Below are 88875 nucleotides of genomic sequence, written 5' to 3'. Positions count from 1 at the left end.
CGCCACCTCTCCCCCTCAAAAGGGGAGAGGAACCCAAGCTGGAAAAGCGCCGACGCCGACGAAGCGCATTTCCTCTCCCCCGGGCAGGGGGAGAGGTGGCCCGCGCAGCGGGACGGAGTGGGGGTGCTCGACGCGCTGTGCTGTCTTAAACCTTCCCCACCGCCTTCAGCGCGAAGGCGTAGACATAGGCGATCTCCTCGAGCCGCGAGAAGCGGCCCGAGGCGCCGGCGTGGCCGGCGTCCATGTTGATCTTGAAGAGGACTGGGTGGTCGTCGGTCTTCATCTCGCGCAGCCGCGCGACCCATTTGGCCGGCTCCCAATAGGTGACGCGCGGATCGGTGAGGCCGGCCAGCGCTAGGATGGGCGGGTAATCCTGCGCCGCGACGTTGTCGTAGGGCGACCAGGAGGCGATGCGACCGTAGTCGATGGGCGAGGCCAGCGGGTTGCCCCATTCGGGCCATTCGGGCGGGGTCAGCGGGAGCGAGGCGTCGAGCATGGTGTTGAGGACGTCGACGAAAGGGACTTCGGCGACGATCGCGCCGAAATCCTGCGGCGCCATGTTGGCGATCGCGCCCATCAGCATGCCGCCGGCCGAGCCGCCCTGCGCGACGATGCGGTCATGCGCGGTGATGTTTTCGGCCACGAGATGACGGGCGACCGCGATGAAGTCGCGGAAGGTCTTCGCTTTGTTCTCGCGGCGGCCCTGTTCGTACCAGGCAAAACCCTTGTCCTTGCCGCCGCGAATGTGGGCGATGGCGTAGACGAAGCCGCGACCGACCAGCGACAGGCAGTTGGTGTTGAACGAGGCGGGAATGGTGATGCCGTAGGAGCCGTAGCCGTAGAGAAGGCACGGCGCCGAGCCGTCGAGCTTCGTATCCTTGTGGTGGAGGATCGAGACAGGGACGAGTTCGCCATCCTCCGCCTTCGCCATCAGGCGCAGCGTGACATAGTTTTCCGGATCGTGGCCGGAGGGCACTTCCTGCGTTTTCAGCAAGGTGCGCTCGCGGGTCTTCATGTCATAGTCGAAGAGTTGCGAGGGTGTCGTCATCGACGAATAGGAAAAGCGGATGACGCTGGTGTCGTATTCGAGCGAGCCGACGAGGCCGAGCGAATAGGCCTCCTCGTCGAAGGCGATCATGTGCTCTTCGCCCGACGCGCGCTCGCGCACGACGATGCGCGGCAGGCCGTCCTTGCGCTCGAGGCGCACGAGATGATCGCGAAAGCCCATGATGGCGAGGATCAGCCGGCCCGGCTCGTGCGGGACGAGCTCGGTCCAGTTTTCCGGCCGCGGATCGGCGACCGGCGCGGACATGATGCGGAAGTCCTTGGCGCCGCCGGAATTGGTGAGGATGAAGAAGACGTCTCCGCCTTCCTCCAACTCGTATTCGATGCCGGTCTGGCGTGGGGCGACGATGATCGGTTTGGCGCTCGGATCGCTGGCGGGCAGGACGCGGTATTCGGTGGTCTCGTGGTCATTGATGCCGATGAAGATCCAGTCGTTCGTGCGCGTGCCGCCGACACTCATGAAGAAGCCGGGATCGGTTTCCTCGTAGATCAGGCGGTCGGCCGACTGCGGATCGCTGAGGCGGTGGTGGAAGATCTTCGACGGGCGGTGATTGTCGTCGAGCGCGGTATAGAAGATGCCGGTATTCGCTGCGTCCCAATCGCCTGAACCGCCGGTGTTGGCGATCAGGTCGGCAAGGTCAGTGCCGGATGCGATATCGCGGATCTTGAGCGTGTAGAACTCCGAGCCCTTGTCGTCATAGGACCAGACGAGACGGGAATGGTCGCTGGAATGGTCAACGCCGCCGAGCCGGAAATATGGCTTGCCCTCGGCCTCGCGGTCGCCATCGAGGACGATCTCCTCGGCGCCGCCCCCGCGCGGGGTGCGAAAGAAACGCGGCTGCTCACCGCCAAGGACGAAGGACGAGCCGTAGGCGAAGGGCCCGTCCGGCATGGGCACGGAGGAATCGTCCTCCTTGATACGGCCCTTCATCTCGGCAAAGAGCATTTTGCGCAGCTCTTCCTCGCCGGCGGTAAGCGCCGCCTGGTAGGCGTTCTCGGCTTCCAGATGGGCGCGGATTTCGGGCGAGAGCGTCGCCGGGTCCTTGAAGACCTCCTGCCAGTTTTCCGCGCGCAACCAGTGATAGGGGTCGGTGACGGTGACGCCGTGATGGCTGTGCGAATGGTCGTGCTTCGGCGCGACGGGAGCGGCGGGCAGGGAGGCGGTTTTGGCGAAATTCATGAATCCTCGGGGTCTTCAAATGGAAAAGGCGGCGCGGGCATTTCCCGGCGCCGCCCGTTCGAAACGGCAGCGGTCAGTCGCGGTCGAAATTCATCGCCACGCCGTTCATGCAGTAGCGCAGTCCGGTCGGTGTGGGGCCGTCGTTGAAGACGTGACCAAGATGGGCATCGCAATCGGCGCAGCGCACCTCGATGCGCGTCATGAAGAAGGAGCGGTCCTTGTGCTCGCTGACGGCATCGGCATCGACAGGCTGGTAGAAGCTGGGCCAGCCGGTGCCCGAATCGAACTTGGTCTCGGATCGGAACAGCGGCTTGTCGCAGCAAACGCAGCTATAGAGACCGGGTTCCTTGGTGTCCCAGTTCGGCCCGGTGAATGCGCGTTCGGTGCCGTGCTTGCGGGTTACGCGATACTGTTCAGGCGTCAATTGTTCGCGCCACTCGGCGTCTGACTTCTCAATCTTGAGCATGGTCTTTTCCATGGCATGATCCTTATCGAACTGGCTGCAATGTAGGTGCGCACTGGTCGAATGTCATCGGGCGGGCGGGACACGAAATCGTTGCGGACAGGGATGTCGCATCGTCATGAGTGGTCTTGTGAGGCACGATTTCAGTCTGTAAGGGATCGGCACTCGAACTTGAACCGGAAACCGAATTGGCGGGGCGATAATACGGGATGGAGACAGACGGCAACTCGCTGACGTTCATCGCGCTCTTTCTTCCGTTCGTCGCCGCCGCGCTCGCGCCGGCCCTGACCCGGCGCATGGGCCACAAGGCCGCCTGGGTGTTGGCGATCGTCCCGGCCTTCCTGTTCATCCACTTCGCAAGCCTCGTCGGGACCGTCGCATCGGGCGAGGCCGTGACCGGCTCGCGCAACTGGGTGCCGAGCCTCGGCGTCGAATTCTCGTGGTTCCTCGACGGTCTCTCGCTGACCTTCGCGCTTTTGATCACCGGCATCGGCACGTTCATCGTTCTCTATTCGGGCGGCTACCTGAAGGGCCACGCGCATCTGGGGCGGTTCTTCTCGTTCATCTTGATGTTCATGGGCGCGATGCAGGGGCTGGTGATCTCGGACTCGTTCCTGATGTTCTTCGTGTTCTGGGAACTGACCTCGATCACCTCCTTCCTGCTGATCGGCTTCGACCATTCGCGCGAGGCTTCGCGGCGTTCGGCGATGCAGGCGCTGATCGTGACGGGGATGGGCGGGCTGGCCTTGCTGGCGGGGCTTCTCGTCATCTGGAAAGCGACGGGCGCGACCAGCCTTTCGGCCCTTCTCGAGACCGAAAATGCGTTGCGCGAAAGCGCGCTCTACGGCCTTGCCTTCGTGCTGATCCTGGGTGGCGCGTTCACGAAATCGGCGCAGTTCCCGTTCCATTTCTGGCTGCCCAACGCGATGGAAGCACCGACCCCGGTGTCGGCCTATCTGCACTCGGCGACGATGGTGAAGGCCGGCGTCTATCTCCTGATGCGGCTCAACCCGGTGATGGGCGATACGGCCCTCTGGGAGACGGTGCTGCCGCTGTTCGGCGGAGTGACGCTGCTCGTCGGCGGGTTCCTGGCCGTGCGCCAGAGCGATTTGAAGCTGATGCTGGCCTATACGACGGTCGCTTCGCTCGGCCTTCTCGTCATGCTGACCGGCTTCGGCTCCGAGCACGCGATCGAGGCGGCGGTGCTCTACCTGATCGCCCATTCGCTGTTCAAGGGCGCGCTCTTCATGGTGGCCGGCATCATCGACCACGAGGCCGGCTCGCGCGACGTGACGCGGCTCGGCGGCCTGCGCAAGGCGATGCCGATCACATTCGGCGCGGCGCTGGTCGCGGCGGTGTCGATGGGCGGCCTGCCGCCGCTCTTCGGCTTCCTCGCCAAGGAGGAAATCTACTATGCGCTTGGCTTCGCCAACACCTGGTCGGCGCTGTTCACGCTCGTCGCGATTCTCGGCAACGCGTTGATGTTCGCGATCGGCTTCGCCGTGGCGCTGAAGCCGTTTCTCGGCGCGGCGGTGAAGACGCCGAACCATGCACATGAAGGACCGCCTCTGCTCTGGCTGGGGCCGGTGGTGCTGGCGGGCGCGAGCCTTCTGGCCGCGCTTGTTTCGCCGCTGACGCACCGGCTCTTCTCGATCCCGATGGCAAGCGCGGTCGCGGGCGAACCGCTCGACATCTATATTTCGCTGATTCCGTCCATAGGCATGCCGCTCCTGCTCTCGCTGGTCACCATCGCGCTCGGCTATGCGATCTACCGGACGCTCGGCGACGTACGGGCGCGAGTTGGCGCCGTTCTCAGCGCGATTGGCTGGGGCCCGGACCGCGGCTTCGACCAGGTGCTGCGCGGCATCGTGCGCGGCGCGCACCGGCTGACCGGCCTGATCCAGAACGGGCGGATGGAAACCTATATGACGCTGACCTTCGCCGTCATAGCAGCCGCGTTCCTCGTTCCGCTCGTCGGGGCAGACGAGATGCCGGCGTTCCCGCAGCTTCCGGTTCTGACGCTTTATGAGATCGTCGTGCTGGCGCTCGCCGTGATCGGCCTCGGCGCCGTTCTTTATGCCGACGACCGGCTGACCGCGATCGTCTCGCTCGGCATTCAGGGCTTTGCCGTGGCGCTGATCTTCCTGCTCTTTGGCGCCCCCGATCTCGGCTTCACCCAGTTCATGGTGGAAACGCTGTCGGTGGTCATTCTCGCGCTCGTCATGACGCGGCTGAAGCTGGCGAAATCGGATCATCGGCCGACGCGCGAAAAGGCGTTGGACGTCACCGTCGCGAGCCTGTGCGGCCTTGGCCTGATGCTGGCGCTGTTCAAGGTGACGTCGCTGACCTTCGACCCGGCGCTGAGCGTGTTCTTCACCGAATATTCGCGCGTGATCGCGCATGGCCGCAACATCGTCAACGTCATCCTCGTCGACTATCGCGGCGTGGATACGATGGGCGAGATCGCGGTGGTGATGGCCGCGGGGCTGGCGATCCTGGCGCTGGTGCGCGTGCGGCTCGGCCGCCGCGTCGAGCATGCCGAACCGCAGGTGGCGTCCGAAAGCAGGGAGACGGTGGCATGAAGACGCTGATCCTTCGCACCATCGCGCCTTATCTTTCGGCGCTGATGATGATCTTCTCGGTATTCGTGCTGCTGCGCGGCCATAACGATCCGGGCGGCGGCTTCATCGGCGGGCTGCTCGCCGCCTCGGCCTTCGCGATCTACGGCATTGCCAGCGGCGTCGCTTCGGCGCGGCGCGCGATGCGGTTTCACCCGATGGCGATCGCGGGGTCCGGCCTCGCAATGTCGGTGCTGGCCGGGCTCGCCTCGATCCTGTTCGGCGTGCCGTTCATGACCGGCCTTTGGGCGCCGCCGATCCCCGGCATCGAGTTCGAACTTTCCTCGGTGCTGTTCTTCGACATCGGGGTCTATCTGGTCGTCCTCGGCGCGATCACTTCCGTCGCGCTGGCGCTCGAGGAAAGGGACGACGAATGATCGAGACCGCGCTTTCCATCCTGGTCGGCATCTTCTTCGCCGTCGCCGTCTATCTGCTCCTGTCCAAGCATACGATCCGGATCATGCTGGGCGTCGTCGTGCTCGGCAATGCGGCCAATCTGTCGATCTTCACCGCCGGACGGCTGACGCGCGAAGTGCCGCCGGTGATCCCGCCCGACCTCTACGTGCCCGAGATCGCGACGGCCAATCCGCTGCCGCAGGCGCTGGTGCTCACCGCCATCGTGATCTCCTTCTCCCTCTTCGCCTTCCTTTTGGTCCTGGCATGGCGCGCCTACCAGGACCTCGACACCGACAACACCGAAGAGATGCGCATCGCCGAGCCGAAGGCCGATCCGCTGCCGCCATTGAGCTACTGAGGACAGATGGAATCCGCTTCGAACCCGTACGGCGTCGACATCTCGCAGGCCATGATCGTCGAGCGCGTGGCGCTGGCGGACTGGCTGCTGGTCTTCCCCGTGGCGCTTCCGCTTCTGGCCGCCGCCATTCTGGTGATGCTGCGCAGCCGGCCGAAACTCCACGCGCCGATCGCGCTGGCCGTGATCGGCGTCGTGCTTATCTCCAACGTCGTCCTCCTCTCCCGCGTCCTCGACGAGGGGCCGTTCGCGATGACGATGGGAAGATGGCTGCCACCCTTCGGCATCACCTTCGTGGCCGATACGCTGGGCCTTCTGCTGGCGACGACCGCGGCGCTGGTGGCGCTCGTCTGCGCGCTGTTCGGGTCCACCTCGATCGACGTGACCGGCAAGCGCTACGGCTTCTATCCGTTCCTGCTGCTCTTGATGACCGGCGTCGGCGGCTCGTTCCTGACGGGCGACATCTTCAACATGTATGTCTGGTTCGAGGTCTTCCTGATCTCGTCCTTCGGGCTCCTGATCCTCGGCTCGGAGCGCGCGCAGCTCGACGGGGCGTTCAAATATGCGATCCTGAACCTCGTCGCGACAACGCTGTTCCTGATCGCGACGGGCCTGCTCTACGGCGTGTTCGGCACCCTCAACATGGCCGACATCGCGCTCAAGGCCGACGGCCTGCGCGAAGAGGCGCCGCTGACGATGCTGGCGACGCTCTATCTCGTCGCCTTCGGCATGAAGGCGGCCGCGTTTCCGCTGCACTTCTGGCTCCCCGCCTCCTACCACACGCCGCGGCTGGTGGTGGGCGCGCTGTTCGGCGCGCTTTTGACCAAGGTCGGCATCTATGCGCTGCTGCGCACGCTCTTTCTGCTCTTTCCCGAAGAGGGCGGCGCGCTGTCGGGCGTCATCGCCGTCGTCGCGATCCTGACCATGATCTTCGGCGTGATCGGCGCGCTGGCGCAGACCGATATCCGTCGGATCATGGGTTACATCGTCATTTCGGGCATCGGCATCATGATGGCCGGGCTCGCGCTCGGCGACCGGATGGGGCTCGCCGGCACCGTGCTCTATGCAGTGCATTCCATGCTGGTGATGGCGGCGCTCTACCTGCTCGTCGCGCTGATGCGCAAGGCGGGAGGGACGTATTCGCTGAGCGAACTGGGCGGGCTCTACCGCTCGCATCCGCTGCTGGCGGCGATGGCGCTGCTGCTCGTTCTGTCCGCCGCGGGCTTGCCGCCCGGCTCGGGACTTTGGCCGAAGGTGATGCTGGTCAAGTCCGCGCTCGATGGCGAGGGCGGGTGGCTGGCGTTTGCGATCCTCCTGAGCGGCCTCATGACGACGCTGGCGCTGGGACGAGTCTTCGCGCTCGCCTTCTGGCGGCCGCGCGTGGATGGCACGGTGGTGCCCGCGACGCCGCTCGACCGTTCGGGCATGTTCGCACTAGTCCTGATCATGGTGCCGATCCTGTGGATCGGGCTCTATCCGGAGCCGGTGCTCGCAATGGCCGATGCTGCGGCCGCATCGCTGCTCGATCCGGCGAGCTATTCGCTGCTCGTCCTGCCTGCCGGAGGCGGCTCATGACCCTGCTTCTCGTCAATGTCCTGCTGGCGCTGGCCTGGGGCGGCGTGACCGGTTCGTTCACGCTGTTGAACCTCCTCTTCGGCTTCATCCTCGGTGCCGGCGCGCTCTATCTGATCCGCAAGGAGATCGGCTCGCTCGGCTACCTGGCGCGGATGCGCCGCGTCGTCTCGCTGACGTTCCTGTTCCTCGTCGAACTGGTGAAATCCTCCTGGACCGTCGCGATGACGGTTCTGTCGCCGAGGATGGACATCAAGCCGGGGATGTTCGTCTACCCGCTCAAGGTCGACAAGGATGCCGAGATCACCATGCTGGCGAATCTCATCACCCTGACGCCGGGCACGCTCTCCGTCGACGTGTCCGAGGACCGCCGCTTCCTGTTCATCCACGCGCTCGACTGTTCCGATCCGGACCAGTTGCGCCACGACATCGCGACCGGCTTCGAACGCAAGATCATGGAGGCGTTCCGATGAGCTTTCCGCAAGGGTTTCTGTCGGTCGCGGAATATATCGGGCTGATCCTGCTCAGTCTGTCGTTTCTCCTGACAACTTACCGGGTCATCGTCGGACCGACCTTGCCGGACCGGATCGTCGCGCTCGACATGCTGGTCGTCGTCGCGGTCGGCTTCATCGCGTTGATCGGCATCCGCACCAGTTTCACCCTTTACGTCGACGTGGCGATCTCGCTCGGCCTCGTCGGTTTCCTCGCGACGGTGGCATTCGCACGCTTCGTCATGGCGAAAGGCTCGCTTTGGGTGAAGCAGGAGGATGAGCGAAATCTGCGGGAGGTGAGCGATGATTGAGGCGGTTTTGAATGTCGTCGTCGGGCTGATGATCGTCGGCGGCGCCGCCTTCTCGCTGGTCGCCTCGATCGGCATCAACCGGTTTCCTGACGTCTATTGCCGGATGCACGCCGCCTCGAAGGCCGGCACGCTCGGCTCCGGCGTGATCCTGCTGGCACTTGCCGTCCACGCCGACGATACCGCTACGGTGATGCGCGCCATCGCCGGCTTCGTGTTTCTTCTGCTGACGGCGCCCGTCGCCGCACATCTTCTTGCCAAGGCTTCGTATGAGGCGGGCTACAAATTATGGGACAAGTCCGTCAAGGACGAGATGATCGTCAAAATTCGCGAGCAGAAGGCAACACGCCAGCATCGTGACGACGTCTGATCGTCGCATTTGCCGCAAGATGTTTGCAACTTCCGATTACAACTGGGCCGATGTTTCGGTATATCGAACTTTCGTATGGGTGCAAAGCATCGCGTAGTCCAATTTGCCCGGTAAATAATCCGCAAGATTAATTGACTTGCTCTATTATTCGTACCAATTGTTAATCAAGCACTGTGGATTCGTCGCTGGCGGTGAAACAGAACCGGCGAATCGAAAAAGACCGGCGCTCTACCGATTGACAATTATTGGGGCCGAAAATGGAACTCTCTGAAGACCTGCAGCGAAACAGCGACATGTTGATCGAACTGACGGCGGACGTCGTTGCCGCCTATGTCAGCAACAATCCCGTCCCGGTCGGCGAACTTCCGAACCTGATCGCCGACGTGCATATGGCGCTTGGACGCGTCGGAACGCCGCCCGAGGCTGTGCCTGCCGACAAGCAGAAGCCGGCGGTCAACCCGAAGAAGTCGGTGCATGACGACTACATCATCTGCCTGGAAGACGGGAAGAAGTTCAAGTCGCTCAAGCGCCACCTGATGACCCATTACGGGTTGACGCCCGAGCAGTATCGCGAGAAGTGGGGCCTCGACGCCACCTATCCGATGGTGGCGCCCAACTATGCCGCCGCACGCTCGCAGCTTGCCAAGAAAATGGGGCTGGGGCGCAAGCGCAAGGCGCGCTGAGCGCGCTGCCTCACGCATAGTCGACCAGTTTCCGCCGACGCCTTCCGGGCGTCGGCTTTTTCTTGGGGGCCACCCCGACGTCGATCTCGTCCAGCGCCTGCTTCAATGCGATGTGCCGATTGAGGTCGTAGCTCCAGTGGCGATTGCTGCCGCGGATGCGCTCGCGCTCGATCAACCGCTTCAGGCGCCTGGCAAGGTCCCCGCGCTTCGACGCGTCGGCCGTCTGAAGCCGGTCGATCTCGATGCCGCAAGTGCACAGGAGCGCCACGCGCTGCATCGCCTGGCGCCGGCGCGCTTCGTTCTCGACCACGAACATCCGTGCTTCGCTCTTCAGATCCACTTTGCTCTCTCCTCGGCTTGAGGCGACGATCCTGCGCGCAGGTTCGGAGCGGGGGGATAAGTTTCCTGTCGATGCTCTGGATCGATCCGGAAATCCGGATTGGATTCAATCATTTGGTGGAAATCGAAACTTTTGATGTTCGATATTTGTTCTCATGCTGCCAAATCCGGGATAGAAAGCATTTATTCCTATCTCGGAGGTGAACGGTGGCGGCGGCGAAACGAAGGACTGATCCCGAAATCCCCTCGGCGGAGCAACCGCCATCGCCTTATCCCGCTTCGAAGAAGACCGACGAGCGCTGGATGAGCGAATGCGAGGCGGTGATCGACATCGTCTCGGCGTTCTTCAACGTCTCGGGCAGGGAAATCCGCAATCCGACGCGCTCACCGGCGCCGGTCGCCAAGGTGCGGCAGATCGGCATGTATGCGGCTCATACGGTTCTGCAGATTCCGATGAAGAATGTCGGCTGCGGATTCGCCCGCGACCGCACGACGGTGCAGCACGCCGTCAACCTCGTCGAGGACTGGCGGGAGGATGGCGAGTTCGACGGAATCGTCGATCAGGTCGAGCGGTTGGTGCGCGTGCTCGTGCGCCGCGAACAGATATGAGGGCGGGCATGGACGACAGGCAATTGGTGCGGCTGATCGGTTTTCTTTCGAAGGGCGCGGCGCGGTGCGAGGCTGGCGGACGTCCCGGACGGATGCGGATCGACGCGGGCGAACGCGGCGCGATCGAGGTGCCGACCGCCACGCTGCGCAACGCGATGGAACGGGGGCTGGCCGCCCGTGCCGGTGCGGGCCTATCGGTCTCGCGTGAGGGATCGGCCTGGCTGGCGCGCGCCATGGCATCGCCCGAAGACCGTTTCCAGGTCCAGCATCAGGAGCGCGACCTGCGGACGGTCGAGATCGGCGGCGTGCGGGAACTCGCGACGGTCAATCTGCGCGAAAGCCCGCTCGCCGCGCTGGCGCAACGCAAGGATCGGGATGGTCGGGCCTTCCTGTCCGCCGGTGAGGTCGAGGCGGGCGAGCGTTTGCGGGCGGACTACGGTTTCGGCCAGATCGCGCCGCGTCTCAGCGCCAACTGGGAGGCCGGCGTCTGCGCCGGGCGGCGAGGGGGCGGCAATGCCAAAGCCGACCTGAGCGATGATGCGCTCGCCGCGCGCCAGCGGGTCGACCGTGCCATCGACGCCATCGGGCCGGAACTGAGCGGCATCCTCGTCGATATCTGCTGCTTCCTGAAGGGGCTCGAGCAGGTCGAGACGGAACGCGGCTGGCCGCGACGCTCGGCCAAGCTGATGCTCAAGACGGCGCTCGGCGCGCTTGCCCGCCACTATCACCCGCAGCGCCGCGAGCGACGGCGGGGCATGCTGCATTGGGGAACGGCCGATTACCGGCCGCAAATCTAGCTCGCCGGCGCGGCTTCGGCGACACTCGCCGCTTCCATGCGGATGCGCTTGATCATCGAGCGCAGGCCGTTGGCGCGTTGCGGGGTGAGGTGTTCGTCGAGCCCGAGGCGCTTGAGGACGCCGTCGGCGTCGATGGCGAGCATCTCGGAGGCGCGGCGGCCGGAATAAAGCGCGAGGACGATGGCGACCAGCCCCTTGACGATGTGCGAATCCGAATCGCCTTCATAGGAGATCGCCGGATCGGAGCCTTCGCCGATGGTGGAGTTGAGCCACACCTGGCTGACGCAGCCCTGCACCTTGTGCGCGGCGTCGCGCGCGTCCTGCGGATAGGCGGGCAGGCTCGCGCCGAGGTCGATGATGTAGCGGTATCGCTCTTCCCATTCGTCGAGGAAGGCGAAATCGTCGTAGATCTGGTCGATGCTGGTGCTCATGCAGCGGATATAGGCGTCGGCGCGCCGATCGTCACCTCAAAAGGTCGCGGCGGGCGTTGCCGGGACGCTGCCGGTCGTCATTTCGGCATCGAAGGCGGGCACGGTCTCGCTCGGGCCGGCGAGCATGCTCTCGCTTTCCTGCGTGCCGAACTGGCCGTCGAGCGCCTCATAGGCCATGCGTGCCCCCTCACGGGCCCGGACGCCCATCGAGCCGACGAGCGCGCCGCCGACCTCGCAAACTTCCGGCTTGCGCTCGCAGATGCCGGTGACGTCGCTGATCGCCTCGCGGGCGGCGAACAACGCATCGAAGGCGCCGACCTGCGGCTCTCCTGTCTCGCTCACCGGGGCGAGCGGGATGAAGAAGAGGGCTACCGACAGCCAGAACGCGCTTTTGAACAGAAATCCGATCATCATCTTTCCCCGTCGCCGGCGCTCCCCGTGCCGGCTTCGATGAGATCAAAGCATGAGGACGAAAAAGGCTGCTTGAGGACGGCAGGGTAATTTTCGGCAAATTCGATTCAAGTTTTAACGATCGTTCTGAAGTCCTTTGAAGAAGACCGGCGCGCGATGCCGGAAAGGGCGCAATCGTGCGGCCCGGCGCGGTGCGATCGGCAGCGACGGCGGGTCGAAAACGCCGGTTACGAACGCTTTACCATCCTCGCAAACGATGGCGGCAGGGGCCGCGCGAGCCCGTCTTTCGACCACGGATCGGGTCGCTTTATCCTTTCCTTAAACGCTGGATGCGAGGGTGATCGCAATGATGTCGACCCGCGAAAAGCGGGCTGTGTGCGAGTGCGTTGCGTTGAAATCTAGCCGAATCCGATCCTGCGACTGGATGGGCCAGTTCCTTGGCTCCTGCGAGCGGCTGGTTCATGCGCGCCTGTCGGATGCCGAGGCGCGCCAGCGCCAGGCACGGCTGATCGCGGTTCAGCTCGGCGTACCCTTCTTCCTGACCGCGATCGCCGCACCGCTGGCGCTTGGCGCCTGGGGCGCCAATGCTGCATTGGGCGTCGCGGCCGCGATCTTCGCTCTTTCGTGGACGCAGGTGGTGATCGCCGCCTCGGGCCGGCATTTCCGTCTCGTCGCCGGCTTCGGCCTCGGATCGGCGCTGGTGACAGGTGCCGTAGGCATATGGATGGGCGCACCTGCGCCGGCGCTCCTTCTTCTTGCCATCGCCATGATCGGCGAGACGGCCTGGGTTTCCGGCTCGCACGTCGCCGCCGGAAGGGCGGCCCTGATCGCGACCCCGCTCGGCGCAGCAACGTTCTTCGCAGGCGATGCGGCCGGGGCGACGGCGACGATGACTGCGGCGGCCGCCGCGCTCGGATACGTGATCGTCGCCCTGCCGCGTCTGGTCGCGCTGTTGACGGCGCGGCCGCAGATGCAGCCAGTGGAACCGAGCCTCGATGCACGCATGGACGCGGTGATCCTGACCTTGACGCGCGAAGGCGAGGTGGTCGGCGCATCCGCCCAGGCGCGCCGCATCCTGCATCTCGAACCCGACCTTTTGACGGGAACCGGCTTCTTCGAGCGCGTGCGGGTGAGCGACCGGGTCAAGCTTCTGTGTGCGCTCGGGTCGGACCGCACCGAACCCCAGCATCTCCATCTGACGCTGCGCGTGCCCGGCGCGTTGGCGGGCGACGTCGCACATGTCGATGTCGGCCTTGAACTCCTGCGCGGCGAAGGCGCATGGACGGCGATCCTGCGCGACGCGAGCGAAATCGCGGACCTGCGCGCCGCGCTCGACGATGCGGCGGACCAGGCGGCGGCGATCGAAGTGGCCAAGAGCCGCTTCCTTGCCGCCGTCAGCCACGAATTGCGCACGCCGCTGAATGCGATCATCGGCTTTTCTGATCTTTTGCTTCACGAGGCGGTTTCGGGCCCGTTGCCGGTAAAGCAGGCCGAGCATGTCGGCCTGATCCGGGAGGCGGGCAACCATCTTCTGGCGGTAGTCAATTCGATCCTCGACATCTCGAAGATCGAGGCAGGCGCCTACGCCATCCATCCCGAGCCGTTCGAACTCGTCAGCGCGATGGAACTGACCGTCTCGCTGATGGCAAGCCAGGCGGCCGAAAAGGGCGTGGCGCTCGAAATCGCGGGCCGCGACGACATGGGCGAACTCGATGCCGACCAGCGCGCGGTTCACCAGATCCTGCTCAATCTCGTCTCGAACGCGATCAAGTTCACACCGCATGGCGGGCGGGTGCGCTTGTCGGCGGCGCCGAGGGGCGAACGGATCGCGCTGATGGTTGCCGACAACGGCATCGGCATAGCCGCCAGCGATCTGGCAGGGCTCGGCCAGCCGTTCACGCAAGTTCAGAACGACTATACGCGCAAGTTCGAAGGCACCGGCCTTGGCCTTTCCCTCGTCAAAGGACTGGTGGCGCTCCACGATGGCGAGCTTGCCATCGAAAGCGCGCCGGGCGAGGGGACGACGGTCACGGTCAGCCTTCCCGCGCAGCGCACCGCTCCGGCGGTGACCGCATTGAACACGACAGCGAATGGAAATGGACAAAGGGCGAATGGCAGCACGTTCCGCAAAATCGCGTAAGCGCAAGCAGAGCCCCGGCCTTCTGGCCGCGGGCCTGGCGGCGACCGGACGCGCGATTGCCGAACGCCCGGTGGGCGTGGGCGGCGTGACGGCGTTCGCGATCACCTTCGCCTTCATCGCCGCCAACGCGATCTGGTATCAGCCGCACCAGCACAAGAGCGCGTTCTTCCAGACACGGCACCTGCCGCCGCGCGAGCCGGCAGAGCCCGTCGACGTGACGCGGCTCGAACTGGCGCCGTCGGTCGACCTGCCGCAACAGGCGATGCAGCCACCTATTGCGGCCCGGCCACAGGAAGCGCCGCAGCCGGCAGCGGCTCCGGCGGGGCCGGATGCGGCCGCCAGCCGGCCCGACGCCCGTCAGGCCGTCGTGGCCGAAGTGCAGCGCGTCCTCGCCGACCTGAAGCTCTATGGCGGCGCCATCGACGGATTGACGGGCCCGCAGACCGACCAGGCGGTGCAAGCCTATCGCGAGCGCCTCGGGCTGGCGCCGGATGGCGGCATCGATGGCGAACTGTTGCGCCATCTCGGCGCCAAGACCCGGGTCGACGGCGAGGCGGAGGCGGTGGAGCAGGCCGCGCGCGCGGCGACCGACCAGATGCAGACGGCCTCCGCGCCCGCATCGGGCGACCAGCGCGTCATCCGTATCCAGGCCGGACTGCGCGCCTTCGGCAATCAGGGCATCGACCTCGACGGACAGGTCGGCCCGCGGACCGTTGCGGCGATCAAGGAGTTCCAGAGCCTTTTTGGCCTGACGCAGACCGGTACGCCGGACGATGCGACCTATGCCAAGATGAAGGAAATCGGGCTCACCGACTGACGGGACCACGATGCGCGTTACTTCCGACCTATGGGTTTCCGCGACGATCAGAAGGGTGTTCGCGTCGGGCGGCTATGGAGCCGTCGTCAGGCGCGGCGCGACCGAGGCCGGCGCGATCTTCGTCGTCGTGCGTTCGCGCTTCGGCGAGGCGACGCTTTATGCTCCGCGCGCGCAGTCCGATTACGGCGAAGCGCGTCCCGACGAGCGGATGTTCTCGGCGGTGCTGGAGGGCGTCGACGACACGGCCATCGAGGCACGGCTCGAGAAGGAACGGCGGTTCGATCCGGATTTGTGGGTGGTGGAGATCGAGGCGGACCAGAGGCTGGTGGACGAGTTGCTGTAGCGTTCAGCAGAGCGGACTGACTGCGTCAGGAGTCTTTGTGGAGGGTCACCTTCGCAAAGACAGTGCCGGCCGTGTCGATCCTAGGATCGGTTGCCCAGCCGCGTCACCGATGCCGGCATTGCTGCCTCGGCCAGATAATCCTCGACGAAAGCCCGGATGGTGGCGGGGGTGGCGAAGCGGTGGGGGTGGGTGGCGGAGGCGATGAGGTAGGCTTCCTCGGCGGAGAGGCCGAGGCGCTTCAGTGCTGCGGCGAGCGTGGTCATCGCAGGATCGGCGAGGAGTGCGGCGGCCGCGTGCTCGTCGATATTTAGGAGGCTCGCGAGCGTTGCGCGCAACGTGACGGGATTGCCGCTGAGCGCTGCCGCTCGCAGCTTGAGATAGGGCGTCGGTGCCTCGGTCCAGCGGGCGGACCGAGCTTCGGTGGTCGGCACCATCATCGCGCGCAGTCTTTCGAGCGTGGCGGGAAGCATGGAGCTGGGCGCGGGGTTTGCGGCCTCAGTCGCGGAATGGGACTTCAACGACGCGATCAGCCTGGCGATGCGCGGATCGAGGTTGCGGCGGCGCTCGATGGCAAGCGCGTGGCCGAGACCGTGCCGGCCGATCAGGGCGAGGAGGTCGATGTCGCGCAGCGCGGACGAGCGGACCAGAAGCGGGGCGCAAACGTCGAGCGGCTCGGCGCAGAGGCGTCGGACGAGCGCGGGCGGCGGGTTGAGGCATTCCGACAGGGCAGCCGCGACATAGCGCAGGGTTTCGCGAGAGGCGTGGGTGAGTAGGGGCGTCGCCAGATCTTCGATCTGGGCGACTTCCTGACGCGAGGGGCGCAGGATGGAGCAGAATGCAGAGACCGCCGCGCGCAGGAGACGGTCGGACTTGGTGCTTTGTGCACTGGGGGCAAACTGCCGGAACTCGACGCTGGACACTGGTTACGCCCGATCTTGCGGATACTCGAACACGCGGGAGAGAAGCGTCGAACCGAACGCCTGCCACCCATCGTTCAACTTAGCGCAAATGCGTTATGTACTTATTAACCGTGGCCGCGGCATATCGGATTAGGAGGCGTTGCGTAGAGCTCCACAACCGTGACCGCGAGCAACGACCATGGCGACGATTGTCAGGCTTCGGCCGAATTCCTCGACACCTTCTTCACGTCCGGCACCGCCGGGCGGGGCGAGGATCATCATCTTCCCAGGTGTGCGCTATGAAAGACTGGCCGATGCGCCGGTGCGCAAGCCGCGCGCGCGCCGCAAGAAGGCCTGATCACCGCAGGCTGCAGGCCAGCCCGGCCAGATAGCGCGAGACGGTCGGCTCGAAGGTCGGGTCCGGCATGAAGGCGCGCACCACGACGATTCCTTCCTGAACCTCCGTTTCGACGAAGACGGCCGTGCCGAAATCTTCCGACTGGCTGTTGCGCAGTTCGGTCAACTGGGCCGAGGTCGCGACCAGGAAATCGAGCTCGCCATCGCTCGACGTGCGGTCGTTGATCGAGAAGATGTTCTGGCCCGTCCTGTCGTAGATCGACATCGACCAGTAGGGGACGTCGCCCTCGGCTTCCAGATGGACGATGCCCTCGGACAGATCGATGCGGCAGGCGGCCGCTTCGAAAAACGGATCGGGAAGATGCAGCATGTTGGCACCCGACGCGGGATCGATGCGCACCACTTCGTAGAAGGGCGCGCGCGCTTCCAGTCGCGCCCAGACGTCGGCTTCGGTCACATGGGGGATTAGCAGCAGAACCAGGCCGTGAACGATGCCGGCGCCGACGAGCCCGACCAGGATGGCGCGCAAGAACCTACCCATTGCAGCGCTCCCGAACGATGCGCGGCAAGGTGATCTCGGCGAAATCCGCGGTGCCGACGGTCGGCGTGTCGTAAACGGCAAGGACGAGGCGGTAGGGGCCTTCGGTGCCGATCTGCAGCCAGTTGCCCGGCGCGAGATGGCGCGAGAGAGCGATCGAGAACGAACCGGACGCATCGCGCAGCAATGCCAGCGACTGCAGCGCACGCGGTGTCTCCGCCGCGCCCGGCTGGACGGCGTGCATCGTCCAGAAACGCGAGGCCGGGACGTTGCCCGTCACGACATAGTCGCAGGCGCCGCGCAGCGGCTGGCCCGTCGTGTCGCGCGCGGCGACGAACTGCGCACCTTCGGCGGCGCCGAGCGAGAGCTTGCCCTCGCGCGCGAAGCGGGCCTTGGCATAGGGATCGGCCTGCGGCGTCCCCTCGGTCGGATTGACGCTCCACTCGCCGATCGTCAGCGCGCCGAAATCCTCGACCTCCTCCATCATCAGCCAGACGCTGCCCGCGCCGCCGCCAAGGGCGATCGCCAGCGCAAGCACGATGAGAAGGAGGGATTTCAGCATCAGGAACGTCGTTCAGCAGGGCCGGAATTCACGATGGCGGGCAAGTTCGCCGTCTGGCACTTACACGACGCGGCAGAAAAAATCATGCGAATGTCAAAGCGCCGACAGCGTTTCGGGCGTGTCCGGCAGCCGGACGACCGGTGCCTGCCGGAACGCGTCGGACATGTTGACGAGAAGGCGCGTGGTGCGGTTCGACAAGAGGGCGGGGCGCTCCTGCTGCTCCGTCGTGTCGGTCTCGGCTCCAGCGGCGCTCGTCTCGGCCTCGGCCACGAGCTTCTCGTCGACGAACGGGTTCTCGATGCCGGGGATCGGCTTCAGTTCGACGTTCTGATGCGCGTAGGTCATCAGGCGCTGCCAGGTCATGGCAGGCAGCGAGCCGCCGGTCATGTTGTTGGTGGTCGAGAAATCGTCGTTGCCCATCCAGACCGCGGCCGTGTAGTTGCCGGTGAAACCGACATACCAGGCGTCGCGATAGGCCTGCGTCGTGCCGGTCTTGCCGGCCGAGCGTATGCCTTCGAGGGCGGCGCGCCGGGCGGTGCCCCATTCGGGAATCTGGACGAGGATCGAGTTGAGCGAGGCGAGCGCCTCGGGCGACAGGGCAGGGACCGGCGGGGGCGCGTCGCGGCCGAAATCATAGACCACGTCGCCCGCATGGGTGAGCATCTGCGAAATGCCGTGCCGCGTGCCCGCGACGCCGCCGGCGGCAAGCGTGTTGTAGGCGGTGGCCTGGTCCATCACGGTCAGGCTCGACGTGCCGAGGACCATCGTCTTGTGCGTGCTGATCTCGGATTCGACGCCCATCGCCATGGCGATGTCACGGATCGGCGTGGTGGTCAGGTGATCGTGGGCGAGACGCACGGGAACGGTGTTGATCGAGCGCACCAGCGCCTCGGTCAGCGACATGCGGCCGGAAAACTTGCGTGCATAGTTCTGCGGCGACCAGCCGCCCCAATTGATCGGCGCGTCGGAAATGACGGAGTCCGGCTTGAAGCCGTGCTCCATCGCCGCCGCATAGACATAGGTCTTGAAGGACGAGCCGGTCTGGCGCAGCGCCCGCGTCGCACGGTTGAACTGGCTGCGGCCGTAATCGCGCCCGCCGACCATGGCGCGCACGGCGCCATTGTCCTCGATCAGCACGATCGCGCCTTCGGTGACGCGATACTCGGAGCCGTGCTGGCGAAGGTGGAATTCGAGCGACTCTTCCGCCGCGCGCTGCATGTCGAGATCGATCGTCGTTCGGGCGACGAGCGCGTGCGGGCCGTTCCTCGGCGCGTGCTTCTTGACCTCCTCGAAGGCCCAGTCGAGGAAATAGTCCGGGCTCTCCATATTGGCGCGGTCGACGGAGGTGGCTGGGCGCAGGCGCGCTGCGAGAACCTCGCCTTCCGACATCATGCGGCTGTCGACCAGATTGTTCAGGACGACGTTCGCACGGCCGCGCGCGGCGGGCAGGTTGATGTGGGGCGCGTAATTGCCCGGCGCCTTGAAGAGGCCGGCCAGCATCGCCGCCTCGGCGAGCGTCACGTCCTTGATGTGCTTGTCGAAATAGAAATCCGCCGCAGCCGTGATGCCGAACGTGCCGCCGCCCATATAGGCGCGGTCGAGATAGAGCTGGAGGATTTCCTTCTTCGACAGATTGGCCTCGAGCCAGAGGGCGAGGAAGGCTTCCTTGATCTTGCGCTCCATCGAGCGCTCATTGGTCAGGAACAGGTTCTTGGCGAGCTGCTGGGTGAGGGTGGAGCCGCCCTGGACGACCGAATTGGCGCGCACGTTCTGCGACATGGCGCGGGCAAGGCCGATGACGTCGATGCCGAAATGCTCGAAGAAGCGGCGGTCTTCGGTGGCCAGCACGGCCTTGATAACGTGGTCCGGCATCTCGTCGACGGGGACGGAATCGCGCTGGATGATGCCGCGCTGGCCGATCTCATTGCCGTAGCGATCGAGGAAGGTGACGGCGTATTCGCCCTGGCTGCGCCAGTCGCGCGCGGTTTCCTCGAAGGCGGGCATGGCGAGCGCCAGCATGACGATGGAGCCGGCGGTGCCCATGGTGAAGGCTTCGCTCGACATCTCGACGATGCCGCGCCGCCAGCCGGTGACCTTGAAGCGGCGGAAGAAGATGGTGACGTTTTCCCACCGCTCACGCGCGCGAAAGCCGGCCTCGTAGAGCGAGGTATCGATCCACGCGTCGAACGCGAGCAGACGGCCAGGCCGCGACGCCTTCCTCTTGCGAGCCGAAAACGGATTCTTCATTAGCCCACTGCGCCCAATGCCCGAACGCCCCCGCTCGACCTGCAACCAGGAAGCGAAGGCAGTACAACCCTTCAGGCACCAAGTGTCCTCCAAATGCCTGCCGGCCACAAGGGATGTGTCCGACTTTGGCACGGTATCGTGAATGGAAAAACTGCGGCGTCGCTAACGGGCAACAGTGGCCGTTGGGGCAAGGGATAAAAGAAAATAGGAAAATAATCCTTGACACCGTGACGGTGCTTCTGTAGGTTTCGGGCATGGTCGCACTATTGCGGCTGGGGCGGAGCGGATGGCTCGCCGAAGATCATCTCACATCGATGCCGAGAGGGGATAAATGGGGAGCGCTGAGGGCGTTTTCGCCGCGATGCGGCATGTGCATGAGGGCGGGGAGGCTTCGCTGGAAAACCTGGCGATGATCGCGGGGCGGTCGTTGCGGACGGTGCGGATGCGGGCCGAGGCGGAAGGCTGGAAGCCGGTCGCGGCGGGCAGCGTGGCGGAGCGGCGGCGGCGGATCGAAATCCAGTACGACCGGCTGATTGCGGAAATCGAGCGGCTGACGCTCGGAAGCGAAGACGGGGAGGGACTGACCTTCGACAAGGCCCGCGTCGACACCATCATGGCGATGGTGCGGGCGCTGGAAAAAATCGGCGAAACCATGCGCTCCGACGAGGACGCAAAGGACAAGCAGATCAAAGACGATGCCGAACTTGCAGCCGCTCTCAAGCGGATCGACGACCGAATTCGCGAACTCGCCCGATATCATGCAGGACGGATGGGCGGCGCAGAACCTGACGGCGCATGTTGAGGCGCTGACGCGCGGGGAATGGTTCGACCGCTCGCATGGTGCGCAGTATCCGATAGGAACCACGAAGCCGACCTGGCTGGTGCTGGGCGGGCGCGGCGCGGGGAAGACGCGGCTGGGGACCAAATGGGTGAACGCGCTTGTGCGCGGGCTGGTGCCCTTCAGTCGTGCCGGAAAGCATTGCCGGATTGCGCTGATCGGCGAGACGCTGGGCGATGTGCGCGAGGTGATGATCGAGGGCGCTTCGGGCATCATCACGCAGGCGCGCGGCAACCGGCCGCGCTACGAGGCGGGACGACGCCGGCTCGTCTGGGATTGCGGCGCTGTCGCCCATGCGTTTTCGTCTGAGGACCCCGAAAGCCTGCGCGGGCCGCAATTCGACGCGGCCTGGTGCGACGAACTGGCGAAATGGCGCCATCCGCAGGCCTGTTTCGACATGCTGCAATTCGGATTGCGGCTCGGCGAGCGGCCGGTGCAGATCATCACCACGACGCCACGGCCGATCCCGCTGGTGAAGGCGTTGATGGCCGATCCGGACGTGACGGTGACGCGGCTCAAGACGATGGACAATCGCGGCAATCTGGCGGCCGGCTTCATCGAGACGATCCGCAAGCGCTATGCCGGATCGCGGCTCGAGCGGCAGGAACTCGACGGCGAACTCATCGAGGATCGCGACGATGCGCTTTGGTCGCGCGCGCAGTTGGAGGCGGCGCGGATCGGGGGGCGGCCGGAGATGACGCGGATCGTGGTCGCGGTCGACCCGCCGGCGAGCTCGGGCAGCCGAGCGGATGCGTGCGGGATCGTGGTTGCCGGATTGTGCGACGACGGACGCGCGGTGGTGCTGGAGGACGCGACGGTGCAGGGCCTGAAGCCGCAGGGCTGGGCCGCGCGCATCGTCGAGGCCTATCACCGGCATGAGGCAGATTGCGTCGTCGCCGAGGTCAACCAGGGCGGCGACATGGTCGGCGCGGTGCTTGTCGCCGTCGATGCGAGCCTGCCGGTGAAGGCGGTGCGCGCCTCGCGCGGCAAGTGGCTGCGCGCCGAGCCGGTGGCGGCGCTCTATCACCAGGGCAAGGTTGTCCATGCGCGCCGCTTTGCCGAGCTTGAAGACGAGATGTGCGATTTCGGGCCGCAGGGCCTGTCGAACGGACGCTCGCCCGACCGGCTCGACGCGCTCGTCTGGGCGCTGAACGAACTTCTTCTGGGGCGCGGGCAGGAACCGCGCATCCGCAAACTCACCTGAAGGAATTGCCGATGGGATGGAAATGGCCTTGGGCGCGGCGCCCGGAGGACGATGGCGCGCGGCTGGAAACCCGGTCGGCGAGCCTGTCGCCGGGCTTCGTCGCGCTGCACATGAATGGCGAGGCGGTGTGGACGCGCGGCGACTATGCGGCGCTCGCCCGCGAAGGCTTCATGCGCAATCCGGTCGTGCATCGCTCGGTGCGGATGATCGCACAGGCGGCGGCGACCATTCCCTTCCTGCTTTATGAGGAAGGCGAAGAACTGACCGAGCATCCGCTGCTCGACCTCGTCGCGCGTCCGAATGCGCGCCAGTCGGGGCCGGCCTTTCTGGAAGGGCTCTACGGGCATTTGATGATGGCCGGGAATGCCTATGCGGAATTGGTCGAGACACCGTCCGGGGCGCGCGAGTTGCATTTGTTGCGGCCCGACCGGGTGACGGTTTCGGCCGACCGGGCGGGCTGGCCGGTGGCGCTGGAGGAGCGGCAGGGGGCTGCGACGCGTCGAGTGGGGCTGGGGCTGGGTGAGGGCGGCGGGGCGCATCATTTCGCGCTCTTCCATCCGCTCGACGACCATTACGGCTTTCCGCCCTTGCAGGCCGCTTTGATGGCGCTGGACGTGCACAATGCGACGGGGCGCTGGAACAAGGCCCTGCTCGACAATTCGGCACGGCCGTCGGGCGCGCTCGTCTACGCGCCGAAGGAAGGCGGGAACCTCACCGACGACCAGTATGAGCGGCTGAAGGCGGAGCTGGAAGAGGGCTATACGGGCGCGGTGCGCGCCGGACGGCCGCTTCTTCTCGAAGGCGGGCTCGACTGGAAGGCGATGGGGCTGACGCCCAAGGACATGGATTTCATCGAGGCGAAGAATGCGGCGAGCCGCGACATCGCACTCGCCTTCGGCATTCCGCCGATGATCCTCGGCATTCCCGGCGACAATACCTATGCGAACTACCAGGAGGCGAACCGCGCCTTCTACCGCCTGACCGTGCTGCCGCTGGTCGAGCGCATCGCGCAGGAACTGGGCGGCTGGCTGGCGCCGCGCTTCGGGGGGCGGCTGAGGCTGCACTACGACGCCGACCGGATCGAGGGGCTGGCTGCCGAGCGCGAGGCGCTGTGGGCGCGCGTTGGTGCGGCAGAATTCCTGACCGATGCGGAGAAACGCGAGGCGTTGGGCTATGGCCCGCGGCCCGTTGCCTGAAGGAGGACGCGATGAACCTTGCGATGGAAACGGCCTGGCTGTGGCTGGCCAAGTTCGCCGGTGCGATCGCCGGCTCGGCGATCTCGGTCGCCTATGTCCTGCCGCGCGGACGGCGCGAGGCGGCGCTGCGGTTCACCGTCGGCGTCGTCTCGGGCCTGATCTTCGGCGGCGCGGCGGGACTGAAGATCGCCTCGGAACTCGATGTCGGATCGGCGCTGGGCGCTTTCGAGATCATGCTGATGGGATCGGCCGCCGCCAGCCTCAGCGCCTGGTGGGCGCTCGGCCTCGTCATGCGGCTCTTCGACCGGGCGGATGGGAAGATGCAGCGGGGCGACAAGGAATGAGCACGGTGAAACTGGAGCGCAAGCTGGTCGACGTGGCGATCGACGGCGTCGACGAGACGGGCATGTTCGAGGGCTATGCGAGCCTGTTCGACCGGGTCGACATGAGCCGCGACATCGTCGAGCGCGGGGCGTTTGCGAGGGCGCTGGCGAAAAAGGGGCCGGGCGGCATCCGGATGCTCTTCCAGCACGATCCGGCGCAGCCGATCGGCGCGTGGACGGCGATTTCGGAGGATGCGTTCGGGCTGAAGGTGCGCGGGCGGCTGTCGGCGGGCTCGATCAGAGGGCGCGAGGTGCGCGAGCTGATCCGCGACGGCGCGCTGGACGGGCTGTCGATTGGCTTCAAGGTCGCGCGCGGCCATACCGATCCGAAAACCGGCATCCGGCATATCCGCGAGGCGGATTTGTGGGAAATCTCGGTCGTGACATTTCCGATGCAGGACGGGGCGCGGATCGCCAAGGGCGACGCGCTGCCGACGACACGCGAATTCGAGCGCTGGCTGACGCGGGACGCGCAGCTCACGCGCAAGGAGGCGAGGCATGTGGTTGCACATGGCTTTGCCAGTTTGAGGCGCGAGCGGGACGCCGCGCCGGACGCAGAGAAGAGCCTGGCGGAGCGCATTCGCCGGGCTGCACGATCCCTCAATCAAAGGACCAATCTTCGATGAACCATTCCATCGAGACCAAGGCGGCGACCGGCGAGATCGGTGATGCCTTCGACGATCTGATGACGACGTTCGGCACGTTTCGCGAGGCGAATGACAGCCGTCTGGCGCAGATCGAAAAGCGCATGAGCGCCGACGTCATCACCACCGACAAGGTGGATCGCATCTCGGCTGCGCTCGACCGCCAGCAGCGCGCGCTCGACGAGATGAGCCTGAAGCGGGCGCGTCCGCATCTGGGCGGCGAACGCGGGGCGGGCGTCGCGCTCGAACACAAGCACGCCTTCGACACCTATGTCCGTGCCGGCGAGGACCGCACGTTGCGCGACCTCGAACAGAAGGCGATGAGCTACGGCTCGGGCCAGGATGGTGGCTATCTCGTGCCCGACGAGATCGAGACGGCGATCGGCGCAAGGCTGCGTGACTTGTCGCCGATCCGCTCGATCGCGACGGTGCGGCAGGTTTCCGGCGCCGTCCTGAAGAAGCCCTTCGCGGTGAACGGCCCGGTGGTCGGCTGGGTCGGCGAAACGGCGGCGCGTCCGCAGACGGCCACGGCGGCGCTGCAGGAGATTCAGTTCCCGACCATGGAGCTCTACGCCATGCCGGCGGCGACGGCGGCACTTCTGGAAGATTCGATCGTCGATCTCGGCGACTGGATCACCGGCGAAGTGGAGGTCGCGTTTGCCGAACAGGAGGGCGCGGCCTTCGTCAATGGCGACGGGGTGAACAAGCCGCGCGGCTTCCTCGACTATGGGTCGGTGGCGGAAGGCGACTGGGCGTGGGGCAGCCTCGGACATGTCGCGACCGGCGTCGACGGCGCGCTGCCGGCGGAAGACGCCTCGGACGTGCTGATCGACACGGTCTATGCGTTGAAGAGCGGCTATCGCCAGAACGCCAACTGGGTGATGAACCGCAGGACGCAGGCCGCGATCCGCAAGCTGAAGGATGCCGATGGCAACTATCTGTGGCAGCCGCCGGCGACCGCGGGTGCGCGTGCCATGCTGATGGGCTTTTCGGTCGTCGAGGCCGAGGACATGCCCGACATCGGTGCGGATGCGACGCCGATCGCGTTCGGCGATTTCGGCCGCGGCTACTTGGTCGTCGACCGGGCGGGCGTGCGCGTGCTGCGCGACCCGTATTCCGCCAAGCCCTACGTGCTCTTCTATGTGACCAAGCGCGTCGGCGGCGGGGTGCAGGATTTCGACGCGATCAAGCTGCTGAAGTTCGCGGCGTAAGGCGTCGAACGAAGTATCGGCCCCGGCAAGCGATTGCCGGGGCCTTTTTGCATCCGACAACCGAGGTGGCGATGACCGCATTTCGAACGACCAGCCCCGAGAGCGAGCCGGTGACGCTGGCCGAGGCGAAGGGCCATCTGCGCGTCCAGCACGACAGCGAGGACGAATTGCTGACGGGCCTGATCCGGGCCGCGCGCGAGGAAGTGGAGGCGGCGACGGGGCTGGCGCTGATGGCGCAGAGCTGGCGCAAGGTGCTCGACGCGCTGCCGGGCGACCGGACGGTGCGCCTCGCCCCGCATCCGGTGCGCGAGGTTCTGTCCGTGACCGTGTTCGGCGAGGATGGCGAGGGATCGGTGGTCGACCCGGCGGGATATGTCGTCGACTCGGTGTCACGGCCGGCAGGGGTTCATTTCAAGGTGCCGCTGGCGCCGACTGCGTCGCTGAACGGGATCGAGATCGATTTCGTGGCGGGGCACGGCGAGGCGGCGACGGACGTGCCCGACCTGTTGAAGCGTGCGGTGCTGGTGCTGGTGGCGCACTGGTACGAATTTCGCGGGGTGCATGGCGCGGGCGACCAGCCGGTTTCGTATCCGGCCGGCTACGAGCGGCTGATCGCGCCGTTCAAGCGCAGGAGGATCGCGTGATGGAGTTCATCGATCCAGGGATGCTGCACACCGAACTGATCACGGAAGACGCGATCGAGAGCGGCGACGGGGCGGGCGGCGTCGTGCGCGAATGGGTCGAGGTGGCGACGCTGTTCGCCCATGTCGAGCCGGTGCGGGCGCGGATGCGCTACGGCGCGGATCAGCGGCAGGTGGACATCACCCACCGCATCACGCTGCGCCATCGCGACGGACTCTTCCGGCGGATGCGGCTTCGCCGCGGCGAGCGCGTATTCGCCATCGAGACAATCACCGACCCGGACGAGACGGGACGGTATCTCGTCTGCGAAACGCGGGAGACGGGGCGATGAAGGCGGCGATACGCACGACCGGCGCCGATCTCGTCAGGAGCCTGCGCAGCTTGCTGCATGGCATGGCGGACGACGTTGCGTCAGGCTATCGTGGCGCGCGGGAGCGCCGGACGGGCGAGGAGGGGGTGGATGACAAGCGCGGCACTTGAGCTTCAGCGGGGCGTCTTCGCGTCGTTGCAGGCGAATGCAGACCTGACCGCCGCCATGGGAGCGGTTCGGCTGTACGACCAGGCGCCGGCTAATGCGAAGTTTCCTTACCTGACGTTTGGACGAACCGCCGTCTATAACTGGTCGACCGATACGGAGACCGGGGCGGAACACCTCGTTACGTTGCATGCCTGGTCCAAGGAGCGCGGCAAGAGCGAATGCCACGCGCTCATCGAAATGGTGCGGGCGGCGCTCGACGACGCGGCGCTAGCCCTCGACGGGCATGCGCTGATCCGGCTGCACGCCGAATACTCCGAAGTCCGCTACGAGGACGACAATGACGTCCATCACGGACTGATCCGGTTTCGCGCGCTGACCGAAGCGGCAAGCTGAATTCACTGACATCGTTGAACATTTTTACCTGGAGGCCTTCATGGTTGCTCAGAAGCGATGCCGGCCTATTCGCGCGACTGGGCCGAGGCGCGGACGGATGAGCCGCTGCTGGAGGCTGCGCGGCGGCATATGGTCGAAATCGCGCCGGGCGAGGCTATGCCGGGCGACGTTCTTGCCTTTCGCTGGCGCCGGCATCTGCCGGCCAAGCACCTCGCGATTCTCGCCGACGCCGAGACGATCATTCACGCCTATGAAGGCCATGTGGTGGCGGTGTCGCCGCTCGTGCCGGCATGGCGGTCGCGCATCGCGGCGGCGTTTCGATTTCCAGACTGACCGGGGAATTTCATGGCGACTATCGTTCTGCAAGCCGCCGGGTCGTTTCTCGGCGGCTATCTCGGCACGTTCGGTGCTGCGATCGGCTCGGCGGCGGGTGCGATCGGCGGCTATCTCGTCGACCGCGCGCTGATCAACGGGTCGCAGCGCATCGAGGGACCGCGGCTTTCCGGGATGCGGCCGTTCCAGGCGGAAGAGGGCGTGCCGCTGGCGCAGGCTTTCGGCACGGCGCGGATCGCCGGCAATCTGATCTGGGCGACGCGTTTCGAGGAAGAGAGCCGGACCGAGCGCCAAGGCGGCAAGGGCGGGCCGAAGACGACGACCTACAGCTACTTCGCCAATGCGGCCTTTGGGCTGTGCGAGGGCGAGATCGCGAGCGTGCGGCGGATCTGGGCGGATGGGCGCGAGATCGACCGCGAGCGCTTCGACATCCGTGTCTATCGAGGCGCCGAGGCCCAGCAGCCTGACCCACTGATCGCGGCGAAGCAGGGCGATGCGCCGGCCTATCGCGGCGTCGCCTATGTCGTCTTCGACCGATTTCCGCTGAGTGATTTCGGCAACCGCCTGCCGCAATTCCAGTTCGAGGTGGTGCGGCCGGTCGGCGGCTACCAGAACGACGTGCGGGCGGTGGCGCTGATCCCCGGCTCGACCGAATACGGCTTGTCGCCGGCCGAGGTGACGCGGGCGCGGCCGGGCGGCGAAACCGAGGCGGTGAACCGTCATGTGCTTCACGCCGGCACCGACATCGAGGCTTCGCTTGACGAGTTGCAGGCAGTGTTTCCGAACCTGAAGCATGTCGCGCTTGTCGTCACGTGGTTCGGCGACGATCTGCGGGCCGGGACGTGCCGGGTGCGGCCGGGCGTGACGCAGGGCAATCCGGACGGGTTTTCGCAGGACTGGTCGGTCTCAGGCGTGGCGCGTGCGGCGGCCTATGTCGTCTCGCAGATCGACGACGCGGCTGCCTATGGTGGGACGCCGAGCGACCGGTCGGTGGTCGACGCCATTGGCGAGATCAACCGGCGCGGGCTGAACGTGACGCTTTATCCCTTCATCATGATGGACGTGCCGGCCGGCAACGCCTTGCCGGACCCCTATGGCGAGGCGGCGCAGGCGGTCTATCCCTGGCGCGGGCGGATTTCGTCGATGCCGGCGCCGGGGCAGGCGGGGAGCCCGGACAAGACGAATGCGATGCAGGGCATCGTCGCGGATTTCGCAGGCGAGGTCAGGCCTGCGGATGTCGTCGCGGCGGGTGAGGGTGTCGCGTGCCTGCGGCCGGACGACTGGGGCTATCGCCGGCTGGTGCTGCATTATGCGCGGCTGGCGGCGCTGGCGGGCGGCGTCGACGCCTTCCTGCTCGGCTCGGAACTGCGCGGGCTGACGACGCTGCGCGACGGGTCGAACGGGTTTCCGTTCGTCGACGTGCTGTGCGAACTGGCGGGCGAGGTGGCGGCGATGCTGCCGCAGGCGCGCATCAGCTATGGCGCGGACTGGTCGGAATACTTCGGCTACCAGCCGGCGGACGGATCGGGCGACGTGTTGTTTCACCTCGATCCGCTCTGGGCGCATCCGGCAGTGTCGGCGGTCGGTATCGACAATTACATGCCTCTGTCGGACTGGCGGGACGGCGACGAGGCGGGCGGCAATCCGGACGGGTTCTCGTCGGCCAATGATCGCGACGGCCTGCTCGAAGGCGTCTTCCGCGGTGAGGGTCATGATTTCTTCTACGCCTCGCAGGAGGACCGGGTCGCGCGGCAGCGTATGGCGATCAGCGATGGGGCGTACGGCAAGGATTGGGTCTTTCGCTACAAGGACATCAAATCCTGGTGGGAGAACCCGCATTTCAACCGGCAAGGCGGCGTCGAACTGTCCGAGCCGACGGCATGGGTGCCGGGCTCGAAGCCGATCTGGATGACGGAAATCGGCTGTCCGGCGATCGACAAGGGGCCGAACCAGCCGAACGTCTTCCCCGACCCGAAGAGTTCCGAGAACGCTGCACCGCATTTCTCGAACGGCGCTAGAAGCGATGTCGCGCAGGCGCGCTATCTCGAGGCGCAGCACGGGGCCTGGCAGCCGGGGCATTCGAGCTTCGACGGTGCGCGCAACCCGGTGGCGGCGCTGGAAGGCGGGCGGATGGTCGATCCCGACCGGCTCTATGTCTGGGCCTGGGACGCGCGACCGTTTCCCGCATTTCCGACGCTGGGAGGCGTCTGGGCCGACGGCGCGAACTGGTTTTTGGGCCACTGGCTGAACGGGCGGGCGAGCGGCGTCGACGTTGCATCGCTCATCGAGACGATCATGACGCGACACGGTTTGCCGCTGCCGGACGTGCGGGATGTGCACCAGACGATCGCGGGCTACGTCGTCGACGAGCCGGGCACGGCGCGCGCGGCGCTGCAGTCGCTGGTCGAACTCTTCGGCCTCGGTGTCAGCGAGAACGGCGGGACGATCACCTTCCGCGATCCCGAGATCGTGGGTGAAGTCGTCAATCTGGTGGAACTCGTCGACGATGGCGGCGTGGTGATCGAGACGACGAGCGAGGCGCAGACGCAGGTCGCGAGCGAAGTCGAACTCGCCTATCGCGACCCGTTCCGCGAGTATCAGTCGGCGCAGGCACGCGCCGCGACGTTCGAGCCCGGCGCCGACAGCCGGTCTCGGCTCGGCTTTCCGGGGATGCTGGAGGAAGGGCAGGCGGCCGCGCTTGCCGGGCGGTGGCTCGACCGGCATCGGGCGGGTCGCGAGACGATCAGCTTTGCGACGGCGCCGGCGGTACTTTCGACAGGACAGGCCGTGCGGCTGCCGCAGCGGCGCGGCGACAGGGTCTATCGCGTCGAGACGATCGAGGAAGGGCTGACGGCGCGGGTTGTCGCGCGGCGGATCGGCTTGCGGAGCGCGACCGGCTGGCAGGGTATCCAGCCGCCGGTCCATACGCCGCCGAAGCTGCCGGGGCCGCCGGAGGCGATCTGGCTCGACCTGCCGATGGGACCAAACGCGGAGGCTGCCGAAACCCGCCTGCGGATCGCGGCCGTAGCGCGGCCGTGGCGAAGCCAGCTCGTCTTCGCTTCACCCGATGTCGCGGGCTTCGACCTGCGCGCGCAGATCGACAGGCCGGCGACGATGGGCCGGCTGGAGGAGCCTGCGCAGCCTGGCCAAAGCGGCGTAATCGACCGCGTGACGCGCATTCGCGTGCGGCTGCATGGCGGTTCGCTGCAATCGGCGGCGATTGCGGACATGCTCAACGGCGCCAACGCCGCTGCGATCGAAACCGAGGTCGGTTGGGAAGTCCTCCAGTTCGCCGGTGCAGAGGAAATCGCGCCGGGACTGTGGGAGGTCGGGGATCTGTTGCGCGGGCAGCTCGGGACCGAAGATGCGCTGGCATCCGGTGCCCCGGCAGGTGCGCGGTTCGTGCTTCTCGACCGGGCGGTCGTGGCGGCGGCTTTGCAGTCGAGCGAGATCGGACGCGAACTCAACTGGCGATGCGCGCCCGCCAGATACGATTTGTCCGACCGCTACGCGACAAGCGCGGTCGTCAGCGGCGGAATGCGGGCGCTGTTGCCGCTTTCACCTTGCCATCTGCGCTGCGAGCGGGCGGGCGAGGTGGTGACCTTCGCATGGACGCGGCGCGGACGGATCGATGCCGATAGCTGGCTGGCCTCGGACATCCCGCTTGGCGAAGCCGAAGAACGCTATCTGGCGACGCTTGTGGACGGAAGCGAGGTCGTCGGCGAGGCCGAGACGGAGATGCCGCTTTGGCCGGTCGATGCGTCACTCGTGGAGGGGTACACCCAGCTTCGGTTGCGCGTCAGCCAGATCAGCCTTGCGGCCGGTCCCGGCATCGCAGCCACGCGCGATTTTCACTTCAACACGTAGAGGATGGAAAAGATGGACTTCGAAAAACCCTGGTACTCTTCGCGCACGATCTGGGCCTCGATCATCACCGTGGCGAGCGCCGGTGCCGCAGCCCTTGGCGTGCCGGTCGATGCAGTCGACAGCGCCGCGCTCACCGACACGGTCCTGCAGGCGGTTGCAGCGATCTCGGGACTGGTCGCCATCTTCGGCAGGTTTGCGGCGACGACCCGCATCAGATGACCTGAAACCTAGGGCCGCGTTGTTCATTTGATGTTCAGCCCGTCTGTAATAGAACGTCACACATGAAGAACATTCGCTTCCCGACCCTGGCATTGGCAGCATCGATGGCGCTTGGCGCAGTCTTGCCGGCATCCGCGCTGCCGATGTCGTCCGCCGCCCCTGCGACGCCGCAGCGCATTCTGCTCGTCCAGGGCGATTGCTACGCGGTCGGCCAGCAGATCGCGGCCGAAAACGGCGGAACGCTCGCCAAGGCGACACCCGAGGACCGCGGCGGCCAGCAGGTGTGCGTGATCGTGGTGCTGGTGCCCGGTCAGGACGGGCAGCGTCCCCGTCGTGCCGAATTCGTCGTGCCGATGTAGTCTGCGGCTGCGATTCGTCAAAAATCGGACCAAGGGACGGGACTGAACCATGCGCATTCTGGTCGTCGAGGACGATAAGGACCTCAACCGGCAGGTCAGCGACGCGCTGGTCGACGCCGGCTATGTGGTCGACCGTGCATTCGACGGCGAGGAGGGACATTTCCTCGGCGATACCGAACCTTATGACGCGGTCATCCTCGATATCGGCCTGCCGCAGATGGACGGAATTTCGGTCGTCGAGCGCTGGCGTCGTGACGGGCGCAAGATGCCCGTTCTGATGTTGACGGCGCGCGACCGCTGGAGCGACAAGGTGGCCGGCATCGATGCCGGCGCCGACGACTACGTCGCAAAGCCTTTTCATATCGAGGAAGTGCTGGCGCGGTTGCGGGCGCTCATTCGCCGCGCGGCAGGGCATGCCTCGTCGGAAATCTCGTGCGGACCGCTGCGCCTCGATACCAAGTCGTCGAAGGCCGATCTCGGCGGCGTGCCGCTGCGCCTGACCTCGCACGAATTCCGGCTGCTCGCCTATCTCATGCACCATATGGGCGACGTCGTCTCGCGCACCGAACTGGTCGAGCATCTCTACGATCAGGATTTCGACCGCGACTCCAATACGATCGAGGTGTTCGTCGGACGTCTTAGGAAGAAGCTCGGCATCGACATGATCGAGACGGTTCGCGGGATGGGCTACCGCATGCGCGAGCCTGCGCCATGAGGCGTCGCGGATCACTGCGCCCATGATGTCACGGCGGCTGCGCTTCGGTTCGCTGACCGTCCGCGTCATCGCATTTTCGACGCTCTGGGCGCTGTTGACACTCGTCATCATCGCGACCGTGATCTCGACCCTGTTTCGGCAGGCGAGCGAGCGCGGGTTCGAAAGTCTTCTGTCCGCCCATCTATTCAATTTGATCAGCACGGTCAGCGTTACCGAGGATGGCTGGCTGCAGGGCAATCCGAATCTCGGTGACCTGCGCTTTACGATCCCGCGCTCGGGCTGGTACTGGTCTGTCGAGCCGGTATCCGAGGGCTTGCGCGGATCGCTGCGCTCGATCTCGATGGTCGAGACGGTCGATACACCGTCGACCGACGAGGTGCCGTTCGATTCCGAATTCCAGCGTCGCTATGTCGAGATGGGGCTCGATGAGGAATTCGTCGACGTCTTCGAGAGCGAATTCGTGCTCGACGATGCCGAGCGCGTCGCGCGTTTCCGGGTGATGGGCAACCGGTCGGACCTCGAGGCGGAGATCGCCGATTTCGAGCGGCAGCTCTACATCTATCTCGCCCTTTTCGGTTTCGGCATGATCGCGATCAACGCGATCGCGATCTGGCTGGGCCTTCGACCGCTCTCGCGGGTGCGTCGCGCACTCGCCGAAATCCGTTCCGGCAGCGCGCAAAGGCTGGACGGCAGCTTCCCGGCCGAGATCGCGCCGCTTGCCGACGAAACCAACGCGCTGATCGAAAGCAATCGTCGCATCGTCGAACGATCGCGAACGCAGGTCGGCAATCTGGCTCATTCGCTGAAGACGCCTCTGGCGGTCCTTCTCAACGAAGGCGCGGCGATGGGCGGGCAAAAGGGTGGGCTCATCGTCGACCAGGCAACCGCGATGCAGTCCCAGGTCGAGCACTATCTGCAGCGCGCGCGCGTGGCTGCGCAACGAGACAGCGTGCTTTTCCGGACCCCGGTGGTCGCGACGCTCGAACGCCTCGTTCGGGTTCTCTCCAAGCTCAACCGGCATCTCGACATCTCGCTTGACGCTCCTGAGGATGAAATCGTCTTCAGCGGCGAGAAGGAGGATTTCGAGGAACTGGTCGGTAATCTTCTTGAGAACGCCACCAAATGGGGACGCTCTGCCGTGACGGTTTCCGTGCGGCGCGATGGCGACGACAGGAAGCCGGGCTTCGTGCTGACGATCGAGGATGACGGGCCGGGCATTCCCGAGGACCAGGCGCGGCTTGCGATGAAGCGGGGGCAGCGGCTCGACGAAACCAAGCCCGGCACAGGGCTCGGTCTGGCGATCGTTGCCGATCTCGTCAAGGAGTATGGCGGTTCGTTCGAGCTTGGCCGATCCGGGGAAGGGGGGCTGCGGGCCGTGATCCGTTTGCAACGCCAGCGCGACGAACTTGCCGATTGAAAGCCCTGCCGATGACAAAGTTCGGCCAAGACCCTAGCTTAGGTCTCGCTCTGAATCGACGCGGACTTCGCGTTCAGCATGGGACGTTTCAGCTTAAATGATCATCAGGTTCGCAGGAATTTTGGCCGCAGGACTTTTGGTGTCGGGGTGCATGTCGGCGCCCTCGACCGGCGGTTCGGCGCTGATCGGAGCGTTTGCCGGCCCGACGGGCGCGGGCAGCGCGCAGCCGATGTCGGCAAGCATCGCCGAAGCGATGGCCGGAGGATTGATCGGCCGAACGCTTGGCGAGGACCTCGACCGCGCCGATCGCCAGCGGGCACTCGAGGCCGAATATCGCGCGCTTGAATATACCGCATCGGGCGAGCCGGTCGCCTGGCAGGGCGGCGCACGCCTGTCGGGACAGGTGGTCGCGGCGCCGCCTTACCGGGTCGGCTCGCAGAACTGCCGGCAATACACCCATACGGTCGTTCAAAATGGCGCCGAGCGCGTCGGTCGCGGCACGGCGTGCCGGAACGAAAACGGAAGCTGGACGCCGCTCGCCTGATCGGGCGATACGAAAGGCCGCATCCCGGCGCGATTGGCAATCGACCTGACTGCCGATAGGAACGGGCATGGTTTTCTGGATCACCGCCGCAGCGTTGACCTTCGGGGTATGCCTCGTGCTGCTCGCGCCGCTGGCGCGCGGCCGAACCGATGCGGCTGACAGCCGCGTCCACGAGATCGAGGTCTACAAGGACCAGCTTCTCGAAATCGAGCGCGACATGGCGCGGGGACTGATCACTTCGGGCGAGGCGGAGCTGGCGCGCGCGGAGATCGGCCGCAAGATCATCCGCCTCTCTGATGCGCGCGACGCCGGTGTGGTGGCGGGAAAGCCCCGGGCGGTCGGAAGCTGGGTTGGGGCGATCGCGATCCTGTCACTGCCCCTCGTCAGTTGGGGGCTCTATGCCGCCACCGGTTCGCCCGGCTATCCCGGCCAGCCATTGCAGGCGCGTCTTCAGTCCGACCCGACGCAGGCTTCCGTCGATGAGCTGATTGCACGAGCCGAAGCGCATCTGGCCGCCAATCCGGACGACGCGCGTGGTTGGGACGTGCTGGCGCCGATCTACATGCGGCTCGGCCGTTATGGCGATGCTGCGACCGCGTTTGCCAGTGCCTCGCGCCTCGACGAGCCGACGGCCGCGCGTCTTGCCGGAGAAGGCGAGGCGCTTGCGGCATCGGCCGGAGGACAGATCACCGCCGATGCGCTCGAGCGTTTCGAACGGGCGCTGGCGCTTTCGCCGGACGATCTACGCAGCCGCTACTTCGTCGCGCTGGCCGCCGATCAGGCCGGCAATGGCGAGCAAGCCCGGCAGATGTGGCAGGACATGCGCGCAGACATCCCGCAGGACTCGCCCTGGCACGGCGTCATCGTCGCGGCGATCGAAAATGAGGGAACGGACGCTTCGCCCGGCGCCGAGGCGATCGAAACCATGGTCGCAGGCCTTGCGGCACGGCTCCAGGCCAATGCGAACGATGTCGACGGATGGCAGCAACTGATCCGCTCCTACATGGTACTGGAAAGGCCGCAGGACGCGCAGGCGGCGCTCGATCGCGCGCGCGCGGCGTTCGGACCGGGTTCGCCCGAGGCCGGTCATCTGACAGCCTACGGCCTGTCGCTCGGCCTCGAAGTGGAGCAGTGAGATGGCGATGACGCGCAAGCAGAAACGACTGGCGGTGATCGGCGGCGCGTTCGGGTTCCTCGCGCTGGCGACGACGCTGACCTTCGTCGCGCTCGGCTCGAAGGCCTCTTACTTCTACACGCCGGCGGACGTGGCCGAAAAGGGCGTTGCCGCCGGCGAGCGCATCAGGCTCGGCGGCCTCGTCGCAACTGGCTCGATCGCCCGGGACGGCGGCACCGACGTCAGTTTCGCGGTGACCGACCGGATCGAAACGGTGACCGTTTCCTATAGCGGCATCCTTCCCGATCTGTTCCGGGAAGAGCAAGGCGTTATCGCGGAGGGCGCGTTTGACGCATCCGGGCACTTCGTTGCCGACACCGTGCTCGCGCGCCACGACGAGAACTACATGCCGCGCGAAGTCGCCGACAGCATGAAGGCGCGCGGCATCTGGCAGGACGGGGAGTAGGCGCGACATGATCGTCGAGATCGGACATTTCGCACTCGTCCTCGCCTTCGCGCTGTCGCTCGTGCTCTCCGTCGCGCCGCTGGTCGGAGCGAGGATCGGCGACGCGCGGCTGATGGGCATCGCCGAGCCCGCGTCGATCTCGATCCTGGCGCTGATAGCGCTGTCCTTTGCCGCACTGACCGTGGCCTATGTCCAGTCCGACTTCTCGGTCGCCAATGTCTGGGAGAACTCGCACTCGGCCAAGCCGATGCTCTACAAGATCACTGGAGTCTGGGGGAACCACGAAGGCTCGATGCTGCTGTGGATCTTGATCCTCGCGGCATTCGCGGCGCTGGTCGCGATCTTCGGACGAAACCTTCCCGCGACGCTGCGCGCCAATGTCCTTGCCGTACAGGGCATGATCGCAGCGGCTTTCCTGCTCTTCGTCCTGGCAAGTTCCAACCCGTTCGAGCGGATCAATCCGCCGCCGATCGAAGGGCAGGACCTGAATCCGATCCTGCAGGACATCGGCCTCGCGATCCATCCGCCGCTGCTCTATCTCGGCTATGTCGGCTTTTCGATCTGCTTTTCCTTCGCGGTCGCCGCCCTCATCGAAGGGCGCATCGATGCGGCCTGGGCACGCTGGGTACGGCCGTGGACGCTGGCCGCATGGGCGGCGCTGACCGGCGGCATCGCGATGGGCTCCTACTGGGCGTATTATGAGCTCGGCTGGGGTGGCTACTGGTTCTGGGACCCGGTGGAGAACGCCTCGTTCCTGCCGTGGCTGTCCGGCACGGCTTTGCTGCACTCGGCCATCGTCATGGAGAAGCGCTCGGCGCTGAAGATCTGGACGGTGCTGCTCGCCATCCTCACCTTCTCGCTCTCGCTTCTCGGCACGTTCCTGGTTCGATCGGGCGTGCTGACCTCCGTGCACGCCTTCGCGACAGACCCGACGCGCGGCGTATTCATCCTGATGATCCTGATCGCCTTCATCGGCGGTTCGCTGGCGCTGTTCGCATTCCGGGCCTCTACGCTCACCGCCGGCGGCATCTTTCATCCGATCTCGCGGGAAGGGGGGCTTGTTCTCAATAATCTCTTCCTGACCACCGCAGCGGCGACCGTCCTGGTCGGCACGCTCTGGCCGCTCCTCGTCGAGGCCGTTTCGGGTGAGAAGATTTCCGTGGGCGCGCCATTCTTCAACATGACCTTCGGCCCGTTGATCGTGCCGCTCCTGCTGGCCGTGCCCTTCGGTCCGCTGCTTGCCTGGAAACGCGGGGATCTCCTCGCGGTCAGCCAGCGCCTCTTCGCCGCCTTCGGCTTGTCGCTCGCCATCGCCCTTGCCACCTTCTTCATCGTCGACCGCGTCAGCGCGCTTGCAGCTTTCGGAATCGCGGTGGCGTTCTGGCTCGTCTTCGGCGCGATCACCGATCTGGCGCTGAAATCGGGTATCGGCAAGGTTTCCGCGTCCGTCGCGCTGCGCCGCTTCCTCGGACTGCCCCGCTCGGTCTTCGGGACCGCACTCGCCCATGCGGGTCTCGGGCTGACGACATTGGGGATCGTCGCGGTAAGTGCGCTGGAGGTCGAGCGGATCGCGGTCATGCAGCCGGGAGACGCAATGGACGTCGCAGGCTACGAACTGCGCTTCGATGGGATTTTTCCGTTCGAGGGGCCGAACTACACGGAAGAGCAGGGCCGCTTCACCTATTCGGACCGATCGGGCCGCGAGCGCGGCGAGATCGTCTCGGCCAAGCGCTTCTATCCGGCGCGCCAGATGCCGACGACGGAGGCCGGCATCGCCTCGCGCGGCTTCAGTCAGCTTTACGTCGCGCTCGGCGATCGGGCGCCCGATGGCGGCATCGTCGTCAGGGCATGGTGGAAGCCGCAGGTGCTGTTCATCTGGATCGGCTGCGTCGCGATGATGCTTGGCGGCACGATCTCGCTGCTCGACCGGCGCTTGCGCGTCGGCGCACCCGCCGCGCGCCGTGCCACGCCGGCCCGACCCGCCGTCGAGCCGGCCGAATGATCGCGCGCTTCCTCGTCATCCTCTGGCTGGCGCTCGGGACGGTCGCCGCACATGCGGTGCTCGCCCCCAACGAGATGCTGGACGATCCCGCACTCGAGGCGCGCGCGCGTGCGCTCTCGGCGGAACTTCGCTGCATGGTCTGCCAGAACCAGTCGATCGACGATTCGGATGCCGAACTGGCGCGCGATCTGCGGGTGCTCGTGCGCGAGCGCATTGCCGCCGGCGACAGCGACGAGGCGGTGATGGAATACGTCGTCTCGCGCTACGGTGAGTTCGTCCTGCTGCGGCCGACCTTCACGGCGCGCAATGCGCTGCTTTGGGGAATGCCGGTGATCCTGCTCGTTGCCGGCGGGGCGTTCCTGATCCTTTCGTCGCGCCGGCGCCGGATCTCGACACCTGGCCTCAGCGCGGAAGAGAGCCGCAAGCTCGACGGCATCCTCGGTCGCCGGGACTGACATTACGAAAGTTTCATGCCGGGGAAATGGCGCCGTAATGTCGCCGGGCCTATCTCTTGTCCATCAGGCGCAATCGCGCTGTTCTCGCTTCACGAGGATCATCATGGACACCAATCGACCTTCTCCGATCAAGACCCGCAAGCGCCGGCTCTTCGCCACCGCCGTTTCGCTCGCGCTCGCCGGCGCCATCGGCTTCGGCGCCGTGACCACCGGCACACTGCCCGTCAGCGCCGAAGCTGTGCGCGTCGAGACCACGCAGCAGAATCCCGGCTTCGCCGACGTCGTCGAGCGCGTTTCGCCGGCCGTCGTTTCCGTGCGCGTCGATTCGCAGGCCGCGCCGGTTTCCGATCGCGGCCAGGGAATGCCCTTCAGCGCGCCCGGCTTCGAGGACCTTCCGCAGGATCACCCCCTCAACCGCTTCTTCCGCGAGTTCCGCGGCGAGGACGGTCGCTCGGAGGGACGCCGCGGCGGTCCGCGCGATCGCGCCGAGCGCGCCCGTCCGTCCTCGCAGGGCTCCGGGTTCTTCATCTCGGCCGACGGCTATCTCGTGACCAACAATCACGTCATTCGCGGCGGGTCGGCCTATACGGTCGTGCTTGACGACGGGACCGAGCTTTCCGCCGAACTCGTCGGCTCCGATCCGCGCACCGACCTTGCCGTGCTGAAGGTCGATGAAGATCGCGAGTTCACCTACGTTGCCTTCGCCGACGACAACGATGTTCGCGTAGGTGAATGGGTCGTCGCGGTCGGCAATCCGTTCGGGCTGGGCGGCTCGGTGACGGCCGGCATCGTCTCGGCGCGTGGCCGCGACATCGGCGCCGGCCCCTATGACGATTTCCTGCAGATCGATGCCGCCGTCAATCGCGGCAACTCCGGTGGACCGGCCTTCAACCTCAATGGCGAGGTCGTCGGCATCAACACCGCGATCTTCTCGCCCTCGGGCGGCAATGTCGGCATTGCGTTCGCCATTCCCTCGTCGACGGCCGAGACCGTCGTTTCGAGCCTGATCGAAAACGGTGCCGTGACGCGCGGCTGGCTCGGCGTGCAGATTCAGCCCGTCACCGACGAGATCGCCGAATCGCTCGGCCTCGAGAACGCGACCGGCGCGCTGATCAGCCAGCCGCAGGCCGATGGTCCCGCCGTCGCCGCCGGCATCCAGTCCGGCGATGTCGTGACGGCCGTCAACGGTCAGGCGGTCGCATCGCCGCGCGAACTCGCCCGCCTCGTCGGCAACCTGACGCCCGGCAACACCGTGACCGTGGACATCTGGCGCAATGGCGAGACCCAGCAGGTCGAGGTTGAACTCGGCACCCTGCCTGGCGACGACCAGCTCGCTGCGGCGACGCCCTCCGGCGAGGCTCCGACAGGCGACGTCGCACTGACGGATTTCGGCCTGACGGTCATCCCGTCGGAAGACGGCAACGGCCTTCTGGTCACCGATGTCGATCCCGACAGTGCAGCCGCCGAGCGCGGCATCGAGCCGGGCGACGTGATTGCGGCCGTCAACTCGCAGCCCGTCAAGTCGTCGCGGGATGTTGCCAGCGCCGTTTCGTCGGCTGAACAGGCAGGGCGCAGTGCCGTTCTCCTGCAGGTCAGCCGCGACAATTCCAACCGCTTCGTCGCGCTGCCGATCTCGCAGGGCTGATCCGCGCGAAGACCAGGTCCAGGCCAAAGCGCCGCTTCAAATGCTCCGAGGCGGCGCGATGGCTGGACGTCGGGCCGGTTGACGTCCAAGACTGGCGGCCGGTTCCGGCGGCGGCGGGTCCCCATCACCCGCCGCCGCTTTCTTATCTGGAGTGATGCGTGCCGATGAAACTTCTGGTTATCGAGGACGATCGCGAAGCGGCCGAATATCTGGAGAAGGCATTCGACGAAGCCGGCCATCTCGCCCACATCGCCGCCGATGGCGAGACCGGCTACACGCTGGCGAGTTCGGGCGAATACGACGTGCTCGTCGTCGACCGGATGCTGCCGCGGCGCGATGGCCTGTCCGTCGTCGCCGCTTTGCGTGCGCGCGGCAACGATACGCCGGTCCTGATTCTGTCGGCGCTGGGGGAGGTCGATGACCGCGTGACGGGCCTGCGGGCGGGCGGCGACGACTATTTGACCAAGCCCTACGCCTTTTCCGAACTGCTCGCCCGAGTGGAGGTCCTGAAGAAGCGCGGCGGCTCGAAGGATGTCGAGACGATCTACCGCGTCGGCGACCTCGAGCTCGACCGCCTGTCCCACTCGGTCAAGCGCGCAGGCAAGGAGATCGTGTTGCAGCCACGCGAATTCCGGCTGCTCGAATATCTGATGCGCCATGCCGGACAGGTCGTGACGCGCACCATGCTGCTCGAGAATGTCTGGGACTATCATTTCGATCCGCAGACCAATGTCATCGACGTCCACATCTCGCGACTCCGCTCGAAGATCGAGAAGGAGTTCGATACCCCCGTCCTGCACACGGTGCGCGGCGCCGGCTACATGCTGAAAGCCTGATGCTGGGCTCGATCTCCGCGCTGATGAAGACCACGGCGGCCCGGCTTTCCGCGCTCTATCTCCTGCTGTTCGCGATCTGCGCGGTCGGGCTGGTGTTCTACATGGGCTCGTTGACGATGCGCATGCTGACCGGCCAGATCCAGGATACGGTCTCCGAAGAGGTGCTGAGCCTCGGGCGTGCCTATCAGCGCGGCGGGCTGACGACGCTGGTGCGCGTGGTGGAAGGAAGGTCGCGCCAGCCCGGCGCCTATCTCTACATCATTGCGGACCCGACCGGCCGCATCCTCGGCGGCAACGTGCAGAGCCTCGAGCCGCAGGTGCTCGGCGCGGAAGGCTGGACCGAGCGGCCGTTTTCCTATGAGCGCTACGGCGAGCCCGAAACGCGCACGGCCGACGTGCCCACCGCCCGAGAAGGCCCGCACATGGCGATGGCCGTCGTGGTGCGGCTGCCCAATCAGATGATCCTTCTGGTCGGTCGCGATCTCGGCGAACCCGAGCGCTTCGGCAATGTGATCCGGCGGGCGCTGATCGTCGCCTTCGGCATGATGGGCCTCGGCGCGCTCGCCATCTGGTTCCTCGTCGGCCGGCGTGCATTGAAGCGGATCGACAACATATCCGATGCGAGCCGGCGCATCATGGGCGGCGATCTGTCCGGCCGCCTGCCGGTGGCCGGGGCAGGAGACGAGTTCGACCGGCTGTCGCAGAACCTGAACGAGATGCTGGCCCGGATCGGGGCCCTCAACGAGGGACTGAAACAGGTTTCCGACAACATCGCGCACGATCTGAAGACGCCGCTGACGCGTCTGCGCAACCGGGCCGAGGCGGCGCTTGCGAGAGGCAACGAGCCACAGCATCGCGCCGCGCTGGAAGCGACGATCGCCGAATCCGACCAGCTCATCCGCACCTTCAACGCGATCCTGATGATCAGCCGGCTGGAATCGGGCTATTCGGCCGAGAATACGGCCGTCATCGACCTGTCGGCGATCGTCGCCGACGTCGTCGAACTCTACGAGCCGGCCGCCGACGAAGTGGGCGTCGCGCTCGCTGCCGACGCGCCCGCCGGCTTGGTCATTTCCGGCAATCGCGAACTCATCGGCCAGTCGCTGTCGAACATCGTCGACAATGCGATCAAATACTCCGCAGGGTTCGGCGAACATCCCCGCGTGCGCGTGGCGGCGAAGCGCAATGGGGGCGAGGTCGTCGTTTCGATTTGCGATACGGGTCCGGGCATCCCGCCCGAGGACCGCGCAAGGGCGACGGAGCGTTTCGTCCGTCTGGAGCAGAGCCGTTCGCAGCCGGGCTCGGGTCTCGGCCTCAGCCTGGCCAAGGCCGTCATGACCTTTCACGGCGGACGGCTTGAATTGTCGGGCGAAAACCCTGGATTATGCGTCTCGATGATCTTCCCGGCAGGCGATTCCCCAGCTCCATGACAAAAAGCGACGCAAACGGCCCGACCACACTCCAGGCATTCGGGCGCGCGTCGCTAAAGCCGCTTCGCCCCGACAACGCCGCCGAACTGGTCGCGGACTTCATCGAGACGGCGCGCCAGGACGAATGTGCAGCGCTGGCCGATGCGCTCGAGGCCGACAAGGATGTGTCCGCCTTCCTCGGCGCAGCGTTCGACCTCTCGCCTTTCCTGCGCGACGCGGCGCGTCGCCGGCCCGCGATCCTCCAGAGCCTCGTCACGACGCCGCTCGACCGGCGGCTGGTGGCGATCATCGAGGAAATCGGCGCGTCGGCCTCGCTGGCGGACAATGAGACGACGCTTATGAAGGCGCTGCGGCTCTTGAAAAGCGAGGCGCATGCCTTGCTTGCGCTGGCCGCCCTTGCCGGCATCCATTCCGCCGAGACGACGGTGGGTCGGCTCAGCGACCTGGCCGACACCTGCATCGGCGCAGCGATCGACTTCCTTCTGGTCGAGACGCATGATCGCGGCGCGATCAAACTGCCGGACCGGGCGAAACCGGGCAGAGGCTCGGGCCTCGTCGTTCTCGGCATGGGCAAGCTCGGCGCCCACGAGCTCAACTTTTCCTCCGACATCGACCTGATCCTGTTCGTCGATGTCGAAGCCGAGGCGATTCTCGATCCGCTCGATGCGACGGATCTTTTCTCGCGGCTCGCGCGCCGGTTGGTGCGCATTCTTCAGGACCGCACGGAACACGGCTATGTCTTCCGCACCGACCTCAGGCTGCGCCCCGATCCGGGCTCGACGCCGCTTGCGATCCCGACCGAGGCCGCGCTGAACTACTATGAGGGACGCGGCCAGAATTGGGAGCGCGCGGCGATGATCAAGGCCCGCCCGCTCGCCGGCGACATCGCGGCGGGCGAGGCCTTCCTTGCCGAGCTGACCCCCTATATCTGGCGCAAATACATGGACTTCGCGGCAATCGCAGACGTCCATTCGATCAAGCGCCAGATCCACGCGCACAAGGGTCATGGCGAGATCGCGGTTAAGGGCCACAACGTCAAGCTGGGGCGCGGCGGCATTCGCGAGATCGAATTCTTCGTCCAGACCCAGCAATTGATCGCCGGCGGACGGTTCCAGGAACTGCGCGGCCGCCAGACGGTCGCGATGCTCGCCGTCCTTGCCGAGCGCGGCTGGATCGGCGCGGAGGCGCGCGATGCGCTGGCGAAACAATACTGGTTCCTGCGCGACGTGGAGCACGCGATCCAGATGGTCGCCGACGAGCAGAGCCATGTGCTGCCCGAAGACGATGACGGCCTGCGCCGCATCGCGCTGATGCTCGGCTTCGAAGACGAGACGGCGTTCGCCGAAACGTTCCGCGCCTCGCTGCAACTCGTCGAAAAGCACTACGCGGCCTTGTTCGAAACTGCGCCACAACTTTCGCGCGGGGTCGGCAATCTGGTCTTCACCGGAGATGTCGACGATCCAGACACGTTGCAGACGCTTTCCGAACTGGGCTTCGAGCGGCCGAGCGACATTGCGCGGCTGATCCGCACCTGGCATTTCGGCCGCTATCGCGCGACGCAATCTGCCGAGGCCCGCGAGCGCCTGACGGAGCTGACGCCGGCACTTCTGGAAGCCTTCGGGCAGACCAAGCGTGCCGACGAGGCGATCCTGCGCTTCGACGAGTTCCTGAAGGGGCTGCCCGCCGGCATCCAGCTCTTCTCGCTGTTCCAGTCGAACCCGTCGCTCCTGAAGCTGCTGGCGACGATCATGGGCGCCGCGCCGCGCCTCGCCCAGATCATCACCCGCCGCCCGCATGTCTTCGACGGGCTGCTCGATCCGGGCCTCCTCTCCGAACTGCCCAACAAGGCCTATCTCGCCGAACGCCTCGACGGGTTCCTGACGGGCGTCGAACTGCATGAGGAACTGCTCGACCGTCTGCGCATCTTCGCGGCGGAGCAGAAATTCCTGATCGGCATCCGGTTGCTCTCCGGCGCCATCGACCATCGCCGCGCCGGCAAGGCCTTTTCCGACCTCGCCGACCTGACGATCGGCAGTGCGCTGGAGGCAGTGCAGGCGGAATTCGCGATCCGGCACGGCGCGATGGCGGGCGGCGAGGTCTGCATCGTCGGCATGGGCAAGCTGGGCAGCCGGGAACTGACCGCAGGCTCCGACGTCGACCTGATCCTGCTCTACGATCATGACGAGGATGCCGAGGAATCCGATGGCGAAAAGCCGCTTGCTCCGGCGCATTACTTCACCCGGCTGACTCAGCGCCTGATCGCAGCCGTCTCGGCGCCGACCGCGGAGGGGGTGCTTTACGAACTCGACTTGCGCCTGCGCCCCTCCGGAAACAAGGGGCCGGTCGCGACCCATATCGACGCTTTCGCGAAGTACCAGCGCGAGGAAGCATGGACCTGGGAGCACATGGCGCTGACGCGGGCCCGCGCCGTCGCCGGCGACGCGGACCTGATCGCCGTCGCCAACGCGCATGTCGCGGACGTGCTGGCGACGAAGCACGATGCCTCGAAGGTTCGCGCGGACGCGGGCGAGATGCGCAAGCTCATCGCCAGCGAAAAGCCGCCGCGCGACGTCTGGGACGTGAAGCTGGTTTCAGGCGGGTTGATCGACCTCGAATTCATCGCGCAGGTGGCCACGCTGACCGGCCGCGTCGAAGGCGATGAACACACGGCTTCCACAGTCGAGACCTTGCAGCGCCTGTCACCAGATTTTTGCGATCCGACCGCGCGCGACGAACTCGTTGTCGCCCACGAGCTCTACGCGTCGCTGACGCAGATATTGCGGCTGTGCCTGACCGGTCCGTTCGAGCCGGACGACGTGCCGCCGGGCCTCGCTGACCTTCTGCTCCGCACCACCGACCTGCCGGACCTGAAGGTGCTGGAGGCGCATTTGAAGGACACGTCGACGACAGTGTCCGGGCATTTCAGGAAGCTGATAGGGAAGTAGGTTACGCTGCCTGCTTGACCGGCACCTGCTCGCGGGCGGGGATGCGGACCGAGACGATGGTGCCGACGCCCTCGTTCGAGCGGATTTTCAGCGCGCCGCCGTGAAGTTCGGCCAGCGAGCGCGAAATGGCGAGGCCGAGGCCCGAACCGGTGTGGTTCTTGGAGAACTGGTTCTGGACCTGCTCGAACGGGCGGCCGAGCTTTTTCAGCGCGTCCTTGGGGATGCCGCAGCCCGTATCCTCGATGCTGATGACGACCGAATTGCCGATCTTGCGGGCGCGCATCGAGATATTGCCGCCTTCGCCGGTGAACTTTACGGCGTTGGACAGAAGGTTGAGCATGATCTGCTTGACCGCGCGGCGATCGGCGAAGAGCTCCATCGTGTTGGAGATCTTGGTCTCGACATTGATCTGCTTTTTCGCAGCCTGCAGCGCGACGACGCGGATCGCCTCGTCGATGAGCGGGTTGAGTTCGATCCCCTCGCGGTCGATCGAGAACTGGCCGGCTTCGATCTTGGACATGTCGAGAATGTCGTTGATGACGCCGAGGAGGTAGGTGCCCGATCCGTGGATGTCGCGGATGTATTCCTCGTACTTGTCGGAGCCCAGCGGGCCGAAGAGGCGCGTCGACATCAATTCGGAGAAGCCGATGATGGCATTGAGCGGCGTGCGCAATTCGTGCGACATGTTGGCGAGGAATTCGGACTTGGCGCGGTTCGCCGCCTCGGCGCGTTCCGTTTCCTTCATGTATTCGCGGTTGAGCTCGACGAGCTCGCGCGTGCGCTCGCCCTCGGCCTTTCGGGCCAGCGAAAGGTCGTGGATCGTCGCCATCAGGCGGCGTTCCGAATCGACCAGCTTTTCCTGGTTCTGCTTGATCGGCGTGATGTCGGTGCCGACCGAAACGGTGCCGCCGTCGCGCGTGCGCAGTTCGTTGACCTGCAGCCAGCGTCCGTCGCCGAGCTGGCGTTCATAGGTCGCGCCGCCGGCCAGACCATTTGAATTCGCAAGCTTGCGTTCATGCGCGAAGGCCGTCATCCGCTTTGCGATCGTCTCGCGGCTGGTGCCGGGGAAGACATCGGCATCCGACAGGCCGTGGTCCTTCTGGAACTTGGAATTGCACATGATGAGATGCTGGTTGGCATCCCAAAGGACGAAGGATTCGTTGATGTTTTCGATGGCGGTGCGCAGGCGAAGATCGGCCGTTTCCGAACGCTGGGCCAGGTGTCGCTGCTCGGTGATATCGACGGCGATGCCCACGAGGTGGATATCGGCGGCGTCGGGATCGTTGACCTGCGCCTTCGCCCTGATCCAGACCCAGCCGCCGCTGGCATGGCGCATGCGGAAGATCTGGTCGAACTGGTCGGTTTCGCCTTCGGCGACGCGCTGCGCGATCGCCATCAGGTCGCCGTCCTCGGGGTGGATGATCTCGGAAATCGAACCGAAGGAGAGCATGCCTTCGCAAGGCTCGTAGCCGAGCATCTCGTACATCGATCGCGACCAGTGCATGCGCCCGCGCGCAAGGTCCCAGTCCCAGATGCCGCAACGCCCGCGCGTCAGCGCCATGTCGTTGCGCAAATTGGCTTCCTCATAGATGCGGTCGGCAGCTTCCGCGCGCGCGGCCTGCGTGAAATAGGCGTAGAGGACGACCAGAAGAACGCCGGCCGTCAGCACGAACAGCGTGACGTTGAGCGCCAGCGACTTGCGCCACTCCTCCAGCACGGTGTCGCGCGAGATGAGGGCGAATGCCGCGCCCGTGCGCCCTTCGAGAAGCTCGGCGGCGGCGAACCAGCTTTCACCGGCGACGGTGACTTCCAGCACGCCGGCGCGCTGGCCGAACATGAAGAGTGGCTGGCCGTCGACGACCAGGTTTTCGAGCGACTGGCCGATGAGCTGTTGCTGGCCGGTCGTAGCAACGATCTCGAACTCGGCATCCGTGATCATCAGAACCTGTTCGTCGGCGATGACGGAGTGGCGCGTCGTATCGCGCAGCACCGCCTCCGAGATCAGCTTGTCCGGCGCGCTCTCGCCATGGCTGGTCCGCATCGCGTGGTAGACCTGGCTGGCGGTGAGGCCCAGAAGGCCCTTCGACGTCGCTTCGAGCTCTTCCTTCCAGGCAAACAGCGACAGCGAGCGCATCGCCGCGATGAGGAGCAGGAAGCAGATGACGAGGGTGGGGATCGAACGGCGCAGATAGGGTTCGGCGGCCAGAAGCCGCTTATAGGCCGGCGCTGCAATGAAGCGCGCATGACCCGCGAGGCGAACCTTCTTCTGGCGCGGCCTGCGCCAGGTAAAGAGTTGCCCTGCGGCCGCGCCCCACGCGTCCGTTAGTGCCATTGATGGCTCCCCGAATTTCGAACCTTGCGAATCGATCCGGCAACGCCGCACTTCCGAATCGTCTATAAGGAATCAGAGCCGATTCGCGCTGTCCAGAGCATCGGGCCAAATCTTGCTGAAATGTTGACGGATCGCACGACGCTGCGTCCTTTTGGACTCAATCGCCGCCCGGCGCCTATCCGAGCGTGCGTTCGACGATGTCCTTTAGGTCCGTCGAGAGGCCTGGAACCGCAGCGATGCGCGCGAGTTCGGCGCGGGCATGACCTTGCCGGCCAGGCTCGAGCGAACGCCATGAGCGAAAGGCGGTCGCAAGCCGCGCCGCAACTTGCGGATTGCGCTTTTCGACCTCGATGATGCGGTCCGCGAAGAAGCGGTAGCCGGTGCCATCGGCCCGGTGGAAGCCGGTCTGGTTGGAGCTGGCGAAGGTGCCGATGAGGGAGCGGACGCGATTGGGGTTTCCGATCGAGAACGCACCGTGCGCCGTCAGACCCTCGACGCGGGCAAGAGCGGCGTCCCCCGGAATGGTCGCCTGGATCTGGAACCACTTGTCGAGCACCAGCGGGTTGTCGCCGTACCGCGCTTCGAAATCGGCAAGTGCGGACACGGTCTGCGTCTCCGTCGGGAACCGGTGGGCAAGGACGGCGAGCGCGACGGCGCGTTCGGTCATGTTGGTCGCATCGCGATACTGGCTGGCTGCAAGTTCGGGCGTGCCCTGCGCTGCCGAGGCGTAGTCGAGGAGGACATTCCGCAGGGCGCGCCGGCCGGCGCTTTCCGCGTCCGGCGAGAATGAATCATCGCCTTGAAGATCGCCGCAAAGTGCCTCGAATGCTTCACGATTTGCCGCCGCGATGATGTCGACGAGCGTGTTGCGTGCGACATGGATCGCGTCGGGATCGATGTTCGAGCCGATCTCGCGGGCGACATCCGCCTCGCTCGGCGGCGTCAGCGCAAGCGCGCGATAGGCGGGCTCGAGCGCATCGTCGGCGGCGATGGCGCCAAGCACTTCGGCAAGCCGACCCGCCATGTTGCTTTGCTGCGCAGGCGTCTTGCTCGTCTCGATCAGGTGATCGGACAAAAGCCCGTTGAGCGCCTGCCAGCGCGCGACGAGGTCGCTGTCGTGCCGGGCGAGGAACAGCCGGTCCTCGACGCTCTGTTCGCTTGCCAGCGTGATCGGCGCGGAGAAGCCGCGGTTGAGCGAAATGGCGGGGCGCTCGGAAAGACCGGCGAAGCGGACCGTCTGCCGCCGCTTCTTCAGGTGGATCACGCCATCGGCAAAGCTCGTTGCATCGACGGGCGCGGCGTCGAGGTCGCCGCCATTCCTTCCGACGAGGCCGATGGCGAGAGGAATGTGCATGACGCGCTTGCGGCTTTCCAGCGGCGTCGGCGGAACCGACTGCTCGATGTCGAGCGAAAGTTCCCCGCGCGCCTCGTCATATGTGGTGGAGACGCTGACATGCGGCGTACCGGCCTGGTGATACCAGAGCGCGAATTGCGAGAGGTCGCGGCCCGAGACGTCCTCGAACACTTTGAGAAAATCCTCGATCGTCGCCGCGTCGCCGTCATGGCGCTCGAAATAGAGGTCCATGCCTTGTCGGAAAGCCTCTGCGCCGAGGATGGTGCGGATCATCCGCACGACTTCCGAACCCTTTTCGTAGACGGTCGCCGTGTAGAAATTGTTGATCTCGCGATAGCGGCGCGGACGCACCGGATGGGCGAGCGGACCCTGGTCCTCGGGGAACTGCAGCGACTTCAAAGTCCGAACTTCGGCGATGCGCTTGACCGCGCGCGAGCGCATGTCGGCGGAGAATTCATGGTCGCGGAAAACTGTCAGCCCTTCCTTGAGGCAGAGCTGGAACCAGTCGCGGCAAGTGATTCTATTGCCGGTCCAATTGTGGAAATACTCATGCGCGATGATCGCCTCGATATTGGCGAAATCGACGTCGGTTGCAGTCTCTTCGTCGGCAAGGACGTATTTGTCGTTGAAGATATTGAGACCCTTGTTCTCCATCGCGCCCATGTTGAAATCGGAGACGGCGACGATGTTGAAGACGTCGAGATCGTATTCGAGGCCGAAGACTTCCTCGTCCCAGAGCATCGAGCGCTTGAGCGCGTCCATCGCGTAGGTCGCGCGCGCTTCTTTGCCCTTCTCGACATAGATGCCGAGCTCGACGGTACGGCCCGAACGGGTGGTGAAACTGTCGGTGATGCGCCCCAGATCGCCTGCGACGAGCGCGAACAGATAGGAGGGCTTGAGATGCGGGTCGTGCCAGACGGCATAGTGCCAGCCATCTTCGAGATCGCCGCTTTCGACCGGATTGCCGTTGGACAACAGGATCGGCGCGGATGCTTTCGGAGCCTCCACGCGCACCGTATAGACGGACATGACGTCCGGCCGGTCGAGGAAATAGGTGATGCGGCGAAAGCCTTCCGCCTCGCATTGCGTGCAGTAGACGCCGTTCGACAGATAGAGCCCCATCAGCGCCGAATTGGCCTCGGGGGCGAGTTCCGTCTCGATGACGAGTGAGAACGGACCTTTCGGCAGGCGGGCGATCGTCAGACGGTCGGGCGTCGCTTCGAAGCCCCCCGTCGGCAGTTGCGTGCCGTCCAGCGTCAACGACAGAAGCTTCAGCCCGTCGCCGTCGAGCACGAGCGGCGCGTCGAGCGCGGCATCCTCGCGCCTCTCGATGGAAAGCGTGGCGGTCACGCGCGTGTGGCGAGGGTCGAGCCGGAAGGTGAGATCGGTCGCGCGGATGGCGTAGTCGCTCGGGCGATAGTCCTCGAGACGGTAGACCTTGCCGGTGTCGATCGTCATGCTCTGCCCCTGGATGCGCGGAAACGGATTGCCGCACTCCGCGAGAATTGATCTGCTGGCTGGTCTTTACACGATGCTGGCCCTCGACAAAACTGTCGGTCCGCGCCAGTTCACTGGCATTCTCCCAAACGATCCGGAAAGTTTTCAATGAACGTGATGACGCCGAAGTTCGGAATGGGTGCGCCCGTCCGTCGCCTCGAGGACGATGCCTTCATCCGGGGGCAGGGCCGCTATACCGACGATTTGACGCGCGACGGCGTGCTGCATGGATACGTCCTCCGCTCGCCGATTGCCCGCGGCAGGTTCACCATTGGCTCGACGGAGGCGGCGCTTGGCAGCGACGGCGTCAGGCTTATGCTGACCGGCGCGGATGTCGCCCATCTCGGCGCGCTGAAGTCCGGCGCCATGCAGAAGCAACCCGACGGCACCCGCGCGCCGACCCGCGACATCCCGATCCTGTGCGCTGATGAAGTCGCCTATGTCGGTGACGCCGTCGCCTTCATCGTCGCCGATAGCCGTGCGCAGGCGCAGGACGCGGCCGATCTGTTGGAAGTCGACTTCGAGCCGGAGGACGCCGTCGCCGACATCGCGGCAGCCCTTGCAGACGACGCCCCGCAGGTCTGGAGCGAGCGCGTCGGCAACGTCGCCTTCGAATACCGGCTGGGCGAGGCCGATGCGGCCGACGCGGCCTTCGCGAAGGCCGTCAACGTCTCGCGGATCGAATTCCGCAACAATCGGCTGGTTTCCAATTACATGGAACCGCGCTCCGCGCTGGGCGAATGGGTGGAAGGCGAGGATCGCTTCACGCTGACGACGGGATCGCAGGGCGTCCATTCGATGCGCCGGGTGCTGTGCGATCAGGTCTTCAACATCGGCCATGACAAGCTGCGCGTGGTCACGCCCGATGTCGGTGGCGGCTTCGGCACCAAGATGTTCACCTACCGCGAATATGCGCTGGTGCTGGAGGCGGCCAAGCGTCTCGGCCGCCCGGTCAAGTGGACCAGCGACCGGACCGAACATTTCCTGACCGACGCCCATGGTCGCGACAATCTCGCGATCGCCGAGATGGCGATGGACGGCGAGGGTCGCTTTCTGGCCCTGCGCGTGAGAACCGAGGCCAATATCGGTGCCTATTGTTCGCAGGTCGGCCCGTTCATCCCCTGGGTCGGCGCCACGATGTCGACGGGCGTCTACGACATCCCGGCGCTCGACGTGGTCATCCAGGGCATCTACACGAACACCACGCCTGTCGATGCCTATCGCGGCGCAGGCCGCCCCGAGGCGGCATTCCAGCTCGAAAAGCTGGTCGACCAATGCGCGCGCGACCTGAAGCTGTCGGCGCCCGAAATCCGCCGGCGCAATTTCATCCGCCCCGAACAGTTCCCCTACACCACGCCGACGGGGCGCAAATACGATGTCGGCGAGTTCGACGGCCATCTGACGACCGCGCTGGAGCGCGCCGAATGGGGTGGCTTCGACGCCCGCAACGAGGAGGCGAAGACGAAGGGCCGCATTCGCGGAATCGGTCTTGCGACCTATGTCGAAGCCTGCGCTTTCGCCGGCTCCGAGCCGGCCCATGTCGAACTCGACGCGGACGGAAACGTGACGCTTTCGATCGGCACCCAGTCGAACGGGCAGGGCCACGCGACGGCCTATGCGCAGTTCGTCGCCGAAAAGCTGAACGTCGACATTTCGCGGATCACGGTCCACCAGGGCGATACCGACCGGCTGGAAAAAGGCGGCGGCACGGGTGGTTCGCGCTCGATCCCGCTCGGCGGCGTCTCGGCTGCGCGTGCCGGTGAGGACCTTGCCGAAAAGCTGAAGCGCATCGCGGCCGACGAACTCGAAGCTTCGCCCGCCGATATCGAGCTCGTCGACGGCACCGCGAAGATCGTCGGAACCGACCGCGTGATCGACTTCGCGGGCATCGCGCGCGCGGCGAAAAACGAGTCCGATCTCAAGGGCTTCGGCGAGTTCGTTCAGGACGAGGCGACCTATCCGAACGGCAGCCATGTCTGCGAGGTCGAGATCGATCCGGAGACGGGCGCGACGCAGGTCGTGCGCTACACGATCGTCGACGATTTCGGCGCGACCGTGAACCCGATCCTGCTGGCCGGCCAGGTCCATGGCGGCGTCGTGCAGGGGATCGGCCAGGCACTGTGCGAAGAGGCGGTCTATGGCGAGGACGGCCAGCTCGTCACGGCCAGCTTCATGGACTACGCCGTGCCGCGCGCCGACGATTTTCCGAACTTCCACTTCGAGACGCGCAACGTGCCCTCGACCACCAACGCGCTCGGGATCAAGGGCGCGGGCGAGGCGGGGACGATCGGCGCCACGCCGGCCGCGCTGAATGCGGTGACGGACGCACTCTGGCGCGCGTACGGAATCGGCCACATCGAGATGCCTGCTACGCCACAGCGCGTATGGCAGGCGATTCAGGACGCGAAATAGGTTAACTGGATAATCGATTTCCGAATCGGCGCGGCGGCGACGTCGCCGCGCATTTTGTGGCAAGCGGGCGGATGAACAGACAAGAGGTGGAAGCCCTTTACGCGGACAGGAATCCGCTGACCGGCATTCTGCTCAAGGTCGTCTCCGTCGCAACCTTCGTGGCGATGGCCTCGCTGATCAAGGCGGCCGGCCGCGTGCCGGCGGGCGAGATCGTCTTCTTCCGGTCCGCCTTCGCCATCCTTCCGATCCTGATCCTGCTTGCCTGGCGGCACGAGTTGCGCTCGGCACTGAAGACCACGCGCCCGGTGAGCCACGTTGCGCGCGGTCTGGTCGGCGTGACGTCGATGGGGCTCGGCTTCTTCGCATTGACGCGATTGCCGCTGCCCGAGGCGATCACGCTCAACTATGCGCAGCCGCTTCTGGTCGTCGTCTTCTCGGCCCTGTTCATGGGCGAAGTCGTGCGCCTGTTCCGCTGGAGCGCCGTCGTCGTCGGGCTGATCGGCGTCGTCATCATCTCCTGGCCGAAGCTGACGCTCTTCACCGATGGTTCGGCGATGGGCAATGATGAGGCGCTGGGTGTCACGGCTGCCTTGCTGGCGGCGGGCGTCTCGGCCATCGCCATGCTTCTGGTCCGCCGCCTCGTCCATACCGAGAAGACTGCGACGATCGTCCTGTGGTTCTCGCTGACCTCGACGGTTGCTGCGCTCGGCACCATTCCGTTCGGCTGGGTTCCGCTGACCGGTGGACAGGCGGCTTGTCTCATCGGCTCCGGCATTTGCGGCGGCGTCGGCCAGATACTGATGACCGAAAGCTATCGCCACGCGCCGATGTCGACGATCGCGCCGTTCGAATACACGTCAATGATCCTCGGAATCGCCGTCGGCTTCGTCGTCTTCGGCGACCTGCCGACGATCTACACGCTTGTCGGCGGCACCATCGTCGTCGGCGCCGGCCTCTTCATCATCTGGCGCGAGCAGCGGCTCGGTCTCAAGCGTGGCCAGGCGCGCAAGGTCACGCCGCCGGCCTGACGCGGTCAGCGCGGCGACAGTTCGCCGAGCTTCGCCTTGATTTCCAGAAGATCGCGCCAGCCGAGCTTCTTGTGCGGCGGATTGCGCAGGAGATAGTCGGGATCGAAGGTCGACAATGCCGTGATCGATGCCTCGCCGATCTTGCACTGCCACCATTTGCCCCTGACCCGCACGATGCTTTCGGGCGAGCGCGACATGACTTTTGTCGCCAGGTCGCCGAGCGGAACCAGCAGCTTCGGCTGGACGAGTTCGATCTGCCGTTCGAGAAAGGGGCGGCAGATTTCGATTTCGATGGCCGTCGGCGCGCGATTTCCAGGCGGGCGCCACGGAATGACATGCGCGAGATAGGCGTTGGAGCGGTCGAGCCCGATCGCCGCCATCATTCGGTCGAGCAACTGCCCCGACCGCCCGACATAGGGCCGGCCCTCGATATCTTCGTCGCGACCGGGTGCATCTCCGATGAACAGGATGTCGGCAGCAACGTCGCCTTCGCCGAAAACGAGGCTCTTGGCCGTCAGCGCCAGATTGCAGCCGTCGAAGCCCTGCATTGCCTCGCGAAGCGCCTCCAATGACATGGCTTCGCGGGCAAGAAGCCGCGCTCGCTCGCTTTGTCCCTCGTCGGGAACGCTCGTTTGCGCGCGGGTCGGTGCGGCAGGCGTGGGGCCGTCAGCCGCACGCATAGCGCGCGGTTGAGCCACCGAAGCTTCGTTCGCGCTTGCCGGAATGACCGGCTGTTCGGTCGCCGCGAAGCGGTCCACGGCCTCGTCCATCAATGCGTCGTCCACGCCGCTGTCGGCATAGAAGAGCAGGAGCTCGCGCAGGTTGATCGTGTCGGCCATGCCTTCTCTATACCGATCGGCAGGCAGGTGGCCAAGCGCGCGATTATTTGACGTTTACGTCAACGGAATATAGATTGCACGCTACGGCCTGTCGCATGGCGTGAGTTATGGTTTCGCTTAGGAAACCGATGCGATAAGCACGCATTATGACATCAGGCAGCGTCGCCGACGGCGCAACCGACGGACAAGCGGGTGGGAGATCGACATGAGTGAAGTTGAACGCGAGAGCATGGAATTTGACGTCGTGATCGTGGGCGCCGGCCCCGCCGGTCTCGCCGCATCGATCCGCTTGAAGCAGCTCAATCCCGATCTTTCCGTCGTCGTCCTGGAGAAGGGCGCCGAGGTCGGCGCGCATATCCTTTCGGGCGCCGTGGTCGACCCGATCGGCATCGACCGGCTTCTGCCCGAATGGCGCTCGGAAAGCGATCATCCGTTCAAGACGCCGGTGACGGACGACCAATTCCTCCTGCTCGGCCCGGCAGGTTCGATCCGCATCCCGAATTTCCTGATGCCGCCCCTGATGAACAATCACGGCAATTATGCGGTTTCGCTCGGCAATGTCTGCCGCTGGCTCGCCGGCCACGCCGAGGCGCTGGGCGTCGAAATCTATCCGGGCTTCGCCGCCGCCGACCTCATCTACAATGACGAAGGCGCCGTCACCGGCGTCGTCACCGGCGACATGGGTGTCGAGCGTGATGGCACGCATGGCCCGTCCTACGCGCCCGGCATGGCGCTCCTCGGCAAATACGTCCTGATCGGCGAGGGCGTGCGCGGTTCGCTGGCCAAGAAGCTGATCGAGAAGTTCGAGCTTTCGAAGGACGCGCAGCCGCAGAAATTCGGAATCGGCCTGAAGGAACTCTGGCAGGTCGCGCCGGAAAAGCACAAGCCCGGCCTCGTCCAGCACTCCTTCGGCTGGCCGCTGAACTCGAAGACGGGCGGCGGCTCGTTCCTCTATCACCTCGAGGACAACCAGGTCGCAGTCGGCTTCGTGGTTCACCTGAACTACAAGAACCCGTATTTGTCGCCCTTCGAGGAATTCCAGCGCTTCAAGACGCATCCGGCGATCCGCGACACGTTCGACGGCGCCAAGCGCGTCTCCTACGGCGCGCGCGCGATCACCGAGGGTGGCTACCAGTCGGTGCCGAAGCTGACCTTCCCGGGCGGCGCGCTGATCGGCTGCTCGGCCGGCTTCGTCAACGTGCCGCGCATCAAGGGTTCGCACAATGCGGTCCTGTCGGGCATGCTCGCGGCCGAAAAGATCGCGGAGGCGCTGGCCGGCGGCCGCTCCCATGACGAGATCGCCGCCTACGAGGCCGAATGGCGTGGCAGCGACATCGGCAAGGATCTGAAGCGGGTGCGCAACGTGAAGCCGCTCTGGTCGAAATTCGGCACCTGGATCGGCGTCGGCCTCGGCGGGCTCGACATGTGGACGAACCAGCTCTTCGGCTTCTCCTTCCTCGGCACACAGTCGCACGGCAAGCCGGACTATGCCGCGCTGGAGCCGGCCGACAAGCACTCGCCGATCGCCTATCCCAAGCCCGACGGCGTCCTCACCTTCGACCGCCTGTCCTCGGTGTTCCTGTCGAACACCAATCACGAGGAAAGCCAGCCGATCCACCTTCAGGTGAAGGACCCCGAACTGCAGAAGCGTTCGGAATACATGGTCTTTTCCGGCCCCTCGACGCGCTACTGCCCGGCCGGTGTCTATGAATGGGTCGACGCGGACGGCAACGGCCTGACCGGTGGCCCGGCCTCGCCGACCAAGGGCGGCGAAGTCTCGCATTCGGAGCCGGACGCGCGCTTCGTCATCAACGCGCAGAACTGCGTCCACTGCAAGACATGCGACATCAAGGACCCGAACCAGAACATCAACTGGGTGCCCCCGCAGGGCGGTGAGGGGCCGGTTTATCCGAATATGTGATTGGTCGGTGAATGGTGAATGGGAGTTGGTCGGCTCTTGGCCTTGACGCTGCTGAGTAGCCGAAACGACTGCATTCACCATTCACCGCCAGGCCTGCAACACCTCCGCCTCCGGCTCCTGCGGCAGAATGGAAAACTCCACCAGCACCGGCAGGTGATCGGAGCCGACCGCAGGTAGCGCGCGCGCCGATCCGACGACGACCCCGCCCTTCGCCATGATCTGGTCGATCGGCAGGCCAATCCATCGTCGCCAAGCATCGGGTAGGCGCCGGTCGAGATAGGTCGGGCCGATGCCGCGCACGATGTGAAGCCCGCCGAGTTCGCCGGTGCGGCGCACGGTCTGGCTCCACGGCACGGCGTTGAAGTCGCCGGCGAGGATCGCGCTGTCGGCAAGGTTCGGCAGATCGTCCTCGATGCGCGACAGGTGCCAGGACTGGCCGAACGGCCACGGCCAGCCGAGATGCATCGCCACGACGCTTGCGCGCCGCCCCGCAAAATCGACCTCGACATTGGCGAACGACCCGCGATCGCCGCAGGCGTCGGCCGGGTTGGAGACGAATGGCCGGCGCGAAAGAATGGCCACGCCGCCGATATGCGTCGGCGGTGGACATACGATGCGGTGGGGATAGGTGGCGTCGAGAACCGACAATCGCTCGGCCCAAAGGTCCGAGACCTCGGTGAGCGTCACGATATCGGGCCGGTGCTCCCCGATCGCGGAAAGCACGAGTTCCGGCCTGTCATTGTCATAGCGAAGGTTGAGATGCATCAGCCGGAAGACGGGCATCGACGCCGCGTCGAGATCGGCGACCAGTCCCGCTTTGCGTGCCGATGCGTCCGAAAAGCCGCCGAGGGTCGTCCAGATCGCGCCAATACCGAGCAGCAACGCGAAAGCCGCTTCCGGCCAGTAGCGCAGGGCGGCCAGCGGCAGGATTCCCAGGAGCAGCAGAACCGCAAGGTGGATGCGGAAATGCGAGAAGGAATCGAACGCCGGATGGATGCGCCCGAGAAAGCCGAAGATCAGCGCCCCCGCAATGCCGAGGACGCCGCCGAGCGCGACGAGCCTGAGAAGAAGCGACCAGTCGATCCGCATGTCCTTCCTACTGGAACGCCGTCTCGGAAAAACTGCGCAGCTTGCGCGAATGCAGCTTTTCCGGGGCCATTTCGGCGAGCTTTTCGAGTGCCCGGATGCCGATCGTCAGGTGCTGGGCGACCTGGCGCTTGTAGAAATCGGTCGCCATGCCGGGCAGCTTCAGTTCGCCGTGCAGCGGCTTGTCCGAAACGCACAGGAGCGTCCCGTAGGGCACGCGGAAGCGGAAGCCGTTGGCCGCTATCGTCGCCGATTCCATGTCGAGCGCGATGGCGCGGCTTTGCGACAGGCGCTGGACGGGTCCGCGCTGCTCGCGCAGTTCCCAGTTGCGGTTGTCGATCGTGGCGACGGTGCCGGTGCGCATGATGCGCTTCAGCTCATAGCCGGAAAGCCCTGTCACCTCGGCGACGGCCTCCTGCAGCGCGACCTGGATTTCCGCCAGCGCCGGGATCGGCACCCAGACGGGCAGGTCGTCGTCGAGCACGTGATCCTCGCGCACATAGGCGTGGGCGAGGACATAGTCGCCAAGCGCCTGCGTGTTGCGAAGGCCCGCGCAATGGCCGAGCATAAGCCAGGCATGGGGCCGCAGCACGGCGATATGGTCGGTGATCGTCTTGGCGTTGGAAGGTCCGACGCCGATATTGACCATCGTGATGCCGCCATGCCCTTCGCGGGTCAGGTGATAGGCCGGCATCTGCGGCATCCGCGTCGGGCTCGCACCGTCATGCGGCATGGTCTCACCGGCCTTCGTCACCACGTTGCCCGGCTCGACGAAGCTCGTATAGCCGCCGCCGCCATCGGCCATCAGGTTGCGGGCATGGACGCAGAACTCGTCGATGTAGAACTGATAGTTGGTGAAGAGCACATAGTTCTGGAAATATTGCGGGCTGGTCGCGGTGTAATGCGTCATCCGGTGCAGCGAATAGTCGATGCGCTGCGCAGTGAACGGCGCCAGCGGCATCGGGTCGCCGGCAAGCGGCTCGTAAGTGCCGTTGGCGATGTGGTCGTCGGTGGCGTTCAAATCCGGCACGTCGAACAGGTCGCGCAGCGGCCGCTTGATCCGGTCGGCGACCGATGCCTCGACATAGGTGCCTTCGAGAAAGGCGAAATGCAATGGGATCGGCGTCTCGGACTCGGACACCGTGATCGGCACGCCGTGATTGCGCATCAGGAGCGTCAACTGATCCAGCAGGTAGCTGTCGAACAGGTCCGGCCGCGTGATCGTCGTGGTGTAATGGCCTGGCTGCGGCATGTGGCCATAGGCAAGGCGGCTGTCGACGAGGCTGAAGGAGGAGGTGGTGACGCCGACTTCCGGGTAATAGGCACGGAACCGCTTATGCTCGATCTCGCCCTCGGCAAGGCTGGCAAAGCTGTCGCGCAGGAATTGCGTGTTGCGCTCGTAAAGCGCTTTCAGCGCCTCGATGGCCTCGCGGGCATCCATGAAGCTTTTCGGCTGGTAGGGCGGGGGGCTCGATACGTGCTCGATGGCGGCGGGGTAGATTCTCTTTTCCATGACCCATTATAGGGGGTCGTGATGTCGGTTGCGAGACGCTCGCATGGCTCCATGCAACGACTTTTCGTCTCAGCCGGTTCGTTGCAGGCTCATCAGCAGCACGAAACCGACGCCGCCGCCCTGGCTGGACGTGTCTTCGATGAAGGCGGGCCCCGATGCCGACCCCTGCGTTGCATAGCCGAGCGGTGCCGAAAGGGCCGCAATGACGAGGAGGACGCGCGACGCCATCTTGAAGCCGTTTCGGATCGTGATGCGGTCGCGCGACATGTGCATTCTCCTCGTCTATCTCGATTGGACGTCGCCGCAGGACGGCGCGCGGTCGAAAAGGCAGTTGGTCGGCGCTTTCAGATCGAGCACGCGGGCGGGCCGGCTGGCTTCGGCAACGAGAATGGAAAGGCCCATTCCGAAGAACATCATCATCATGCAGACGATGGAAAACCTGCGCGCCAACATCTTCGATCCCTCGCTCGAGCGTTGCCTTGTCGAATGTTGGCCGGATCATGGCAGGCGGGCGCTGAACTTGGCCTGAGAGGGCCGTTCATCCGCGCTTCATCTAGATTGAAAATTCGTAATGGCGGACCGTCGGTGCCGATTCCACGGCAATTCCAACGCAGCTTCAAACGCTCGTTCAATCGCGGCGTCTCTAGAACGGTTCATGACGATCAGACGGACGTGATTTCCGGATTGTCCAAACCGCCCGCCGAACGGCGAGAACAGCCGCAGCGGGTCAAACCAAGAAAGATGGGATTCATCCAATGAAAACGACACATGTCATGCTGAGCACGTTTGCGGTCGCGGCCGCGCTGATGACCTCCACCGGGTGGGCGCAGGAATCGCCCCCGATCCTGGTGTGGGACGACAACGGAGTTCTGTTGAGCGAAAACGGCTACCAGTCGATGGCGCCGGCCTTCGCCGCGCAGGAAGAACCGTCGATGGCAGCCGAGGAACGCACTTTCGCGATGTCGCCGCTGACGACCGGCAGCATCGGCGATGAGCAGTGGTTCTTCGACGACCATCCGTTCGGAAACTACGCAGCGAATGTTCGCCTCGACGACCTTCGCGGGCAATAAGTGACGAGGGGGCGAGCGCCGCCGGCAAACCGCTGGCGGCGCATTGTTAGACGGGCCCGTTCGAGAGTGGTAAACTGGTTCCCGGCGCGGGCGTCTTCCGAACCGTGGGACCGGTTCCATGTCATCCCCACTCAGCATCGCCGTCCTCGGCGAGTTGCGGGTCGCCAGTGGCTTGCTTACCCACCCCCTTCCGGCCTCGCGCAAGACGCGCGCGCTTCTCGCCTATCTTGCGCTCACCGGTCGCCCGCATCGCCGCGAGCGCCTCTGCGAATTGTTCTGGGACCTGCCGGACGATCCGCGCGGCTCGCTGCGCTGGTCGTTGAGCAAGATTCGCGGCGTGATCAACGGCCAGGACGGCGCCCGCCTCCTGGCGGACAGGGAGCGGATTTCGCTCGAAGTCGGTGACGACACGATCGATTTCTGGACGGCGCGCCGCCTCGTCGATGCCAGCCTCGACCAGCTTCCGCTCGCCCGCCTGCACGAAATGGCCGACGCACTCGCCCAGCCGCTGCTGGATGGTCTCGACCTGCCCAATTGCGATGGCTACCAGCGCTGGCTGGCGGGCGAGCGCGAGGAGGCGCTGCGGCTGCGCCTCGCGGTTCTGCAGCGCATCACGCTCCACAAGGATACGAGCGACCAGGAAGCGGTGCGCTGGGTGCGCGACTGGCATGCCTCTGATCCGCTGTCGCCGGAAGCGGCCGGCATCCTGGCTCGGACTTTGAAGAAGATCGGCCGGCCGGAGGAGGGCGACGCCGTCGCAGCGCGTTTTCGCCGGGCTCGGCTCGAGGCAGGCTTGAACCCCGGTCCCGATCTTCTGGCCGAACCGGCAGCTTCCAGTGAGGCGGTCAAGGTGGGCAATATGCTGCGCCAGCAGACGATCCGCTTTTGCGAATCCTCGGACGGCGTACGCCTCGCCTATGCTTCGGTCGGAACCGGGCCGGCGGTGGTGAAGGCCGCCAACTGGCTCAACCATCTCGAACTCGACTGGCAAAGCCCCATCTGGTCGAAAACCTTCCAGGCCTTGTCCGACCATCGCACCTTCATCCGCTATGATGAGCGCGGCAACGGGCTTTCGGACTGGGACGTGGCCGATATCGGCTTCGAGGCCTTCGTCAGCGATCTGGAGACGGTCGTCGATGCGATCGGGCTGGAGAGCTTTCCGCTGATCGGCATGTCGCAGGGCTGCGCGGTTTCCATTGCCTATGCGGTGCGTCATCCCGAGCGCGTCACCGCGCTGGTGCTGATCGGCGGCTACGCGGCCGGCTGGCGCATCGGCGCCTCGTCCGAAGAGCGCGAGCGGCGCGAGGCGGTGATGACGCTGACCCGGCTTGGTTGGGGCACCAACAACGCCGCCTACCGCCACATCTTCTCGCAGACCTTCATGCCGGACGGCAATCCGGAGGAACTGGCATGGTTCGACGAGTTCCAGCGTCAGACGACGTCGCCCGAAAACGCCGTCCGGTTCCAGCACGCATTCGGCGATATCGACGTGCGCAACATGCTGGGAGATGTCCGCGCGCCCGCGCTCGTGCTCCACGCCCAGCACGACCAGCGCATCACGCTCGAACAGGGCCGTGAACTGGCGATCGGCATCCCCGGCGCGCGATTCGTGCCGCTCGAAAGCCGCAGCCACATCGTCCTCGGCCACGAGCCGGCATGGAGCGTGCTGATGCGCGAGGTTGACGCGTTCCTGACCGAGCACGAGGCGCGCTAGAACGAGAAAAGCCGCTGCGGCGCGTGGCGGCAGCGGCTTCTTGCGTCGCAGAAAGCTTACTGGCGGGTCAGATCTTCGCCGCGGCAGATCAGGCCGCCCATGACGCAGCCGCTCATCTTCATCGTGTTGCCGTTGACGGAAGCCTTGCCGTTATAGGTCTTGCCTTCGTCGAGCACGTTGACCGTGCCCTTGTAGTTGGCGCCCGAGCCGGCCATCGTGCCGATCGGCTGGCCGTTATACTGGCCGGAACGCACGGTGCCGCAGAACCCGCCGGAACAGGGCGCAAATTCGATCAGCGTACCGTTGCCGCGTACCCACATGCCCTCGATCGGCTCGGCCGCGAATGCGGGTGCCGAAACGAGAGCGCAAGCAGCCAGGGCTGCCCAGAACTGAACCTTCATCAACTTCCTCCCAAAACGCGCAGCGTGCCGAAAGCTTACGCAAACGTAAACGTAATCGAGTTTCACGCGGTTGGGAAGTGGCCGGCGAAGCAGAATCCAACGTCGGTTTTCGGCGTTGGTGACGACTTTCTTGCCGGGTCGAACAGAAAAGGCGGGATTCAAGGTTAGCGCCGGGTAAACGGCAAATGTGGCAATTGTCTTGAAGTTCTCTAAACGGCCGCGCAGTTGCGGGCTTTCCATGCTTAACGAATTGGGCGGTTTACTGAAAATTTGAGCTTTGTTTGAACCTCGTTAAGCACGCCTTTTTACGGCGGATTCAAGCCTGCCGGGCATTCTTTCCCCATCACACAGCAACAAGGGACGCACGGAAATATCCGGCTCTCGGGATGTAACAGGGGACTTGAAATGGCACGCTACGAAATGATCGAAGCCGGCATCGGCTCCACTGCACAGGCCGACATTCTCTTCGAACTGGGCATGATGTACGCCACCGGCCGCGACTGCGACGTCGATGTCGTCGCCGCCCACAAATGGTTCAACATCGCCGCGATCAAGGGCAGCGACCGCGCTGTGCAACTCCGTCAGGAACTGTCTTCCGCCATGACCAAGACCGACATCGCCAAGGCGCTGCGCGAAGCGCGCGAATGGATGACGACGCACTGATCGGAATTACCGGACGACCGGCAACAGAGCGGGAAGACCCGCCGGGCCATACAGGGATGCTTCAAGCGAAGCACGAAGAAGGGCCGCCTCCATGTTGGGAAGCGGCCCTTTTGTTTGCGTTGCAGAATCAATCGGAATAGGCGCGGTCGAGCAGTTCCATCGTGATGTCGGCGCAGGCTCGGGCGTCCTCGCGCGGGCCGCATTTGACCTCGACCTTGACCCCGCCATCGTCGTCGATCTCGACCTTGAACTCCGGCCCTTGTGCGCGCCGCATGCCGCGGCCGCCATGGTTGCGCGGGCCGTCACCGCGCATGTGATGGCGCGGGCCGCCATGACGTCCCATCCGGTCTGGACCGCCGCGTTGCTCGTGCATCGCTGCGCCACCTTCGGGGCCGTCGACCAGTTCCTCATCGACCTCGGGGTTCGGCGGCGGGGGCGCTGCGGGCTGTTCGGCTGTTGGAGCATCGCTGCCGGGCGGCGGCGGGGCAGGGGGCGTCTGCGCGAAGGCGACCGAACTCGAAAGAGCGATCGCGGAAAGGGTGAGGAGCAGTGAACGCATGGAATCCTCCGTTGGGTTTGCCATTCCCAACGGCTGGCGATTCCGGCTGTTCCTTGACTAGCGACAGCCCTCGATCACGATTTCGCGTCAGCCGGCCATGGCGGGCGCGGGCGCTTCCTCGAACCGCACCAGCACGGTGCCGTCCGTCACCTGGGCGCCTTCAGTGACGATGTCGGCGATCGTGCCGTCATGCGGCGCGGCGATCGTGTGCTCCATCTTCATCGCTTCGAGCACCAGCAGCGCCTGACCCTTCTGGACCGCGTCGCCGGGCTGTACGCGCACCATCTTGACGAGGCCGGGCATCGGCGCGCGCAGCGCATCGCCGCCGCCCGACGCCTCCTCGGCCCGCGCGAACGGGTCGTCCAGCGTGAAATCATGGCTGCCGGTCTCGTCGAAGACCGTGACGTGGCCCTTCCACGAAGCCGCCTTGCCCCGATCGGCTTCGGAAAGCACAAAGGTCTCGCCGTCGATTTCGGTCTCGTATCGTCCGTCGGGGCGCGGTCGCACCCGTCCGGTCCGCTTGTTTTCCCCGGCCGCGAGCACAACCGATTTCGCCAACCCGCCGAAATGTCCGTATCCGACAAGGTCGGACCACGGATCGCCATCGCGCGGCGACGAGGGGCCGGCGGCGGCGAGCGCAGCGATGGCAGCGGCACGCGACGTCGCCTTGCCGGGGCGGGTGAGTTCGGGCTGCTTGCGCGCTATCAGGCCGGTATCGACATTGCCGGATGCAAAATCGGCGTCCGAGGCGAGGGCCGACAGGAAGCGCGCATTGACCGTCGAGCCGGCCACCTGCGTCGCATCGAGAGCCTCGACCAGTCCCGAAAGCGCCGCCGCGCGGTCGTCGGCGTGGACGATGACCTTGGCGATCATCGGATCGTAGAAGGGAGAGATGGTGTCGCCGGAGCGCACGCCGGTATCGATGCGCAATTCGGCGCCGGACTGAAGCGCGTCGGGGAACCGCAGATGATGGAGCGTGCCGATTGCCGGCAGGAAGTCGCGGGCGGCATCTTCCGCGTAAAGCCGCGCCTCGACGGCATGTCCGTCGATGCCGATTTCCTCTTGTCGCAACGGAATCGCTTCGCCCGCCGCGACCCGCAACTGCCATTCGACGAGATCGACGCCGGTGATCATTTCGGTCACCGGATGCTCGACCTGAAGCCGCGTGTTCATTTCCATGAACCAGAAGCGGTCTGGGCGAAGCCCGTCCGACGCATCGACGATGAACTCGATCGTGCCTGCGCCCGAATAGCGGATCGCCTGCGCGGCCTTGACGGCAGCGGAGGTCATCGCCGCGCGCATCGCCTGGTCCAAGCCGGGGGCGGGGGCCTCCTCGATCACCTTCTGGTGGCGACGTTGCGCCGAGCAGTCGCGTTCGTAAAGGTGGACGACATTGCCGTGATTGTCGCCGAAGACCTGGACCTCGATGTGGCGCGGCTTGGAGACGTATTTCTCGACCAGGACCCGGTCGTCGCCGAACGAGGCCTTGGCTTCGCGTCGCGCGGCGGCGAGCGCCTCGGGAAACGCGTCCTGATCCTCGACGAGGCGCATGCCTTTGCCACCGCCGCCGGCCCGCGCCTTGATGAGGACGGGAAAGCCGATCTCCTTCGCCTTCGAGGAAAGAACCACCAGTTCCTGCGCTTCGCCGTGGTAGCCGGGCACCACCGGAACGCCGGCCTTTTCCATCAACCGCTTGGCGGCATCCTTCAGGCCCATGGCGCGGATCGAGGCGGAGGAGGGACCGATAAAGATGAGGCCGGCCGCGACGACCTGGTCGACGAAACCGGGATTTTCGGAGAGGAAGCCGTAGCCTGGATGGATTGCCTGCGCGCCGGTCGCCTTTGCCGCCTCGATGATGCGCTCGCCTTTGAGATAGCTCTCGCCGACCGGGGACGCGCCGATATGCACCGCCTCGTCGGCGAGCGTGACATGCATCGCGTTGCGGTCGGCGTCGGAATAGACGGCCACGGTCGCGATGCCCATGCGCCGCGCCGTCTTGATGACGCGACAGGCGATTTCACCGCGATTGGCGATCAGGATCTTCTTGAACATGGGTCCTCCGGAAACGAAAAGGCGGCGAAGCGTCTCGTGCTTCGCCGCCTTATAGCCGCCCGGTGATGGGGCGTCACCTCATTGCGAGGGTGAAGCCGCGCCCAGCCGGTATGCGATGATGTGGTCACCGGCGCGCGTGCCGGTCGACCCGTGCCCTCCCGCGACGACGACGAGATACTGGTTGCCGTCCGCGCCGCGATAGGTCGAAGGCGTCGCCTGTCCGCCGGCCGGCAGGCGGTCCTGCCAGATTTCCTCGCCGGTCTGCAAATCGTAGGCGCGCACGAAATAGTCGAGCGTGCCCGACAGGAACGCGACGCCGCCCTTGGTGACGATCGGTCCGCCAATGCCCGGCACGCCCATCTTGATCGGCATTGGGATCGGCGAGAGATCGCGAACCGTGCCGTTCACCCGCTGGTAGATGGTCTCGCCCGTCGTCAGGTCGACGGCGGCGATGTAGCCCCAGGACGGCTCCTGGCAGGGTGTGCCGATCGGCGACAGGAACGGCCCCATCTCGACCGCGTACGGCGCGCCGAAATTCTCGTTGAAGACCGGATCGCCTTCGCTGGTGACGACGCGCGTTTCCTGGTCCTCGCGCGGGATCATCTTGGACGTGAAGGCGAGATAGACCGGCATTCCGAACATGATCTGCCGCTCGGGATCGACCGCGACCGAACCCCAGTTGAAGGTGCCGAAATTGCCCGGATAGACGATCGTGCCCTGTTCCGATGGTGGCGTATATGCGCCCTCATAGCGCATCTGGCGAAAGGCGATGCGGCAAGCGGCCTGATCGATCGGCGTCAGCCCCCACATGTCGCGCTCGCGCAGCGCCTCGGGACGAAAGCTCACCGCCGAGGCCGGTTGCGTCGGCGCCGTCCGGTCTCCCTCGACGGCACCTTGCGGCGCGGCGACTTCCTCGACCGGATGAACCGGCTCGCCGGTTTCGCGATTGAGGACGAAGACGTCGCCCTGCTTGGTCGGAACGACGAGCGAGGGCACCGTGTCACCGTCGATCGTCAGATCGATCAGCGCGGGCTGCGCGGGCACGTCGTAGTCCCAGAGGTCGTGATGAACCGTCTGGAACACCCATGCGACTTCGCCGGTGGAGGCGTTGAGCGCCGTCACGGACGAGGCGAAACGCTCGGTGTTCTCGCCGCGCTCGCCACCATACTGGTCGGGCGATTCATTGCCCATCGGCAGATAGACGAGGTCGAGGTCGGGATCGTAGCTCGCCACGCTCCACATGTTGGGCGAGTTGTTCTGATAGGTCTCGCCCTCGGCGATCGGCTGCGTCGCCTCGGGGTTCTTGCTGTCGAAGTTCCAGAGGAGTTCGCCGGTCCAAACGTCGTAGCCACGGATGACACCCGAGGGAGATGTCGTGGAATCATTGTCGTTGACGGCGCCACCGACGATCACGACCGACGCGGTCACGACTGGCGGCGAGGTCGTGTAGACCGAGCCTGGCGTGATGTTCGGCATGTTGTGCCAAAGATTGATCGTGCCGTCCTCGCCGCCGAAGCCGGCGCAGATTTCGCCTGTTTCGGCGCTGATCGAGATCAGCCGGCCATCGGAGGTCGGCGCGAACAGGCGGCGCTGGCACGCCTCTTCCTCGTTGACGTAGCCGTCGCTGTCGCTGCGCGGCACGAGCGGATTTTGCGCGTCGGGCTCGGCCTGTCCGGTCACCACGTTCTGGTACACGCCGGCAGCCTGCAGCGTGACGGATTCGACGCTCAATGCGAGACGCTGCTCGTTGGTCAGGTCCTCGCGAGGACCGGTTTCCTCAGTCTGTTCGGCCTGTTCGACGACCGGCGCGTCGCCGGTTTCGGTCTCGGCGGCTTCCGTTTCCTCGGCGGGAGCGGCGGCTTCGGCTTCTTCTGGGGCGGCCGACTGAGCTTCTGCCGGCGCCTGCTGCTGCTCAGCCACAGCGGGCGGGTTCGCGGTGCCGTCGAAATAGGAAACGCCGCGACAGGTCATGTGCTGCGTCGTCGGCGTCGGCGGCTGCTGCAGGTCGGGGTCGAAGCGCCAGCGCTCCTGGCCGGTCACCGGATCGAGCGCGATCACCGTGCCGAACGGGGTGCACACATACATCATGTCCTGGATGACGAGCGGCGTGACCTGATAGGTCGTTTCCTGCGGGTCGTCGGAACTGCGCTCTTCACCGGTGCGATAGGTCCAGGCAACTTCGAGATTGGCCACATTGTCCGGGGTGATGTCGGCGAGCGGGGAATAGCGCTGGCCCGCGGCCGTGCGGCCATAGGCGACCCACTCGCCCTCGTCGACGGTGTTCTCATAGGTCGCGAGGCCCGCCATCTGTTCTGCCGGGAACGTCCCGCGCGCGATATCGCGCGGCTCCTGCCAGATCGCGAAGGCGGCGATGAAGCCGCTGACCAGAAGCGCGCCGGCAAGCGTGGCGCTGTTGGGACCGTAGACCGCCTTGGGCTGGCCCGGCTGATGCATGGCGCGGATCATCGGCGGCAGAAGAAGCAGGATGCCGAGCGCGACGATGAGGCTGCCACGCGCCGAAAGCGCCCACCAGTCGAAGCCCGATTCCCAGATCGCCCAGACGAGCGTGACGAGCAACGTCACCGCGTAGACGGTAAGCCCGGACGGACGGCGGTCCCACAGGAGGCCTGCCGAAATGATCAGGCCGACACCCATGACGACGTAGAACCACGAGCCGCCGAGCGATGCGAGCCAGGCGCCTTGGCCGGCGAGCGCAACGCCGATTAGAAGGATGATTGCGGATAGAATGATGCGGTACATTGCCGGCCCCGGTGAGCAATGAGAATTCAAGCCCACGTGGATGCGTCGGCTCCCCTGCGGCCGTCAAATGATGGCCGGCCTGCGCTCCGGATGGAGGGCACGCGAGGGCTGAACGTGCGAATGCGTGTCAGGTTCCCGCGAAATGAACCGATTACATCCGGAAAACGCCGAATTTCGTCTCGGGAATCGGCGCGTTCAGCGCGGCCGACAGCGACAGCGCCAGAACCTCGCGCGTCTTCGCCGGGTCGATGATGCCGTCGTCCCACATACGGGCCGAGGAGTAGAGCGGGTGGCCTTCATGCTCGAACTTGTCGAGGATCGGCTTCTTGAACGCCGCTTCCTCTTCCGCGCTCCATGAACCGCCGCGTCGCTCGATCCCCTCGCGCTTGACGATGGAAAGCACGGTCGCCGCCTGTTCGCCGCCCATGACGGAGATGCGCGCATTCGGCCACATCCAAAGGAAGCGGGGCGAATAGGCGCGGCCGCACATGCCGTAATTGCCCGCGCCGAACGAGCCGCCGATGATCATCGTGACCTTCGGCACCTTGGCGGTGGCAACCGCCGTGACCAGCTTGGCGCCGTCCTTGGCGATGCCGCCGGCCTCATATTTGCGCCCGACCATGAAGCCGGTGATGTTTTGCAGGAAGATCAGCGGGATCTTCCGCTGGCAGCACAGCTCGATGAAATGCGCGCCCTTGACCGCGCTTTCGGAGAAAAGGACGCCATTATTGGCGATGATGCCGACCGGCATTCCGTAGAGATGCCCAAAACCGGTGATCAGCGTCGTGCCGTAATTCGCCTTGAACTCGTCGAACTCCGAGCCGTCGACCACGCGGGCGATCACCTCGCGCACGTCGTAAGGCTGGCGCGTGTCCTGCGGGATGACGCCGTAGATCTCTTCCGGCGCGTGAACGGGCGGAATCGGCTCGCGAATGTCGAGCGCCAAGTGCTTCTTGCGATTCAGGTTTCGCACGATGCGCCGGACGATTGCGAGCGCATGCTCGTCGTCGACGGCATAGTGGTCGGCGACGCCGGATTCGCGCGTGTGAAGATCGGCTCCGCCAAGGTCTTCGGCCGAGACGACTTCGCCCGTCGCCGCCTTCACCAGCGGCGGGCCGCCGAGAAAGATCGTCGCCTGCTTCTTGACCATGACGGTCTCGTCCGACATCGCCGGCACATACGCGCCGCCCGCCGTGCACGAACCCATGACGCAGGCGATCTGCGGAATGCCGGCCGCCGACATGTTCGCCTGATTGTAGAAGATGCGGCCGAAATGATCGCGGTCGGGGAAGACCTCGTCCTGGTTCGGCAAATTCGCGCCGCCGGAATCGACCAGGTAGATGCAAGGCAGATTGTTCTCGAGCGCGATCTCCTGCGCCCGCAGATGCTTCTTCACCGTCAGCGGATAATAGGTCCCGCCCTTCACGGTGGCATCGTTGACGACGACCAAAACCTCGCGCCCCTCGACGCGACCGACGCCGGCGATCAGGCCGGCCGAGGCGATCTCGCCGCCATACATATCGCTTGCCGCGAACTGACCGATTTCGAGAAAGGGCGCGCCGGTGTCGAGAAGCTGCGCCAGCCGGTCGCGGGGGAGAAGCTTGCCGCGCGAAACGTGCCGCTCGCGCGCTTCCTGCGGTCCGCCGGCGCAAACGGTCTCGGCCCTTTCGCGCATCTGGTCGACCAGCCCGCGCATCGTCGCTTCATTGGCCTTGAAGGCGTCGGAGGAGGTCGAGATCTGGGATTGGATGGCGGGCATGTCCGTCTCTGTCGTTCGAAGTAGGAGCCGATCGGGCGCGGTGGCAAATCGGCCGAAGCGGCGCGACTATCGCAGCTTCGGCCAATCGCGTCGATGCGATCGCGTCATTTGCTGTCGCCGACGATCTCGCGGCCGATCAGCCAGCGGCGGATTTCGCTGGTGCCGGCACCGATCTCGTAGAGCTTGGCGTCGCGCAGCAGGCGACCGGTCGGGTATTCGTTGATGTAGCCATTGCCGCCAAGGAGTTGCAGCGCATCGAGTGCGGACTGTGTCGCCTTTTCGGCCGCAAACAGCACGCAGCCTGCGGCGTCCTTGCGGGTGACTTCACCCCGGTCACATGCCTGCGCCACCGCGTAGACATAGGCGCGAGCGGCGTTCATGTTGGCGTACATGTCGGCAAGCTTGGCCTGGACGAGCTGGAATTCGCCGATCGGCTGGCCGAACTGCTTGCGTTCGTGAACGTATGGAACGGCGACGTCCATGCAGGCGGCCATCAGGCCAAGCGGCCCGCCGGCGAGCACGGCGCGCTCATAGTCGAGGCCTGACATCAGCACCTCGACGCCGCGTCCTTCCTCGCCGAGCACGTTCTCGAAGGGAACCTCGACATTTTCGAAGACGAGTTCGCCGGTGTTGGAGCCGCGCATGCCCAGCTTGTCGAGCTTCTGCGCGACCGAAAAGCCCTGGAAGTCGCGTTCGACGATGAAGGCGGTGATACCGCGCGAGTGGCGCTCCGGATCGGTCTTTGCGTAGATCACCATGGTATTGGCGTCGGGGCCGTTGGTGATCCACATCTTGGTGCCGTTGAGGACGTAGCGGTCGTTGCGCTTTTCGGCGCGCAGCCGCATCGAGACGACGTCCGAGCCGGAGCCGGATTCCGACATGGCAAGCGCGCCGATCGCCTCGCCCGAGCAGAGCGCGGGCAGGTACTTCGCCTTCTGTTCGGCGTTGCCCCAGCGATTGATCTGGTTGACGCAGAGGTTCGAGTGTGCGCCGTACGAAAGGCCAACGGACGCCGACGCGCGGCTGATTTCCTCTAGCGCGACGACATGGGCGAGATAGCCCATTCCAGAGCCGCCGAAGTCGTGATCGGCGGTGATGCCGAGAAGACCGATTGCGCCCATCTCCTGCCAAAGATGGTTCGGGAATTCGTTCGACGAGTCGATCTCGGAGGCGATCGGCGCGATCCGGTCCTGCGCGAAGCGCCGCACGGTCTCGCGCAGCGCGTCGATGTCCTCGCCATGGCCGAACTTCATCGTCTGGTCGTACATGCTGGTCTCCCTGGTCAGGTCTTGTTGGCGCCGGCAAGGCGCAGGGTCATGGTCAGATAGCGTTCGGTCACGTCGTCGATGCTCAGCCGCTCGTCCGGGCGGAACCAGACGATGACGCCCGTGATCATCTGGATGATCGCCATGGCGACGAGCGCGGAATCCTCGACATCGAAAACGCGCGCGTCGGCGCCGCGTTGCAGGATGGCGCGCAGCTCTTTCTCATAAGCCTCGCGCAGGGCGACGATCCGGCGGAGGCGCTCCGGTGCAAGGCTGCGAAGCTCAAGATTGTTCACATGCGTCGAGCTGCGCCGCGCCAGATGAAAGGCGATGTGGTTGCGCACGAAGGCGGAAAGCTGGTCGCGCGGATCGGCTTCGGGATCGGAGAGGGCGGTCCAGCTTGCGACCAATTCTTCCATGTGCTCGCGCATCAGCGTGAAGAGCAAATCTTCCTTGGTGGGAAAGTAGCGATAGAGCGCGGCTGCCTGCACGCCAACCTCGTCGGCGAGCCTGCGCATCGACACGGCCTCGTAGCCATGGCGCGCGATGAGCCGCAGCGCCGCATCGCGCAATGCAGCCTCCGTGCGCTCTCCGTCCGATCCGATGGTGCGGGCCATAAATCCTCCGGGCACTTTAATAAAACGAACGTTCAATTAATTCAAGAGAAGAGTGATAATATTGACATAAACATATCTTTATGTGAGCAATCGATCGCTGATGAAGGAGAGCAGGATGACCGCCGCCAATCTGGACGATCTCTTCGGACCGATCCGCGAACGGGAGGACGTCGCAGGCCTCATCCGCAAGGCGGCCGCCGAACGAATCCTCATCCTCGACGGTGCGATGGGCACGCAGATCCAGGGCCTTGGCTTCGACGAGGATCATTTTCGCGGGCCACGTTTCGGCGGCTGCGAGTGTCACCAGCAGGGCAACAACGATCTCCTGACGCTGACGCAGCCCGCCGCAATCGAGGACATCCACTACCGCTACGCCATCGCCGGCGCGGACATTCTGGAGACGAACACCTTCTCCTCGACCTCGATCGCGCAGGCAGATTACGGCATGGAAGGCGAGGTCTACGATCTCAATCGTGACGGCGCCCGCCTCGCCAAACGCGCCGCGATCCGCGCCGAGCAGAAGGACGGCAAGCGCCGCTTCGTCGCGGGCGCTCTGGGACCCACCAACCGCACGGCGTCGATCTCGCCCGACGTCAATAATCCCGGCTACCGCGCCGTTACCTTCGACGATCTGCGCGTTGCCTATGGCGAGCAGTTGCGCGGCCTGATCGATGGCGGGTCCGACCTGATCCTGATCGAGACGATCTTCGACACGCTCAATGCCAAGGCCGCGATCTTCGCCTGCAAGGAAATCTTCGCCGAGACGGGCGTCGAGTTGCCGGTCATGATCTCCGGCACCATCACCGACCTGTCCGGCCGCACGCTGTCCGGCCAGACGCCGACGGCGTTCTGGCATTCGGTGCGCCATGCCGACCCGTTCTCCATCGGCCTCAACTGCGCGCTCGGCGCCGACCAGATGCGCGCGCATCTGGCTGAAATTTCCGGCGCGGCAGATACGCTCGTTTGCGCCTACCCGAATGCCGGCCTGCCAAACGAATTCGGTCAGTATGACGAGACGCCGGAGCAGATGGCCGCGCAGATCGGCCGGTTCGCGAAGGAGGGACTGGTCAACATCGTCGGCGGCTGCTGCGGCTCGACCCCCGAGCACATCGCGGCGATTGCGGCCGAGGTCGCGAAACATCCGCCGCGCGAAATCCCGGAAAAGGCGCCGCTGATGCGGCTTTCGGGCCTCGAGCCCTTCGTGCTCACCGATGACATTCCCTTCGTCAATGTCGGCGAGCGCACCAACGTCACCGGCTCGGCCAAATTTCGCAAGCTGATCACCAATGGCGACTTCGCGACCGCGCTCGACATCGCCCGCGACCAGGTCGAGAACGGCGCGCAGATCATCGACGTCAACATGGACGAGGGTCTGATCGACTCCAAGGCCGCGATGGTCGAGTTCCTCAACTTGATCGCCGCCGAGCCTGATATCGCCCGCGTGCCGGTGATGATCGACTCGTCGAAATGGGAGATCATCGAGGCGGGCCTCAAATGCGTTCAGGGCAAGGCCGTCGTGAACTCGATTTCGATGAAGGAGGGCGAGGCGGCGTTCCTCGAGCAGGCGCGGCTTTGCCGCGCCTATGGCGCCGCCGTCGTCGTCATGGCCTTCGACGAGCGGGGCCAGGCCGACAGCCGCGAGCGCAAGGTCGAGATCTGCACCCGCGCCTACAAGCTCCTGACCGAGCAGGCGGGATTTGCCGGCGAGGACATCATCTTCGACCCCAACATCTTTGCCGTCGCCACCGGCATCGAGGAGCACAACGACTACGGCAACGCCTTCATTCAGGCGGCCAAAGAACTGACCCAAACGCTTCCCGGGATTCACATTTCCGGCGGCGTCTCGAACCTCTCCTTCTCGTTCCGCGGCAACGAACCGGTGCGCGAGGCGATGCACGCCGTGTTCCTCTACCACGCCATTCAGGCCGGCATGGACCTAGGCATCGTCAATGCGGGCCAGCTCGCCGTCTACGAGACCATCGACCCGGAACTGCGCGAGGCCTGCGAGGATGTCGTCCTCAACACGCGCGACGACGCGACCGAGCGCCTGCTCGATCTGGCCGAACGCTACAAGGGCGCGGGCGGCCGCGAGGCGCGCGAAAAGGATTTTGCCTGGCGCGAGTGGCCGGTCGAAAAGCGCCTCGAACACGCGCTCGTCAACGGCATGACCGAGTTCATCGACGCCGATACCGAGGAGGCGCGGCAGGGCGCCGAGCGCCCGCTGCACGTCATCGAAGGCCCGCTGATGGCCGGCATGAACGTCGTCGGCGACCTGTTCGGCTCCGGCAAGATGTTTTTGCCGCAGGTGGTGAAGTCCGCCCGCGTCATGAAGCAGGCCGTCGCCGTGCTCTTGCCCTACATGGAGGCCGAGAAGCTTGCCAATGGCGGCGCGGACGAGCGCAAGACTGCTGGCACGATCCTGATGGCGACGGTCAAGGGTGACGTGCACGACATCGGCAAGAACATCGTCGGCGTCGTCCTCGCCTGCAACAATTACGAGGTGATCGACCTCGGCGTCATGGTGCCGGCGACGAAGATCTTGGCGACCGCGCGCGAACGAAATGTCGACATCATCGGCCTGTCCGGGCTCATCACGCCGTCGCTCGACGAGATGGTGCATGTCGCCGGCGAGATGGAGCGCGAGGGCTTCGACATCCCGCTGCTAATCGGCGGCGCCACGACAAGCAAGGTTCATACGGCAGTCAAGATCCACCCGCGCTACGATCGGGGACAGGCCTTCTACGTCACTGATGCGAGCCGCGCGGTCGGCGTCGTGTCGGCGCTCCTGTCGGACCGGCAAAAGCCCGATTTCGTTGCCGAAACGCAGAGCGAATACGCCAAGGTGGCGGACGCTCATGCGCGACGCGAACTGGAAAAGCAGCGCCTGCCGATCGCGGCCGCCCGGGCCAATGCAGTGAAGATCGACTGGCCGGCTTATGAGGCGGTCAAGCCTTCGTTCCTAGGGACGAAGGTGTTCGACGATTGGGACGTCGGCGAACTCGCCCGCTATATCGACTGGACGCCCTTCTTCCAGACCTGGGAACTGAAGGGCCGCTATCCCGCAATCCTCGACGATGAAAAGCAGGGCGAGGCGGCGCGGAGCCTGTTCGCCGACGCGCAGGCGATGCTCAAGCAGATCATCGACGAGAACTGGTTTCGCCCGCGCGCGGTCATCGGCTTCTGGCCCGCAAATCAGGTCGGCGACGACATCCGCCTCTTCACCGACGACGCGCGCGGCGAAGAACTCGCGACCTTCTTCACGCTGCGCCAGCAGCTTTCCAAGCGCGACGGCCGTCCCAATGTCGCGCTCTCCGACTTCGTCGCGCCGCAGGGCCAGCCGGACTATGTCGGCGGTTTCGTCGTGACGGCCGGCATCGAGGAAGTCGCCATCGCCGAACGCTTCGAGCGCGCCAATGACGACTATTCGTCGATCATGGTGAAGGCGCTCGCCGACCGGATCGCCGAGGCCTTCGCCGAGCGGATGCACGAGAAGGTTCGCAAGGAGCTCTGGGGCTATGCGCCGGAGGAAAACTTCCGGAACGACGAACTCGTCGCCGAAGCCTATGCGGGCATCCGACCCGCGCCGGGCTACCCCGCTCAGCCGGACCACACCGAAAAGGCGACGCTCTTCCGATTGCTCGACGCCGAAAACGCCGCTGGCGTGAGGCTGACGGAAAGCTATGCGATGTGGCCCGGCTCGTCCGTCTCGGGCCTCTACATCGCCCACCCGGACAGCTACTATTTCGGCGTCGCCAAGGTCGAGCGGGACCAGGCGGCGGACTATGCGCAACGCAAGAACATGAGCTTCGAGGAAGTCGAGCGGTGGCTCTCGCCGATCCTCAACTATGTGCCGATGGAACTGGCCGAGGCGGCGGAGTAATCCGCGACTGCCGCGGCAAGCTTGGCCAGATCGGCGCGCAGCGGCTCGAACCCGGCGCTGCGCTCCAAGGTCTCGAGGTCCATGTAGAGCTTGCGGTTGATCTCGATCTGCAGGCTGTGGACGCCCTTGTCCGGCGCGCCGTAGCGCTCGACGATCAGCGCGCCCTTGTAGGGGTCGTTGACTGCGACGGAATAGCCGAGTGCTTCCAGCGTCCCGGCGACGAGCCTTGTGAAACCGGGCTCGCAGGTCGTGCCGTCGAGATCGCCGAGGACGAAGTCCGCCCGGTCCTGGCCGGGGTCAGGCGCCAATTCGTTGCCGACCGGCATCATCGAATGACAGTCGAGATGGTAGCAGACGCCGAAGCGCGCGGCCGTCCGATCGATCATGGCGGCGAGACACTCGTGATAAGGCCGCCAGTAGTTCTCGATCCGATTGGTGATGTCGGCCGCGCTCAGGCGTCGGTCATAGATCGACGTCCCGTTGCCGATCAGCCGAAAGACGAGCCCCACGCCGCGCTCGCTCATGATCGTCGGCTCGGGCGTCTCGTGCCAGTCGCCGTCGAGCAGCACGGTGTCGATGTCCGACAAGCGCCGGTTCGGGTCGATATAGGTGCGGGCGAAATTGGCGACGACGTAGGTCGCGCCATGGTCGGGCGCATCGGCGAAGAGCTCGTCGACGAACCGATCCTCGCCGCCCTTGAGCAGTTCGATGTCCGCCACATGCCCGAAATCCTCCGGATAGTGTCTGCCGCTGTGCGGCGCATCGAAAACCATTGGCGCCGGCCGGTCGCTCGGCTCGAAAACGCTGACCGGCTCGGGCGGCGCCGTCCGTTCCATCGGTTCGATGGATAGCTTCTCATGGTCCTTGATGGATTGGGCCTTCTGTTCCTGGGTCATGGTCGGCCAACGCGAGAGCGAACGTGCCGTTCCGTCTGATGCAGGGACGCAAAGCTGTTCGGCCACACGCAAGGGTCGTTTGACACTCCCCCTGCGGAATGGTTCGATACCAAACTAGTTTAGGCATCAAACATTCGGACCACGCATTTCATGGACCAGACCTCTTCCAAACAGAAGCCGGCCAAACGCCTGCGCTCGCGTATCACCATGGAAGGGCTGGACCGCACGCCGCATAGGGCCTTCATGCGCGGCCTCGGGCATGACGACAAAGACATCGCCCAACCCTTCGTCGGTATTGTCGGACCGTCGTCGGAGGTGACGCCCTGCAACCTCACCATCGCGCGGCAGATGGAGCAGGCCAAGGCCGGCGTGCGCGAGGCGCAAGGCACGCCCATCGCCTTCAACACGATCTCGGTGTCCGACGGGTTCTCGATGAACCACCAAGGCATGAAGTTCTCGCTGATCTCGCGCGAGATCATCGCCGATTCCATCGAGGCCGTCGTCCGTGCCCATTGCTACGACGCGCTGGTCGGCTTCGGTGGATGCGACAAGACCTCGCCCGGCGTCATCATGGGCCTGACGCGGCTCAACATTCCTTCCGTGTTCCTCTATGGCGGTTCGGCGATGCCGGGACGGTTCAAGGGCCGGGACGTGACCATGCTCGACGCCTACGAGGCCGTCGGCGGCGTGATGGCGGGGACGTGGACGCAGGAAGACCTCGACCGGATGGAGCAGGTATGCCTGCCGACGGCGGGCGCCTGCGGCGGTCAGTTCACGGCGAACACGATGGGAATGGTCTCGGAAGTGCTGGGTTTCGCGCCGCTCGGCTCGTCCATGGTCCCGGCGGTCTATTCGGAGCGCGATGCGCTCGCGCGGCGGGTCGGCCGGCTGGTCATGAAGGTCCTGGCGAATGATGGACCGCTGCCGCGCGATCTCGTCACCCGCAAGAGCCTCGAAAACGCCGCCGCGCTCGTCGCGGCGACAGGTGGGTCGACGAATCTCGGCCTGCACATCCCCGCGATCGGCCATGAAGCCGGCATCAAGTTCACGCTCGACGACGTGGCGGACGTCTTCGCGCGCACGCCGCTCATCGCCGATCTGAAGCCCGGCGGGCGCTTCGTCGCCAAGGACGTCTACGAGATCGGCGGCGTGCCGATCATCATGAAGGCGCTGCTCGATGGCGGACATCTGCACGGCGACTGCCTGACGATCGAGGGCACGACGCTGGAAGAGGCGCTGAAGGATTACAGCGCGCCGGACGGCGAGGTCGTGCGCGAGAAAGGTCGCGAGATCATGGCGACCGGCGGTGTCGTCGTGCTACGCGGCAATCTCTGCCCGGACGGCGCACTGTTGAAGGTCGCGGGCCTGAAATCGCTCGTTTTCGAAGGCCCCGCCCATGTCTTCGAGAACGAGGAAGACTGCATGAAGGTCGTGCGCGACCGGTCCTACAGGGAAGGCTCGGTCATCATCATCCGCAACGAAGGCCCGCGAGGCGGGCCGGGCATGCGCGAGATGCTGGGCGTCACCGCCCTGATCTACGGGCAGGGCATGGGCGAGAAGGTCGCGCTCATCACGGACGGGCGGTTCTCCGGCGCGACGCGCGGCATGTGCATCGGCTATGCCGGGCCGGAAGCCGCCGTCGGGGGACCGATCGCCCTGGTCAGGGACGGCGACTTGATCCGCATCGACGGTGCGAAGCAGACCATCGATCTCCTCGTCGACGAGGCCGAGCTCGAAACGCGCCGCGCGGCATGGGTCGCGCCGGACGCACGCCGGCTCGGCGGCCTGTTCGAGAAATATGCCGCGGTCGTCGGTCCCGCCAAGGAGGGCGCAGTGACCCATTCCGGCGGCGTCGAATGGGTGCCGGAGTAGGGTCATGACCGGGGAGGGGGAGGATCTGAAACTCGGCTATATCGGCATCGGCCTGATGGGCGAGCCGATGACCATGCGCCTTTTGAAGGCAGGGCGCAGCGTGGCGGTCTGGAACCGCAGCCGTGAGAAGTTGCGCGGCGTCTTGGAGGCCGGGGCGGTCGAGGCGTCCAGCGCCGGTGATCTCGCCAGCCGATGCGATATCGTCATGATGTGCCTGACCGATACCAAGGCGGTCGAGCATGTCGTCTTCGGCCAAAACGGGATCGCGAGTGCGGCACGACCCGGCTCCATCCTCGTCGATTTCTCGTCGATGGACCCGGATTCCACGCGCCGTTTTGCCGCCCGCTTGCGCGAGGAAGCCGGCATGGGCTGGATCGACGCGCCCGTGTCCGGCGGCGTTCCCGGCGCCCGGGACGGTACGCTCGCCATCATGGCCGGCGGCGAGGCGGGCGAGATCGAGCGCGTCCGCCCGGTGATCGCCCTGATGGCGCAGCGCTTCACCCATATGGGGCCGAGCGGCGCGGGCCAGACGACGAAGCTTTGCAACCAGGTCATCGTCGGCTGCCAGTTGGCTGCGATCGCCGAGGCGGTCCGGCTTGCCGAAGAGGCTGGTGTCGATGCGAAGATGCTGCCCGAGGCGCTGAAGGGCGGCTTCGCGGACTCCATTCCGCTCCAGCTTTTCGCGCCGCGCATGGCCGCCCGCGCCTTCGAGCCGCCGCTTGGCGCGATCCACACGATGCTGAAGGATCTCGACAATGCAGGCGAAGCGGCGCGTCAAGCGGGCGCGCCCTTGCCGATGGCTTCGACGGCGCGCGAATTGCTGCGCCAGATGGCGGCGCGCGGGCAGTCGGAGGCTTGCGCGACCGCGCTCATTCAACTCTATGATAGCGTCCAACGATAAAGCCCAAGGGGAACGGATATGCTGCATTGGAAGAGCATGACACTGGCCGCGGCCATCGCGGTCGTGGGATCGACCGGCGCGAGTTTCGCGCAGGAGACGAAGACCATTCGCGTCGGCAACTGGCTGCCGATGCATCACCTCATCGTCAAGGGCATCGTCGAACCCTGGGCGGCGGCAATCGAGGCCGAGACCAACGGTTCGCTGAAGTTCGACGTCATGGAAACCGCGCTCGGCCGTCCGCCGGCCTATTTCGATCTCGTCCTCGACGGATCGATCGATGTCGGGTTCGGCGTGTCGGGCCACAATCCGGGTCGTTTCACCATGACGCAGATCATGGACCTTCCCTTCATGTCCCCCGATCCGTGGGCGGGTGCGGCCGCCGCCTGGGCGACCTATGAACGCTACGGCGCCGATTATGGCGAGCATGATGGCGCCAAGGTCGTCGGCCTGTGGGTGCATTCCGAGCCCTACATCTTCATGCGCGAGGGGCAGGAAGTGACGTCGCTCGCCGAACTCGCCGGCAAGAAGATCCGCGTCGGCGGCAACGTCACCGGGGAGATCATGCAGACGCTCGGCGCGACGCCGGTCCAGCTTCCGCCCACCGAGGCGCAGCAGGCCATGTCCCGCGGTGTCGCCGACGGCATCACCTTCCCGACTGAATCCATCGAGTTCTTCAAGATCACGCCCTCGGTCGCAAGCTCGACGCGGATTCCCGGCGGCCTCTACACCGACACGTTCTGGCTCGCCTTCAACCAGGCGACGTGGGACGGCCTGTCGGACGAGGAGAAGGCGGCGGTTGAGAAACATTCGGGCATGGCGATCGCGACGCTGGCAGGCTGGGCCTGGACCAATGGCGACACGCTCGGCCGTGCCGCGCTCGACGCCAACGACATGGTTTGGAACGAGATTCCCGAAGCCGATGTCGAGGAGGTGAAGTCGCGCCTGGCGGTGCTGGAAGAGCGCTGGATCGAGGCGGCAAATTCCAAGGGCCTGCCGGCCGAGGAAATCCTCGAATACGCCCGCGCGCAGGCCGAGGCGTACAAGGCCGAAAAGGTGGTCAACGTACCGTGAGCGAAGAACACGCAGGCGACCAGGAGGCACGCGGCCCGGTCGCCTGGGTCTTTCGGGGATTTTCCTTGGCGGCCGGCATCATGGTCGCCGCGATGATGTTCATCACCACCTTCGACGTCATCGGACGATACTTTTTCGGCCGTCCACTCTTCGCCGCCTTCGAGGTGACGGAAATACTGATGGGGCTGATTATCTTCGCGGGCTTGCCGCTTGCCACTGCGGCGCGTGAAAACATCACGATCTCGATCCTCGTCGAACGCATGTCGCAGAAGGCGCAGGACTTCGGGGCGCGGCTGTTCGAAATCGTCTGCGCGGCGATCTGCTTTGCCATGGGATGGCGCATGTGGGTCTATGGCGCGCGCCTTTGGCGCACGGGCGACCAGACGCTTGAGCTGCGCGTGCCGCTCGGGCTGCTCGCGCAGGTCATGGCGGCGCTGGTCGTGTTGGCAGGCATCGCCTTCCTGATCAATGCTGCGCGCGGCAGGCAATTGCTGCCCGCCGCCAACAATTCCATCGAATAACGGCGGCGGAATATGGGTGTCTGGGAAACGTCGCTGATCGGTTTTGCGAGCCTCCTCGGCCTGATGATGGCGGGAATGCCGCTCGCCTTCGCGATGATCCTCGTCGGTGCGGCGGGCATCGTTGCCGTCGTCGGCTGGACGCCGGCGCTGGGAATGCTCGGCCAGGTGCCGGTTTCCGATACGATGCGATACGAATTGTCGGTCGTGCCGATGTTCGTTCTGATGGGCATGCTGGTCGATCGGGCCGGAATGTCGCGCGATCTCTACCATGCTTGCCACGGCTTTCTGGGCCACAGGCGCGGGGGGCTGGCAATGGCGACGATCGTCGCCTGCGCGGGCTTTGCTGCCGTTTCAGGCTCGTCTCTCGCGACCGCGGCGACGATGGGGCGCGTCTCGATGCCCTCGATGCGCCGCTATGGCTATTCCGACGAACTGGCTTCGGGTTCGATCGCAGCCGGCGGAACGCTCGGCATTCTCATTCCGCCTTCGGTCATCCTGGTGCTCTACGGCATCATGACCGGGACGGATATCGGGCTCCTCTTCATCGCGGGCGTTCTGCCCGGCTTCGTCGCGGTGCTCTTCTACATCGGCACGATCATCGTCGTGACACGCCTGAAGCCCGAGGCAGGTCCGCGCACCGAACGCGTTGCCATGCGCGAGCGCTTTGCGCGGCTGACCTCGGTCGGGCCGATCCTGCTGCTGTTCGTCCTCATCATCGGCGGCATCTATCTGGGCGTCTTCACGCCGACGGAGGCGGCGGGCGTTGGCGCTTTCGGCGCATTCCTGTTCTGCCTGTGGCGTCGCGTCCTGACGCCGGCGATCTTCCTCGAATGCGTCGTTGCGACCGCGCGGATGACCGCGATCCTGTTCATCCTGCTCGTCGGTGCGCTTCTCTTTTCAAACTTCGTCAACCTGGCGGGCCTGCCCTCGGCCTTGCAGCAACTCGTCGCCGGCTATGGCCTGTCGCCGCTCGGCGTGATCATCTTCCTGATGGCGATCTATATCGTGCTCGGCTGCTTCCTCGAGTCCCTTTCGATGGTGCTGCTGACGGTGCCGATCTTCTTTCCACTGGTCATGTCGCTCGGCTACGATCCGATCTGGTTCGGCATCATCGTCGTGATGGTGACGGAACTGTCGCTGATCACGCCGCCAGTCGGCCTGAACCTCTTCATTTTGAAGAGCACGATCGGCAATATCAGCCTTGGCAAGATCTATCGGGGCATCATGCCTTTCGTCGCGGCCGACATATTGCGCCTTGCGCTGATGATCGCGTTTCCGGCCATCATCCTGATCCTTCCCCAGCTTGCGAGATGATATGAACGACAAACGCAAATTCGCCGTCGTCACCGCCGGCGGCTCCGGCATCGGCGCTGTCGTGGCGCGGGAACTGGTCAAGGCCGGCTACGATGTCGCGATCACCGACGTCAATTTGCAGGCCGGCGAGGCGACCGCTGCCGAAACCGGCGCCACATTCCATGCCTGCGACATGGGCGATGCTGCTGCAATCGAAACGCTGTTCGCGCGCTTTGCGACCGTCGATCTCCTCGTCAACAATGCCGGCGTCGCGGGGCCGACCCTGCCGGTCGTGGAGACGCCGGTGGACGAATGGAAGCGCGCGGTCGATATCAACATCACCAGCCATTTCGTCGCCGCGCGCGCGGTGCTGCCGGGCATGATCGCGCAGAAGAGCGGCGTGATCGTCAACATGGCCTCGGTCGCGGCGAAGATCGCCTATCCCAACCGCGCGGTCTACGCGGCGACCAAATGGGCGGTGCTCGGGTTCACCGGCTCGCTGGCCCATGAGGTCGGCCAGATGGGCATCCGCGTCAACGCGATCCTGCCGGCGTCGGTGCGTGGCGAGCGGATCGAGAACGTCGTCGCCGAATATGCACGCGCGAACGCAATGGATGAGAAGGATGCCGAGGCGCACTATCTCGGCCGCCAGGCGACGCGGGCCTTCATCGAGCCCGAGGAGATCGCGGCGACGATCCTGTTTCTCGCCTCAGACGCCGCGCGGTCGATCACCGGTCAGTTCATCGGTGTCGATGGCGGCTTCCAGTAGCCGGACGCGACCGATGCCGCGCTTTTCGATCAACATCTCCATGATGCTCCACGAATTCGCATTCCTGGATCGCTTCCAGGCGGCGGCGGATCTGGGCTTTGCAGGCGTGGACATCCAGTTCCCGTATGATTTCCCCGCCGATGCGGTGGCAAACGCCGCGCATCGCGCCGGTGTCGAGATCGTGCTGATCAACGTGCCCGCCGGCGACCTCACGTCTGGCGGCGACGGTCTTGCCTGCGTGCCGGGACGGGAGGAAGCCTTTGCGCGTGCGGTCGAGGAGGCCGCCGACTATGCGTTCGTTCTCGGCGTGAAGCGGGTGAATGTCCTGTCCGGGCGTGTGCCGCAAGGCGTGGCAAGGGAGGCGGCCTTTTCGACGTTGGTTGCCAATCTCCAACTCGCTGCCGACCGCTTCGCCCCGCTTGGCGTGACGGTGATGGCGGAGCCTTGCAACGGACGCGACGTGCCGCGCTACCTCGTTCAACGGACCGCCGACGCGATCGATGCGATCGACGCCGCGTCGCGCCGGAACCTTGCCGTTCAGTTTGATTTCTATCACCGGCAGATCGTCGAGGGCGACCTCATCGAGGGGTTCCGCGCGACCTTGCCGCGAATTGCCCATGTGCAGTTCGCCGATACGCCCGGTCGCCATGAGCCGGGCACCGGCGAAATAAACCACCGCTCCCTGTTCGCAGCCATCGATGCGTCGGGCTATTCGGGCTGGGTCGGTGCCGAATACCGGCCGACCGGCGCGACTGCCGCATCGCTGACATGGCGCGACAATTTATGAGTGAAGCGGCTGGTCCGGATCGCGGCGATCGTCCATTTCGAGGGGCCGCAGCCCGAGAGCGGCCAGCACCAGATCGACCTTCTCGGCGACGATGGCCTGTCCGCCTACATGCGTGATCTTGGTGCGCTCGCCATAGGCCTGAACGCTCGCGACATGCTCGGTGTTGAGAGCGATCGGCTGTCCGTTGACTTCGGTAAGTTGAATCCACATGAGCGTTCTCCCGTTGGGAGAAGCTCTGCAAGTGGCGTGCCGACGACAAATGCCCGTTCGTCCGGCCGCCATGTGCCGAATTGAAACGGGGAGCGTCGGACTGCCCCGATTTGACCGTCTCCAACTGACCTTCAACAAAGTCTCAACTGGAGCGCATCGCCCATCTGGCGGATATCGGCGATCTTCGTCTCAAATGCCGACCAGTCGTCGGCTTCGGCGATGGGAGCCCAGATCGATTCGACCTCGTCGATCAGCATCGTGCAGGGCTCGGAGCGCTTGAAATAGGGGTGAGCGAAGTCGAGCCCGGCTAGCGCGGAAAACGGCTCGAACGCCTGCCTGAACGTGTCGAATGCCTCGCCGGAATAAGGTTCGCCCTCGGGCAGCGCGCGTCCTGATCGCAGGCCGCCGAACATGTCGAAGAAAAAGCGCTCGAAGGGCATTTGCGAGACGGCGAGAAAGCGCCATCCGGCGGCGACGAGCTGGTTGTCCGCCTCGAGCCCGGCGCTCGTCACGCCGAGGCGTTTGAGAAAGGCGCTGCGGAATTCTTCCTGCACGAGCGCCGGGAACGCCCGCAGGACTATCTCCAGATCGGTCTGCGGCGCGAAGTCGAGCAGGCATTCGGCCAGACGCGTCAGGTTCCAGAACATCGTGTCGGGCTGGCGACCGAAAGCGTAAAGTCCGGTCTGGTCGAAATAGGCGGCGGTGAAGGCGGGATCGAGCGTCGGCAGGAATCGCCACGGACCGTAGTCGAAGCTCTCGCCAGTGATGTTGATGTTGTCGGTGTTGAGGACGCCATGGACGAAACCCGCGACCATCCAGGCGGCGGTCGTCTTCGCCAACCGGCGACCGACCGCGTCGAGAAAAGCCAGCGCGCGGCCCGGATCGAGCCTGGCGCCGACCTCGTGCAGGTAATGCGAAATCGAGTGATCGATGAGCCGGGAAATGTCATCGGTCTTGTCGAGGAAGCGCAGCCGCTGGAACGTGCCGATCCGAATGTGCGAGTGGCTGAGCCGCACCAGGACGGCCGAGCGCGTGGGCGAGGGCTCGTCGTTTCGCGCCAGCGCCTCGCCGGTTTCAATGAGGCTGAAGCTCTTCGACGTGTCGACGCCGAGCGCTTCCAGCATCTCCGTCGCCAGAACCTCGCGCACTCCGCCCTTGAGCGTCAGCCGCCCGTCGCCGCCGCGCGACCAGGGCGTCGTCCCGGAACCTTTCGTGCCAAGATCGAGAAGGCGGCCGGTATCGTCGTGGAGCTGGGCGAAGAGAAAGCCACGGCCGTCACCCAGATCGGGGTTGTAAGAGCGGAACTGGTGGCCGTGGTAGCGCAGCGCCAGGGGCATGGGAAAGCTGCCGGGCAAAGGCGCGAAACGTCCCAGATGATCGACCCATTCCGCGGTCGACAAGCCGTCCAGCCGGACGCGGCGGGCCCAGTCCTGATTGCGATACCGAACGACGTGGTCGGGAAATTCAGCGGCGGCAACGCCGTCGAAGAATTCGGCGCCGAGGCCAGCGTGCGCGGTGGAGGGGCGATAGGCTTCAGGAAATGGCATGTCCGTTCCAAAACGCGAAGAGGCGCCGAACGATCCACGTCCGGCGCCTCCAGCATACTGAAAAAATTCGTCCGGTCAGGTCATGTGTTGTCAGCCACCGACACCACCGCCGCCACCACTGCCACCCGCACCACCGCCGCCCCCGTCACCACCGCTTCCGCCGTCACCGCCGCCTGCTCCGCCACCACCATCGCCGCTGCCGTCACCGCTGCCAGCATCGCCGCCGCTTCCGCCTGAACCACCACCGGCGTCGCTACCACCGGCGGAGCCACCGCCACCACCGGAGCCACCGCCACCACCGGAGCCGCCACCACCACCGGAGCTGCCGCCTGAACCGCCACCACCGGAGCCGCCGCCAGAGCCACCCGAGCCGCCGCTGCCTTCACCCGGCGCGAAACCGACCGGGAAGCCCGCGCCTTCGTTGCTCAGCACCGAGCGGATCAGCGCGGTGGTCAGCGGTGGGCACTGCTCGCGTTGGGCGCGCGTCAGTAACGAATCGCGATTTGCAGCGATGCAGCACAGCACGTAGTTTGCCTCGGTCATCGGCTGACAGATGGCCGCGGACAAAATCGGGCGCGCTTCCTGAGCAGTGGCCGCAGCAGAACCGCCGACCAAGGCGGCAGCGCCGACTGCGATTGTCTGTGTGAGTGCAAGAGTTCTTTTACGCAACATCTCCGCCCCTCCCGTCGATGGGGATTCTGGGGCTGACTGTTACTTTGCCCCCAAGTCAAGCGAAGTATGACACTTGCTTTAAACCTGTGAACCTGGACGTATTAACTATTGATTAACGACTATGGCCTAAATAGTACGATTGGCATCGGAGAATATTCGTCATGCTGAGAGTGCTCGTTCTACCTTTCCTGGCAGTCGCGGTTGCCTCCTGCACGCAGACGACGGCGTCGATCTCCTCCACCGCTGCCATCGCGCCGGTTGCCTTCGCGGCCGAGCCGCAACTCATGGCCGGCTCCGGCCCTGCCTTCGCCCCGCCGGCCTTTTACGCGTTCTGTGCCGAACGGCCCGATTTGTGCGCGTCGACGGGCAATATGCGCAAGATGACGATGACACCCGCCCGCCAGCAGGAATTGCGCGAGGTCAATCTGCTGGTCAACCGGCAGATCCGCGAAGTCAGTGATATGGAAAAGCACGGCAAGGAAGATATCTGGGGCGTTCCCAGCACCGCCGGCGACTGCGAGGATTTCGCGATCCTGAAGAAAAAGGAACTGATGAAGCGCGGCTGGCCGGCCTCGACCTTGCTGATGACGGTCGTCACCGTCGGCGGGGAGGGGCATGTCGTTCTCACGGCCAGCACGGACCGCGGCGACATCATCCTCGACAACCGTACCGATGCCCTGCGCGACTGGACCAGCGTGCGCTACAATTTCTTCGCCCGGCAGTCGCAGACGACCCACGGCAAGTGGGAGCGCATCGTCGCCGCCGGCGCCTGACGCAGCAACTCTTCGACGATCGATCCGCGCGGGTCAGGTCGGGAAGCTGTAGCGGTCGGTGATCCGCCAGATATCGCGGTTTATGTTGGTGAGCGAGGCGATGCTGTCCGAAATGCGCTGCAATTCGGCATCGTCGAGAATCTCGGCCTTGCCGTAGCGCACCTCGTCCTTGCCGTCGACGATGCGCATGAGCTGGGTCATCGATGGCGCGCCTTCCTCGTCGAACGAATAGATGCAGTGATTGTACTTGTTGCGGAGCCGCGCCTCGGCCGACAGCCGGCGGGTGGCATCCAGCACGTCCTTGCGGCAATTGGCCGGCGTCGCGTGCATCTTGGCGAGGCGCTCGACGAGATCGGTGCGCGCCCGCGTCGTATTTAAGGTCAGGAAGATGATGATCGCGGTTTCCTTGTCGACTTTGGCAAGGCCCGCGATCATGTGAATGAGAAGGCTCTCGGTGTTCGTCCACGTATAATTGAGTTGGCCGACGAGAAGCAGAATGTCCTTCAGTCGATTGGCGGACATTTCGTCAGTTCTGCGGTTGCCTGTGCCCCTCGGGGCCGTTCGGACCTACGACCTGACGCGAGAAGTAGATCGCGGCCGCTTCGGTCCTGTTGTGGACGCCGAGCTTGTTGATGATGTTGTGGATATGAATCTTGACCGTGTGCTCGGACAGGCCAAGATCATTGGCGATGATCTTGTTCTGGCTGCCCTTGGCCACATGGCCGAGGATCTGCCATTCGCGCGCCGTCAGTTCGCTCATTGCCCCATCTCTCTTTGTTCGCGCGGCCTGGCCGCTGTCGGCCAGGTGCGATCGAAACACGACCGATGGCACATATTCTCCGCCACTCAACAATATACGCAAGATCGAAAGTAGAATATCGAGATTGCTGTTGGTCGGCACGACGCCCTGAACCATTCGCTGCTCGACGAGATTTGCGAGCCGGCCGTCCTGGTTCTCGTTTGGATCGGCCAGTACGGCGAACATGGCCTTGGGGTGCCATGCGGAAAGATCGCCGTAATGATAGGCAAGCCCGCCAATCAGGCTTCGCTCGATGAGCACGAGATCGACGTTCGCGACCAGCGACGTGCAGGCTTCGTTGAGATCAGGCACGATATGAACGCGCAGGAAACGGAACTCGCACTCAATCGCGGCCAGGAGGGCGTTCGAGACGACGCCGGCCGACGCAACGACAAGAAGTGCACGTTCGCGCGCACCGGTCCGTTGAGATGGGAACAGTTCTTCCGAACGGTTTTCGGAAGCATTCAGACGCACTTCGCCGTTTCGACCGCTAAGCATAGCCGATACCCCCTCATGACGCCACCAGCGGTTCGCCCGCCTCGTTTGGACTAAGTCATTCGCTTTGCGTGACTAGGCTCAGGACCTATTAATTCCGATTGAGATGTGATTCACGGTCTCCGAGAAGGAGGCCGTGATGGGTGATTTGTTTCTGCTGAGCGAGCGCCAGATGGCGCGGATATCGCCGTTCTTTCCGCTTTCGCACGGGGTTCCGCGG

The 88875-nt window shown here is 65.2% G+C and carries 83 protein-coding genes; 54 read left to right on the top strand and 29 right to left on the bottom strand.

Annotated features, from left to right (window positions below; all coding sequences use genetic code 11):
• Positions 1 to 145 precede the first annotated feature (145 nt).
• Positions 146 to 2245, bottom strand: a complete 2100-nt coding sequence (locus tag ACT6QU_RS00415; protein WP_444563845.1) for a S9 family peptidase — start codon at positions 2243 to 2245, stop codon at positions 146 to 148.
• A gap of 73 nt (positions 2246 to 2318) precedes the next feature.
• A complete protein-coding gene (gene msrB, locus ACT6QU_RS00410) occupies positions 2319 to 2723 on the bottom strand; it encodes a peptide-methionine (R)-S-oxide reductase MsrB (RefSeq protein WP_444563846.1) in 405 nt (134 codons plus the stop codon).
• A 194-nt stretch (positions 2724 to 2917) separates the two neighbouring features.
• Between msrB and ACT6QU_RS00405 the strand changes: the two genes are divergently transcribed.
• From ACT6QU_RS00405 to ACT6QU_RS00370, 8 genes are all read left to right on the top strand, one after another.
• The gene (locus tag ACT6QU_RS00405; protein ID WP_444563847.1) at positions 2918 to 5290 is read left to right on the top strand and encodes a putative monovalent cation/H+ antiporter subunit A; all 2373 of its coding nucleotides are present in this window, start codon (positions 2918 to 2920) and stop codon (positions 5288 to 5290) included.
• Positions 5287 to 5703, top strand: a complete 417-nt coding sequence (locus ACT6QU_RS00400) for a Na+/H+ antiporter subunit B (RefSeq protein WP_024586467.1) — start codon at positions 5287 to 5289, stop codon at positions 5701 to 5703. Before ACT6QU_RS00405 ends, ACT6QU_RS00400 begins: the two co-directional genes overlap by 4 nt.
• The gene (locus tag ACT6QU_RS00395; protein WP_029660266.1) at positions 5700 to 6080 is read left to right on the top strand and encodes a Na+/H+ antiporter subunit C; all 381 of its coding nucleotides are present in this window, start codon (positions 5700 to 5702) and stop codon (positions 6078 to 6080) included. The genes ACT6QU_RS00400 and ACT6QU_RS00395 overlap by 4 nt, the downstream gene beginning before the upstream one ends.
• Positions 6081 to 6086: 6 nt before the next feature.
• Positions 6087 to 7652, top strand: a complete 1566-nt coding sequence (locus ACT6QU_RS00390; protein WP_444563848.1) for a Na+/H+ antiporter subunit D — start codon at positions 6087 to 6089, stop codon at positions 7650 to 7652.
• Positions 7649 to 8122, top strand: coding sequence for a Na+/H+ antiporter subunit E (locus tag ACT6QU_RS00385; RefSeq protein ID WP_444563849.1), 474 nt, complete (start codon positions 7649 to 7651; stop codon positions 8120 to 8122). The genes ACT6QU_RS00390 and ACT6QU_RS00385 overlap by 4 nt, the downstream gene beginning before the upstream one ends.
• On the top strand, positions 8119 to 8451 hold the full coding sequence (locus ACT6QU_RS00380; RefSeq protein ID WP_444563850.1) for a cation:proton antiporter: 333 nt from the start codon (positions 8119 to 8121) through the stop codon (positions 8449 to 8451). The genes ACT6QU_RS00385 and ACT6QU_RS00380 overlap by 4 nt, the downstream gene beginning before the upstream one ends.
• Entirely contained in the window at positions 8444 to 8818 is a 375-nt protein-coding gene (mnhG, locus tag ACT6QU_RS00375) for a monovalent cation/H(+) antiporter subunit G (RefSeq protein WP_444563851.1), read from the top strand. The genes ACT6QU_RS00380 and mnhG overlap by 8 nt, the downstream gene beginning before the upstream one ends.
• A 257-nt stretch (positions 8819 to 9075) precedes the next feature.
• Positions 9076 to 9501 (top strand): MucR family transcriptional regulator, encoded by a 426-nt coding sequence (locus tag ACT6QU_RS00370; protein ID WP_024586461.1) that lies wholly within the window; start codon positions 9076 to 9078, stop codon positions 9499 to 9501.
• A 10-nt stretch (positions 9502 to 9511) separates the two neighbouring features.
• On the opposite strand, the gene ACT6QU_RS00365 is transcribed toward ACT6QU_RS00370, so the two are convergent.
• The gene (locus ACT6QU_RS00365) at positions 9512 to 9817 is read right to left on the bottom strand and encodes a cytoplasmic protein (protein ID WP_444563917.1); all 306 of its coding nucleotides are present in this window, start codon (positions 9815 to 9817) and stop codon (positions 9512 to 9514) included.
• Between the two features lie 326 nt (positions 9818 to 10143).
• Between ACT6QU_RS00365 and ACT6QU_RS00360 the strand changes: the two genes are divergently transcribed.
• Both ACT6QU_RS00360 and ACT6QU_RS00355 read left to right on the top strand, forming a co-directional pair.
• On the top strand, positions 10144 to 10449 hold the full coding sequence (locus ACT6QU_RS00360; RefSeq protein WP_444563852.1) for a helix-turn-helix domain-containing protein: 306 nt from the start codon (positions 10144 to 10146) through the stop codon (positions 10447 to 10449).
• Between the two features lie 8 nt (positions 10450 to 10457).
• The gene (locus ACT6QU_RS00355; RefSeq protein WP_444563853.1) at positions 10458 to 11246 is read left to right on the top strand and encodes a DUF6456 domain-containing protein; all 789 of its coding nucleotides are present in this window, start codon (positions 10458 to 10460) and stop codon (positions 11244 to 11246) included.
• On the opposite strand, the gene ACT6QU_RS00350 is transcribed toward ACT6QU_RS00355, so the two are convergent.
• Both ACT6QU_RS00350 and ACT6QU_RS00345 read right to left on the bottom strand, forming a co-directional pair.
• Positions 11243 to 11677: a SufE family protein gene (locus tag ACT6QU_RS00350; RefSeq protein ID WP_444563854.1), complete on the bottom strand. Its 435-nt coding sequence runs from the start codon at positions 11675 to 11677 to the stop codon at positions 11243 to 11245. The genes ACT6QU_RS00355 and ACT6QU_RS00350 overlap by 4 nt on opposite strands.
• A gap of 36 nt (positions 11678 to 11713) precedes the next feature.
• The gene (locus ACT6QU_RS00345) at positions 11714 to 12088 is read right to left on the bottom strand and encodes a DUF5330 domain-containing protein (protein WP_444563855.1); all 375 of its coding nucleotides are present in this window, start codon (positions 12086 to 12088) and stop codon (positions 11714 to 11716) included.
• Positions 12089 to 12479: 391 nt separating this feature from the next.
• Here ACT6QU_RS00345 and ACT6QU_RS00340 point away from each other — a divergent pair, with 391 nt between their 5' ends.
• From ACT6QU_RS00340 to ACT6QU_RS00330, 3 genes are read left to right on the top strand one after another with little or no spacing between them, the layout of a single operon-like run.
• Complete coding sequence (locus ACT6QU_RS00340; protein WP_444563856.1) at positions 12480 to 14228, top strand: sensor histidine kinase; 1749 nt, start codon at positions 12480 to 12482, stop codon at positions 14226 to 14228.
• Positions 14200 to 15045, top strand: a complete 846-nt coding sequence (locus tag ACT6QU_RS00335) for a peptidoglycan-binding domain-containing protein (RefSeq protein WP_444563857.1) — start codon at positions 14200 to 14202, stop codon at positions 15043 to 15045. The genes ACT6QU_RS00340 and ACT6QU_RS00335 overlap by 29 nt, the downstream gene beginning before the upstream one ends.
• A 10-nt stretch (positions 15046 to 15055) precedes the next feature.
• Positions 15056 to 15388: a DUF1491 family protein gene (locus ACT6QU_RS00330; RefSeq protein ID WP_444563858.1), complete on the top strand. Its 333-nt coding sequence runs from the start codon at positions 15056 to 15058 to the stop codon at positions 15386 to 15388.
• A gap of 80 nt (positions 15389 to 15468) precedes the next feature.
• On the opposite strand, the gene ACT6QU_RS00325 is transcribed toward ACT6QU_RS00330, so the two are convergent.
• Complete coding sequence (locus tag ACT6QU_RS00325; RefSeq protein WP_444563859.1) at positions 15469 to 16308, bottom strand: hypothetical protein; 840 nt, start codon at positions 16306 to 16308, stop codon at positions 15469 to 15471.
• 178 nt (positions 16309 to 16486) lie between these two features.
• Between ACT6QU_RS00325 and ACT6QU_RS00320 the strand changes: the two genes are divergently transcribed.
• Positions 16487 to 16645, top strand: coding sequence for a hypothetical protein (locus ACT6QU_RS00320; protein WP_444563860.1), 159 nt, complete (start codon positions 16487 to 16489; stop codon positions 16643 to 16645).
• Here ACT6QU_RS00320 and ACT6QU_RS00315 read toward each other — a convergent pair whose 3' ends face one another.
• The 3 genes from ACT6QU_RS00315 to ACT6QU_RS00305 all read right to left on the bottom strand — a co-directional run bounded on the left by ACT6QU_RS00315 (position 16646) and on the right by ACT6QU_RS00305 (position 19991).
• Positions 16646 to 17185 carry a DUF1254 domain-containing protein gene (locus tag ACT6QU_RS00315; protein ID WP_444563861.1) on the bottom strand — a complete coding sequence of 180 codons (540 nt, stop codon included), beginning with the start codon at positions 17183 to 17185 and terminating at the stop codon, positions 16646 to 16648.
• On the bottom strand, positions 17178 to 17744 hold the full coding sequence (locus ACT6QU_RS00310; RefSeq protein ID WP_444563862.1) for a DUF1214 domain-containing protein: 567 nt from the start codon (positions 17742 to 17744) through the stop codon (positions 17178 to 17180). The genes ACT6QU_RS00315 and ACT6QU_RS00310 overlap by 8 nt, the downstream gene beginning before the upstream one ends.
• A 93-nt stretch (positions 17745 to 17837) precedes the next feature.
• Positions 17838 to 19991, bottom strand: a complete 2154-nt coding sequence (locus ACT6QU_RS00305; protein ID WP_444563863.1) for a transglycosylase domain-containing protein — start codon at positions 19989 to 19991, stop codon at positions 17838 to 17840.
• A 331-nt stretch (positions 19992 to 20322) separates the two neighbouring features.
• On the opposite strand from ACT6QU_RS00305, the gene ACT6QU_RS00300 reads away from it, so the two are divergent.
• The 25 genes from ACT6QU_RS00300 (at position 20323) to ACT6QU_RS00180 (ending at position 45327) form a co-directional block, all read left to right on the top strand.
• Positions 20323 to 20793 carry a hypothetical protein gene (locus tag ACT6QU_RS00300; RefSeq protein WP_444563864.1) on the top strand — a complete coding sequence of 157 codons (471 nt, stop codon included), beginning with the start codon at positions 20323 to 20325 and terminating at the stop codon, positions 20791 to 20793.
• Positions 20750 to 22033 (top strand): DNA-packaging protein, encoded by a 1284-nt coding sequence (locus ACT6QU_RS00295; protein WP_444563865.1) that lies wholly within the window; start codon positions 20750 to 20752, stop codon positions 22031 to 22033. The genes ACT6QU_RS00300 and ACT6QU_RS00295 overlap by 44 nt, the downstream gene beginning before the upstream one ends.
• 11 nt (positions 22034 to 22044) lie before the next feature.
• A complete protein-coding gene (locus ACT6QU_RS00290) occupies positions 22045 to 23229 on the top strand; it encodes a phage portal protein (RefSeq protein ID WP_444563866.1) in 1185 nt (394 codons plus the stop codon).
• An 11-nt stretch (positions 23230 to 23240) separates the two neighbouring features.
• Positions 23241 to 23573: a DUF6107 family protein gene (locus tag ACT6QU_RS00285; RefSeq protein ID WP_444563867.1), complete on the top strand. Its 333-nt coding sequence runs from the start codon at positions 23241 to 23243 to the stop codon at positions 23571 to 23573.
• Positions 23570 to 24238: an HK97 family phage prohead protease gene (locus tag ACT6QU_RS00280; RefSeq protein ID WP_444563868.1), complete on the top strand. Its 669-nt coding sequence runs from the start codon at positions 23570 to 23572 to the stop codon at positions 24236 to 24238. Before ACT6QU_RS00285 ends, ACT6QU_RS00280 begins: the two co-directional genes overlap by 4 nt.
• Complete coding sequence (locus ACT6QU_RS00275; RefSeq protein ID WP_444563918.1) at positions 24208 to 25467, top strand: phage major capsid protein; 1260 nt, start codon at positions 24208 to 24210, stop codon at positions 25465 to 25467. Before ACT6QU_RS00280 ends, ACT6QU_RS00275 begins: the two co-directional genes overlap by 31 nt.
• Before the next feature lie 71 nt (positions 25468 to 25538).
• The gene (locus tag ACT6QU_RS00270) at positions 25539 to 26111 is read left to right on the top strand and encodes a head-tail connector protein (RefSeq protein ID WP_444563869.1); all 573 of its coding nucleotides are present in this window, start codon (positions 25539 to 25541) and stop codon (positions 26109 to 26111) included.
• Positions 26111 to 26440 carry a phage head closure protein gene (locus ACT6QU_RS00265; protein WP_444563919.1) on the top strand — a complete coding sequence of 110 codons (330 nt, stop codon included), beginning with the start codon at positions 26111 to 26113 and terminating at the stop codon, positions 26438 to 26440. Before ACT6QU_RS00270 ends, ACT6QU_RS00265 begins: the two co-directional genes overlap by 1 nt.
• Positions 26437 to 26589 (top strand): hypothetical protein, encoded by a 153-nt coding sequence (locus ACT6QU_RS00260; RefSeq protein WP_444563870.1) that lies wholly within the window; start codon positions 26437 to 26439, stop codon positions 26587 to 26589. Before ACT6QU_RS00265 ends, ACT6QU_RS00260 begins: the two co-directional genes overlap by 4 nt.
• Positions 26570 to 26980, top strand: a complete 411-nt coding sequence (locus tag ACT6QU_RS00255; protein ID WP_444563871.1) for a DUF3168 domain-containing protein — start codon at positions 26570 to 26572, stop codon at positions 26978 to 26980. The genes ACT6QU_RS00260 and ACT6QU_RS00255 overlap by 20 nt, the downstream gene beginning before the upstream one ends.
• A 57-nt stretch (positions 26981 to 27037) precedes the next feature.
• Positions 27038 to 27313 (top strand): hypothetical protein, encoded by a 276-nt coding sequence (locus ACT6QU_RS00250; RefSeq protein ID WP_444563872.1) that lies wholly within the window; start codon positions 27038 to 27040, stop codon positions 27311 to 27313.
• A 12-nt stretch (positions 27314 to 27325) separates the two neighbouring features.
• The gene (locus ACT6QU_RS00245; protein WP_444563873.1) at positions 27326 to 31180 is read left to right on the top strand and encodes a baseplate multidomain protein megatron; all 3855 of its coding nucleotides are present in this window, start codon (positions 27326 to 27328) and stop codon (positions 31178 to 31180) included.
• A 12-nt stretch (positions 31181 to 31192) separates the two neighbouring features.
• Positions 31193 to 31399, top strand: coding sequence for a hypothetical protein (locus tag ACT6QU_RS00240; protein ID WP_444563874.1), 207 nt, complete (start codon positions 31193 to 31195; stop codon positions 31397 to 31399).
• Between the two features lie 62 nt (positions 31400 to 31461).
• Complete coding sequence (locus ACT6QU_RS00235; protein ID WP_024586430.1) at positions 31462 to 31758, top strand: hypothetical protein; 297 nt, start codon at positions 31462 to 31464, stop codon at positions 31756 to 31758.
• A 49-nt stretch (positions 31759 to 31807) separates the two neighbouring features.
• Positions 31808 to 32473: a response regulator transcription factor gene (locus ACT6QU_RS00230; RefSeq protein WP_444563875.1), complete on the top strand. Its 666-nt coding sequence runs from the start codon at positions 31808 to 31810 to the stop codon at positions 32471 to 32473.
• 25 nt (positions 32474 to 32498) lie between these two features.
• Complete coding sequence (locus tag ACT6QU_RS00225) at positions 32499 to 33890, top strand: ATP-binding protein (RefSeq protein ID WP_444563920.1); 1392 nt, start codon at positions 32499 to 32501, stop codon at positions 33888 to 33890.
• A 97-nt stretch (positions 33891 to 33987) separates the two neighbouring features.
• A complete protein-coding gene (locus ACT6QU_RS00220; RefSeq protein WP_444563876.1) occupies positions 33988 to 34434 on the top strand; it encodes a hypothetical protein in 447 nt (148 codons plus the stop codon).
• A gap of 67 nt (positions 34435 to 34501) precedes the next feature.
• Positions 34502 to 35569, top strand: coding sequence for a c-type cytochrome biogenesis protein CcmI (gene ccmI, locus ACT6QU_RS00215; RefSeq protein ID WP_444563877.1), 1068 nt, complete (start codon positions 34502 to 34504; stop codon positions 35567 to 35569).
• A 7-nt stretch (positions 35570 to 35576) separates the two neighbouring features.
• Positions 35577 to 36014 (top strand): cytochrome c maturation protein CcmE, encoded by a 438-nt coding sequence (gene ccmE / locus ACT6QU_RS00210; protein ID WP_024586425.1) that lies wholly within the window; start codon positions 35577 to 35579, stop codon positions 36012 to 36014.
• Between the two features lie 7 nt (positions 36015 to 36021).
• Positions 36022 to 38016: a heme lyase CcmF/NrfE family subunit gene (locus tag ACT6QU_RS00205; protein ID WP_444563878.1), complete on the top strand. Its 1995-nt coding sequence runs from the start codon at positions 36022 to 36024 to the stop codon at positions 38014 to 38016.
• Positions 38013 to 38471 (top strand): cytochrome c-type biogenesis protein, encoded by a 459-nt coding sequence (locus tag ACT6QU_RS00200; protein WP_444563879.1) that lies wholly within the window; start codon positions 38013 to 38015, stop codon positions 38469 to 38471. Before ACT6QU_RS00205 ends, ACT6QU_RS00200 begins: the two co-directional genes overlap by 4 nt.
• A gap of 103 nt (positions 38472 to 38574) precedes the next feature.
• The gene (locus ACT6QU_RS00195) at positions 38575 to 40116 is read left to right on the top strand and encodes a Do family serine endopeptidase (RefSeq protein WP_444563880.1); all 1542 of its coding nucleotides are present in this window, start codon (positions 38575 to 38577) and stop codon (positions 40114 to 40116) included.
• 164 nt (positions 40117 to 40280) lie between these two features.
• Entirely contained in the window at positions 40281 to 40952 is a 672-nt protein-coding gene (locus ACT6QU_RS00190; RefSeq protein WP_444563881.1) for a winged helix-turn-helix domain-containing protein, read from the top strand.
• A complete protein-coding gene (locus tag ACT6QU_RS00185) occupies positions 40952 to 42382 on the top strand; it encodes a sensor histidine kinase (RefSeq protein WP_444563882.1) in 1431 nt (476 codons plus the stop codon). Before ACT6QU_RS00190 ends, ACT6QU_RS00185 begins: the two co-directional genes overlap by 1 nt.
• On the top strand, positions 42379 to 45327 hold the full coding sequence (locus ACT6QU_RS00180; RefSeq protein WP_444563883.1) for a bifunctional [glutamine synthetase] adenylyltransferase/[glutamine synthetase]-adenylyl-L-tyrosine phosphorylase: 2949 nt from the start codon (positions 42379 to 42381) through the stop codon (positions 45325 to 45327). Before ACT6QU_RS00185 ends, ACT6QU_RS00180 begins: the two co-directional genes overlap by 4 nt.
• A 1-nt stretch (position 45328) precedes the next feature.
• On the opposite strand, the gene ACT6QU_RS00175 is transcribed toward ACT6QU_RS00180, so the two are convergent.
• Both ACT6QU_RS00175 and pepN read right to left on the bottom strand, forming a co-directional pair.
• A complete protein-coding gene (locus ACT6QU_RS00175; RefSeq protein WP_444563884.1) occupies positions 45329 to 47659 on the bottom strand; it encodes a PAS domain-containing sensor histidine kinase in 2331 nt (776 codons plus the stop codon).
• Positions 47660 to 47834: 175 nt separating this feature from the next.
• Positions 47835 to 50471, bottom strand: coding sequence for an aminopeptidase N (gene pepN / locus ACT6QU_RS00170; RefSeq protein WP_444563885.1), 2637 nt, complete (start codon positions 50469 to 50471; stop codon positions 47835 to 47837).
• A gap of 147 nt (positions 50472 to 50618) precedes the next feature.
• On the opposite strand from pepN, the gene ACT6QU_RS00165 reads away from it, so the two are divergent.
• Both ACT6QU_RS00165 and ACT6QU_RS00160 read left to right on the top strand, forming a co-directional pair.
• Positions 50619 to 52922 (top strand): xanthine dehydrogenase family protein molybdopterin-binding subunit, encoded by a 2304-nt coding sequence (locus tag ACT6QU_RS00165; RefSeq protein ID WP_444563886.1) that lies wholly within the window; start codon positions 50619 to 50621, stop codon positions 52920 to 52922.
• A 71-nt stretch (positions 52923 to 52993) separates the two neighbouring features.
• Positions 52994 to 53950, top strand: coding sequence for a DMT family transporter (locus ACT6QU_RS00160; protein ID WP_444563887.1), 957 nt, complete (start codon positions 52994 to 52996; stop codon positions 53948 to 53950).
• 5 nt (positions 53951 to 53955) lie between these two features.
• Here ACT6QU_RS00160 and ACT6QU_RS00155 read toward each other — a convergent pair whose 3' ends face one another.
• Complete coding sequence (locus tag ACT6QU_RS00155) at positions 53956 to 54789, bottom strand: uracil-DNA glycosylase (protein ID WP_444563888.1); 834 nt, start codon at positions 54787 to 54789, stop codon at positions 53956 to 53958.
• A gap of 205 nt (positions 54790 to 54994) precedes the next feature.
• On the opposite strand from ACT6QU_RS00155, the gene ACT6QU_RS00150 reads away from it, so the two are divergent.
• Positions 54995 to 56710, top strand: a complete 1716-nt coding sequence (locus tag ACT6QU_RS00150; protein ID WP_444563889.1) for a 4Fe-4S dicluster domain-containing protein — start codon at positions 54995 to 54997, stop codon at positions 56708 to 56710.
• Positions 56711 to 56791: 81 nt separating this feature from the next.
• Here the strand turns inward: ACT6QU_RS00150 and ACT6QU_RS00145 are convergent, their stop codons facing one another.
• The 4 genes from ACT6QU_RS00145 to ACT6QU_RS00130 form a co-directional block, all read right to left on the bottom strand.
• Entirely contained in the window at positions 56792 to 57799 is a 1008-nt protein-coding gene (locus ACT6QU_RS00145) for an endonuclease/exonuclease/phosphatase family protein (RefSeq protein ID WP_444563890.1), read from the bottom strand.
• A gap of 7 nt (positions 57800 to 57806) precedes the next feature.
• Positions 57807 to 59309, bottom strand: a complete 1503-nt coding sequence (locus tag ACT6QU_RS00140) for an AMP nucleosidase (RefSeq protein WP_444563891.1) — start codon at positions 59307 to 59309, stop codon at positions 57807 to 57809.
• A gap of 69 nt (positions 59310 to 59378) precedes the next feature.
• A complete protein-coding gene (locus ACT6QU_RS00135; RefSeq protein ID WP_444563892.1) occupies positions 59379 to 59576 on the bottom strand; it encodes a hypothetical protein in 198 nt (65 codons plus the stop codon).
• A 15-nt stretch (positions 59577 to 59591) separates the two neighbouring features.
• Positions 59592 to 59762: a hypothetical protein gene (locus ACT6QU_RS00130; RefSeq protein WP_444563893.1), complete on the bottom strand. Its 171-nt coding sequence runs from the start codon at positions 59760 to 59762 to the stop codon at positions 59592 to 59594.
• 302 nt (positions 59763 to 60064) lie between these two features.
• On the opposite strand from ACT6QU_RS00130, the gene ACT6QU_RS00125 reads away from it, so the two are divergent.
• Together ACT6QU_RS00125 and ACT6QU_RS00120 are read left to right on the top strand one after the other, a co-directional pair.
• The gene (locus ACT6QU_RS00125) at positions 60065 to 60379 is read left to right on the top strand and encodes a hypothetical protein (protein ID WP_444563894.1); all 315 of its coding nucleotides are present in this window, start codon (positions 60065 to 60067) and stop codon (positions 60377 to 60379) included.
• Between the two features lie 118 nt (positions 60380 to 60497).
• Entirely contained in the window at positions 60498 to 62093 is a 1596-nt protein-coding gene (locus ACT6QU_RS00120; protein WP_444563895.1) for an alpha/beta fold hydrolase, read from the top strand.
• Positions 62094 to 62149: 56 nt separating this feature from the next.
• Here the strand turns inward: ACT6QU_RS00120 and ACT6QU_RS00115 are convergent, their stop codons facing one another.
• Positions 62150 to 62494, bottom strand: coding sequence for a DUF2147 domain-containing protein (locus ACT6QU_RS00115; protein ID WP_024586406.1), 345 nt, complete (start codon positions 62492 to 62494; stop codon positions 62150 to 62152).
• Positions 62495 to 62899: 405 nt separating this feature from the next.
• On the opposite strand from ACT6QU_RS00115, the gene ACT6QU_RS00110 reads away from it, so the two are divergent.
• Positions 62900 to 63157: a sel1 repeat family protein gene (locus ACT6QU_RS00110; RefSeq protein WP_024586405.1), complete on the top strand. Its 258-nt coding sequence runs from the start codon at positions 62900 to 62902 to the stop codon at positions 63155 to 63157.
• A 127-nt stretch (positions 63158 to 63284) separates the two neighbouring features.
• Here ACT6QU_RS00110 and ACT6QU_RS00105 read toward each other — a convergent pair whose 3' ends face one another.
• From ACT6QU_RS00105 to ACT6QU_RS00080, 6 genes are all read right to left on the bottom strand, one after another.
• Positions 63285 to 63716: a hypothetical protein gene (locus ACT6QU_RS00105; protein WP_444836678.1), complete on the bottom strand. Its 432-nt coding sequence runs from the start codon at positions 63714 to 63716 to the stop codon at positions 63285 to 63287.
• Positions 63717 to 63803: 87 nt separating this feature from the next.
• Positions 63804 to 65768 carry an ATP-binding protein gene (locus tag ACT6QU_RS00100; RefSeq protein ID WP_444563897.1) on the bottom strand — a complete coding sequence of 655 codons (1965 nt, stop codon included), beginning with the start codon at positions 65766 to 65768 and terminating at the stop codon, positions 63804 to 63806.
• Between the two features lie 78 nt (positions 65769 to 65846).
• The gene (locus tag ACT6QU_RS00095) at positions 65847 to 68528 is read right to left on the bottom strand and encodes a membrane-bound PQQ-dependent dehydrogenase, glucose/quinate/shikimate family (RefSeq protein ID WP_444563898.1); all 2682 of its coding nucleotides are present in this window, start codon (positions 68526 to 68528) and stop codon (positions 65847 to 65849) included.
• Between the two features lie 151 nt (positions 68529 to 68679).
• On the bottom strand, positions 68680 to 70287 hold the full coding sequence (locus ACT6QU_RS00090) for a carboxyl transferase domain-containing protein (RefSeq protein WP_444563899.1): 1608 nt from the start codon (positions 70285 to 70287) through the stop codon (positions 68680 to 68682).
• A gap of 104 nt (positions 70288 to 70391) precedes the next feature.
• Entirely contained in the window at positions 70392 to 71555 is a 1164-nt protein-coding gene (locus ACT6QU_RS00085) for an isovaleryl-CoA dehydrogenase (protein ID WP_444563900.1), read from the bottom strand.
• 14 nt (positions 71556 to 71569) lie between these two features.
• Positions 71570 to 72169, bottom strand: a complete 600-nt coding sequence (locus ACT6QU_RS00080; RefSeq protein ID WP_444563901.1) for a TetR/AcrR family transcriptional regulator — start codon at positions 72167 to 72169, stop codon at positions 71570 to 71572.
• A gap of 115 nt (positions 72170 to 72284) precedes the next feature.
• Here ACT6QU_RS00080 and metH point away from each other — a divergent pair, with 115 nt between their 5' ends.
• Entirely contained in the window at positions 72285 to 76049 is a 3765-nt protein-coding gene (metH, locus tag ACT6QU_RS00075; RefSeq protein ID WP_444563902.1) for a methionine synthase, read from the top strand.
• Here the strand turns inward: metH and ACT6QU_RS00070 are convergent.
• Positions 76013 to 76945 carry an N-formylglutamate amidohydrolase gene (locus ACT6QU_RS00070; RefSeq protein ID WP_444563903.1) on the bottom strand — a complete coding sequence of 311 codons (933 nt, stop codon included), beginning with the start codon at positions 76943 to 76945 and terminating at the stop codon, positions 76013 to 76015. The two genes, metH and ACT6QU_RS00070, sit on opposite strands and share 37 nt — an antisense overlap.
• Positions 76946 to 77095: 150 nt before the next feature.
• Between ACT6QU_RS00070 and ilvD the strand changes: the two genes are divergently transcribed.
• The 7 genes from ilvD to ACT6QU_RS00035 are packed head-to-tail and all read left to right on the top strand — an operon-like array spanning position 77096 to position 84159.
• The gene (gene ilvD, locus ACT6QU_RS00065; RefSeq protein ID WP_444563904.1) at positions 77096 to 78817 is read left to right on the top strand and encodes a dihydroxy-acid dehydratase; all 1722 of its coding nucleotides are present in this window, start codon (positions 77096 to 77098) and stop codon (positions 78815 to 78817) included.
• 4 nt (positions 78818 to 78821) lie between these two features.
• Positions 78822 to 79718: an NAD(P)-dependent oxidoreductase gene (locus ACT6QU_RS00060; protein ID WP_444563905.1), complete on the top strand. Its 897-nt coding sequence runs from the start codon at positions 78822 to 78824 to the stop codon at positions 79716 to 79718.
• 36 nt (positions 79719 to 79754) lie between these two features.
• Positions 79755 to 80789 (top strand): TRAP transporter substrate-binding protein, encoded by a 1035-nt coding sequence (locus tag ACT6QU_RS00055; protein ID WP_444563906.1) that lies wholly within the window; start codon positions 79755 to 79757, stop codon positions 80787 to 80789.
• Positions 80786 to 81310, top strand: a complete 525-nt coding sequence (locus ACT6QU_RS00050; RefSeq protein ID WP_444563907.1) for a TRAP transporter small permease — start codon at positions 80786 to 80788, stop codon at positions 81308 to 81310. The genes ACT6QU_RS00055 and ACT6QU_RS00050 overlap by 4 nt, the downstream gene beginning before the upstream one ends.
• A gap of 12 nt (positions 81311 to 81322) precedes the next feature.
• Positions 81323 to 82624, top strand: a complete 1302-nt coding sequence (locus ACT6QU_RS00045; RefSeq protein WP_444563908.1) for a TRAP transporter large permease — start codon at positions 81323 to 81325, stop codon at positions 82622 to 82624.
• Position 82625: 1 nt separating this feature from the next.
• Positions 82626 to 83372, top strand: coding sequence for an SDR family NAD(P)-dependent oxidoreductase (locus ACT6QU_RS00040; RefSeq protein WP_444563909.1), 747 nt, complete (start codon positions 82626 to 82628; stop codon positions 83370 to 83372).
• A 13-nt stretch (positions 83373 to 83385) separates the two neighbouring features.
• Positions 83386 to 84159 carry a hydroxypyruvate isomerase family protein gene (locus tag ACT6QU_RS00035; RefSeq protein ID WP_444563910.1) on the top strand — a complete coding sequence of 258 codons (774 nt, stop codon included), beginning with the start codon at positions 83386 to 83388 and terminating at the stop codon, positions 84157 to 84159.
• On the opposite strand, the gene ACT6QU_RS00030 is transcribed toward ACT6QU_RS00035, so the two are convergent.
• The 3 genes from ACT6QU_RS00030 to ACT6QU_RS00020 all read right to left on the bottom strand — a co-directional run bounded on the left by ACT6QU_RS00030 (position 84154) and on the right by ACT6QU_RS00020 (position 86281).
• Positions 84154 to 84369 carry a flagellar FlbD family protein gene (locus tag ACT6QU_RS00030; protein ID WP_024586389.1) on the bottom strand — a complete coding sequence of 72 codons (216 nt, stop codon included), beginning with the start codon at positions 84367 to 84369 and terminating at the stop codon, positions 84154 to 84156. The two genes, ACT6QU_RS00035 and ACT6QU_RS00030, sit on opposite strands and share 6 nt — an antisense overlap.
• A 131-nt stretch (positions 84370 to 84500) precedes the next feature.
• Positions 84501 to 85916 carry a protein adenylyltransferase SelO family protein gene (locus ACT6QU_RS00025; protein ID WP_444563911.1) on the bottom strand — a complete coding sequence of 472 codons (1416 nt, stop codon included), beginning with the start codon at positions 85914 to 85916 and terminating at the stop codon, positions 84501 to 84503.
• Between the two features lie 80 nt (positions 85917 to 85996).
• Entirely contained in the window at positions 85997 to 86281 is a 285-nt protein-coding gene (locus ACT6QU_RS00020; RefSeq protein WP_444836857.1) for a hypothetical protein, read from the bottom strand.
• Between the two features lie 468 nt (positions 86282 to 86749).
• On the opposite strand from ACT6QU_RS00020, the gene ACT6QU_RS00015 reads away from it, so the two are divergent.
• Positions 86750 to 87361, top strand: a complete 612-nt coding sequence (locus ACT6QU_RS00015) for a transglutaminase-like cysteine peptidase (protein WP_444563913.1) — start codon at positions 86750 to 86752, stop codon at positions 87359 to 87361.
• Positions 87362 to 87394: 33 nt separating this feature from the next.
• On the opposite strand, the gene ACT6QU_RS00010 is transcribed toward ACT6QU_RS00015, so the two are convergent.
• Positions 87395 to 87883: a hypothetical protein gene (locus ACT6QU_RS00010; protein WP_444563914.1), complete on the bottom strand. Its 489-nt coding sequence runs from the start codon at positions 87881 to 87883 to the stop codon at positions 87395 to 87397.
• Positions 87884 to 87887: 4 nt separating this feature from the next.
• Complete coding sequence (locus tag ACT6QU_RS00005; protein ID WP_444563915.1) at positions 87888 to 88634, bottom strand: response regulator transcription factor; 747 nt, start codon at positions 88632 to 88634, stop codon at positions 87888 to 87890.
• Positions 88635 to 88875 lie beyond the last annotated feature (241 nt).

It is taken from the genome of Aliihoeflea sp., assembly GCF_052435475.1.
In the GTDB taxonomy this organism is placed as follows: domain Bacteria; phylum Pseudomonadota; class Alphaproteobacteria; order Rhizobiales; family Rhizobiaceae; genus Aliihoeflea.
This window is presented reverse-complemented; position numbering and strand designations above follow the sequence as displayed.

Bases quoted from the DNA above. Each gene is read 5' to 3' on its own strand.
- ACT6QU_RS00235 (WP_024586430.1), top strand. From the start codon at position 31,462: ATGAAGAACATTCGCTTCCCGACCCTGGCATTGGCAGCATCGATGGCG.
- ACT6QU_RS00155 (WP_444563888.1), bottom strand. From the start codon at position 54,789: ATGGCCGACACGATCAACCTGCGCGAGCTCCTGCTCTTCTATGCCGAC.
- ACT6QU_RS00110 (WP_024586405.1), top strand. From the start codon at position 62,900: ATGGCACGCTACGAAATGATCGAAGCCGGCATCGGCTCCACTGCACAG.
- ACT6QU_RS00280 (WP_444563868.1), top strand. From the start codon at position 23,570: ATGAGCACGGTGAAACTGGAGCGCAAGCTGGTCGACGTGGCGATCGAC.
- ACT6QU_RS00330 (WP_444563858.1), top strand. From the start codon at position 15,056: ATGCGCGTTACTTCCGACCTATGGGTTTCCGCGACGATCAGAAGGGTG.
- ACT6QU_RS00285 (WP_444563867.1), top strand. From the start codon at position 23,241: ATGAACCTTGCGATGGAAACGGCCTGGCTGTGGCTGGCCAAGTTCGCC.
- ACT6QU_RS00315 (WP_444563861.1), bottom strand. From the start codon at position 17,185: ATGGGTAGGTTCTTGCGCGCCATCCTGGTCGGGCTCGTCGGCGCCGGC.
- ACT6QU_RS00100 (WP_444563897.1), bottom strand. From the start codon at position 65,768: ATGTTCAAGAAGATCCTGATCGCCAATCGCGGTGAAATCGCCTGTCGC.
- ccmI (WP_444563877.1), top strand. From the start codon at position 34,502: ATGGTTTTCTGGATCACCGCCGCAGCGTTGACCTTCGGGGTATGCCTC.
- ACT6QU_RS00335 (WP_444563857.1), top strand. From the start codon at position 14,200: ATGGCAGCACGTTCCGCAAAATCGCGTAAGCGCAAGCAGAGCCCCGGC.
- ACT6QU_RS00135 (WP_444563892.1), bottom strand. From the start codon at position 59,576: ATGTCGCGCGACCGCATCACGATCCGAAACGGCTTCAAGATGGCGTCG.
- ACT6QU_RS00130 (WP_444563893.1), bottom strand. From the start codon at position 59,762: ATGTTGGCGCGCAGGTTTTCCATCGTCTGCATGATGATGATGTTCTTC.
- ACT6QU_RS00255 (WP_444563871.1), top strand. From the start codon at position 26,570: ATGACAAGCGCGGCACTTGAGCTTCAGCGGGGCGTCTTCGCGTCGTTG.
- ACT6QU_RS00080 (WP_444563901.1), bottom strand. From the start codon at position 72,169: ATGGCCCGCACCATCGGATCGGACGGAGAGCGCACGGAGGCTGCATTG.
- ACT6QU_RS00115 (WP_024586406.1), bottom strand. From the start codon at position 62,494: ATGAAGGTTCAGTTCTGGGCAGCCCTGGCTGCTTGCGCTCTCGTTTCG.
- ACT6QU_RS00010 (WP_444563914.1), bottom strand. From the start codon at position 87,883: ATGTCCGCCAATCGACTGAAGGACATTCTGCTTCTCGTCGGCCAACTC.
- metH (WP_444563902.1), top strand. From the start codon at position 72,285: ATGACCGCCGCCAATCTGGACGATCTCTTCGGACCGATCCGCGAACGG.
- ACT6QU_RS00290 (WP_444563866.1), top strand. From the start codon at position 22,045: ATGGGATGGAAATGGCCTTGGGCGCGGCGCCCGGAGGACGATGGCGCG.
- ccmE (WP_024586425.1), top strand. From the start codon at position 35,577: ATGACGCGCAAGCAGAAACGACTGGCGGTGATCGGCGGCGCGTTCGGG.
- ACT6QU_RS00380 (WP_444563850.1), top strand. From the start codon at position 8,119: ATGAGCTTTCCGCAAGGGTTTCTGTCGGTCGCGGAATATATCGGGCTG.
- ACT6QU_RS00320 (WP_444563860.1), top strand. From the start codon at position 16,487: ATGGCGACGATTGTCAGGCTTCGGCCGAATTCCTCGACACCTTCTTCA.
- ACT6QU_RS00305 (WP_444563863.1), bottom strand. From the start codon at position 19,991: ATGAAGAATCCGTTTTCGGCTCGCAAGAGGAAGGCGTCGCGGCCTGGC.
- ACT6QU_RS00055 (WP_444563906.1), top strand. From the start codon at position 79,755: ATGACACTGGCCGCGGCCATCGCGGTCGTGGGATCGACCGGCGCGAGT.
- ACT6QU_RS00360 (WP_444563852.1), top strand. From the start codon at position 10,144: ATGAGCGAATGCGAGGCGGTGATCGACATCGTCTCGGCGTTCTTCAAC.
- ACT6QU_RS00045 (WP_444563908.1), top strand. From the start codon at position 81,323: ATGGGTGTCTGGGAAACGTCGCTGATCGGTTTTGCGAGCCTCCTCGGC.
- ACT6QU_RS00175 (WP_444563884.1), bottom strand. From the start codon at position 47,659: ATGGCACTAACGGACGCGTGGGGCGCGGCCGCAGGGCAACTCTTTACC.
- ACT6QU_RS00060 (WP_444563905.1), top strand. From the start codon at position 78,822: ATGACCGGGGAGGGGGAGGATCTGAAACTCGGCTATATCGGCATCGGC.
- ACT6QU_RS00260 (WP_444563870.1), top strand. From the start codon at position 26,437: ATGAAGGCGGCGATACGCACGACCGGCGCCGATCTCGTCAGGAGCCTG.
- ACT6QU_RS00095 (WP_444563898.1), bottom strand. From the start codon at position 68,528: ATGTACCGCATCATTCTATCCGCAATCATCCTTCTAATCGGCGTTGCG.
- ACT6QU_RS00265 (WP_444563919.1), top strand. From the start codon at position 26,111: ATGGAGTTCATCGATCCAGGGATGCTGCACACCGAACTGATCACGGAA.
- pepN (WP_444563885.1), bottom strand. From the start codon at position 50,471: ATGACGATCGACACCGGCAAGGTCTACCGTCTCGAGGACTATCGCCCG.
- ACT6QU_RS00025 (WP_444563911.1), bottom strand. From the start codon at position 85,916: ATGCCATTTCCTGAAGCCTATCGCCCCTCCACCGCGCACGCTGGCCTC.
- ACT6QU_RS00015 (WP_444563913.1), top strand. From the start codon at position 86,750: ATGCTGAGAGTGCTCGTTCTACCTTTCCTGGCAGTCGCGGTTGCCTCC.
- ACT6QU_RS00090 (WP_444563899.1), bottom strand. From the start codon at position 70,287: ATGCCCGCCATCCAATCCCAGATCTCGACCTCCTCCGACGCCTTCAAG.
- ACT6QU_RS00145 (WP_444563890.1), bottom strand. From the start codon at position 57,799: ATGCGGATCGACTGGTCGCTTCTTCTCAGGCTCGTCGCGCTCGGCGGC.
- ACT6QU_RS00365 (WP_444563917.1), bottom strand. From the start codon at position 9,817: ATGTTCGTGGTCGAGAACGAAGCGCGCCGGCGCCAGGCGATGCAGCGC.
- ACT6QU_RS00310 (WP_444563862.1), bottom strand. From the start codon at position 17,744: ATGCTGAAATCCCTCCTTCTCATCGTGCTTGCGCTGGCGATCGCCCTT.
- ACT6QU_RS00200 (WP_444563879.1), top strand. From the start codon at position 38,013: ATGATCGCGCGCTTCCTCGTCATCCTCTGGCTGGCGCTCGGGACGGTC.
- ACT6QU_RS00240 (WP_444563874.1), top strand. From the start codon at position 31,193: ATGGACTTCGAAAAACCCTGGTACTCTTCGCGCACGATCTGGGCCTCG.
- ACT6QU_RS00030 (WP_024586389.1), bottom strand. From the start codon at position 84,369: ATGTGGATTCAACTTACCGAAGTCAACGGACAGCCGATCGCTCTCAAC.
- mnhG (WP_444563851.1), top strand. From the start codon at position 8,444: ATGATTGAGGCGGTTTTGAATGTCGTCGTCGGGCTGATGATCGTCGGC.
- ACT6QU_RS00220 (WP_444563876.1), top strand. From the start codon at position 33,988: ATGATCATCAGGTTCGCAGGAATTTTGGCCGCAGGACTTTTGGTGTCG.
- ACT6QU_RS00270 (WP_444563869.1), top strand. From the start codon at position 25,539: ATGACCGCATTTCGAACGACCAGCCCCGAGAGCGAGCCGGTGACGCTG.
- ACT6QU_RS00070 (WP_444563903.1), bottom strand. From the start codon at position 76,945: ATGACCCAGGAACAGAAGGCCCAATCCATCAAGGACCATGAGAAGCTA.
- ACT6QU_RS00140 (WP_444563891.1), bottom strand. From the start codon at position 59,309: ATGGAAAAGAGAATCTACCCCGCCGCCATCGAGCACGTATCGAGCCCC.
- ACT6QU_RS00400 (WP_024586467.1), top strand. From the start codon at position 5,287: ATGAAGACGCTGATCCTTCGCACCATCGCGCCTTATCTTTCGGCGCTG.
- ACT6QU_RS00120 (WP_444563895.1), top strand. From the start codon at position 60,498: ATGTCATCCCCACTCAGCATCGCCGTCCTCGGCGAGTTGCGGGTCGCC.
- ACT6QU_RS00185 (WP_444563882.1), top strand. From the start codon at position 40,952: ATGCTGGGCTCGATCTCCGCGCTGATGAAGACCACGGCGGCCCGGCTT.
- ACT6QU_RS00125 (WP_444563894.1), top strand. From the start codon at position 60,065: ATGAAAACGACACATGTCATGCTGAGCACGTTTGCGGTCGCGGCCGCG.
- ACT6QU_RS00250 (WP_444563872.1), top strand. From the start codon at position 27,038: ATGCCGGCCTATTCGCGCGACTGGGCCGAGGCGCGGACGGATGAGCCG.
- ACT6QU_RS00300 (WP_444563864.1), top strand. From the start codon at position 20,323: ATGGGGAGCGCTGAGGGCGTTTTCGCCGCGATGCGGCATGTGCATGAG.
- ACT6QU_RS00350 (WP_444563854.1), bottom strand. From the start codon at position 11,677: ATGAGCACCAGCATCGACCAGATCTACGACGATTTCGCCTTCCTCGAC.
- ACT6QU_RS00150 (WP_444563889.1), top strand. From the start codon at position 54,995: ATGAGTGAAGTTGAACGCGAGAGCATGGAATTTGACGTCGTGATCGTG.
- ACT6QU_RS00195 (WP_444563880.1), top strand. From the start codon at position 38,575: ATGGACACCAATCGACCTTCTCCGATCAAGACCCGCAAGCGCCGGCTC.
- ACT6QU_RS00190 (WP_444563881.1), top strand. From the start codon at position 40,281: ATGAAACTTCTGGTTATCGAGGACGATCGCGAAGCGGCCGAATATCTG.
- ACT6QU_RS00035 (WP_444563910.1), top strand. From the start codon at position 83,386: ATGCCGCGCTTTTCGATCAACATCTCCATGATGCTCCACGAATTCGCA.
- ACT6QU_RS00370 (WP_024586461.1), top strand. From the start codon at position 9,076: ATGGAACTCTCTGAAGACCTGCAGCGAAACAGCGACATGTTGATCGAA.
- ACT6QU_RS00415 (WP_444563845.1), bottom strand. From the start codon at position 2,245: ATGAATTTCGCCAAAACCGCCTCCCTGCCCGCCGCTCCCGTCGCGCCG.
- ACT6QU_RS00225 (WP_444563920.1), top strand. From the start codon at position 32,499: ATGTCACGGCGGCTGCGCTTCGGTTCGCTGACCGTCCGCGTCATCGCA.
- ACT6QU_RS00385 (WP_444563849.1), top strand. From the start codon at position 7,649: ATGACCCTGCTTCTCGTCAATGTCCTGCTGGCGCTGGCCTGGGGCGGC.
- ACT6QU_RS00390 (WP_444563848.1), top strand. From the start codon at position 6,087: ATGGAATCCGCTTCGAACCCGTACGGCGTCGACATCTCGCAGGCCATG.
- ACT6QU_RS00205 (WP_444563878.1), top strand. From the start codon at position 36,022: ATGATCGTCGAGATCGGACATTTCGCACTCGTCCTCGCCTTCGCGCTG.
- ACT6QU_RS00165 (WP_444563886.1), top strand. From the start codon at position 50,619: ATGAACGTGATGACGCCGAAGTTCGGAATGGGTGCGCCCGTCCGTCGC.
- ACT6QU_RS00405 (WP_444563847.1), top strand. From the start codon at position 2,918: ATGGAGACAGACGGCAACTCGCTGACGTTCATCGCGCTCTTTCTTCCG.
- ACT6QU_RS00395 (WP_029660266.1), top strand. From the start codon at position 5,700: ATGATCGAGACCGCGCTTTCCATCCTGGTCGGCATCTTCTTCGCCGTC.
- ACT6QU_RS00040 (WP_444563909.1), top strand. From the start codon at position 82,626: ATGAACGACAAACGCAAATTCGCCGTCGTCACCGCCGGCGGCTCCGGC.
- ACT6QU_RS00245 (WP_444563873.1), top strand. From the start codon at position 27,326: ATGGCGACTATCGTTCTGCAAGCCGCCGGGTCGTTTCTCGGCGGCTAT.
- ACT6QU_RS00355 (WP_444563853.1), top strand. From the start codon at position 10,458: ATGGACGACAGGCAATTGGTGCGGCTGATCGGTTTTCTTTCGAAGGGC.
- ACT6QU_RS00180 (WP_444563883.1), top strand. From the start codon at position 42,379: ATGACAAAAAGCGACGCAAACGGCCCGACCACACTCCAGGCATTCGGG.
- ilvD (WP_444563904.1), top strand. From the start codon at position 77,096: ATGGACCAGACCTCTTCCAAACAGAAGCCGGCCAAACGCCTGCGCTCG.
- ACT6QU_RS00105 (WP_444836678.1), bottom strand. From the start codon at position 63,716: ATGCGTTCACTGCTCCTCACCCTTTCCGCGATCGCTCTTTCGAGTTCG.
- ACT6QU_RS00230 (WP_444563875.1), top strand. From the start codon at position 31,808: ATGCGCATTCTGGTCGTCGAGGACGATAAGGACCTCAACCGGCAGGTC.
- ACT6QU_RS00345 (WP_444563855.1), bottom strand. From the start codon at position 12,088: ATGATCGGATTTCTGTTCAAAAGCGCGTTCTGGCTGTCGGTAGCCCTC.
- msrB (WP_444563846.1), bottom strand. From the start codon at position 2,723: ATGGAAAAGACCATGCTCAAGATTGAGAAGTCAGACGCCGAGTGGCGC.
- ACT6QU_RS00085 (WP_444563900.1), bottom strand. From the start codon at position 71,555: ATGTACGACCAGACGATGAAGTTCGGCCATGGCGAGGACATCGACGCG.
- ACT6QU_RS00295 (WP_444563865.1), top strand. From the start codon at position 20,750: ATGCAGGACGGATGGGCGGCGCAGAACCTGACGGCGCATGTTGAGGCG.
- ACT6QU_RS00160 (WP_444563887.1), top strand. From the start codon at position 52,994: ATGAACAGACAAGAGGTGGAAGCCCTTTACGCGGACAGGAATCCGCTG.